Here is a 111799-nt window from a genome sequence, read left to right as displayed (position 1 = left end):
TAGGGCATAACAATCAGGTCTTCTAAGCCGCCAGACGCTCACAAAACGAAGCCAGCTCCTGATGGTGCAGCAGATGCACGCCCGTTGTGGCTGCGAGCTGACGGGCTGGGATAGTGTAGCCGGCGTTTGATACCACGATAGCCTCATCAGCCTGCTGGTGCTGCTTGGCAGTGTAGATCTCCTGCACGGCTTTGTTGCCGACAGGCTGGCTATAGAGCTTGCACTGCACCACGATCTTCCGGCCGCCTTTGGTGGCGATGATGTCCGCGCCCTGGTCGCCGCTGGCCTGTGTTACGCGGGCGTCCCATCCCGCTTGCTCCAGGAGCAGAGCGCAGTGCCGTTCGTAGTCGAAGGGGTCCATCTGAGGATCAAACACACGCGGATCACTCAGGGGCTTCTGATTGAGGACAGCGCCGGGCGGTGTACGCTGGGCGATCTCCTCAATCCGGGTTTCTGCACGGGCTTTGAGAAGCGGCCATTGGTCCGTCAGTCCTTCAACCTGGAGGAGTGGCAGGATACGGGTATTGCAGAAATAGCCGATTTCCTTGGCCCATTTGGTCAGATGGATCGTGCCATAAGCGTCGGTCGTCACCAGTTGCAGGCGGCGGATCTGCAAGGCCGTAGCCTGGTCTCGGATCTCTTTGTCGATAATCCCCCACGCCCGACGTTCACGGGTGGCCCGGCGACGTTCGCGAAAAGCGAAATATCCAATGGCGCCTATTAAAAGCGGAGTGAAAATTAATAAGCCGCCAAATCCTGTCTCTGTATCTGGCGACGAGTCCGAAACGTTGGAAGATGAGAGGGAAGGCGCTGCCTTTCGTGGTGAAGAATTATCTTCTGATACTTCGGTAGCTGCCGGTTCCGCGTCATGTCGTGGTTTCTCCCACCCCTTCGGCAGAACATCGGTGGCCTTGTCCGAAGACTGTGGGGGCTCTGAATCTGGGCTTACAGGGGCAAGCTGCACCGGACCGTCTGTTGGGGCCTCGGCAGAAGGCTGAGGAGGTATGGGGACGCCGGAAGATACCTGCTGGGGAAGGAAGAACAGTGGCGGCATGCCAGTGCGTGGCGGGTCGCGGCGCAAGAGGAGCAGTCCGTTCTCCTGACTGATCTGTTCCCATTTCTCGCTGGGATCTACCTGAAAGCAGCGGCCATCCGTGATGACGAAATGGACCCAACCGGGATCGTTCTGGCGCGGATCCGCGTGATTGGCGAGTGCGCGCGTGGCTCGTGGATTCACACAGGCAAAGGACTGCCCGGTGGGATGAAAAACGCCGTCTGCCAGGGCGGTGGCAGGAGAGAGCAGCGCAAGAATCAGGAGAGGGAAGCTGAGATTGAGGCCGCGCACTGACTACTCCTGGAATTTGGCCGCTGAGGGAAATGAAACTGCAGTCCTTTTTCCTGAGGATCAATGGTCGCTGAGGAAAACATTCAGTCGGCATTTAGTGTTGCAGTTATTAGGTAACATAAACGTGATAACAAGATAATATCCTAGTTGCGTCTCTTTGCGTCTCGTTGCGTAGAAAATAAAACAAATAGAAAATTCCTAAAATTTCTCCTATTGCCATGAAACTTCATTCTGTCATTTCTTAAATAAGAGAAAAACAGGTGGAAAATATGACATTAACAAATTTTCTCTCCGTGGAAGAAGTGGCTCGACTGTCTCGGGTAACGCCGAGGACGATCAGAAGATACCTTTCTTTAAATAAAGGCCCAGTCGTAACTCGTGTGGGGGGGCGGGTATTCGTTCAGAGATCTCATTTTGATGAATGGATTTCGAAAAATATTTCATCGCGAAAGGCAAAACTATGAGTTGCTCTCCGTTTGCTTATCTCCGGAAAAAGAAGCTCAAACCTTCATCTTTCTCTTCAAGGAAAACCGCTTCAAGGTTTTCACATCTGAACGCTGGTATGGAAACCGGCGCTACAGGAAGTGAAAAGCAGACTGAGATGCATCCAGGTGATCGCCTTCTCAGTCAATCAAAGCGCACTACGCAAAATCCGTCAGAAACTGCATCTGGAAACGTGTCGGCTGCAGCTCAGAGCGAAGCAGAGCTACGCCCTGGAGGCAGACTTATTCGTTGGTCGCGAAGCTACCAGGGAAGCGGCACGCAGAAGCCGACAGAAACTGCATCCGATCGCCCATCAACTGCAGTCCAAAGCGAGGCAGGCGTTCGGCCGGGAGATAGGCTCATTCGTTGGTCTCGCAGACATCAAGGGCAGGCCTGATTCATCAAGTGTCTTTTTTAGAAAATGAGGAATGTATGACAGCTTTAACGTCTGCTGGTCGGAGCGCTTTGATGTCCCTTCGGGATGATTTGGCTTCTGTTCAAAAAGAAATTCATGTTCTCGACGCTCGGCAGGAGCAGGAATACGAATTGCGCCAAAAAACGCAGGATTTGATCTCGGCTCTGCGTAAGGAATTTGAGCTGGTTGTCTCTGTCGATCAGGAGATTGAGGAGTTTTATAGAGAAAAAATCTCTCAGGGAATTATGGGGGGAGATGCAGTTTCCTCGCTTACCCTTCCGGATCGTCTGGCACATAAAAAGGCCAAGCGAGACAACCTGAAAGAACAGTTGTCTGCGGCAGAAAATTACCTGCAGAAGCAGGAAGGCGAAGGCAAGCCGACAGCCGAACGTTTGAGCGAATTGAAAGACGAGCTTGAAAATACGGTGCACATGCTCATGGCTGCTCTGGCGAGTCAGCGGTCAGAACGCGTTACCGCAGCATGGGATAACTATCTGAAGGAGCTCATCGACCTGTGGGGGCTCACACATGTGAACTTTCTACAGCGTCCTGTTTATATTCCCTTGGGAGCACAGATTTATCCCCAAAATGCTCCGATGCGAGCCGATCAACGGGCCCTTTCTGCCTGTATGGGATCAGGAATTAACGAGCAGAGGCTGCATGCAGGTTATGCTGGCCGATTGGTGGCGGCTCAATCGCAATGGGGAAAAGTGAAAGAAATCCTGAAAAAGGATGCGTATGCCGATGTCAGTGCTTTTTGCTGCGAGCTGCCTGTCCTTGGCCATCCTCATGAGAGGAACTGAGCTATGGCAAATTCCGGCGTAAAAGTTACGATCTCAGCGGTCGATCGCGCGTCTCAGACGGTGGAACGTATAAATGCACGAATTGCCGCGATGCAGGCTCCGGTTCGGCGTGCGCAGGCGGCCATGGACCGCTTCTCAAACGTAACGGGTCTGAGGCGCGTTCAGGGAGGAGTTACCAGCCTAGAGCGCGCTGGCGTAGGAGCATTCCAGTCTCTCTCGCAGATCGTCCCCGTTCTTGGCAGCATAACGGGCGCAGCATCCCTTGCCGGCATCTACAGGCTCGCCAGTGCTTGGGGGCAGTTCGGGACGAACCTTCGAACCGCAGCAAACTCCATGGGAATGGCCCCCAACCGCCTGATGGCGATGCAGAATGCGGCGCGTCTTTCCGGTGGCTCTGCTGACGCCATGTCCGGTGCGTTGCAAGGGCTGTCTCAGACCCGATGGGAAGCAACCCACGGTTTTGCGCCGGAGGCGATCGTACAGTTCAAGGCATTAGGTATCAGCCTGCAGGAATTGCAGCACATGAAGCCCGACGAAATGTTTGAGCGGGTTGCCAAGCGTATCCGGTCGATCCGTGACCCGGCCGCCAAGTTAATCGCGGCAACGCAGATCTTCGGTGGAGCGGCGCAGGGTTTGATGCCGATCCTTCAGCAGACCGAGGCGCAGTATCAGGCGAACGTCAAAGAAGCTGAACGGCTCGGCGCCATGAACCGGGCCGGGGCTGATGCAGCTGACCGGCTTCGTCAGGCGCAGACTGGGCTGGAATTGGCGGTTAAGGGGTTTGGCTTTTCACTTGCCCAGTCGGTTGAACCGGTTATCCGGCCCGTTGTTGAGCAAATGCGTGATTGGATTGCAGCAAATCGGCAATGGATTGCTCAGGATATTTCTGGATATGTGGGCCGTTTTATAACCTGGTTACGGACCGGTGGGTGGGATCGAATTAAGGGCGATATTCGCGGCGTCTATGAAGAGGTCCTGCATGTCGTAGATGCTCTAGGAGGATGGAAGACAGCAGGCCTCGGAGCCGTTGCTGGTTTGTCAGCTCTGTACGCAGCGCCCATTCTTGCTGGTCTTGGGGTCCTGGTGACATCGTTGGGCGGTATTGCCGCGGGGTTTACTGCAATCGGCGTCGCAGCGGGATCGGCCGTCGCTGTCTATAAAACCTGGCAATCTCTTCATAATTCTGGACGGGGCGCGCTGCTTGAGCATTACGCAGACAAATATCTCCACAATGCTTCTTTCTGGGATGACAAGCTATCACGGCTAGGGATTGGACGTAGCTACGCGGAACAAGCCGCATATTCGCAATGGCTGAAGCAGCCGAGAGGGATCCGGAATAATAACCCTGGAAATCTGCTCTTTGCAGGTCAAACTGGCGCAACGCTCGAAAAAGGCGTTCTGTTACCAAAATTTGCCTCGTTCCCGACAATGGATGCAGGGATACAGGCCCTACGAGGGCAACTGCTGCGGTACGGAACGCGCGGCGATGATACGATTTCGTCCATCCTTGCGCATTATGCGCCGCCCAATGAGAACGATACGGCGCGATACGAAAGCTTTCTGGCGTCACGGCTCCACATTGGACCGCATGACCACCTGGCGCTTCAGGATCCGAACGTGATGCGTGCGATGGTCGAAGGGATTACTTCCATGGAAGTTGGCCCTGGAAATCTCTCCTCTGCTGCTATCGATCATGGGCTTCGGCCTGCTGTGCTTCCACCTCCACCATCGTCGAACAGCGCACTTGAAGGAAAGATTGCAGCCCTTCGTGTGGAGATCGATCACCGTAATGCTCCACCTGGTTCTTCGGTGAAGGTGAAGAGCGCTTCGCTTGGGCTGAAAATCCATGGGATCAGCCAGCAGCGCGCAATGGACCCAGCATTAAGTGCAGTCGGAAATTAAATAGGAAGCGCCAACCTGTAAAAAATACTTACAGGTTGGCAGGTTTCTCATCGCCCAGTGCTACTGACGACCCGAAGCTTCGGGCTTTTTTCTGGGCGCAGGGTCGATCCGCTGCTAGGTGACTGCAGAAGGCCGAAAAGGAGTTTCTCAACCTCCATAGGCGGCAACCCCAAAGCTTTTGCTATCTCAAGTTTGGTCAGACGGTCGCGCCACAAATCTTCGAGAACCATTTTCCAGACCGCTGATTCTTCACGCTCCAGAGGGTGTGGCTCTGTCGTACGGTAACCCCGTTTTCCAAGTTCAATCACCGTCCCGCGATACTGCCAGTCAGAGAGGGTTTTGAGCTTATGGAGTCTGTACGCCAAGGCAGAAACTGATACCCCCCAACGCTTTTTGGCCTGAACGATCTGGTCCAGCGAGGTGACAAAGGGGAGCTTTGCGCGGACATCAGCCTCGGGCATCAAAAAGGATGCGGCGAACTGCTGGGCTTCCACTTCTGCCTGCTTGCCTTGTCCTGGTCCGCCGTGACGATGAAGGACCAGGTGCGCCAGTTCATGGGCACAGTCGAAACGGCTTCGCTCGGCTGACTTCATGGTGTTGAGAAAAATGTAGGGCGTATTGTCGCGCCAGCACGAATAGCCATCCACCCTCAGTGTCTCTTCTGCGAGAGAGAAAACCCGGATGCCTTTTGACTCCATCAGTTTGATCATATGGCTGATGGGCTGCTCGCCTAACGTCCAATGCTCTCGCAGGGCGCGCGCCGCCGCCGCCGGGTCTCGTTCAGTTGAGAGATCCAGCAGGTCAGGTTGGGGCAGATTAAAGCGTGCATCCACCCAGTCCTGAACCATATAGGCAAAGGGAGCGGCGGCTCTGGAAGAATCCCGCTCACGGGCGGTCATGGAGCTCATGCTGCGGAAGCTGACACCCTCAGGTGATGGAGCTTCGCAGGTCTCGCCAAAAAAGAACTCTTCCGGGAAATCGAGGGTCAGGGTCAGCTTGCGCACAGTGTCGGGTTCGGGCGCGTTTTTGCCGTTCTCTATACGAGAGAGTGTGACCGGCGTAATGCCGGCCATCTCGGCAAGCGCTCGACTGGATAAGCCGCGCCTTTGGCGGGCAAGTGTCAAACGCGATGGGTTGAACATGATACCGTCTTATTTTCTCGAAATCTGAATATCGTAGTCCTGCTGGGGCATATCGAGATCGTTGTCCAGCGAGACGTTTTCGAGCTCACCTTTCTTCACGATGAAGATGCGTTCGTGAAAATCAGCAAACTGTTTGTTGAGCAGGCGCAGCGGCCGCGAGAGCTCAGCGCAAACTCCAATGTGCTCATCGCAGCTGACGCATAGATACCATGCTTCTCCTCGGTTCTCTGTAGAGAGAGAGGTGGCAGGCTTTTTAATGAAGAGATCAGGTTGAGCCCCGGCGATTAAATCGATAGAGGCAGTCCCCTTTTCGGAGATGGCGCGGGGATCGTTTTTGACGTCTGCTGCACGATAAACATTCTGGAAGATAATCTTCATTCCAGTTTTGGGATTGAAAACGCCTTCAACGCCGTTTTCATAAAGAGCATCCCAACCTTTGGCCCGGAAAATGAGGCGTAATCCCTGAGTGCCCGCATCATGAGAGTACCAGCCAGGAGCGGTCCGAAGGTTGTCGGCTGTTGTGTTACGCCGCGCTCCAACGGCCATTTTGATCACATGGATCAACTCGTCTCGGGTGACGCCGAAATGCTCTGCCAGACGAGTGATAACGTCTTCTTCGTCTGTTCTGACGATACGTTCTGCAGGAAAGCCCATGACCACACCGTGTTAATTTTTATCTCCTCAAATGTGGGACAGAAAATTAACACGGTCAAGCGAATCTCTGTAGTAGAGTCCGATTTCGCACGGTTAGGTGTGCTGAGCTGGTTGGCAGATTATAATCTGCCCATGTTGCTCATTTTCAAATCTCGTGAAAAGTGGCGCGCTTTGTTTTGTAGTACATGGCTCCGCCGTTATCATGAGTGTCAGTTATGGTGAGTGTATTTCCCGTGGAGATTTCTTTCACGAGAAGAATATAGTTTGGGTCCATACCTTTTAATTGTGTGGGGGCTTCAACCGGCTGTGTCGGATTGCTTGAAAGTCTCCATCCAATTATTTCTACTGCGATTCCTTGGGAGCCGTCCAAGCTCAGCCACATGCAATATTTCTGTCCTATCGTCACATGGTTGACGTTGGTGGCACGAATTTTTCCAGGACAACTAGACATATCTATCTCCAAAAAATTTTGAGTGTGAAATTATGGGGTGCGCAGGCGCACGCCGGGGCCGCCTCCGTTTTGGGGGATGAATTCTACGCCTGCGGCTTCCAGGGCTTTGCGGATGGCGGTGATCGTATTCTCTTTAAGGGGTTCGCCCCGTTCGAGCCGGGCAATCGTATCCGGCGATACATTGGCTTCACGAGCCAAATCACGGACGCCCCAAGCTATGGCGGCACGCGCCATCTTACATTGAACAGGTAGCAAAATCAGAACCCTGATACGATTTTTATTGCAGAGAGATCGTAACTGTGTTCGGATATATGGGCAAGAAATTTGCGGCCGGTAGGGAAGGTGCAAGCTCCCAAACCGACCTAACCACAATCCGAGGGAGTACTCGGCAATGGCTATTCATGCCTTTACCACGTCCGGCTTGTGCCGGGCAGTGATTGCGTCTGTGCATCTTGTATCTGAGGCGGCCCCTGCTGTTCTGGGTGCAGGTCTGTTCCTGCTTTCTGCCCTGACACTGGCTCAGCCGGAGCATCTGCACGGTCCAGCGAAATCCGTTCATCATCATGCCAGACCCTCGCTTCTGCTGGCTTCTGCGAAAGCGGGGGGAGCACGGCCATGACGCACAATCAATCCAAAGCCAGAACGGAGACTGTAGCCGGTCTGGCCCGTCTCGCCGGTTTGGCAGCCATGACGGGAACGGATGCAATCACGGCAGATCCTGTGACGGTCTGTGCGCCGCCTGTTGATGCGCGTCTGGTCGAGCTTTGCGCGGATCTGGCGGCAACGGAGCGGGAGCGTCATCGCCAGATGGAAACAGCGCGCAATTTGACCGCTGTTCAGCTGGGCGGCCTTCTGACCCGGCGTCAGATGCTGATGTCGGCGGTCTGTGAAACCAAAGCGGCCAGCAGGGACGGTCTCAAAGCCAAGGCCCGGGCCGTGCGTCTCGTCCTGGGAGATACGGTGGTGCCGCGAAATATGCGGGAGGCCCTGATGCGCTCCTTGCTGGAAGACATGCAGGGAGGGTTCCTGTGATGGTCGAGACGATCAAAAATGATGCGGCCCATTGTGCTGCAAAGCAGTCTTCTTCTGACGCTGTTCTGGTTCGTTTGTGTGGCGAGTTTGTCCAGGTGATGCGGGCCAAGGATGATCTGATGGAGGCAGAGCCGGCCAGCCCTGAGGCTCAGGCTGTTTCCGATCGGGCGCGTGAGCTGCTGGATGATCTTCTGGTGCAGCGGGCGACGACGCCGGAAGGGCATAAGGCTCAGATGGAAGCTCTGGCCGCACTGGGGCGCCCTCAGATGGATTATGATCGCCTGATTGCGGAGGCTCCGGACTGGTTCGGGCAGATGGCTGCGGCGATCCTGCGGGATCAGGCGCAGGTTATGCGGGCAGATCCGGTGCAAGCGCCTGTTTTTACGTCTGTGGCTGTGTCTGGGCCTTTTGAAATCGCGCAACGGATGCGACGGGCCCAGCTGCTCAAGGATCAGCGGACGGACGCTGTCGAGGTTCTGACGGGGCCTACAGAGATTGTGCAGCAGAGGCAGCTTGCTTTGGATGCTGCTGCGGCGGAAAGCGTGGAGCGCGCCTTGCACGATATGCTGCCACTTCTGCCGTCCGGGTCGCTGGCTGATGCTGCTGTGCAGGTCTTTACAGCATTGGAAACTCTTCGGGCGGTGGATCTGGAGCCGGTTGGTGGAAGCGCTCCTCTGTACCGCTCAGAGAATGTGACACGGGTGGTGAGGTGCTTGTCCTCTGCGTTGCCGGTTCTCATGAAAGCCAGTGAGCGCGATCTGAGCGAGGTGGTGGATGCAGTAACGCTCCAGATGCCAGACCAGGAGCATGGACTGTTCGGGCAGCTCTGGCAGGGCGTGGAGATGCCGGCATGAACGGGACTGCATTACGATCGAGCGGTTCTACGCGGGCCGGTTCTGTTCAGGGCTTGTTCTCGGTTTGCACGGGGGGCATGGTTGGAGCTGGCGCGGCTAGGTCTGGCCGCCGAACGCCGGAACCCCACGTCTGGCCCGCCGCGCCGCTCCAGTTCATGCGTGGGGACGGCTGGCGTGGGGCGGCTATGGAAGAAACTACCGGCAAATGGATAGGGCTGATTGACGCCTTGCCTGAGATCGTCTCTGCGCAGGTCTGGGATCAGTGCCGTGTCGCTTGGGAAGCCTGTCAGTCAAAGGGCGGTTATGCTGCTTTGGCAAGAGCGTTTGCAAAGTCGTACTTTGCCTATAATGCTCGTGTCCACGGTTCTACATCGCCAGCTCGCAATATGCGGCCACCAGTGAGGCCGCCAGAACTCAACGGCATGGACGCGGCCGTTTCTTTATTGCAAGGCGAGATCGTAACCTTTCTTTGTTCTGGTGTCGAAAGAGTTAGATTTTATAGGAGGCGTCAAGGTGATTATCAGACGCCCCCTAATGAGTCCTGGAGGCGATGTGCCCTCCAGTATTCGGACCCGAGAACAGAATCGTCGTCTTTTGAAGATTTTTTCCGGTCTTACTGGGTGCAGTGCGGAACGCCCGATTGGATCCCGGTGGAGTGCATCCAAATATTCCGGGCGGAAGAGACTGCTGCATTTGAGCCTGCCGTCTCCAGTGTGAAAAAGCCGGGTGGCCCTGGTCGACCTGAAAAAGCCGAGACCAAGTTTGCCAGAAGTGTCGCGCGTGGCTGGCTAGAAGAAGAAGGCGAGCGCCTTTCCGAATATGGAAAGCAGTCGAAATGCGAGCAGCACGTTTTGGATCAGCTCGCAAAAAACGGACTAGAGCTCAGCCTGACCAAGGTCCGAACGGTGGTTAAAGAAGAAAGTGCAAAGCTAGAGGCAGAAAAGGAAGACGCCCGGAAATCTGCCAATAATTGGAATGGTCAGTAATTCATTTCTGACCAAACTGGCTGATCTCAAGAGACCTTCTCAAACATCTTCGCATCATTCGGGCTCGGCGTAATGCTGAAGTCTGTAATGCTAGGAAGGTAAAATTTCATGCTTTCTCATCAGCATAAAGGGGATTCCCCCGCGCCGTTGGTTGTGTCTGAACGGCAGGCTGCTGCAATGACTGGATTAGGTTATCGGACACTTCAGGCGATGCGGCTAAGTGGCAATGGGCCTGCTTTCGTCCAGCTGAGCAAGCGGCGTGTCGGTTATAGCGTTGCGGAGTTGGAACGCTGGATTTCTGAGCGCTCTGTGCAGTCCACGGCTGACGCAACAGTACGTTCTCAGAAGGGGCGGCCAGCATGCTGACAACTTCTCATGCTGCTCCCTCTGCTGTGTCTCGGGCTTCTCAGATGGGTGTTCCGCTCTGGGCTCCTCCGGCTGATTCAAAGCCGAATATCTTGGTCCGCTTCCTGAAATTCTGTCGGGGGTGTGACGACTATGTTTGGAATAGTTTTTGGAGGCCGAGCATGGACGAAACGCTTCGGCGCCACGGTCGCTATCAGTTTCGGCCTGTCCCTTCTCAGGCTGCGGTGGTTGGGCTTATGGCGGCGTGGTCCGAATTGCGGAAGATCCTCTTAGCTGATGATTCTTTCGCGGCTTTGGTCCAGGTGAATGGGGAAAAAGAAGCCGCAGATCACTTTCGGTCTCTGAAAGCAGCGCTGATCTGGTTTCGGATCAGTCTGGATGAGGATTGTCGTGCAGTGGAGGCTCGCCGCGGGCTTGATGCCATTGGCTGGCAGAGCATTCTTGCACTGGCTGGAAAGCGCGATAGAGCAGCGGAAAGACTGATCGCTGGGAAGGCGATCGTCGGGTTGGCAGGCGACATCGTAGTTTTGCCTGGCTCTTCTCAGGAGGGCAGGTCATGAGTGTCGGTTTTGCGAGTTTTCGTCTCGGTATTGCCGAACTGGCTATCTTGGGGCTGGTTGCTCCCACACAATGTGACGATCTGCCGGAATGGTCCGTAGAAGATATGGCAGTTTTTCGTCAGGCTGCCGACCTGGTCTTGTGCAACGGCGAGAACGTGCCATGGCCGTTCAGAAATGGCCAAGATGCGCTAACAGAGGCGCGACAAGTCGTAGAGAATATGGAATCCGGCTGGTGGCCTCAGGTTGATGTTTCTGGTGGGTTAGATGATCAAGGAATAATCCCTGTTCATGATCTGACACTGCCAGCGCTTTGGGGGGCAGAGTGTCTCCTCGCTCGGATGGCACATCGCAATCTGTTGGCATCGGTGCCTGCTGTTCAGGCGGTAGAGTTATTCATCGATCGTGCAAATGATCGGCTGGAGGCGTTGCAGGCTTGTCAACGTGAAGGGCGAGTGGCTGATGACGTGCCCTCTCTGGAAGATGCCTGTGAGGATCTCTCAGACGCACTAGCTGAGGCAGGCCCCGTTTTCATGGTCTGGCCGTACGCTAAGCCTGAACCCGCATGAGGTACGATGCGGGCACGCTCTCGCGGATGTTGGCAGAGCGCATCGGTGTTCTGGCGCGGGAGCTTCTGCCAAACGGCCGGAAGGACGGTGCGGAATGGCGGTGTGGCTCTCTGGCGGGCGAAAAGGGACAGAGCCTTGCCGTCCATCTGAATGGTTCCCGGGCAGGTGTCTGGGCTGACTTCAGTTCAGGCGAGCGCGGCGATGCGCTGGATCTGGTAGCGGCCGTCCTGTTCGCGGGAGATCGGCGGGAGGCGATGAAGTGGGCTGTCAGCTGGCTGGGGCTGGGTGACGGAGCTGCACCGACCTTTCGGGCTCCTGAGCGCAGGCAAGTTGCGCTGGATCGCGGGCGTGAGGATCTGGATCAGGACGCCCAGCGCAAGCGGGCATCCGCGCGGAAGCTCTGGCATGACACTCCGGCCGGTATCGCCGGAACACCGGTTGAGGCGTATCTCGCCGGGCGGGGCATTATTCTGCGTGAGCTGGGCCGCGCTCCTGGTGCGCTGCGGTTTAATCCGTCTGTCTGGTGTGCCGAGGTGCAGAGACCGCTTCCCGCCATGATCGCGGCCATCTGCGGACCATCCGGAAAGCTAGTGGCTGTGCATCGGACCTGGTTGGGTGAGACGCCCGGCGGCTGGGTAAAGGCCGACCTTCAGAACGCCAAGAAAGTTCTGGGATCATTCGCGGGCGGATGCGTGCGCCTGTGGCGTGGGGCATCGGGCAAGGCGTTGGGCGTGGCTCCGGAAGGTGACGTGACGGTCATCGCGGAAGGCATCGAGACGGCGCTGTCCGTGGCTGTGGCCTGCCCTGAGTTCCGGGTGTTGTCGGCTGTGTCGCTCAGCAACATGGCGGCCGTCGCTCTGCCGGACACTCTCAAAGACATCATCATCGCGGCTGACAATGACAGCGGGAATGAAAAAGCCCGTCGTGCTCTGGAAGCCGCTCTCAAGAAATTCGCATCGCAGGGCCGCACAGTTCGGCTCGCCATGCCTGAAATCGTACATGGAGACTGGAACGATGTCCTCCGGGGAAAAGACACAGACGGGCAGGAAGAACGGTCGGTCTGATATTCGCAAGGGAATTGAGAACGCCAAGGTGGTCCAGTTTCCGGAAGCCAATCAGGGCAGCGCGAAAGCGCAGGAGGTCAGTGAAGACCGGCGGTTCATTTATCGAGATGATGGGATCTGGCGTCGGAATGGTGATGGTGCTCCCTTTTTCCTCTGTGGTCCCGTCCAGGTGTTGGGAGAATCACGTGATGAGGCTGGGCAGAACTGGGGGTTGCTTCTTGCCTGGCAGGATCGTGACGGTCATCGACATGAGGAAGCCTTTGCGCGTGCCCTGTTCGCTGGTGATGGCAATGAGATCCGGACACGGTTGGCAGATGGTGGCCTCACGCTGGGCGCAGGCGCTAAAGCCAAGGCGGCTTTCCTGGAATGGCTGGCGAGCTTGCAGAGTTCTCAGCGGGCCAGAAGTGTCACGCGGATCGGCTGGCATCGGTTTGGCGGCGGGGATGTGTTTGTCCTGCCAGATGAAACGCTGGGAGAGACCTCTGAGCGAGTGGTGTTGCAGACGTTGGATCGTGAAGCATCGCTGTTCGGAGTTGCTGGCACGGTTGAGGACTGGAAGATCCAGATTGGTGCGCTGTGCATGAAAAACAGCCGGCTGGTCTTTGCCGCGTCCTGTGCGTTTGCCGCGCCGCTTCTGGGGCTGCTGGGTGAAGAAGGCGGCGGTATCTCGTTCAAGGGTTCCAGTCGGTTGGGCAAGAGCACGGCTTTAAGGGTGGCGGCGTCGGTCTGTGGTGGCACGCCTCAGAATGGGGCAGGAGGCTATATTCGCTCCTGGCGCTCTACTGGAAACGGGATCGAAAGCACGGCGCTGGCGAGCTGTGATGTGCTGCTGCCTTTGGATGAAATTGGACAGCTGGATCCGCGTGAAGCTGGTGAGGTCGCCTATCTGCTTTCGAATGGGCAGGGAAAGGCGCGTGCTTCTCGCACGGGTGGAGCGCGGACCGTGGCGCGGTTTCGCATTCTCTTTCTGTCTACCGGTGAGCTCGGACTGGCCGATCTGAACCGGGAGGCCGGAAAGGCGACAAAGGCCGGGCAGGAAGTGCGGTTTGCGGATCTGCCTGCTGATGCCGGACATGGGCAGGGACTGTTTGAGCATGTCCATGACCACGACACGCCGGACGCCTTTGCCCGTCATCTGCGGGTGGTCACGGGGCAATATTTTGGTGCACCGTTGCGTGCGTTTCTTCATCGGCTCACAGAGGATCTGGCGCAGTCAGGGAATGAGGTTGTCCAGGATCGGCTTCGGGTCCGGATGGGCGATATCATGCGCGAATGGTTGCAGTCTTACCCAGAGGCTTCGGGACAGGTGCGGAGTGTCGCTGCACGATTTGCGATGGTGGCGGCGGCCGGTGAGCTGGCGACGCAATACGGGCTGACCGGCTGGGATCAGGACACGCCCGCCGTGATGGCGGGGATCTGCTTCGAGGCATGGCTTGCAGAGCGTGGCACGGTCGGACGGCGAGAGGATGAGCAGGCAGTAGCCCAGCTACGCGACTTCATTGCCAAGAATGGTGAGGCCCGGTTTGAGCGCTGGGTTGATCCTGTCCAAGGGGATGCTGCGCAATCAGAAGAGAGCCAGCCGCCGGGCGAACGGTTCCGTACTCAGAACCGGGCAGGCTGGAAGCGCTGGATGAAGGGAGACGGCGGACGGTATGAATGGCGCTACTTCCTGACCGCTGAAGGGATGTCCGAAGCTCTGGCGGGGCTGAACCGGCGCAATGCTGTGCAGACGCTGATTGAGACGGGATACCTGCTGCCGGGGAAAGCAAAGAACTCTGCAGTCATTTCTCCGCCTGGTCATCGCAACGTCAGGGCCTATGAGGTGAAGGCGTCTATCCTCGGAACGGAGGAGGGGGACCGCTGAGGCGGTCTCCTTTTGCCAAGGTCTGACAATTCAGGAGCAGACTCTTCAGGCAGTCGGGCGGCAAATCATTCGATCAGAAAAGAGGGTGGGGACTTCCACCGCCGGGCGCAAAGCGCCTGGGCATTGGAGGGCCAGCGTCTACCGCATTCTGCCTGCTGGGTCCTGAGATCGGACTGGTCCGGCGCGGCCCGGATGTGTGGTCTGCGCGGTCAGCGCAGGAAGTTTCCTTCCCGCAATTTTCGTCTTGTTATGCGTTATGCGCATGGCTTGTCCATATGAGGCTGGCAGAGCGGAGTTGAACCCAGAAGCGACCGATAGAAGAAAACCGCAGTTTTCCGGGAAATTGTGCGAGCGATCAATAACACCTTTTAGAAGGTGTTACGGGGCAATCCCAAAAGGTGTTATTGAAAAGACCATATAAAACAATGGGTTGGGATGCGAATAACACCTTAACACCTTTAACACCGTTTTTGATGCTAGGGAGAGAAAGGCAGAGCCAGAGACCCGAAGGGTATGCAGAAAATGCATATCTTTCGCAGGGGAGAAGAAGTGGTGCTGGCAGGCGGGGGAGGGTGCCCGGAAAAACGTTTGGGTCCTTCCTGGAGGGGGTGCCATCCGGGGGTAGTTCGCACCCCGGTAAGAGAGGGTCTCAACATAAACCGAAAGTTGGGTTTCTGTTGTTGCTGCTGCTGTTCGGCATCGTCTTGCCTTCGAGTCATGCTGACAGCAAAGACGGTCAATCTTTTTCAGATGAGTCCGGATTGAGTCCGGGAGATCCGCAGAGTCCGCAAAGCCAAAATCCAGCAAGAGCCTTGTAGGCTGTTGGGACAGTCTAAAAATCGCAGATTTTCAAGGGAATAACCGGAGACGGGCATGGTGGGCACACAAGGGCTCGAACCTTGGACCCGCTGATTAAGAGTCAGCTGCTCTACCAACTGAGCTATGTGCCCATGGCCCGTCTACCGGTGGAGCGGCTTATAGCGGGATTCTGCCCCGGGCTGCAAGGGGTTTTTCATCTTTTCGTGCAGTTTAGTGCTGAAAAAATGAAAAACCTTTTATTTCAATGGTTTACCTGCGGTTGAGCAGGCGCATGACGCTCTCGAACTGCTCCAGGGACGTGTAGTCGATTTTCAGGGAGCCGCCTTTTTTTCCGTTGTAGGAAATATGGACTTTCAGTCCGAGGCGGGAGGACAGGTCGTTTTCGATCTGCAAGATTTCTGCGTCCCGTGCCTTTTTGGCCGGTGTCAGGGTATTTTTACCGCCGGTCAGGGCTTCTGTCTGACGCACGTTGAGGCCACGGGCTATGACGATTTTGGCTGCGGCGACCGGATCGGGATGGGTTAGCAGGGCACGGGCGTGACCGGCCGTGAGTTCACCGTTGCGGACGTAGGCGCGGACTTCCGGCGGCAGGTTGAGCAGGCGCATGGTGTTGGTGATATGGGGGCGTGACTTGCCCACGGCGCCGGCCAGTTCTTCCTGCGTCAGGGTGTAGTCCGTGACCAGGCGTTGCAGGCCCTCGGCCTCTTCGATTGGGTTGAGGTCCGCGCGTTGGAGGTTTTCCACCAGAGCGGCGGCCATGGCGTCCGTATCGTCCAGTTCGCGGATATGGACAGGGACGCTGTGCAGACCTGCGAGCTGTGAGGCGCGCCAGCGGCGTTCTCCGGCGATGATCTGGTAATGGCCCAGCTTTTCCGGGTCAGGCCGGACGAGCAGCGGCTGCAGGACGCCGCGTGAGCGGATGGAATCGGCCAGTTCGGACAGACGCTCGGGGTTCATGTCCTTGCGCGGCTGGAAGGGGCTCGGGGCCAGAACATCCACCGGCAGGGACGAGTGCTGCTGCGGCTGGGCGTTCGCGCGTGTGGCGCGGGCGAGTTGCGGCGCCTGATCGCCCAGAAGAGCCGCGAGGCCGCGACCAAGCCGCGGAGAACTGTCCTTTTTGGCCATCGCCGGTTACGCCTTTGCCTTGTTCTTGTTGCGTTTGATCAGTTCGTCTGCCAGCGCCAGATAGGCGATGGCACCCGTGGAGCGGGCGTCATAGTCCAGCACGGGGCTGCCGTGGCTCTGGGCTTCGGAAATGCGGATGTTGCGCGGAATGAGCGTCTCGAACACCTGATCGCCGAAGAAGCCGCGCGCGTCCTGTGCCACGAGTTCGGACAGGTTGTTGCGGCGGTCATACATCGTCAGGACAATGCCTTCGAGATGCAGGTCGGCATTGAAGGCGCGGCGCACGCGGTCGATGGTGCGGACGAGCTGGCTGATGCCTTCGAGCGCGAAGAACTCGCATTGCAGCGGCACGATCACGCTGTCAGAGGCTACCAGTGCATTCAGCGTCAGCAGGCCCAGGCTCGGGGGGCAGTCGATCAGGATGGTGTCGTAATCGCCTTCCAGCGCGCGCAGGGCGTCTCGCAGACGGTATTCGCGACGCTCATCGCCGATCATTTCCAGCTCTGCACCTGCCAGTTCGTTATTGGCGGTGATGATCGCCAGATTGTCGAACTCTGTCGGCTGGGGCAGGGCGTGGGGCTCGGCTTCCACCATCAGCGCGGCATAGGTGCCGGTGTTGCGCTGGTCGTAGTCGATGCCCAGACCGGTGGAGGCGTTGCCCTGCGGGTCCAGATCCACGAGTAGGACGCGCTGTCCCTGACGGGCCAGACCGGCGGCCAGATTGATGGTGGTGGTGGTCTTGCCGACGCCTCCCTTCTGGTTGGTGACGGCAATGATCCGGGTGGTGGAAGATTCGGTTTTAGACGACACGCTTGAAATCACTGACCTTGATGATGGCTCCGCCGGGGTCGGTGCGGCTGGGAATAATGCTGTGGCTCATGTGCCAGTCGGCGCTTGCCTCGGTCAACTCGGCCTGCGCCTTCTGACCCTTCAGGAACAGGCAGAACCCGTCTTCCTTCAGTAATGGCCGCGCCCATTCGAGGAGCCTGTTAAGAGGAGCCAGCGCCCGGGCCGTGATGATGTCGGCCGGAGGGGGGCTGGCGGCTTCGATGCGCTTGGCGATGACCGTGACCCTGGCGTCGCAGATGCGTCCGGCTTCCCGCAGGAAGGCGCATTTGCGCTGGTCCGATTCGATCAGGGTGACGGGGTTTCCGGTGGCGATGGCCAGAATGATGCCCGGAAAACCGCCGCCCGAACCCAGATCGGTGATGGTCGCGCCTTCGGGGATCAGTTCCGCGAGCTGGAGGCTGTCCTCGATGTGGCGGGGCCAGAGTTGGGCGATGTCACGCGGGCTGACGAGATTGATCTTCGCGTTCCACTGCACGAGCAGGTCGGCAAAGCGCTCCAGCCTCTCATGTGTTTCACGTGAAACGGTGGTCATGACAGGGTCCTTACATGGGCCAGCAGGGCGACCAGCGCGGCAGGTGTGACCCCGCGCACGCGCTGTGCTGCGGCGAAGCTGGTCGGGCGGGCCTGGGAAAAGCGCTCGCGCATTTCGCTGCTCAGGCCGCCGATGGCAGTGTAATCCAGATCGGCCGGAAGGGCGATGGCACTTTCGGATGCGAGCTGTCGAATTTCACGATCCTGCCGGTGAAGATAGCCGCCATAGCGCGCTTCGGTCTCGACATGGCGACGCACGCGCAGGGGAAGTTCGGCGAACCAGGGGGCCAGTGTGTCCAGCTTCGTATGGTCGCCATTGCTGGCGAGGACGTCGAGGACTGTGCGCCTGCGGCCATCCAGCGAGACTTCGAAACCGACATCGCGCAGGGTCTGCGGCAGGAAGGTCGTCTCGGCTGCGCGGGCCATGGCGGCGTCGAGTTCCGCTTTCTGGGCGGTGAAGGCGGCTTCACGTTCGGACAGGACGCAGCCTGCGGCGATGCCTCTTGGCGTCAGGCGCAGGTCGGCGTTGTCGGCGCGCAGGGTCAGGCGGTACTCGGCGCGCGAGGTGAACATGCGATAGGGTTCGCTGATGCCGTGCAGGGTCAGATCGTCGATCATAACGCCGAGATAGGCATCGCTTCGGTCCAGCGTGAGCGGTTCATTGCCTGCCGTGGCGCGGGCGGCGTTCAGGCCGGCGAGCAGTCCCTGTGCTCCAGCTTCTTCGTAGCCGGTCGTGCCGTTGATTTGTCCGGCGAGGTACAGGCCCGGCAGGCGGCGGAGTTGCAGGGAGGGCAGAAGCTCCCGCGGGTCCACGTAATCGTATTCGACAGCATACCCGGCCGTGACGATGCGGGCGTTTTCCAGACCGGGCATGGTGGCGATCATCGCGGCCTGTACATCGGCGGGCAGGCTGGTGCTGATGCCGTTCGGGTAGACCAGATCGCCGCCCGGATTGCCGGGCAGAGCTTCGGGCTCCAGAAAGACCTGATGCGAGGTGCGCTCGGCGAAGCGGACCACCTTGTCCTCGATGGACGGGCAGTAGCGTGGGCCGCGACCGGCGATGGCGCCTCCATACATGGCCGAGCGGTGCAGGTTCTCGTTGATGATCCTGTGGGTCTCGGCGGTTGTGTGACTGATGCGGCAGACGACCTGTGGGTTGGTGATGGCCGCCGTCATGGGGCTGAAAGCTTCGGGCTCGGCATCGCCCGGATCGGCCGGGAGGTTGTCCCAGTCGATGCTGTCTTTGGCCAGACGCGGCGGCGTGCCGGTCTTAAGGCGACCCATCTGGAGGCCGAGCGCATAGAGCCGTTCGCCCAGACGTTTTGCCGGGGCTTCGCCGATGCGTCCGGCTTCCGTCTGGGTGTGGCCGACATGGATGACACCGCGCAGGAAGGTTCCGGTGGTCAGCACGACGGCGCCGCAGCGGAACTCGCGGCCGTCTTCGCAGATGATGCCGGTGATGTGGCCGTTCTCTTCGATCAGGTCTCCGGCGGCGCCTTCGAGGATCGTAAGGTTTGGTGTGGCAGCCAGAAGATCCTGAATGGCGGCGCGATAGAGCGAGCGGTCGGCCTGTGCGCGGGGGCCGTGGACGGCTGGCCCTTTGGAGCGGTTGAGCAGTTTGAAGTGGATGCCTGCGCGGTCTGCGGCCTTGCCCATCAGGCCATCGAGCGCATCGATTTCGCGCACGAGATGACCCTTGCCGATCCCGCCGATGGCCGGGTTGCAGGACATGGCGCCGATCGTTTCAAGCCGATGGGTGAGCAGCAGGGTGCGCGCGCCGAAGCGGGCCGATGCCGCTGCGGCTTCACATCCGGCATGACCGCCGCCGATCACGATGACATCGAAATCGCTCAAAACCTACTTCCCGATACAGAACTGCCCGAAAATTGCATCGAGCAGGGATTCAACATCAACACGTCCCGTCAGACGCCCCAGAGCCATCATGGACAGGCGGAGTTCTTCGCCCCGAAGCTCCGGCCATGTCGCGGTTCGCGCGCGGTCCAGATGGGTTGCGGCCTCCTGGATGCCGGCGCGGTGTCTGGCGCGGGTCAGCGGGGGCGCGGCTGAACCGGCCATGAATTCTGCCACCCGTTCGGACAGGACCTGACGCAGCGCAGAGAGGCCTTCGCCGGACTGCGTGCTGATCCCTAACATGCCGGGCGGGGCGGGCGCGATGTCGATTTTCGTCCGGATGGGAATTTCCTGTCCGGATAGGGATTCGAGGCTCTCATCCGGGCCGATCAGATGCAGCACCACATCAGCCTGTTTCACGTGAAACAGGGCGCGACGAATGCCTTCGGCTTCGATCTCGTCTTCGGTTTCGCGCAGGCCGGCCGTGTCGATCAGGCGCAGGCGGACGCCGTCCAGAACCCAGTCGAGCGCGATGGCGTCTCGTGTGGTGCCTGCACGGTGAGTGACGATGGCAGCGTCTGTTCCCGATAACGCATTGAGAAGACTGGATTTTCCTACGTTTGGCGAGCCTGCGATCACGACCGTCAGGCCCTGACGCATGAGTTCGCCGCGGTTGTCCTGAAGATGGGCTGACATCTCTGTCTGGAGCTTTGAGAGTTCCGCGACCAAACCGTCCTCGACGTCCTGTGGCAGTTCTTCGTCCGGGAAGTCGATCAGGGCTTCCTGATGCGCCAGGACAAGACGCAGGCGCTGTGCCCAGTCATCATACAGACGGCTCAGGGCGCCATCGGCCTGACGGAGCGCCTGTTTGCGCTGACTTTCCGTTTCGGCATCTACAAGGTCGGCGATGGCCTCGGCCTGAAGCAGGTCCAATCGTCCTTTCTGCACGGCGCGGCGTGTAAATTCGCCCGGTTCGGCAGGGCGGGCGCCCAGATCGGTCAGGGCGTCGGCAACGCGGGCGATGATGGCGGGGCCTGCGTGGAGATGCAGTTCGAAGCCGTCTTCGCCGGTATAGGAGTTGGGGCCGGGGAGCCAGAGGGCGACGGCGTGATCGAGCACCTCTCCGTTGTGGCGCAGGGTGCGCAGGCTGACGCGGCGGGGTTCGGGGAGACATCCGTTGCAGAGCGCTTTCAGGATCGTATCGCTGCCCGGTCCGCTGGCGCGCATGATCGCGATGGCTGCGCGGGACGGACCCGTGGCCAGTGCGAAAATGACCTGTGGCGTGTTATCAGGGGCGTCCGGGAGGGATGAGCGCGTCATGGGGTTCTATGTAGTGCAGGTGGCCCTGCGGTGAAATGCCCTGTGCAACGCCCTGTGCACAGACACAAAAAAAAGGCGGATCGTTTCCGATCCGCCTCTTCTGTCAGACTGATAGGGAATGGGAAGCTTACTGTGCTTCGTCCACGCCGCTATGGGTCTGCGGGGAGAAGGTCCAGCCTGTGCCGTAAGGCTGCGGCATGTAGGCCATCCAGCCCTGGCTTGAGGTGTTCCAGCCAGCGGTGGAGACCGGAGCGCCCGTCGTACGCAGCTTCTGGATATCAGCAGCGGACACGGTGCCTGGTGCGTTGTTGCCCCATCCCTTGCGCATGAAGTTCACGACATCGGCCATCTGCTGGTCGGAGAGGTGATTCTTGAACCCGGGCATGGCAACAGCGGAAGGCGCGCTATTGGTCGGGGGAAGGATGCCACCGAAGGCCACGACATTGGCGAGCGACGTCGGATCGTCGGTGATGACGACCGGGTTGCCTGCCAGTGGCGGGAACATGCGGTTGACGCCGGCGCCAGTGTTCATATGGCAGATGGCGCAGTTGTCGAGGTAGACCTGAGCCCCTGCGTTGCCCTGAGCGCCCTTCTCCAGAAGCGCGACCGTCTGGCCATTATCTGGACCAAGGTTCTTGCCTTCCGGCACGGCTGGCATGCTCTTGAGGTACTTGGCGGTGGCGCGCAGGTCGTCATCGGTCCAGTGCTGCGTGCTGTAGGCCACCACGTCGGCCATGCCACCGAAGACGGCGGAGTGGTCGATACGGCCGCTCTTGAGGAAGGTGACGATGTCATCTTCAGACCAGCGGCCCAGACCCGTGTCGCTGTTGCTGCGCAGGCTCGGGGCGATCCAGTTGTCGATCGGTGCGCCACCGGCGAGGTAGGCGTTGCCACCAGCCGTGCCGTAAGCCTTGACCTGCATCCCGAAGCCACGGGGCGTGTGACATTCGCCGCAATGGCCCGGTCCGTTGACGAGATATTCGCCGCGGGCGACTTCCGGATCACTGATGCTCTTGTCCACGCCCGGCGTCATGCTCGGGACGAACATGGCGCGCCACATGCCCAGCGGCCAGCGCATGGAGAGCGGCCAGCTGATGTCCGGTGCCTTGTTCTGCTGGGCAACCGGCTTCACGCCATGCATGAAGAAGGCATACATCGCACGGATGTCGTCATCGGACAGACGGGCGAATTCAGGATAGGGCATGGCCGGATAGACCGTTGCACCATCCTTGCGGATGCCTTTGCGAAGGGCCTTCGTGAAGTCCTCCAGGGTGTAGTTGCCGATACCGTGTTCCGGGTCCGGCGTGATGTTGGTCGAATAGATCGTGCCGATCGGGCTCTTGATCTCCAGACCGCCCGCATAGGGCTGTCCGTGAAGGGCCGTATGGCAGGCAATGCAGTCCGACAGGCGGGCGACATATTCGCCACGCTTGATCAGGGCTTCATCGGCGTCCTGGGCATGTGCGGCGCCGAAAGACACCGCCATGAGGCCGATAGCGGCCGCGAGTTTCCATCCCTGTTTCATCTCAGATACCAGCCTGTCCCGAGTTAATGCGTTCAGCATGTCACGTGCTCCTTATGCAAACCGCTGCCTCAGGGGTGATCCGCGGTCGGAACATCGGCCGTGGACTGCGGGACATTGAGGAACTGATCGTTCGGAACGCCAGTTGAGTTTTCACGTGCCTTGACTTCGTCGTCGTAGGATTCGTTCGCGCGCTTCACGATGAAGTTGCGGATATCCTCGATCTGCTCAGGCGTCATGGACGTGTCGAAGCGGTCCATGCCGTAGGCCGTCAGAGCGCCGCGACCGACAAGCTTGTAGAAGCTTTCCTTGGTGCGCGGAGCCCCGGACCAGCGAAGGTCAGGCAGAACGCCACCGGAGATCGCGTTGTCGCCATGGCAGGCCGAGCAGAACGTCTGATACATGAAGTATCCGTTCTTCTGACGAGCCTCGTCATAGGTCGGAACCGGCTTGACCGGGGTAAAGCCCAGCTCATTCTTCGGCGGCAGGCTGTCCTTGCCGTCAAGCGAGAAGGCGATCACGCGGGAATGGTTGACCGTCCAGCCCGAGGTGCGGGCAACGCCGCCGTACAGGAACGGATAGATGCCACCCCAGCCCACTTCAACCGCGACATACTGCTTGCCGTTGGCCGTATAGGTCACCGGCGGAGCGATGATCGCGCTCTGTGCGGGGAAGGAATAGAGATCGTTGCCGTTCGTGGCGTCGTAGGCGTGGAATTCGCCGTTCGCCAGACCCTGGAAGATCACGTTACCCGCCGTGGCGAGAATGCCTCCGTTCCACGGACCCTTGTGGTTGATCGTGAAGGCCGGTGCCATTTTCTCCGGATCCCAGGCAAGCGTCCAGCCTTTGAGAACCTTCAGGAAGTCCTTCTTGGCGGCGACGTGTGCCGGATCTTTGTCGTCGAACAGGCCGATTTTGTTCATGTCGAGGCCGAGGTTCCAGGCGTCATGATACGCCTTGAAGCCGCCTTTCTGGCCATCGTACAGGAGCGGGATCTGCTGTGCCGGGATGTAGACCAGCTTCGTCTTCGGGCTGTAGGCCATGGCGGCGAAGTTATGGCCACCCAGTTCGCCCGGAAGGCCGAGCCAGGGCTTGCCCGTCAGCGTCCACAGGGCGTCAGGCACGTAGTTCGGACGACCCGTGACTGGGTCGAGGCCCGTGGCCCAGTTCTCGTAGGTGTAGGGCTTGCCGGTGATGAATTTACCGGTCTTCGCATCGATGATGTAGAAGAAGCCGTTCTTCGGGGCATGAACGATCACATGGCGCATCTCGCCGTTGACCGGCATGTCGAGCGTCATGATCTGCTGGACGGAGGTGTAATCCCACTCGTCCATCGGCGTTTCCTGGAAATGCCAGACATACTTGCCGGTGTCAGGATTGATCGCGACGATGCTGCCGAGGAAGAGGTTGTCGCCCTTGCCTTCGGAGCGGAACTTGTAGTTCCACGGCGAGCCGTTACCGACGGCCAGGTAAACGAGGTCCGTCACCGGGTCATAGACGAGCGAATCCCAGACGGTTCCGCCGCCGCCCTGCTTCTTCCAGGCGCCGTTCTTGCCCCAGGTCGGGTAGGCCTTGGACATCAGGATGTCGTCGGAGGCTGCGCCGTCGGGCTTGTTGTCGGGGTTCGGAACGGTGAAGAAGCGCCAGTCGAGCTTGCCGGTTTCGGCGTCGAAGGCGGAGACGAAGCCGCGGGCACCGAACTCGGCGCCGCCGTTGCCGATCAGAACCTTACCCTTGGCGATACGGGGAGCACCGTCGATCGTGTAGGACCGCTGATGGCCGAGCGCGGCCTCCTTGGGGATCGTGTAGACGCTCCAGACCAGCTTGCCGGTCTTGGCGTCGAGCGCGATCAGGCGTCCGTCGAACGTGCCGAAATAGACCTTGCCGTTCCAGTAGGCTGCGCCGCGGTTGACGGAGTCACAGCAGCCGCGATCGGCGATGTTGCCGGGAACCTTCGGATCGTAGGACCACAGGAGCTTGCCGGTCGCTGCATCCAGCGCCTTCATCTTGCTCCAGTTGGTCGTGGCGTACATGACGCCATTGACGATCAGGGGGGTGCCTTCCTGGCCGCGGTTCGTGTCCAGATCATAGTGCCAGGCGAGCTTCAGCTTGCCGACGTTGTTCGTGTTGATCTGGTCGAGCGGGCTGTAACGCTGCTCGGAATAGGAACGGCCATAGGACATCCAGTCCCCGGCATGGCCACCATTATCGGCGCTTGTGATTGCTGCGCCGGTATCTTCCTGGGCGAAAGCGACGGGCACAGCTGCTGAGAATGCCAGTGCGGCGGCGCAGCTGAGGAGGCGCTTTTTCGTAACCTTGATCGGCGTCAGTAGACCAGAAGTCATGATCCAACTGTCCTTTTTGTAAAGACTGTTTCCGCTGTGATATTCTGGACCTGTGAAGTCTTGAAAGGAGCAGGGGCAATCCTGTTCCTCTCAAGCCGACGATCGGTACCGGACACCGGCAGCATGAGAACTTACTGAGCCTATTTTATTGCTTAAGACAAACACGGCTTCTGACGTTTCCGTGAGGAATTGGGAGCGACGGTGCCGAAACGGGCTATGAGGTTGCTCACCGAATAATTACACTGGCGTTCCGGAAAACCCCGTGCCACTTTTCAGATACAAAAAATGGCAGTTTTCCAACACATTACAGAATATTGCTGGAAAGCCTACAGAAGCGGTACGATATGCTTGGTAAGCATGTTGCTGTGCCTCGATATGCGCATAGAGCATGGCTAAAAAGTCTCGCCTGGCTGGCAACACTGCCGGATTGACGGTTTCGGGCGGCTCGGGCACCGTGTCGTTCATGCCACAGCTATCTTGCCACTCACCTTTCGGGGCCCTTACCATCAGTGAAGATGAGGGCCAGATCGTCGCTCTGGACTGGGGTTGGGGGCGCGATCAGGAGGAGACTCCACTCCTTCTGAAGGCCCGCGACCTTCTGGAGCGCTATTTTGACGGGGAGTCGGTCGATTTCGACACCCTGCCGTACCGTCCTTACGGGACTCCGTACCGTCAGAAGGTGTGGGATGCGCTGCGCCGGATTCCTTACGGGAAAACACGGACTTACGCGGATATTGCCGCCGAAGTCGGAGGCTCTGCCCGGTCTGTCGGCGGGGCCGTGGGGGCGAATCCGATCCCCATTCTGATCCCCTGTCACCGTGTTGTCGGGCGGTCGGGGCTGGGGGGCTATTCGGGGCTTGGGGGTGTGGCGGACAAGCACGCCATGTTGCATCTGGAAGGCGTTCTTTAAGGAACGGCTTTTCTTCTTCGTCCCGGCACACCGGGCCACAAAAAAGGGGAGCCGAAGCTCCCCTTTTTCATATCGGCCGTGCTGATCATGGATCAGTTGTTCATGGCCTCGAAGAAGTCGTGGTTGGACTTGCTGTATTTGAGCTTGTCCAGCAGGAAGTCCATGGCGTCCATCGTGCCCATCGGGGCCAGGATGCGACGCAGGACCCACATCTTGGACAGCTCGGCGCGGTCCACCAGCAGCTCTTCCTTACGCGTGCCCGACTTGGTGATGTCGATGGCGGGGAAGGTGCGCTTGTCGGCCAGCTTGCGGTCCAGGATGAGCTCGGCGTTGCCGGTGCCCTTGAACTCTTCGAAGATGACTTCGTCCATGCGCGAGCCCGTGTCGATCAGGGCCGTTGCGATGATCGTCAGCGAGCCGCCTTCCTCGATGTTACGCGCAGCGCCGAAGAAGCGCTTGGGGCGCTGCAGGGCGTTGGCGTCCACACCGCCCGTCAGCACCTTGCCCGAGGAGGGGACAACGGTGTTGTAGGCGCGGGCGAGACGGGTGATGGAATCCAGCAGGATGACCACGTCGCGCTTGTGCTCGACGAGGCGCTTGGCCTTTTCCAGCACCATTTCCGTCACCTGGACGTGGCGGGTTGCCGGTTCGTCGAAGGTGGAGGAGACGACTTCGCCGCGGACCGAGCGGGCCATGTCCGTCACTTCTTCCGGGCGTTCGTCGATCAGCAGGACGATCAGGAACACTTCGGGATGATTGGCGGAGATCGACGCTGCGATGCTCTGGAGCATCACGGTCTTGCCGGTGCGGGGCGGGGCGACGATCAGGGCGCGCTGGCCCATGCCGATCGGCGTCACGAGATCGATCACGCGCGGGGTGTAGTCGCGCTGGTCTTTCTTGCCCTTGCCGCGCGGGGAAGATTCCGTGACGGCGGCTTCGGACTGTTCGACTTCCATCTTCAGGCGACGCTCGGGATAGAGCGGCGTGAGGTTGTCGAAGTTGATGCGGGTCCGGACGGTTTCCGGAGCCTCGAAGTTGATGGTGTTGACCTTCAGCAGCGCGAAATAGCGCTCGCCGTCGCGCGGGGCGCGGATCTGGCCTTCAACCGTGTCACCCGGGCGGAGGCCGAAGCGGCGGACCTGGGCGGGGGAGATATAGATGTCGTCAGGGCCGGGAAGGTAGTTGGCTTCCGGGCTGCGCAGGAAACCGAAGCCGTCCGGCAGGATTTCCAGCGTTCCTTCGCCGTAGATCGCCTGATCGCGCTCGGCAAGGGTCTTGAGGATGGCGAACATGATGTCCTGCTTGCGCATGGACGAGACGTTCTCGATCTCCAGTTCCTCTGCATAAGCCAGCAGATCGGCCGGAGATTTCTTCTTGAGTTCGGCGAGATGCATGAAAGACGCGCCTTGATGTGCCGTAAGGGGCAGACCTGATAGGGGAGGATGCGCGACCACACAGAAGACAGGGCGACTGGGCGGGGGCTTCGGGTGTCAGGCGGGGATCCGTAAAGATTTCGCAGGACAGTGAAGCGGGCGTCATCCGGATGGAAAGGGAGACCGGGTGACAGGACGTCACCGGAAAGTCGTCCTTCGATTACCGGAGCGCGCGAACCGGTGTCAAGGCTGGTGCGCGTGCTCCGGAACACTTTGATCCATGTCAGTTTTTCGGGGTCAGGCTTTCAGCATGGCGTCCGCCGTGCGCAGGGAAAGGGACATGATGGCCAGGGCCGGATTGGCGGCGGCGGCGCTAGGGAAGATCGAGTGATCGGAGATCCACAGATTGTCGATATCGAAACTGCGGCCTTCCGGATTGACGACATTGCTGCCCGCATCCGTGCCCATGCGGCAGGTGCCGATCATGTGAGCGGCGCGGTCGATGACGCGGATATCTTTTGCGCCGATGGCCTCCCACATCCGGCTCAGCAGATTGGCGGCATGATTGTGCATGGCCCATTCGTTGGGGCCGTAGGAGTGCTCGATCAGGGGCTTGGGAATGCCAAATGCGTCCTTCTCGTCCGAAAGCGTCACGCGGTTTTCGGGACGGGGGAGACATTCGCCGTTGATGCCCATGCCGGCGGAGCGGTTGTACCCGGCGAGCGCGCGGGCGAAGGCCGGGCCGCGTGTCGTGGTGCTGCGGGCGAGGTTCTGGCCCCAGGTTGCGGGCATCATGCCGAGTGACTGCACCAGATAGCCGCCGACGAAATCCGCGTCTTTGGGACGCATCATGTCTTCGGTAATGGTCAGGGACGGGTAGCCGCGATTGGGGCGGATGTCCTCGTCGAATTCGCCCCAGACCTGCGTGGAAACATGCGTCATGTAGTTCTGGCCGACCTGACCGGAGCTGTTGGCGAGGCCGTTGGTCAGAAGCAGGCGCGGGGTTTCGACGGCACCGGCAGCGAGGACGAGGGTTGCGCATTTCTGGCGGTGTTCGATGCCGTCCTGACGATAGACCACGCCGGTCACGCGGCCGGAGCTGTCGCGTTCGATTGTGTGGGCGAAGCAGCCGGGGCGGAGTTCGGCACCATAAGCGACGGCCATGGGAAGCCAGGTGTTGTCCGCGCCGGATTTGGCGCCGTTGCGGCAGCCCTGATGGCAGGCGCCACAGTTTGCGCAGCTATGGCGAGTGCCGAAATGCGGCTGTTCGATCTCGCGAGTAATGAGGGCAGCCGGACCGTCGGCATGGCGCAGGCCGAGCGCGTCACAGCCTTCCCGCATCTTGAGGGCGGCGGAATTGGCGGGCGGGGGCGGGTAGGCGTAGCGGCGGGTTGGATCCCACGGGTAAGATTTCGGGCCGGAGACGCCGATGAAGGATTCCACGCGCTCGATATAAGGCAGCAGTTCATCCAGACCGAACGGCCAGTCTACGCCCTTGCCGGTTTCGGTGTGCAGGTGGAAGTCGCGGGTGTCCATGCGGGGCATGAAGGCGCCGTAATGCAGCAGGGAACCGCCGAGGCCGGTGCCGCTGTTATTGCCACCGAAAGCCTGCGGGTTTGTGCCGGCGGAAAGGCGTTCGTGCAGCCAGTACAGTTCGCGCGCCGCGATCTCGTCGGGCGTGTGGCCCATGGCGGTGAAGGCGGGGCCGGCTTCGAGCACGACGACGGTTTTGCCATTGCGGGCGAGTTCTGCGGCGAGCGGTGCGCCACCGGCACCGCTACCGACGACGACGGCATCGACGATGTCTGTTTCTGCGAATGTCTTCATGACGGTCGTGCTGTTCATTCCCTGGAGTCTGCCATCTGGGCGAGGGCGGCGGTGGCTTTGGGCTCGAAATCTTCGCGGCTGTTGGGGCCGACTTCGGCGAAGCCCTGAAAGACGGTGTCGCCGCCGGTGAGGCTGGAGGAAATGCCCAGCGCCTGCTGCACGCGTGGATCGCTCATGACGCAGTCCACGACTTCGCCGCGCAGATCGCCAGCCCAGCGTGCCATCTGGGGAATGGAGAGGCGGCCATCGCGGTCGAGGCCGAGCTGACCGGTCATCATGGCGTCGAGCAGGGAGCCGCGCAGTTCCGGGGCCAGATGGATGAAGCGGATGCCGTGCTGTTCGGCTGCAACATCATCGAGCGTCAGAAGGGCTGCTTCCCAGGCTTCGGCATCGGGCGGGAGGTCCGCAAAGCGCCATCCGTCACGGGGACCGGAGAGGGCAGCGTCGATCCGGGCTGTCATGTTGATGTCGGTGCCGGGTGGCAGGATCTCTTCGAGGGGAAGCAGGACGGGGAGGAGTGCATCGAGGACGGCATAGGCCTGAAGCGACAGGGTGCAGGGCTGTGTTTCAGGGGCTGAAAGCCGGGATGTCAGGATGTCGCGGGTGCGGGCGGAGAGGTGGTCGGAGTCCAGAATTTCAGGACGGTCGGGCGGGGGGGACATTGCGGCCTCCTGTGTTTTGGTTTCAAAGTCTGGCGACGGGGATGGTTCCGCCTCCCGCTGGCGGCAAAGATGCAGTATCCTGCATGACCGAACCTTTTCCGGTATGATGCCGGGTGTGGTTCTGAGGGTCAGTCTTTGGGACGGACCGCAGGACAGACAGACATTTCCCCGCTTCGGGGCGGGACGCAAGACAGGGAAGCAGCATGACGGTCGAGATCAGGGTTCCGGCGCTTGGAGAAAGCCTGACAACTGCGACTGTCGCGCGGTGGCTGAAACAGTCCGGCGACTATGTGCAGCATGACGAAACCATCGTGGAGCTGGAAACCGACAAGGTCAGCGTCGAGGTAACGGCGCCGTCCGCCGGGCGTCTGGAAAACTGCGTGGCGGTGGGGACGGAAGTCGAGATCGGTGGGCTTCTGGGCGCTGTGGACGAGACGGCGGAGGCACCGGCTGCGCCTGAACCTGCTCCGGCGGCTGAAGCGCCTGCTGAACCGGCTGCTCCGCCGCCAGCACCCGAGCCTGTTGCACAGCCAGCGCGTGTTACGCCGCCCGCGCCGGAAGCGCCGAAGCCTGCGGCTGTTGCTCCGGCGCCCAAGCTGTCATCCCATGAAGCGCGGGAACGTCGCGTGCCGATGAGCCGTCTGCGTCAGACGATCGCCCGCAATCTGAAGGCCGCGCAGAATACGGCGGCCATTCTCACAACGTTCAACGAGATCGACATGTCCGCCGCCAAGGCGCTGCGGGCACAGTACAAGGAAGAGTTCGAGAAAAAGCATGACGGGGCCCGGCTGGGGTTCATGTCCTTCTTCGCGCGCGCTGTGGTCGGAGCGCTGAAGGATTATCCGGCGATCAATGCGCAGATCGAGGACGATGAGATCGTCTATCGTGATTTCGTCAATCTGGGCATTGCGGTCGGGACGGAGCGCGGACTGGTTGTGCCGGTGCTGCATGATGCCGATCAGATGAGCTTTGCCGAGCTGGAACGTCGCATTGCGGATTATGGCAAGCGGGCGCGGACGGGCGGACTGAAGCTGGAAGAACTGTCTCATGGGACGTTCTCCATCACGAATGGCGGGATTTTCGGATCGCTGCTGTCCACGCCGATCCTGAACACGCCGCAGTCGGGGATTCTGGGGATGCATGCCATTCAGGATCGTCCGGTCGTGCGGGACGGGCAGATCGTGATCCGGCCGATGATGTATGTGGCGCTGTCTTATGATCACCGGATTGTGGACGGGCGGGAGGCGGTGAGCTTCCTCGTCCGGATCAAGCAGCTTGTGGAAGATCCGCGGCGTCTGCTTCTGGATCTGTGATGCCTTTTGCGTGGCCGGGACGTTGGACATCTCTGCTGCGCCGAACGCCGGACAGATTTCTGTTCCCTCGCGTTCTGTCTGTTATTCTGAACCCGAGGATGGTGTCCTGAAGATGCGTGATGTTTCCAGTCTGACGCGGTTTGTTGCCCTGTTATCTGTCTCCACGACACTGGTTGTGGGGGTGGCACCGCTGGCGGCCTGTGCCCGACCGGACAGTGCGGGGCCGGAACTGTCGACGCATCAGCCGGACACGACGCCATCGCTGGGCGCTTCGGTTCCGCCCCCTGCCAGCAATCCGCCAACGGATACGCCGCCGCAGCCTGATCTTGCGCCGCCGCCGATCGATATCCCGGATCTGCCGGTTGTGTCCGATGAAGCTGCGCGGGAAGAGGCGTCCCGTCTGGCGGTGCTGATGAAGCATAATATCAAAGGCTTCAGCACCTATACGCCAGAGCGCCGGAAAGCGTTTCTGACGCTTGCGAAAGATGCGGTCACGCAGGCGGACATGCCGGTTTCGCGGCCGCAGCTTGTTATGGTTGTGGACCGTAACGAGAAGGTCCAGCATCTGGATTATGTGCTGGCGCTGCCGGATGCGCCTTGGGAATCTCTTGGAGGGACGCCGGTTTCGACCGGGACGACGGGGCGCAAATATTACTACATTACACCGACCGGGGTTTTTCAGAACACGGCGGACCGTCTGGGTTATCGGGCGGAAGGTACGAAGAACAAGTATGGAATCCGCGGGATTGGTGCCAAGGGATCGCGTGTGTGGGACATGGGGTGGCAGACGGCGATGAAGGGCTGGCTGCCGCGTCATGAAACCGGGCAGATCCGGCTGGAAATCCATGCGACGGATCCGCAGTTCCTGGAATGGCGTCTGGGGCATCCGGCGTCGGAAGGGTGCATCCGGATTCCGGCGACCATGAATAAATTCATGGATCATTACGGGCTGATCGATGCGCTTTATGAGCAGGCTGCGAGTTATGATCCGCGTTTTCAGGCGCTGCTTCCAAAGGATCGGCAGCCGACGCAGATTGCGGGTGATCTGGTGGTCGTGATTGATTCAGGGCCGCTGACGGAGCCGAAGATCGATCCGATTGCGGATAAAAGGCCGCTGCCCTGAATGCAAAAATCCGGAAGGATTTTTTTATTCCGAAGGGAAGAACAAAGCATTTTCGCCAAAATAATTGTTGCAAATAGTCAACAAAATTAAGTGCATTCCGAAGTGATTTTTTAGCAGAAACTAACACATTCCGATTAAGGAATGTTGCTATTCCAAATCAATAAAATCGGTAGATAAACTGAGCGAGTGGGTCTTATGAAACCATAAGCGCAGAAAAAAACCCGGCTGTTTCCAGCCGGGTTTTTTTTATGCTGTCCGTGCGGACGGGGCGCGGATCAATGCGTCCAGTCAGCCGGGACCTTGCCACCATTCTTGGCCAGCTCGGCATAGACCTGCTTGATGAGCCAGACGTTCATCGTCGCGGTGTCGTCCGTGCTGCCCGAGTAATGCAGTTCGCTGGCCAGTTCCTTGCGGGACTGGAGCGAGCTGTCGAGACCGAGCAGCTTCAGGAGATCCACGATGGAAGTCTTGTAGTTCAGCGGCTGGCCAGCCTTGGCGGCCAGACCGGACAGGACGGCATCGACGTCCACCGGTGCGGCTGTCTGGGAGGCGGCAGCGGCTGCTGCAGGAGCGGCCGGTGCGGCTGCATCTGCCGCGGCCGGAGCAGCAGCGGAGGTGGCCGGGGTGGCTGCTTCGGCATGGCCAAAGATCTTGGACATGATCGTGCTGAAAAGACCCATGAGTGTAACTCCTGTCGGTTAAGGAAATCCGGAAGGGGCGCAACCGGGGTTCCGCCCTCCCTGATCCGCCTCGTCTTAGTAGCGGTATTCTTCGTGCTTGAACGGACCGTTAACTGGAACGTCGATGTAGTCCGCCTGTTTCTGTGACATTTTGGAAAGTTCTGCGCCGACCTTTGCGAGGTGCAGAGCTGCGACCTTCTCGTCCAGAGCTTTCGGCAGGGTGTAGACCTTGACCTCGTACTGGCCCGGCTTTGCCGTCCACAGTTCGATCTGCGCCAAGGTCTGGTTGGTGAAGGAGGCCGACATCACGAAGGACGGGTGGCCCGTTGCGTTGCCCAGGTTCACCAGACGGCCTTCGGACAGAAGGATGATGCGGCGGTTCGGTGCCAGCTCGATCTCGTCAACCTGCGGCTTGATGTTGTTCCAGCGATAGTTGCGCAGGGCTTCGACCTGGATTTCACTGTCGAAGTGACCGATGTTGCAGACGATCGCACGGTCCTTCATTTCACGCATGTGGTCGATCGTGATGATGTCCACGTTGCCCGTGCAGGTGACGAAAATGTCGCCGCGCGGAGCTGCGTTTTCCATCGTGACGACTTCATAGCCTTCCATGGCGGCCTGAAGAGCGCAGATCGGATCGACTTCGGTCACGAGCACGCGGCAGCCTGCGTTGCGCAGGGACGCAGCAGAGCCCTTGCCCACGTCACCGTAACCGGCAACCACGGCAACCTTGCCGGCCATCATGACGTCCGTGCCGCGACGGATCGCGTCCACGAGGCTCTCACGGCAGCCATACAGGTTGTCGAACTTGGACTTGGTGACGCTGTCGTTCACGTTGATGGCGGGAACCTTCAGCGTGCCCTTCTTGGACATTTCCCACAGGCGATGCACACCCGTCGTCGTCTCTTCGGAGATGCCGCGCACGTCCTTGAGCATTTCGGGGTACTTGTCGTGCATCATGATGGTGAGGTCGCCACCATCGTCGAGGATCATGTTCGGCGTCCAGCCATCGGAACCATGAATGGTCTGCTCGATGCACCAGTTGAATTCGTCTTCCGTCAGACCCTTCCAGGCAAAGACGGGGATACCAGCGGCAGCAATGGCTGCTGCGGCGTGATCCTGCGTGGAGAAGATGTTGCACGAGGACCAGCGGACCGTGGCGCCGAGAGCAATCAGCGTCTCGATCAGTACTGCGGTCTGGATGGTCATGTGCAGACAGCCGGCGATGCGTGCACCCTTGAGTGGCTGTGAGTCCTTGTACTCTTCGCGAAGAGCTATCAGGCCCGGCATTTCGCCTTCGGCGATAGAGATTTCCTTGCGGCCCCAGTCTGCCAGATTAATGTCGCGAACCTTGTAATCCTGCGTCGTCATGAAATGGCCCTTGCTGCCCATCTTTGGATGGCTGCCTGTATAAAGGCTTGACGGACCCGCGGAAAGGGCGGGCCCGGCAATAGGCCTGTCGCCTTTATTCCGGCGACGTGGTCTGCGGCGTTGAATCGGTCGGGGCAGACGCCTTCTTGTGCGCGTGGTGACGCTGATGGCCGAGTTTATGCACGTCTTTCTGGTTCGACGGGACGGGACCCGTTTCGTTCGTCGTGCGGCTCATGGGGCCCGGCGCGGTCGGCGGCGGCTGGTCCGGCTGTTCCATCACGGTGTGCGGATTGGTCGGCAGACGATTGTTTGGCTGGTCGATGGTGGAGTTCTGCGCCTTCTGCACGGCAGACGTCGAGGTCTGTGTCTGGTCGTTGCTGGGGGCGCTAACGGCCTGGGCCATCACGGACGGAGCAGTGACGGCAGTGCCCAGCAGAAGGCTGGCGGCGAAGAATGATGTGCGGATGGACATGGACATTCCTTTCCGGAAGGGGAGGTCCCCTGCGGCAGGGGTTCGCTCATTGCAGAGTAAGATGAATAACCCACCACAATGGAGGAAGTTGCATTCAGGCACGCTCACATTTACGCAAAGAGGGGTATATTGCGTCGTTGCGCATGGCGTGCGAGAAGCCGGACTGAATTCGCCCCCAGTCGTTTCTGTCGAAGCTGCATGCCGGTTCTGCCGGTCCTGAACCCCCTGAGAACAGGAGGATGTCGTGTCAGAGAGCACTGCCTACAACTTCCCCTTTACGGTTCTGGATCCTGACCATCAGGAAACAGGGGCACCCGCATTCGCAAACGGGCTGGTCTGGGCGGTTCATGCCGTCCCCGGACAGGAGCTGCGCACGCTCGGATCGGCCGAGGTCGAGGCGCTTCTGGCACCGGAGCGACCTGTCGAGAGCGATGGATGGTACTGGCTGCATTTCGATACGGTGCACAGCTCGGCACGCGGCTATGTCGCGCATCTACCGGACCTGCCTGAAGATGTCTGCGCCATGCTGGCTGAGACGGAATACGGTATTGCGCTTGAGGCATTCGGCGATCTGATCTGGGGCGCGCTGCCGGCTTTTGACGATGCACTGTCCGAAGAGGATCGTGACATCTGCGCCTGGCGGTTTGCGATGCGGCCGGACCTGCTGATCACGACGCGGCGCAACCCCATTCCGGTTTTGGGCGCGGCGTATCGTTCGCTCAAGCCGGACCAGATTCCGAAGACGCCTGCGGGGATTATTGACCGTGCCCTTCGTGAGTTTACGGGGACGGTGCGGCGTCAGCTCGGGCATCTGGATGACGAACTGGACCGGGCGGAAGACGTGCTGCTGCTGATCGAGCATCGCTCTGACCTGGGGCATCTGGGTAGCATTGTCGGTAAGGTGCGCCGTCGTGCGACTGAACTGCGCCGGGTGGTGACGCCGATCGACCGTGTTCTGAAAGACGAGGATCTGGATCTTCCGGACTGGGCTGAGGACGAATTGCGGGACCGGGCCGAGCGGCAGGTTCATCCGGCGCTGGACGATCTGATCGCACTTCAGGATCGTGCGCGGTCTTTGCAGGACGAGCTTGGATCCAATCAGGCGGAAGAAACCAACCGGCGTCTGTATATCGTCTCGGTCGGGACCACGTTGATGCTGCCGGCGACATTCGTAACCGGATTCTTTGGCATGAATACCGGTGGGATGTTCCTGGCGCAGGGATCTCTTGGGACCGTGGAGGCGGGTATTGTCTGTTTCGTCTTCATGACCGTGACGTTCCTGTTCATGAAGGTTGCGCGTCTGCTCTGATTTTTCGTTTGAGAGCCGGTCTCAAAGAAAAACCCCCCGTGCCGGGCACGGGGGGTTTTCTGTGTCACAGGGGCTGATCCGGAAAGGATCAGACGCTTTGTTCAGACGCTCTGGGGCTTGCGGGAGTTTGCGGCGGCAACAGCCTTGCCCCACTCCACGAGGGTCTTGGTGCAGTCCGTGCGATCGAGCTTGCACTCGATGAGCGTCGGGCCACGGGTGTTCTTCTTGGCCTTGGCGATGGCGTCGGCCAGTTCCGCACCCGTCGTGGCATGCAGGCCGAGACCGTACTTGCCGCTTTCTTCGCCCGGGACGCCCTGGTTGAAGCACTGCATCAGAGCTGCGTAATCCCAGTTCTGGATGTAGTTGTACGGGCCGTCATGGATGGCGATTTCGATGACGTAGCCGTGGTTGTTCACCAGGAAGATGATGACCGGCAGTTCGTAGCGGACCATCTGGGCCACTTCCTGCGCCGTCAGCTGGAAGGAACCGTCACCGACCATCAGGACGTGCTTGCGATCCGGCGAAGCGGTTGCGTTACCGAACATGGACGGAACGGACCAGCCGATGTGACCCCACTGCATTTCCGTCTCGACCTTCGCACCTTCGGGAAGGTGCATACGCACGGCGTTGAACCATGAGTCGCCGGTCTCGGCGAAAAGGGTGGTGTTGCCGTCGACCAGTTCGTTGATCTGGCGGGTCATTTCGTCGTTGGACAGCGGCTTTGCCGGGTCGGCCTTCGGCAGCATGACGGGCTTGTATTCGCCGGTCAGGGCTGCGGACTTCTTCGGAGCCTTCTCGGTCAGGGCCTTGACGAATTCCTTGAGGCGGAAGCCGTCGAAGGTCTTGCCGTTGACGGTGACGCGATCGGGATTGACTTCGAGGACCTTCTCGCCGCGGATGATGCTCTTCCAGCCACCCGAGGAGTAGTCGTTCCAGACAGGTGCCAGGCAGATGACGGCATCGGCGCCTTCGATGATTTCCTGTGCGCCCGGGCTGCTGACATCACCCCAGTACACGCCACGGAAGCCGGGGTGCGTCTCGGGGAAGTAGCTCTTTGCAGCGGCCATGACCGTGACGGGGCAGCCCAGCTTGTCAGCCAGTTCAACCGTTTCCGTGAGGGCTTCCGAAGCGCGCAGCTTGGTGCCGACCAGGATGGCGACCTTGTTGGCCTTGTTGAGGAAGCTCAGGCTCTCGTCCAGAGCGGCCTTCAGGCTGGCTTCGTCAGGACGCGGATGGGCGTGCAGGGACGAAACCGGACCCGGACGGACGCAAGGAGCGGCCGAGACGTTACAGGCGATTTCAAGATAGGCCGGCTTCTTCTCGCGCAGCATCGTGCGGATGACGTGGTCGATCTTGGCCGGAGCGGTTTCAGCAGAGGTGATGCTTTCGGCGGCACAGGTGACGTGCTTGGCCATTTCCATCTGGTAGCTGTAATCCGTCGTGCCGATCGTGTGGTGCAGGACGTGGCCCGAACCATGATCGTTGGAGTTCGGAGCACCCGAAATCACGAGGATCGGCAGGTTCTCGGCATACGAGCCGCCGAGGCCGTTCATGGCGGAGATGGCGCCGACGCTGAAGGTGATGACGGCTGCGGCGGCACCGTTGGCACGGGCATAACCTTCGGCGGCGAAGCTGCAGTTCAGCTCGTTGCAGTCATAGATCTGCTTCGTGCCGCCCTGTTCGATCAGCTGGTCAAGCAGAACGAGGTTGTAGTCACCGGCAACGGCGAAGTGATGCTTCAGGCCGATCTGTGTCAGTCGTTCGGCAAGATAATGTCCGACAGTATAAGTCATGGTTTCAGTACCTCAGGAGCCATAGGGACGGTCAGATGACTGGATGATCTGCCTTGCTGACAGGACCATGCAGTCATCCGACCGAAGGGAGGCTGTGACAGGATACGGGGACAGGGAGCCGTCGGACCGTTTGCCGGAATCGGAAGATCCAGACGCGCAGTTACTGACGGAGCCGATAGACCCTCGCAGCCCTTTGGGGAAACAGGAATGTGGAGAAAGGACCTGACCGACCTGTATTTCAGGAGAGGCGTCCGGGATTATCCGGATATTGCGGGCAGGTGTCTGGAATAGGAATTTTAAAGGTGACGTGCCGTCAGGGGACCAGGGAAAACCAGGATTTTCAGGATAGCGATTTTCTGTCGTTAAATAACGGGTAGTATAACAGAATAAACGGCCCGTTCCGTCATGACGGACCCCAGAAACGGCAAGAAAAGAACCTCTTGGTGACATATCTTCCCATCACAGCCGGGAAAAAAGACCGGCTTCGTATGAAATATCTGCCTGTTCCAGACACAGGAATGTTTAGAACAAAAATCCTGTCTGTGAAGGACATCGATCAAACATTACAATTAATTGAAAAAACCCTTTCTCATGAGGGAGAATTAAATACAGCCTGACAAGTTCCGTGAAACGGATAAGGACCAGAATGGTCTTGTTGCGTTATTTCAGGTGAAGGAAACCAGCAGAACACCCCCGATCGCCATTGCGGCGCCCAGAAGACGGGGAAAGGACAGGGCGTGCTGTTTCAGGCCGAGAAGGCCGAAATGGTCGAGAAGCAGGGACAGACAGACGGCGCAGGTCAGGGTGATGACCGTAAAGGCGGCCGAGCCGGTCTGCCGGGTTGCCAGGGATCCGGCGACGACGAACATCAGGTTGCACAGGCCTCCGGTCCATGCCCACCAGGGAACATGCTGGAGTCGGGTCGTGAGAGGCTGGGCGGCGGTTGTGCTGTCGGTCGGGAGAAAGGCGAAGAGGCAGACCAGTCCGCTCAGGGCGACGGCATAAACGGTCAGGATTGTCAGGCCGGGTCCGACGGCCTTGTTGAGCCCGGCATTGGCGGCGGACTGAACCGGATTGCTGAGACCTGCGAGAACAGGCAGGAGCCAGATCAGAAACTTCATGTCTCTGAAAGCCTGATCATGCGGTCTTCACGGGCCGAACAGTACAGCGCTTCCATGAGTTTCTGGTCACGCAGACCTTCTTCGCCGGATGTCAGAGGTGTTTCATCCTTGAGGATGCACTGGGCAAAGTGATCGATTTCAAGAGTGAACTGGTTGGCCGGAGGGATGTGCCATTCGGTGACGGCGGGGTGGCCTTCGTTTTCACGCGAGATACGCAGTCTGTGGCCCTGATAGGCAAAGGCGTTTTCCAGCTCGATCGATCCTTTTTCCAGCCGGATGCTCAGCTTGCGGGTAATGGAGGCGCCATAGCTGGTGGCGCAGTTGGCGATCACGCCGGATGGGAAGCGCATCATGAAGGAGAAGGTCTCGTCCACGCTGGCAAAGCGGGGATCATCTGCCGGACTGACCATCCGGGCAAACAGCTCGACAGGTTCTTCGCCCAGAAGGTTGCGGGTGCCGTTCAGGCAGTAGAGACCGATATCGGGCAGGGCGCCTCCGCCGGCGACAGGCGCTTTCAGCCGCCAGTGTGAGGCATCGGTTTCCGTCTGTGTGTTGACGGCTTCCACAAGTTTGGGTTTGCCCAGTTCTCCGCTGCGGACGAGTTTGATAACGGCGCGATTGAAGGGCTCGAAATGGCAGCGATAGGCGATCATAAGCTTCACGCCGGCCTGTTTGCAGGCAGCAATCATGCGCTCGGCTTCCTGCGCCGTATTGCTCATCGGCTTTTCGCACAGGATATGTTTTCCGGCGGCGGCCAGGGCTTCCACCTGATCGACATGCATGGCGTTCGGTGTGGCCACATAGACGGCCTGGATATCCGGGCGGTCTGCGAGGCGATGGATTTCGTCATAGGTGAAGATGGACGAGGACGGGATGCCGTATTCCCGCGCGACAGTCAGGGCCTTTTCTTTCCGGCCGGAAATGAGGGCCACAGGGCAGGCGGTCCGGCTTTCCATAAAGGCGGGGAGGATCTGTCCCACGCTCAGTCGGCCAAGTCCCATAACGGCAAAGCCGACCCGCTCGTCAGGGGGGAGAATGGGGGAAGAGCCGGTATCCGCGTGTTCCGTATTGCCGCTTCCGCTCCCGAACGTCACCCTGCCGTTTTCGAGGCGTCCGGTATCTGCTTCGGAGGGAGAGGAAGGGTGGCTGCTGGCGGGGAGGTCTCGCGGCATGACAGGTCCTTGTTTTCTAGCTGTCTGTCATGAACGCGGGGTCGAGCAAACGGCTTCCCACACGGCGTGCTGCCATCAGGAATGTGAAAATCCTTTCACACTGTTGCGGGTTCGGTCTCTGCCTGACGATGCGCGACGAAAGAAACGGGTGGAGTATCGATCTGCCATGTCAGGGAAACCGGTGCGGAATTTCCAGGCATGAGCTGGCCGATCTGTTTGAGGGCGGCCGTGTTCAGGAACAGGGGAAGGTCTTTGTCTTCGAAACGGAGGATGAAACCTTCATGAAGCGTGGGCAGCGGAAGGATGTCCTGCGCCTCGTCTTCCAGACTTATGGCATGTGCGGTGAGGATCAGGGACAGTCCGCGCAGCATCTCTACCGTCATGGGAAAGAAGGTTTCCCATGCCTGATGGACAGGGGCATCATAGTCCACGCTGTTTTGTCCCGATGGAGCACTTCTCAGATAGGTTCCGGTTCCCGGGCTGAAAAAGATGACTTGGTTATGGGAAAGCTCTTGCATTTCCAGTTCAGGAAAAAGACGGGGCATGGAAATGCGCTTTTCCATAAACGGACGACAGGGAAGCAGGAAAGGGACAGGAACAACGGCACAAAGCCCCGGAAGGCGTCCTGGCTGGAAGGGAGTGCGGCTGGGCGCATCTCTCAGCGGATTATGGTCCAGCATCCAGCCGTGCCAGTCCATGAACCACAGGCGGAGTGTCGGGGTGGGGTCAGTCATCATGTCTCCGAAAACTGCTTGGTGAGAGCCAGGCATTTCTTCATGACGCCGGACAAAGCGGCGCGTTTCGTTGAACGGAACGTGCCGAAAGAGGAATCGATCCCTGCATTATGACCCTGCGGAAGGCAAGCCTCGTAGACCGTGAGGTACAGGGTGAAATGGGTAAAGACATGGCGAACCTCGCCTTTGCGGACCCAGTGGGCCACGCAGGGAGCCTGGGCGAGGACTTCGTCTTCGGGCCAGGGTGTGCTGCGCCATTCGGTTCCGGGAAGTTCGTCCATGCTGCCCAGCAGACCGGTTGGCGAGCGCGTGCGCAGGAGGATCTGGCCGTTTTGGTCATGAAGAAGGAAATGCGCGCCATAACGGGTGGGGCGGGCCTGTTTGGGCTGTTTGGCTGGGAGTTGTGCTGCGATGCCGCGGGCATGGGCGATGCAGGATGTCTGCCAGGGGCAGGTCAGGCAGGCGGGACTGCGCGGAGTGCAGATCGTGGCGCCGAGATCGAACAGGGCCTGTGCAAAGTCTGACGGGCGGCTTTGGGCGATAGGATCGTCATTCAGGAGTGCGGCCTGTCGGGCGAGCAGCGGGCGTGAAGCCGGGAGGGGATCTTCGATGGCGTTCAGGCGGGCTGTGACGCGCTCGACATTGCCGTCAACGGGGACGACAGGACGTCCGAAGGCGATGGCGGCGATGGCCCGGGCCGTATAGGCGCCAATTCCGGGAAGGGTCAGGAGCTCTTCGACCCTATCGGGGAAACCGCCGCGTTCGGAGACGCTTTTTGCACAGGCGTGCAGATTGCGGGCGCGGGCATAGTAGCCGAGGCCGGCCCAGAGGTGCAGGACGTCTTCAAGCGTGGCGGCCGCGAGTTCCTGAACCGTCGGGTAATGCGTGAGAAAGCGCTCGTAATAGGCTATGACAGCCTTGACGGTTGTCTGCTGGAGCATGATCTCGCTCAGCCAGACGGCGTACGGGTCCGGGCGATGGCCGGAGAGGCTGCGCCATGGCAGGACGCGGCGGTGGTGGTCGTACCAGCGCAGCAGGGCGGATGCATCAGGAGTCACGGTGACGGATATGACGAAGGATCGCGGTTCGGACAAGCGCCCCTCAAAAAAGAAACCCGCATTGGAGCCCGATGGCTGGGTGCCGTCAAACCGGAACTGGACGCCGCGCCGTTCGGGCACGAAGCAGATCGGGACATTCGTTCAGGGTCTGACGCAGCCTGTTTTTAAAAAGAAGCCGCCCGTTCTGGCGCGTCTGATGATGGACTGGGTAGATTTCGTAGGTCCGCGTCTGGCGAAGCAGACCGAGCCGCGACGCTTCTCTGCCGGGACGCTGACGCTGGCATGTTCGGGACCGATCGCCATGGAATTGCAGCATCTGGCGCCCCAAATCATCGAACGCATCAACGTGGCCTGCGGGCTACGGGGGGAATACGGGATCGAGCGGCTCAAGCTCGTTCAGGATCTGGTCGCGTTCGAACGACCAACGCCGAAGCGTCCGAAACCGGTGCAGATCGAAGTGCCGGATATTGAGGACGAGGAGCTTCGGCTGGCGCTTGAAAACCTTGGTGGCTATCTGGGCGCGCGGCGCAAACGAAGGTGACGGAATTGTTTCACGTGAAACAAGTTATTTCGTCATGGGAAAGCCACCTTCCCACGCGATCTGATAATGCCGATATGGGACAATGATCGGGCTTTCCCACAGGAGACTTGCCATGACCTTTGCACACAGACCCGCTGCCGCGCTGATGCTGGCACTGCTGGCGTCTTCGATTTCCCTTCCCGCCTTTGCCCAGCATGGTGGAGGCGGTGGCTTCCACGGCGGCGGAATGGGTGGTGGCGGTTTCCATGGTGGCGGGATGGGTCCCGGTGGCATGGGCGGCGGTGGTTTCCGTGGCGGACCCGGTGGCGGTGGCTATCGTGGTGGCTGGGGCGGCGGGTACGGTGGACGTCCGGGCTGGGGTTTCCGCGGTGGCGGCTGGGGCGGTGGCTGGGGTGGCCCGCGCTTTGGCGGCTGGGGCTATCCGGGCTGGGGTGGCTGGAACGGTTGGGGTGGACCCGGCTGGTTCGGTTATGGCTGGGGTATGCCGGGCTGGGGCGGCGGCTGGGGCTGGGGCGGCTGGGGCCTTGGCGTCGGTCTTGGCATGGCGGCCGGAATGGCTGTGGCCTCGCCTTATGGCTATGGCGGTTATGGCGGATACGGATATGCGCCGGGCTATGCTCCCGGTTATTACGCCGCACCGTCGTATTCCGGGGTTCCGCCTTACACTTGGGGATATTGATCGAAAAAAAGCCGCCGGGGTCTGGGACTCCGGCGGCTTTTTCGTCTCTGGCGGGTCTGAAGTCCGGTCAGTCTGTTACAAAATCCTTCGCGTGATAGCCCTGTGCGAAGAGATGCGCGCGCAGGCTGGCGAAATTGATCTGTGTGGAAATGATGCGGCGCACATTGGGCTTGGCATGGAAGGCCAGACCGAGCCCGGCGCTGGCGAGCATCGGGATGTCGTTGGCGCCATCGCCGGTCGTCAGGGCAGCGCGGAGCTGCACGCCGCGCTCTGACGTCAGGCGTTCGAGATGGTCGCGCTTGGCATCGGGACCAAGGATCGGACCAGCGAGGCGGCCGGTGATCCTGCCGTCTTCGATTTCCAGCGCATTGCCGTAATTTTCATCAAACCCGCAGAGCTCGGCCACACGCTGGGTGAACCATGTGAACCCGCCCGACACGAGGGCCGTGCGGCCGTTGTGTTTGCGCATGGTCTGGACGAGTTCCTTCGCCCCTTCCGTCAGGGTGACGGAATTCCAGACATCTTCGAGAACCGATGCCGGCTTGCCTGCCAGCAGGGCCACGCGCTGTTCGAGGGCGGCGTCGAATTCCAGTTCGCCGTTCATCGAAGCGCGGGTGATGGCGGCAACTTCCTCACCACAGCCCAAGAGGTCTGCCAGTTCGTCCAGCGTTTCACCGGTGACGATGGTGCTGTCCATGTCGGCGACGAGCACGGCCTTGCGACGGCCGCGGGTCCTCATCAGCAGCGCATCAACGCGGTAGGGGGCCAGTGTTGCGCGGATGGTGGCGGCGCTGGCGGAGCCGGGGCGTGATGGTGGGCAGGGAATGTCCACCGCTTCGCCCGGGGACAGGACGATCGGGGCGTTGCCCTTGACGAGGGTGCGGGCGATATCGATCGCCTCGGGCTTGAGGGTACCGGATGTCCGGTCAGCGATGAGGGTCAGGACGGCAGGAAGGGACATGGGCTCTCGTAACGGTCCGGCACGTGTGGCAGGAGGGGGGAATGAACGCCCCCAAGACTGTGACTGTTAAGACTGCGCTCATTGTGGCTGGCCCGACGTGCTCCGGCAAGTCAGCACTGGCGCTCGACCTTGCCCGGCGCTTTGAGGGCACGGTCATCAATGCGGATTCCATGCAGGTCTATCGTGATCTGCACATCCTCACAGCCCGGCCTGACGCAGTCGACGAAGCCGCTGTGCCGCACCGGCTTTACGGCGTGCTGGATGCGACCGTGCCGGGGAGTGTGGCCTGGTGGCGGTCCGAGGCGCTGCGGGAAATGGATGCGGCCTGGGCCGAGGGACGCATGCCGATCCTGTGTGGCGGGACGGGGATGTATCTGCGGGCGCTGACGGATGGTCTGGTGGAAGTGCCGGACCCTGGCGATGCGGCACGGACCGAAGCGCGGGGACTGGCGGAAGAAATCGGGCCGGAGGCGCTGCATGCGCGGCTGATGCAGGTGGATCCGGAAACGGCATCGGGTCTGCGTCCGAACGATACCCAGCGGATTTCGCGGGCCTGGGAGGTCTGGACCGGGACGGGACGCGGGCTGGCCTGGTGGCGCTCGCAACCGGGGCTGCCGCCTGCTCCCTGCCGGTTCGTGTCCGTGCAGATGGATCCTGAACGGGAAGGGCTGCGCCGGGCGATCGATTCCAGATTCGGGCAGATGCTGGAGGCCGGGGCTCTTGAAGAAGTGTCTTCGCTGCTGGCGCGGGGGCTTGATCCGGTTCTGCCTGCCATGCGTGCGCATGGAGTGCCCGAGCTGGCGGCCGTTCTGCGGGGAGAGATCCCGCTTGAGGAAGCGCGGAAATCCGCCGTCCTGGCCACTGGACGCTATACGCGGCGGCAGGCGACCTGGTTCCGGCATCATGCGCTGGGGAAGGGTGATGATGGGATGATTTCGTTGCGTAGATATACCCATTCTGCGCAAGAATCGGAAAGTCAGTATGAAAAAATAGAGAACTTTATATCTGAACGAGTTGACGCCGCCGCGCCGTCGTCCTAAATCCCGCCGCTCATACCTTGGGAGGAAACGGTGACGGCTGCTGAAAGAGACGCAGGAACAGGCAACGAGGCGCTGAATGGCGCGGAGGTGCTTCTGCGCGTTCTCGATGAAGAGGGTGTGGAGGTCATATTCGGATATCCGGGTGGGGCTGTCCTTCCGATTTACGATGCTCTCTTCAAGCAGGACCGTATCCGCCATGTGCTTGTCCGCCATGAGCAGGCTGCCGTTCATGCGGCCGAGGCCTATGCGCGTTCGACGGGTAAGGTCGGTGTGGTGCTGGTGACCTCGGGTCCGGGTGCGACCAATGCCGTGACCGGGCTGGTGGATGCGCTGATGGATTCCATCCCGCTCGTCTGCCTGTCGGGTCAGGTGCCGACGAAGCTGATCGGCAATGATGCGTTCCAGGAAGCCGACACGACGGGCATCACGCGTCCTGCGACCAAGCACAACTATCTCGTGCGGGAACCGGGGACGCTGGCGCAGACTGTGCGCGAGGCGTTCGAGGTCGCACGTTCGGGTCGTCCGGGGCCGGTTCTGGTGGATCTGCCGAAGGATATCACGGTCGGCAAGGCTCCGCTGACGAAGCCTGCGCTGTCGCGGCTGCGGCGTCTGAGCCATCAGGGTGGCCCGGATGCTGAGGCGATTGCGCGGACCGTCGAGGCGATGAAGACGGCCAAGCGTCCGCTGTTCTATACGGGTGGTGGCATCATCAATTCCGGACCGGAAGCGTCGGAGCTGCTGCGTCGTCTGGCGCGCAAGACCGGTTTCCCGGTGACGTCCACGCTGATGGGTCTGGGCGCGTTTCCGTCTCCAGATCCGCAGTTCCTGGGCATGCTGGGGATGCATGGTTCGGTCGAGGCAAACATGGCCACGCATGGCTGTGACCTGCTGATCGCGCTGGGCTCGCGCTTCGATGACCGTGTGACAGGGCGTGTGGATGCGTTCTCGCCCAATTCGTTCAAGGTTCACGCCGATATCGATCCGAGCCAGATCGACAAGATCGTGCCGGTGGATGTGCGGATCGAAGGCGATGTGCGCGATACGCTCGAAGCCCTGCTGGAAGCCTGGGGTGATACGCCGGCGCCGGATCTGTCCACCTGGTGGAACCAGATCGCGTCCTGGCGGAGCGTGGACGGTTTCGGTTTCACGCAGGACATGACGCCATCCGCGATCATCCGGCCGCAGCAGGCGGTCCGTCGTCTGTATGAACTGGCCAAGGAAACGGGTCGCGATACGTTCGTCTCCACTGAGGTCGGGCAGCATCAGATGTGGGCGGCCCAGCATTTCCAGTTCGACAAGCCGAACCGCTGGCTGACGTCGGGGGGGCTGGGGACGATGGGCTATGGCCTGCCAGCCGCTGTGGGCGCGCAGGTGGCCCATCCGGATGCGCTGGTGATCGATATCGCCGGTGAGGCCTCCACGCTCATGAACATCCAGGAGTTGGGCACGATCGCGCAGTATCGCCTGCCGGTGAAGATCTTCATCCTGAACAACCACTATATGGGCATGGTCCGTCAGTGGCAGGAGCTGCTTCACGGGTCGCGCTATTCGCAGTCCTACAGCGAGGCGCTGCCGGATTTCGTAAAGCTCGCGGAAGCGTTCCATGCGACCGGGATGCGGGCGACGCATATCGGGGAGCTGGATGACGTGATCCGCCGGATGCTGGCGCATGATGGGCCGGTTGTGGCCGATATCTGCGTGGCGGAAGGCGAGAACTGCTATCCGATGATCCCGTCGGGTGCTGCGCACAACCAGATGCTGCTGGGTCCGGATCAGGATTCCGAAGCGGCGGGACTGACCGAAGAAGGGAAGATGCTGGTCTGATGACGGAGACTATCCAACATTCGGTCATCTCGGTTCTGATCGAGGACGAGAGTGGCGCGCTGGCCCGCGTGGTGGGCCTGTTTTCCGGTCGCGGCTACAACATCGAGAGCCTGACGGTGGCGCTGGTGGATGCGGAGCAGAAGCTCTCGCGCATCACGGTTCTGACGTCGGGCACGCCGATGGTAATCCGGCAGATCAAGGCGCAGCTCAAGCGCCTGATCCCGGTGCATGATGTCTGCGACCTGACGGAAGAAGGCCCGTATGTGGGCCGCGAGCTTGCGCTGGTGAAGATCGTCTCGTCCGGTGACCGCCGGACGGAGGCCTTGCGCATTGCGGATTCGTTCCGTGCGCGGCCTGTGGATACGACGGCCACGAGTTTCGTGTTCGAGCTGACGGGGTCTCCCGAAAAGATCGACGCGTTCATCGAGTTGATGCGCCCCCTTGGCCTGGCCGAGGTTTCGCGCACCGGGATTGCTGCCATCGGGCGGGGTCCTTCAGTGTTTCATCTTAAAAAGGAGCCTGTCTGATGCGGGTGTATTACGATCGCGATGCCGATCTGAATCTGATCAAGAGCAAGAAAGTCGCGATCATCGGCTATGGCAGCCAGGGTCACGCCCATGCCAACAACCTCAAGGACAGCGGCGTTTCCGACATCGTCATCGGCCTGCGTCCGACCTCTTCCGCGGTGAAGAAGGCTGAGGAAGCCGGTTTCAAGGTAATGGAGCCGGGTGAGGCTGCTGCCTGGGCCGATGTTGTCATGGTCCTGACGCCGGATGAAGGCCAGGGCGCGCTGTACAAGGAAAGCCTTGAGAAGAACCTGAAGCAGGGTGCTGCCCTGGCCTTCGCTCACGGTCTGTCCATCCATTTCCGCATCATCGAAGCCCGTCCGGACCTGGACGTGTTCCTGATCGCGCCGAAGGGCCCGGGCCACACGGTCCGTTCCGAATACCTGCGTGGTGGTGGCGTGCCGTCCCTCGTGGCTGTGGCACAGAACGCTTCGGGCAATGCGCTCGAAATCGCCCTGTCCTACGCTTCCGCAAACGGTGGTGGCCGTGCGGGCATCATCGAGACGACGTTCAAGGAAGAAGTCGAAACCGATCTGTTCGGTGAGCAGGCTGTCCTGTGCGGTGGTCTCGTCGACCTGATCCGCGCCGGCTTCGAGACGCTGGTTGAAGGCGGTTATGCGCCGGAGATGGCCTATTTCGAGTGCCTGCACGAAATGAAGCTGATCGTGGACCTGATCTATGAAGGCGGCATTGCGAACATGAACTACTCCATCTCCAACACCGCCGAATACGGCGAGTATGTCACAGGTCCGCGCATCATCACGCCGGAAACGAAGGCCGAGATGAAGCGCGTTCTGACGGACATCCAGGACGGTACGTTCGTTCGCAACTTCATTCTTGAGAATCAGTCCGGCGGCGTTGGCTTCAAGGCCATCCGCGCCCGCAACGACGCTCACCCGATCGAGAAGACCGGTGAGAAGCTGCGTGCGATGATGCCGTGGATTGCCAAGGGCAAGCTGGTCGACAAGGCCAAGAACTGATCAGACTAATCTGAGGGGCCGGATTCGGCCCTTCGGAATGGAGAAGCCTCAGCTTCTGTCGGGCGTCGCGATTTCCGGGATTCGTTTCCCGGAGATCCGGCGCCCGAACTGTATTTGCCTTGGGATATTCAAGGTATTTCTGGACGTCAGCCCTGTGTGCAGGAAAGGGAAAACCGCTTTCTCATGCAGTGGGGACATGGGCCGGCGGAGATATGTGACATATTGGGGAATTAACCCATAAAGTGCTTGCATCAGGGGGGAGGGGCCGCTAACTAGCGCGCTTCCTGGCCCAAGGGGGCATTTTTGCCCAACAGGCTGTCTACTGGTTTGGGGGTACGTGATGAACGCACTTGCTCAACTGGGGATGGTATCGGGACTCCCGAGAGATATCCAGAACGGCGCAGCTCACCTCGTTGAGGAGGAGCGCAAGGATTACTTCATTGAGCGTGATGGCGAACGTTATGCTGGCAATCACCTGCTGATCGATTTCTGGGACGCCCGGAATCTCGATGATCCCATGCGGATCGATGAAACGCTGTGCGAAGCTGCGGTGGCAGCTGGTGCAACGATCCTGCACAGCCATTTTCACCACTTCACGCCCAATGGTGGCGTGTCCGGCGTGATCGTGCTGGCGGAAAGCCATATCTCGATCCATACGTGGCCGGAACGGAATTATGCGGCCGTGGACGTGTTCATGTGCGGTGCATGTGATCCGAATCTGTCGATCCCGGTGATGCAGCGCCTGTTCCAGGCCGGCCGGATCGAGGTCGATGCCGTGCGGCGTGGCCGCGTGCAGGACAAGGCTGCAAAAGCAGCCTGAACTGACGAAAGGACCGGGTAAAAACCGGTCCTTTTCCAATACAATCCGACAAGGAAACGATGATCCATGGCTGAAACATGGCTCAACGAGACCCTGTACCCGGACTGGGGACAGCGCTTTCTCGTTACGCGTGAGCTCGCACGGGTAAAATCCGACTTCCAGGATGTGGTGGTGTTTGAAAGCTCCAGCCACGGCCGCGTGCTGGTTCTGGATGGTGTCATCCAGATTACCGAGCGTGACGAGTTCGTCTATCAGGAAATGCTGACGCATGTGCCGCTTCTGGCGCATCCCTGTGCGAAGCGCGTGCTGATCATTGGTGCGGGTGACGGTGGCGTTCTGCGTCGCGTCCTGCAGCATGACACGGTCGAGAAGGCTGTCATGGTCGAGATCGACGGTGCGGTGATCGACCTGTCCAAGCAGTATCTGCCGGACATTGCCGGTGACGCGTGGAACGACCCGCGGGCCGAAGTCATTGTCGGTGACGGCATCGACTATGTCGCCAAGGCGGCTGATGGCTCCTTCGACGTGATCATCGTCGACAGCACTGATCCGATCGGTGTGGGCGAAGTGCTGTTCACGGACGAGTTCTACAGCAACTGCGCACGCATCCTTTCGGCTGAAGGGCTGATCGTGAACCAGTGCGGCGTGCCGTTCATGCAGGCTGATGAGCTGTATGAGACGAGCCTGCGTCGTGCGAAGTTCTTCCCGCATGTGGGTGCGTATGTGGCGGCTGTTCCGACCTATGTCGGCGGGTTCATGACGCTGGGTGTGGCCTCCAAGGGACAGGCGCCAAACACGCAGACCGTTGAGCAGATCCGCACCCGTGCGGAAGCTGCGAAGATCATGGGGACGACGCGCTACTGGACGCCGGAAATCCATGTCGGCTCGTTCAACCTGCCGCCCTATATTGCCGAGCATCTTCCGAAAACCGGAAAATGATCGTGTGCCTGCCCCTGCATTAAAGGGGCAGGCGGTTACAGCTGGCTTTTCAGGCTGCTGTTGATCCGTTCCAGAAGTGTTACGAGAATGTCGCGTTCGAGGGGTGTGAACCCCTTGAGTGCTATATCGGTCAAATGTTCCATTATCGGAACAATACTCCGGCTTTTCCGCTGACCGTCCGGTGTCAGTGTGACCAGTGTGCTGCGGCGGTCTGCCGGGTCTGGTTCGCGTTGGATCAGACCGTCGCGTTCCATCCGGGCCAGAAGCGTCGTCATGCCCGGCTGTTCGATATCTGCAAAATCCGCGAGGGCTTTCTGATTGAGGGTCTTTCCGTCCTGCAAAGCCTGCAACACGGGGAGCTGACCGATCCGTAGGCCTGACTTTTTGAGTTCGCGTTCCAGCAGAAGCGTGAAGAGCCTGGTGTTGCGTGTGGTCAGGGCGCTCAGGGGAGAGGGGACGGTCATTCGGATTCCGGGGATCATGTGGATAGAATACATAACATGTTATGTATTCGGATAATGAAAAACCCGGTGGCCCTTTCGGGCCTGACCGGGCTGGAAAAATCAGGGCTGCATCCGGGCCAAGGGCGCGACGCAGCGATGTTCGCGATAGAGCGTCCATTCGTCGCAGATCTGGTTCGGCGGGAACGTGCAGGTGCCGGTTTCACCGCCGGATGTCCGGACATCACCGTGACGGCCACCCTGCTGAATGCAGTAGACGCTTGCGGGGTTGGGAATGCCGATCAGGCGCTGGCGCGGATTGTGCTGCGGGTGTGAGGCGCAGGCTGAAACCGTGCCGCACAGAAGAGTAATGGTCAAAAGGCGTTTCATATTCGACAGATGCATTGTTCAGGGGGCTCTCTTCTTCAGGAAACGGACACTGCGTTCCTTGATTTCCAGGTCTTTTACAGCTTTTGCAAAGACCGCGAAATGCGGGGTCTTGAGGTGGGCCTCGAAGGCGGCGCGGTCGGTATAGACTTCCACGAGGATGACCGTGTCGGCTTCCGTCTCGGGGGAGAGGACCGTGAAGCTGTGACAGCCGGATTCGTCGGCCACGGAGCGCTCGCTGTCATAGGCGCAGGCTTCAAGGAATTTCTCGTAGGTTGCCGAAGTGGTTTCGAATTCGGCAATGACCGTCAGTTCACCAGCCATGACATTTTCCTTTGCGTGTTACAGGGCAAAAGACACAACGCATGAGCGTTCGTAACGATTGCGGAGTTTTTCGGAAACTGGCAGGATCGGGATGACCGACACGGGAGAGACCGGCCGTCAGGCTGGCGCCGAAGGAGCAACCGCCCCGGAAACTCTCAGGCCAAAGGACCGAGGCGGTCAGGACATTCTGGAGAGAGGTGCGCTGGGCGCATCCGCCGACGGGATAGCGATCTCAGGCGAAAGGACAGAAGGGGCGACGTTTTTTCCGGTCCGTTTTGCGGGCGACCGGGGGCGTCTGCATCTTCACGTCTTTAGATAGAATGGTTCGGGGCTTTCCATATGACTGATTCCCTCCAGCGTACTCCTCTTTACGATCTGAATCTGGAACTTGGCGCGAAGATGGTGCCGTTCGCGGGCTTCGAGATGCCGATCCAGTTCCCGGCCGGGCTGATGACCGAGCATCTGCATACGCGCGAAAAGGCCGGTCTGTTTGACGTCTCCCATATGGGGCAGATCCGCATTGCCGCGAAAAGCGGGGACGTGAAGGACGCGGCTGCGGCTCTGGAGACGCTGGTTCCGGCTGATTTCGTCGGACTTGCCGCCGGACGTCAGCGTTACGGCCTGCTGACCAATGAGAAAGGCGGAATCCTGGATGACCTGATGGTCGCCAATATGGGCAAGGACCTGCTGGTCGTCGTCAATGCGGGCTGTAAGGTTCAGGACGCGGACCGGATCGAGAAGGCGCTTTCCGATCGCTGTGTCGTGACGCGCCAGTTCGACCGTGCGCTTATGGCGCTTCAGGGCCCGGCTGCGGAAGCGGCTCTGGCGCCGCTCTGCCCGGCCGTGAAGGACATGCGCTTCATGGATGTGATCGAGACCGAGTTGGCCACGGCGGCTGGGCCTGTGCCCGTGACGGTGTCGCGCTCCGGTTATACGGGCGAGGACGGGTTTGAAATCGGTTGTGCGGGCGCGGATGCTGACAAGGTCGCCCGCGCGATCCTGGCGCAGCCGGATGTGCTGCCGATCGGTCTGGGCGCGCGGGATTCGCTGCGTCTGGAAGCCGGGCTGTGCCTGTATGGCAATGACATTGATGTCACGACCACGCCGGTTGAGGCGTCGCTGGGCTGGGCGATCCAGAAGGCGCGTCGTGAGGGCGGTGTGCGTGAGGGGGGCTATCCGGGTGCGGATGTCGTGCTGAAGCAGACGCGCGATGGCGTAGAGCGTAAGCGCGTCGGGCTGGTTGCGGATGGCCGGGCTCCGGTGCGGGCGGGGGCGAAGCTCTTTGCCGATGCCGAGGGGCAGAATGAAATCGGAGTGGTCACGTCCGGGGCGTTTGGCCCGAGCGTGAAGGCTCCTGTTGCGATGGGATATGTCACGCCGGATTACGCGGCGGTGGATACGCCCGTCTTTGCGGAACTGCGGGGCAAGTATGTGCCGCTGCATGTGCGGGCAATGCCGTTCGTGGCACCCGGCTTCAAGCGCTGAACTTACAGTCGAACTTCAGATCAGGAAAAAGCAGCAATGACGACCTATTACACGAAGTCCCATGAATGGATCCGCGTCGATGGCGACCAGGGCACTGTCGGCATCACGGCACATGCCTCCGAAGAGCTGGGCGAGCTGGTGTTCGTCGAAGCCAAGGACGAGGGCACGGAAGTTGCCGCCGGTGACGCCGCGGCGGTCGTCGAGTCCGTGAAGGCGGCCTCCGACATCTATGCGCCGGTTGCGGGCACGCTGGCCGGGTTCAATGACGCGCTGTCCGATGATCCGACGCTGGTGGGCAAGGATCCGGAAGGCGAGGGCTGGATCTTCCGCATGACGGTTGCCAACCCGGACGACCTCAAGGGCCTGCTGACGGCCGAACAGTACAAGAGCCTCTGAGGAGATGCGGGGTCTGCACTGGCAGGCCCCGTTTTTTCTTCAGCCCGCCCCCGATTTCCGCCACTGCTTTCATGAAATGCCAGAGAACCTGCCTGTGACGACCTTGTGGCCTGCCCAGACCGAAGATTTCAGCTCCCGCCATATCGGCCCGCGCCCTTCCGAAATCGGAGAGATGCTGCGTGTCGTGGGAGCTTCCAGCCTTGATGACCTGATCGACAAGACCATTCCGGCCGCCATTCTCGATCGCGGGGATCACGGGATTGGTGCTGCCCTGACCGAGCAGGATGCACTGGCGCGTCTGTGGCAGATCGCCTCGCGCAATCAGGTTCTGACGTCCATGATCGGGCAGGGCTATTACGATACGGTTCTGCCGCCGGTCATCCAGCGCAACATTCTGGAAAATCCGGCCTGGTACACGGCTTACACGCCGTATCAGCCCGAGATCAGCCAGGGGCGCCTTGAGGCGTTGCTGAACTTCCAGACGCTGGTGGCGGATCTGACGGGGCTGGATATTGCCAATGCGTCCCTGCTGGACGAGGGCACGGCCTGTGCGGAAGCCATGGCGCTGGCGCAGCGTGTGGGCAAGTCAAAGGCAACGGCGTTCTTCGTGGATGCCGATACGCATCCGCAGACGATTGCCGTGATCCGCACGCGGGCTGAGCCGCTGGGCTGGGATGTCGTGGTCGGGGATCCGGAGACGGATCTGGATGCGTCCTCCGTGTTCGGCGCGCTGCTGTCCTATCCGGGCTCTTCGGGGCGCGTGCGGGATCTGAGCGGTGTGATTGCAGCGCTGCACGAAAAGGGTGCGATTGCGGCTCTGGCCTGTGATCCGCTGGCTCTGGTGCTGCTGGAAAGCCCGGGCGCGCTGGGCGCGGATATCGCAATCGGTTCGATGCAGCGTTATGGCGTGCCGATGGGCGCCGGTGGCCCGCATGCGGCGTTCATGGCGACGCGCGATGCGTTCAAGCGGCACATGCCGGGGCGTCTGGTCGGTGTGTCGCGCGACAGTGCGGGCAAGCCGGCCTATCGTCTGGCGCTTCAGACGCGCGAGCAGCATATCCGCCGCGAAAAGGCGACGTCCAACATCTGCACGGCGCAGGCGCTGCTGGCGATCATCGCGGCCATGTATGCGGTCTATCACGGTCCGGAAGGGCTGAAGGCCATTGCCGCACGCACGCACCGGATGGCGGCGATCCTGTCGGCCGGGCTGAAGACGCTGGGCGCGACGGTTGAGACTGATGTGTTCTTCGACACCATCACCGTTCAGGCTGGCGCTGCTGCGTCGCAGGTTCTGGCGCGCGCCGTGGCAGCTGGTATCAATCTGCGTGATGCAGGGGATGGCCGGATTGGCATGTCCTGTGACGAGACCACGACGCCTGAGACGATCCGCGCAGTCTGGGCAGCGTTCGCGGGCGAGGGTACGGATCTGTCGGCCATCGAGCAGGCGCTGGATGTGGCGGATGCACTGCCGGAAGGCCTGTCGCGGACGGCACCGCTGCTGACGCATCCGGTGTTCCATGCGCACCGCTCCGAGACGGATCTGCTGCGCTACATGCGCGCGCTGGCAGACAAGGATCTGGCGCTGGACCGGACGATGATCCCGCTAGGTTCGTGCACGATGAAGCTCAATGCGACGGCGGAGATGATCCCCATTACCTGGCCGGAATTCGCGCGGATTCATCCCTTCGCACCTGCCGGTCAGGTTCAGGGTTATGCCGAGCTGTTCGCGTATCTGGAGCGCACGCTTTGTGCGATTTCGGGTTATGATGCTGTGTCGCTTCAGCCGAATTCCGGCGCGCAGGGCGAATATGCCGGACTTCTGGCGATCCGTGGCTATCACCGCGCGCGCGGTGATGAGAACCGCGACGTGTGTCTGATTCCGGCCTCCGCACATGGGACCAATCCGGCTTCGGCGCAGATGGTCGGGATGCGGGTTGTTGTCGTGGCCTGCGATGAGAACGGCAATGTCGATGTCGAGGATCTGAAGGCGAAGATCGCGCAGCATGACGGGCGCGTGGCGGCCATCATGATCACCTATCCGTCCACGCATGGCGTGTTCGAGGAGCGGATCGTCGAAATCTGTGAACTGGTTCATGCAGCCGGCGGTCAGGTCTATCTGGATGGTGCGAACCTCAATGCGCAGGTCGGGCTGGCGCGGCCGGGTCTGTATGGCGCGGATGTCTCGCATTTCAACCTGCACAAGACGTTCTGCATTCCGCATGGCGGCGGCGGACCGGGTATGGGGCCGATCGGTGTGAGCAAGCATCTCGCGCCGTATCTGCCGGGACAGCATGGTGTTGCCGTGTCCGCAGCGCCTTATGGTTCTGCGTCGATCCTGCCGATTTCTGCCGCTTACATCATGATGATGGGCGATGAGGGGCTGCGTCAGGCGACGACGATGGCGATCCTGAATGCGAACTACATCGCCTCGCGTCTGGGTGAGCATTATCCGGTTCTGTATCGCGGCACGAATGGCTTTACGGCGCATGAATGCATTGTGGATCTGCGGCCGCTGAAGGATGCGGTCGGCGTGACGGTGGACGATATCGCCAAGCGTCTGATCGATCATGGTTTCCACGCGCCGACGGTCAGCTTCCCGGTGGCGGGAACATTCATGATTGAGCCGACGGAATCCGAAGGCAAGGGCGAGCTGGATCGCTTCTGCGATGCGATGATCGCCATCCGTGCGGAAATTGCCGAGGTCGAAGCCGGACGCGTCGGGATGGAAGACAGCCCGCTGCGTTTTGCTCCGCATACGACGGCGGATCTGGCGGGGGACTGGGAGCGGTCCTATAGCCGCGAGGCCGGGTGTTTCCCCGGTGGTGTGGATACGGCGAAATACTGGTCGCCGGTCGGGCGTCTGGACAATGCCTGGGGGGACCGGAACCTCGTCTGTTCCTGCCCGGATATTTCGACCTACGCGGAAGGCTGAGCAGGCTCTCCAGTTCGGTGTTTGGCAAAGGCGTCTTCCTTCGGGGAGGCGCCTTTTTTCTGTCCGAACTCTGATACCCGGCACGGGTTCTTTATCACAAAGGAGTGAGGTATGGTTTCACGTGAAACGCTGCCTGCCTGCATGAAAAACGGGGCAGGGCAGCTCTATCGGATATGAGGAGTTCCATCATGAGCCAGACGGTTCACATCACGGCTGTTGTTACGGTTCCCGCTGAACATGCAGCAGCGGCTGAAGCGGCTTTTGCAGCCTGTGTCGTGGAATCCCGCAAGGAAGACGCCTGCCGCCAGTATGTGATCAGCAAGGATGTCGAGAAGGCTGGCCGGTTCGTGGCCAACGAGGTCTGGGCTTCGGAAGCCGGGTTCGAGGCGCATCTGGCTGCGCCGCATTTCAAGGTTCTGGGTGATGCCCTTGCCAAGTGTGGTGCTCAGGCCGAGATCATGAAGGTCCAGCCGCTGGACGAGGCTGCTGACGCGGCCTGAAATAGCTGTTTGCATTTCTGTGGGAATATGCCCCTTTTCGGGGAGCGACTGCTTTGCGGAGCAGCCTTTGAAAAACAGGAGACTCTTTATGGTTTCGGTGGTGACGTTCAAGGTTGATGGCATGTCCTGCCAGGGATGCTCTGGCAAGCTGCAGTCTGCACTGTCCAATGTGTCGGGCGTTTCGTCTGCACAGGTGACGCTCGATCCGGGGCAGGCGGCGATCCAGTATGACGAGCAGAAAGTTACGCCGGTGGCGCTGCGTCATGTGGTCGAGGATGTCGGTTTCGACGTCATCGCCTGACTGACAGAAAGGGTCTGCGGCTTACCGGCGATAATGCGGCAGACCCAGCCCTTTGATGAGGGCAATGGCCCGCAGGGCAAACCCTGCGGTAACAGCGACTGCGGCCGCGGCGGTGTTGTTCACGCCTGCTGCGGTGAGAGCAACATAGCTCCCTGACGCAAGAGCTACGGCCGTGACGTAAAGCTCCGGCCGGATGATGATGGACGGGACACCGGCCAGTACGTCCCGGAAAATACCCCCCATACAGGCGCTGACAATCCCCATCAGGGCCGCCGGAATCAGAGGGATCCCGTAGGCCAACGCCTTGGCTGAACCGAAGACGCCATAGGCTGCGATCCCCAAACCGTCGAACCATTCCACCGCGCGGGCCGGCCAGAAGCGGGCCGGTGTGAACCACACGGCGATGGCCGAAAGCAGGCAGGCCGCAATCGGGATTGATGTGTGCATCCAGAAGACGGGTGCGCCGATCAGCAGGTCCCGTACGGTGCCGCCGCCGACGCCGGTGATGGCGGCAAAGAACATGAACGTCACGATGGTCAGACGTGAGCGTGCGGCCTCGATGGCGCCAGAGATGGCGAAGACGATCGTGCCGGCAATGTCGAGGATTGGCAGGGCGGACGAGGAGAAGGCCTGAAGGGCGGGAGGGATCATCGGGCCGTCTTGAAGTGGAGTGTTGGAAACAGAAAAGCCCGGCACGAAGGCCGGGCTTTTCCTAGAGCTGATGTTCTGACCCGGATCAGACCGAGTAGTACATCTCGAACTCTGCCGGATGCGGCGTGTGTTCGAACTTGTAGACTTCCGGCCACTTGATGTCGATGTAGCTTTCGATCTGGTCCTTGGTGAAGACGCCGCCTTCGAGCAGGAAGGCATGGTCTTCCTTGAGGGCTTCAAGAGCTTCACGGAGCGAACCGCAGACCGTCGGGATCTGGGCCAGCTCTTCCTTCGGCAGTTCGTACAGATCCTTGTCCATGGCGTCGCCCGGGTGGATCTTGTTGCGGATGCCGTCAAGGCCGGCCATCAGCATGGCGGCGAAGGCGAGATACGGGTTGGCAGTCGGGTCCGGGAAGCGGACTTCAACGCGCTTGGCCTTCGGGTTGGTCGCATGCGGGATACGGCAGGAGGCCGAACGGTTCGCAGCGGAATAAGCCAGAAGCACGGGGGCTTCGAAGCCCGGGATCAGGCGCTTGTAGGAGTTGGTGGACGGGTTCGTAAAGGCGTTCAGGGCCTTCGCGTGCTTGATGATGCCACCGATGTAATACAGCGCCTCATCGGATAGGTCGGCATACTTGTCACCGGCGAAGTTCGGCTTGCCGTCTTTCCAGATGGACTGGTGAACGTGCATGCCCGAACCGTTATCGCCCGCAATCGGCTTCGGCATGAACGTAGCCGTCTTGCCGTAGGAATGGGCAACGTTGTGCACGCAGTACTTGTAAATCTGCATGAAGTCGGCGGACTTCACGAGCGTTGCGAACTTCGTGCCGAGCTCGTGCTGCGACTGGGCGACTTCGTGGTGATGCTTCTCGATCGGCAGGCCCATTTCGCCCATCGTGGAGAGCATTTCAGCGCGCAGGTCGTTCTCGCTGTCCACCGGCGGGACCGGGAAGTAGCCACCTTTGACGACAGGGCGGTGGCCCATGTTGCCTTCCGGGTAGGCCTTCAGGGACGCGCCGGGGCCTTCGATGCTGTCGAGCTGGTACATGCCGAAGTTCGGACCTGTGCCGAACTGTACGTTGTCGAAGATGAAGAACTCGGCTTCCGGACCGAAGAACGCCGTGTCACCGAAGCCGGCATCCTTGAGATAGGCTTCTGCGAGCTTGGCGGTCGAGCGCGGGTCGCGGTTGTAGAAATTGCCCGTCTTCGGATCGATGATGTCGCAGAACAGGATGAGCTGCGGCTTGGCGGAGAACGGGTCCATGACGGCCGTTTCCGGATCCGGAAGCAGGACCATGTCGGACTCGTTGATGGCCTTCCAGCCCTGGATGGAAGAGCCGTCGAACATGAAGCCTTCAACGAAGGTATCGTCTTCGATGGTCGAGACCGTCTGGGTCGTGTGGTGCCACTTGCCCTTGGGGTCCGTAAAGCGCAGATCGACGAATTCCGCCGCGTGCTCCTGGATCATCTCGAAGACGCGGGCAACGGCCTGCGGGTTCGGGGCGGGCGGCTTGCCAGCTGCTGCGGGAGCAGCCTTGGGGGCTGCGGCCTTCGAGGGACGGCGCGCCGGAGCGGCCTTCGGTTTCACGGTAGAGGAAGTGGGGGCTTTCTTGGCCATCGATCTGTCGCCTTGCATCGTGTAAACGGCTGCAAAACGATTAAGCGACAAATGCCCGTCTGTCGAGTACGGGAAATTACGCATTTTCGCGGATTTACGACGGAATCTTACGAATGCGAACAGGGTTTTACTTGCAGGTCCGGTGATCCCGGGGCGCGATCAGGGAACAGAATCCGGTTCGGGACCATCCGCGACGCAGTTTGCCGTGAATATCGGTGTCGCGGAGGTTGGCAAGGCTTTGCAGCATTGCTCTGGCCTGCGATGGTAGCGCGCTTTCTGCCTTGTCGGATGTGGTGGAAATCAGTTCTGGGAATCATCAATGAAAACGCCGAACCAGTATCTTGCGGGTCTTCCAACAACCATCTTCACGATCATGTCACAACTGGCCGTGAAGCATGGAGCGATCAATCTCGGGCAGGGTTTTCCGGATACGGAGGGACCGCAGGATATCATTCAGGTTGCGGCCGAGGCGTTGCGGGACGGGCGGAACCAGTATGCGCCGCTGACGGGATTGGCGGAACTGCGCGAGGCTGTGGCGGCGTCCAACCGGCGTTTCTATGGTCTGGATGTGGATCCTGCGACGGAAATCGTCGTGACGTCCGGTGCGACGGAGGCTCTGGCAGCATGTCTGATGGCGGTTGTGGAACCGGGTGACGAGGTGGTCGTGATCGAGCCGCTTTATGACACCTATCTGCCTGCGCTGAAGTTGTTGGGTGCGGTGCCGCGCTGCGTCAGGCTGGCGCCGCCGCACTGGTCCCTGCCGGAGGCGGAGCTGCGGGCAGCGTTCGGTTCGAAGACGAAAGCGATCATGCTCAACTCGCCGATGAATCCTTCAGGCAAGGTTTTCGTTCGCGAAGAACTGGAACTGATCGCGGAGCTGGTGCGGGAGCATGACGCCTATGCGATCTGCGATGAAGTCTATGAGCATCTGACGTTTCACGTGAAACACGTACCATTGATGACGCTGCCGGGGATGCGCGAGCGCTGCATGCGGATCGGAAGTGCAGGCAAGAGCTTCTCCCTGACGGGCTGGAAAGTCGGGTATGTGACGGCGCCGGCAGCGCTGGCATCCGTGGTGGCGAAGGCGCATCAGGTTCTGGTCTTTGCCACCGCGCCGAATCTGCAGCGCGCCGTGGCTTACGGCCTGAACAAGGATGACAGTTATTATCAGGCGCTTTCGGCCCAGATGGAGACGCAGCGCGATTTGCTCCGGGATGGGCTGGAACGGCTGGGCTTTGAGACACTGCCGGCGGATGGCAGCTATTTCATCGTGGCGGATATTTCGCGGCATGCGCAGGGTAGGGGGGATGTAGAATTTGCCCGCTGGCTGATCGAACATGCGGGTGTGGCGACGATCCCCGTTTCAGCCTTCTATGATCCGGGTGGAGAGACGCCTCCGCAGAACCTGATCCGGTTTGCCTTCTGCAAAAAGCCCGAGATCCTGCGCGAGGCCTTGAAACGGCTGGAAAAGGCCCTTTCTTAAAAGTCCTGCGCTGTGAGCCATTTCTTGTTCAATCTGTCTGCCGGGAAAGCCGGTCTGTTCTGTCTGGAGATTTTCCATGTCTGTTGCTGCTGATGCTCTGGGCGCTCTTGCGACGACCGATGCCCTGTTTTTCGGGCGACCCGATTCAAAGCTGACCCGCGATGATGCCAGGGCGCTCGTCAATCGCGGGCTTGATAGTGTGGATGATGGCGAGCTCTTTTTGGAATACCGGGAGAACGAAAGCATCAGTCTGGATGACGGGACGATCCGATCGGCCAGTTTCAACACGTCCTCGGGGTTTGGACTGCGTGCTGTTCTGGGGACGGAAACGGCTTTCGCGCATGCGGATGATATCAGCCGGGATGCCCTGGAACGTGCCGTCAGTACGGTCGGTGCCGTGCGGCAGGGGCGCAGCGGCATCATGGCGCCGGGTCCGCAGGCAACGAACCAGCGGCTTTATGGCGACTCCCGCCCGCTTGAAGGTACGGACTTTGCAGCGCGTGCAGCTGTTCTGAGCGAGATTGACGCTTATGCGCGCGGTCTGGATTCCCGGGTGGTGCAGGTCAGTGCCGTGCTCAGTTCCGAGTGGCAGGCCGTGCAGATCATGCGGCGTGCAGATTCAGGCGGCGATGTTGCGGATCTGCGACCTCTGGTGCGCATGAATGTGTCGGTCGTTGTGGAGAAGGACGGTCAGCGGGAAAGCGGAAGCTGCGGCCTTGGTGGACGCTATGAACTGGACCGGCTTCTGGCTCCAGAAACGTGGCGTGAGGCAGTGGACAAGTCCCTGAAGCAGGCCCTGATTACGCTGGAGGCCGCGCCTGCACCTGCGGGTGAAATGGACGTGGTACTTGGCCCGGGATGGCCGGGTATTCTACTGCATGAGGCCGTGGGACACGGTCTGGAAGGCGACTTCAATCGTAAGGGCACATCGTCCTTTTCCGGGATGATCGGCAAGCGGGTGGCGTCTCCGGGTGTGACGGTGATCGATGACGGGACGCTGCCGGAGCGCCGTGGTTCGCTGAGCATTGATGATGAAGGGACGCCGACATCACGGACGGTTCTGATCGAAGACGGGGTCCTGACCGGCTATCTTCAGGACCGGCTGAATGCCCGCTTGATGGGGACGCACTCGACTGGGAATGGGCGTCGGGAATCCTATGCCCATGCTCCCATGCCGCGCATGACCAATACGCTGATGCTGGAAGGCGGTGCCACGACGGAGGAAATGATCCGCTCCATGAAGCGCGGACTTTATGCCGTGAACTTTGGCGGCGGACAGGTCGATATCACGTCCGGCAAGTTCGTGTTCGCGGCGTCAGAGGCCTATCTGGTGGAAGATGGAAAAATTGTTCGTCCAGTAAAGGGCGCTACCCTGATCGGGAACGGGGCAGACGCCATGAACCAGATTTCCATGATCGGTTCGGACGTGGCGCTCGATCCGGGGATTGGAACCTGTGGTAAGGCCGGACAGGGCGTACCGGTTGGTGTCGGACAGCCGACACTGAAGATTTCGGGTCTGACTGTGGGCGGGACGGGTTGAGATCCCGGCCGCCTCAGAAGGGGAAGGTTATCTGGAATGGGACATAATTACGCCAAGCCGCTGACGCCTGAGGTCCGGATGGAGCGGGTTTTCTCGCGTCTTCCGGACAACTGGGCTGTGACAATGGAACGTCAGAACGGTGAGAGTTGGTCAGTCTGGATGCAGCGTCCGGATGGGACGCAGCATCATGTGACAGGACCTGTTCTGGTGGACGCTCTGGAAGAGGTCTGGCGCGCTCTGAGATAGGCAGCGTCAGAAGCTGTTATGGGTCGCAAGCATGAAGAAAATCCGGTTGACAGCCGGATAGACCAGGAACTGGATCAGAAGCAGGACAACCATCGGGGCAAAATCCATACCGCCGGTATTGGGCAGGATGTTGCGGATCGGGGCCATCACGGGTTCGACGATCCGGGCCAGCGCATTGAAGATGGAATAGAAAAAGCGGTTGCGGATATCCAGGATCCCGAAACCCAGCAGCATCGACAGGATGCAGTAGGCCAGCAGAATCCATACGAAAGCTTGGATCAGCATCAGGATAATGGCGTGCAGGGCAACCATATGAAACCTCGTCGAATGTCGGAAGGGCAGCCGAAAGGCCGGTCGGAGAACGCTTGTAGTCATAGCGATAGCACAGAACAACGTCCTGCGTGCAGGTCTGCTTGACAGCCTGCGCGAAGAGGAGAACTATTGTTCTGTCGTGGGGCTGTAGCTCAGATGGGAGAGCGCCTCGTTCGCAATGAGGAGGTCAGGGGTTCGATTCCCCTCAGCTCCACCACGGTATTTTCCCGATATATGGCTGCTACAGATAATAAAAAAAGATCAGCTGATTGCGTGATAGCTTCCTGTATCTGTGCACAGAAATGGTTATTTAGTGTCTAGAAACAGGTTAATATTTTCTGGATTCTTAAAGAGGCGATCTCTTGGACCGCTTCAGACTGTCTCTTAAAGAGATGGCCATGACTGTTTTTCATACAGTCATGGCCTGTAATTCATAATCTATTTTGAGAGTGGAGCCCCAAGATTACTCAACGGGGCTTGTAATGGTCGTGCTTGATGTTTTCTTCCGTCGCGCCCTGACCGGAGGCTTTTTGGCCGTCGGTTCTTCAGGTGCAGACGCTTTTTTCTCCTCGGCTGTAGACGTGGTTACGGGCCAAAGAGGACGGATTTTTTTTCTGGTAGATGCCAGTGGCGAGTATCGTGTTTCGTCCACTCCCGGAATTGTAAGGTCAAAGAAGACCTGACGATCAAGCGTGAAATGAGGGTTGTAGAACGGATCCGTAAGGAGCGTGTTTCCCCATTTCTCGATCATGAACTGTGTTTCGTGGAAGAAGCGACGTTCTGTTGAGGGGCGATCATCACTGCCACGGCTGAGACTTTCGTGATGTTCTGCGCAGAATTCCGGCGTCCAGATGACTTTGTAGCCAGCGTCCCTGACTTTGAGGCACAGGTCAATATCATTGAATGCGACTTTGAGGTGTTCTTCATCAAAGCCACCAACCAGCTCGAAAGCCGGACGGCGGATCAGCATTCCAGCGGCTGTAACGGCCGAAATTTCCTGTGGGAAATAGGCGCGGCCTGCATAACCGCCTTCATTGCGTGGGATACCGACATGGGCATGACCAGCAACATCCCCGATCCCGAGCAAGACGCCGGCATGCTGAACTGTCTGGTTCGGATAGACGAATTTGCCGCCAACGATCGCAACTTGCGGGTCCGCAAGAGCCTCATTGACCAGAATCTGCAGCCAGTTTTCCTGTTCGACAAAGACGTCATTGTTCAGGAACAGAAGGAAATCAGATTTTTCGTCTTTTGCAGCAAGGTTGTTGATGCGGGAATAGTTGAAAGGTTCCTTGACGGTCAGAATCTCGACATTGGGAATCTTATCGACTTTTTTCGCGAATGCCGCAGCTTCCTTTGTGATGGACCAGTTATCGACCAGGATGACCTTGTAATTCGGATAACGGGTATATTTCTGGATAGCCTCCAGGCAACGGGCTGTTGTCGCAATTTCATCCTTGTAAGGAATGATGATTGTGACTGAGGGAGACTGATTGAACTCCCAATCCACCTTGTAAAGCGTCATTCCCATCTGAGAGTCCACTTTTGCAGGCAGGTTCTTGCGGGCAAGATGATCGCTGACGGCCTTGATGCCGGCATCAATGGCATAGCGTTTGTTGCCAATGTCTGAAGCGGTCGAGTTTGCCGTGATGCGCCAGTGATAGAGAATTTCGGGGACGTGATGGATCTTGTCGGCCGGAACATGTTCAGACGCGCGCAGCAGGAAGTCATGATCCTGCGCTCCATCATAATCCTTGTTCAGTCCACCAACATTCTGCAGTGCGGACTGACGGATCATCACGAAGTGGCAGACGTAGTTGACGCCTAGAAGCAGTCGGTAGTTCCAGTCCGTCTTGAATGCCGGCTCTCTGTAGTAACCGCTGGCATCGATTTTGTCTTCGTCGGAATAAATGAGATCGGCGTGACTTCTCTGCGCTTCGCGCAGCATGTATTCGACAGCTACATCTGCAAGCAGGTCGTCATGGTCGAAGAAGGCGATCCATTCACCCTTAGCGGCTGCAAGACCAGCATTGGTGGCAATACTGATACCACCATTCTTCTCCTGAAATAGCGGCTTGATGCGAGGATCAACTTTGGCAAAGTCCTCAATGACAGCCCGTAATTCAGGATTCTTGCTGCAGTCATCGACAAGGATGAGTTCCCAGTTCTGCCATGTCTGGGCCATGACACTCTCAACTGCGGCCCTGAAATCCGTGAGGTTGGGATTCCAAACGGGACAGACAATGCTGACCAGCGGGTTACCAGTGATGGTTGCGTCGTCCCGGGTGCGGTCAACGTATTTGCGCAGGACCGGGAAATAGGACGTTGCCCAGGAATGGTAGTCTGCGATCGTAAAACCAGGTTGTGGAAGGATTTCCCGAACCTGACGGCGCAAACGGGTCAGTTCAACATGGAGGGAATCAATCTTGTCGATGACGTCGATGATCAGGGATTCGTGAGCGTCAGTCACGAAGCTCGTCAGGCAGGGACTGTTTGTAACTTCGATCATGTCAGGCAGGACGTAGAAACGGAACTCCTGCTGATAAGGTTTGCGGTACAGTTCGGGTGGCGAAAACTGGAAACCGCAGTAAGGATCGCAGGACAGGGCTTTTCCGACATCACCCCGATATCTGTTGGCTTCAACCTGAGCGATTTTCTGACCATCGCAGGTTACGAGAAGCTGCTGATTTCCTTTCCAGCCTTCAATATCATTTCCGCAAACGACCCAACCGCTTAGAACGCCCTGTTTCAGACCATCAACGAAGGAACGTGTTTCGACGGGAAGCTTTGCAGCAAAAGGAATATATTCCAGTTTTTGGTTGTCTGAGTAGATTTCAATCTGATTGAGACGGTTTTTAAAGGTGATATTATGGACTTCGCCATCAAGTAAACTATGTGGAACCGTAATATGGAAGCCTGTATTTTTTGAGGGAATTCCAGCTTCATAAACGTCTTCACGGAGATCTGTACAATGGAACTGAAGGAATTCCTGACCGTCTGCCAGAGCGTGCAGAAATACAGGTTGTGATGGGTTTTCGGTATCTGTAGCCCATCCCCGTATACCATTAACGGAAAATTCATCTATCTGGCATACTATCATTAATTTTCTCCTGCACAACCATTAATGTTCTAAATCAGATACAATATTTAAAACATAGGACAAAAAACTATTTTACTCAAAGGCTCTCTTCTGAAGATTTCAAGTCATGAAAATATCGGGGGGAAGGTAAAAAAATATTGATTCTGCTGGATTTTGACGGCGTCAAAAGGATGAAAAGCTCGAGAATTTTCTTAATTTTTATGAAAAAAATTAGAGAAATCAGATTTAGCGTGGCGCAAAAAGTCCGAGATCCAGATGATGTCCATTAGAATAATTCAGTCCATGGACACGGCCGTATTCCACAACCTCAAGACCATATTTGAGAAGTGCCTGGGTAAAGGCGGGTTCATCCTTGCGGTCGATCAGTGCAAGGCTGCACTGCGAATGATCATGCAGATATTTGGCCGCCTCGGTCGGACCTATGAGCTGGGTGTTGGGACCCACAAGGAAGACGAGGCTTGGTTCGGAATAGGATGACGAAACAAGCACGCTGTCATTGCAAGGCCGGACATCGTCGAAAAGTTCTGCGATCCGGGGACTGAGACGGATGGTCTGCAGCTTGGGGATGACGCTCAGGAACAGGCCGGCATGCGCGATAACTGCGGCACCTATCGCGCAGAAGGCTGCCTGCCGACGCTGGTGTTTCAGGAGCATCAAGATCGCACCGAGAACCAGAGGTAGGGTTCCTCCAAGGGCGATCAGCGCGGACAGGGAAAATGTGTGCTCAAGTTTATAGAGGGCAATGCTGCCAGCGAAACAGAAGGCGAGTCCGATGGCTGTCCACAGCACACCGTAAATGCCGAAAAGGGCTTTTGCCCATCGGGGCACGGTAGGCGTTGGCCATGCCACAAGACTTGCTGCGGTAAGTATCGCAATCGCCGGATAGGTTGGCAGGACGTAGTGCGGAAGTTTGGTGGCAATCAGTTCGAACACCAGCCAGTGTGGGATAATCCAGCTGAGTAAAAAGCGGACTTGGGGAAGCTTCCGTTTTTTCCAGATGGCGGGAATGGCAAGAGCTGCAAACAGTGAGCCGGGCCAGAAGGCCAGTCCGAAAACCAGAAGATGAAAGCCGGGGGGAAGGCCGTGAGCTTCCTGACCATGGGCGACCTTGCCAAGAAAATTACGGCCGACGGCACGAGCAAAGAAGTCGCCGCCGCTGATGACCTCAATGGCCACGCACCATGGAACAACGACGGCAATCATGAGCAGCCAGCCCCAGCGCGGGCGTAGGCGGGACCACCATGAGCGATCTTTTTCCAGCAGCCACAAGGCCAGGGGCATACCGAAGCCCGGGATCAGAACGACAGGTCCTTTGAGCATCAGACCAACACCCAGCGAGAGCCAGTATGCAATCGCAACCCGGAGATGGGTCGGGCGGTTCTTCTGCCGATCGGTGAGAGCACACAGAAGGGCGGCTTCGATGCACAGGATGTCCAGCAGCAGGACCGTGTCGATGGTCGCCATGTGGCTTTCGGCGACGAACAGGGTTGAGACCATCAGCAGCCCTGCCGCCATCAGGCCAGTCGCTCCGCCAAAAAGCGTTGCGCCTATCCAGGCCGTCAGAGGCACGATGATGGTGGCGGCGAGGAGGCTTGGAATCCGGTAAGGCCAGGTCTTGCGCAGAACCGAGGGACCGAAGATCTTTTCGGCGGCGGCAGTCGAGGCCGCTTCTAGCCAGTAGATGCCGGCCGGCTGGAGATAGCGTGGTTTGTCCTGAAAGCGGACGTCGATGAAGTTGTGGGAGAGAAGCATCTGTTCGGATGCTTCCATATAGCGGGGTTCGTCCCGATCGAGCGGCGGGAGCGTCATGCGGCCGGGGAGTGCGAGCAGAAAGGCCAGCAGCCCGAGAAGAGCATAATGCCGGAGGTTCAGGGTCATGGGGACTCTCCGCGCCGTTCTGTCAGGCCGGGCATGCGGCAGGATCCCGGAGGGCCGGATCCGGTGACGGCTTCAGTGTTCGGTCAGATGGTCGGGCAGGTGCGTGCGGTTCTGAAGCCACATGACGCCCAGAAGGTCACGGATTCCCACGAGGGCCCGGTTGAAATTTGTATATTTCGAGCTACCATGAAGGCGTGCGCGATGCTGGACTTCGATGCAGATCAGTGGCGCGCCGTAATGTCCCAGCAGGGCAGGCAGGAAACGATGAACGCCTTCAAATTGCGGGATCTTCAGGAAGAGCTCGCGGGAGAACAGCTTGAGCGGTGCGCCGGTGTCGGGGCAGCCGTCGTTCAGAAGGCGGCGACGCAGGCCATTGGCAAAGCGTGTTGCGATACGGCGGGACAGGCGGTCATTGCGCTTGCGCCGGACGCCCACGACCAGCGGTGCTGCGCCCGGAGCCGATGCGGCGCGATCCAGCATTTTCAGGATGGCAGATGGGTCGTCCTGACCATCGCCGTCGATGGTGGCGATCCACTGGCCCTTTGCGGCAGTAATGCCGGTGCGGAGGGCAGCGGATTTACCGAGGCGTTTTGGATGGCTGATGATCCGTAGGCAGGGCAGGAGCGTCTGCCTGGCTTCCAGAAGCTTTTTGACGGTGGCGTCGGTGCTGCCGTCGTCAATTGCCAGAATTTCTACAGAAGGGTCGGCGCCGAAGGTGTCTGCCAGTTCCTGACAGACAGGGAGGATGTTCTCCGCCTCGTTCAAAACGGCCATGACGACGGAGAGCCTTGTAAGCTGTCCGTCGTCATGAAAGGAACCTTGCACCGTGGAGGTGGGCATCGGATCAGGCAGCGGAGCGCCGAAGGGCTTCCGGCAGGCTGTCGATGCCCTTGTCGATCAGGGTTGCGGCGATGTCGGGGCTCTCCGTCAGACGGGTCGACACGACGTCGCGGGCTGCGGCAACAGCGATCTGGGCAGCGCGATCCTGGATTTCACGGATGGCCGAACGCTCGGCGGCGTGAATGCGATCCTGCGCCATTTTTTCGTAACGGGTTGCGGCGGCTTCGGCGTCCCTGCGGGCGCGTTCTGCCAGACCGGCGGCCTCGGCTTCGGAGCGTGCAAGCATGGCCTGTGTTTCGGCCAGGGTCTTTTCACGCTCGCGGGTGGCATCTTCCAGCATCTGCTCGGCTTCGCGACGCAGGCGGGCAGCCTCGTCGAGATCGTGGCGGACGCTGTCGGCACGTGCATCCAGATGGCCGGTGACGGCGATCCAGAGCTTGCGCCCGAAAATGACGAAGAACAGGACGAAGGCGAGGGCGGTCCAGAACCGGGGATCGTGGAACATCTTCGTCTCCTTAGGCGCTGACGCGTTTGACGGCGCTGGCGACAGTCTGTTCGTCCTGCGTGCCGATCAGACGCGACACCAGATCCTGGGTAGTGCTGGTGGCGATCTCGGACAGGCTGGACAGGGCCTGTTCACGGGACTGGGTGATACGGGTCTCGGCGTTTGCGATCTCGGTTTCGAGGCGCTTTGCCGTTTCCGCAGCGTGAGCCTCCGCATTGGCGCGGGCTTCGCTCTGGATCCGCTCCACATGGGCGCGGGCCTGCTCGGCTGCTTCATGACGGACGCTGAGGAGTTCCGCGCTGGCACGGTCGGCTTCAGCCTTGGCCTTGCGGGCAACATCCAGATCGTTCTGGATCCGGGTCCGACGGTTGGTCAGCACCCGTTCGACACGCGGCAGTGCGAAGCGGCTCAGGGCGAGATAGAAGCCGCCAAAGATGACGGCTCCCCAGACGACCTGTCCGATCAGCAGCGGATCGTGGAAGTTCAGCTGTGGCATGCCCGCAGCCACGGCACGGCCCGGCACGGCCGCAAGCGGAGCGGCGAACAGGAAGAGGCGTGGCGTACGGTACATGTTCGACCTCAGGCGAACAGGATCAGGAAGGCGATCAGCAGGGCGAACAGCGCGACGGCTTCCGTCAGCGCGAAGCCCAGCATGCCGATGCCGAAGACATGCGGACGCGAGGCCGGGTTGCGGGCAACCGAGCTGATCAGCGTCGAGAAGATGTTGCCGAGACCCATGCCGACACCGGCGAGGGCGAAAACGGCAATACCGGCACCGAGGTCACGGGCGGCCTGGGCGATGCTGATGCCGAATTCGTGAGCGGCTTGAACGTCCATTGTCAGGTTCCTTGTTGGGTCGATTAAAAGGGTTAGTGCGAAGCTGGTGTGGCTCAGTGAGCGACGGCCTCACGCAGATAGATGCAGGTGAGGATGGCGAACACATAGGCCTGCAGCACACCCACCAGCAGTTCGAGGGCCGTCAGCGCGATGTTGATCGCGATCGGGGCGATGGCCAGGACATGGCCGAATGCGCCCAGACCGGCGAGCATGATCGTGAAGCCGGCAAACACTTCCAGAAGCACGTGACCCGCCACCATGTTGGCGAAAAGTCGGATCGACAGGCTGACCGGACGCGAAAGGAAAGAAATGAGCTCGATCGGCACCAGCAGCGGAGCAAGCCAGACAGGCGTTCCAGCGGGCAGGAAGTGCTTGAGGAAGCCGACACCCTGAAAACGGATGGAAGCAAGGATCGAGATGATGAACACCATGATGGCCAGGCCGAAGGTTACGGCGATATGGCTGGTGTACGTGAAGGAGAAGGGCAGCAGACCGAGATAGTTGCCCGCCAGGATGAAGAAGAAGATCGCGAAGACAAACGGGAAGAACGTTGCGCCGTTTTCACCGATCGTGCTGACGGCGAGGTCATGGACGAAATCGTAGCTGATTTCGGCGGCGGCCTGAAGGCGGCCCGGCACGACGGCGGCGGGGCGCATTCCGACATACAGGAAGACCAGAACGACGGCGGCGGCGATCAGCATGAACAGTGGCGACTGCGAGAACCGCAGGGCTTCTCCCAGATGTCCAAGAACCGGATGGAGCTCGAACTGTCCGAGCGCGTCAATCGTCGATCCGGCTGCCACGCTGGCTTCTCCCGTCATCTTTCGGTCCGGACACCATGTCCGAATCCTTCAAAACCCGCCAGACATTCAACATGCCGGCACCACATCCTGCCAGGGCGAAAACGGACAGGAACAGAGCCCTGTACCCGAACCAGTGACCCAGCGCGTAGCCTATGGCTACACCGACCGCGAGCCCGGCCACAAGGTCCGTTCCCACGCGGATCGCCAGTCCAAGGGATGACATGGAACTGTCACCATTGCCCTCGTCGGTTACGGCGAATTCCCCTGAGCGGGGATCGAGCTTCTGACGGGCACGCCTGAGGCGTTCGTCGAAGTTTCCGTCGTCACCGGCAGGGGCGTGTCCCATGAGGTCTGATCCCTTACCCTGTACGCATCCTTCTTACCCGGTCGTTTAACCGGATTCCTTCTCAGCGCAGGCGCTAGCTACCGGCGAGTCCGTTGACTGTCAATGTATTCTGCTCGCCGGAGCCATCGAAACCCGTTTTCGCCCTAGCTGACCAGTTTCAGGCGGTGCCCGCGGTCCTTCCATTCCGGGCTTTCGCCGGAGCCGCGTCCGAAGGGCAGCATGGGGGCTGGATCTTCCGAACTGGGTTCGACGCGGGGGGCGTCCGGCATGTGCTCGCCCAGATAGGCTTCCGACAGCGTGCGGAAGGCGTAATCGAGCATGGAGGTCGCGTAAGCCGTGGACGGATCGCCCTCAACAGTGCCTGCGGGGCCGAAGCGCGTATAGGCGAATCGCTCCACAAAGGCCTCCAGCGGAGCGCCATATTGCAAGCCGATGCTGACGGCGTGGCCGAGGCAGTCCATCAGGCCGCGGGCCATTGGGCTCTCGCGGGGCGGGGTGAGGCTGATCTCGCCGAGCGTGCCGTCCTCGAACTCGCTGGTGCGCATGAAAAGACTGTGGCCGCCCACGGCTGCGCGCTGGGTGAACCCGGTCTGGCGCATGGGGAGCGGGCGGCGCACGCCACGGGCCAGCTTGGCCTGAAGGTCGGCTAGATCGGGTTCCGGCACCGCCGGCAGGAAGTCCACGACGTTCTTCACGGCGGCGTGCATGGCAGCCTGAGCCTGCGGACGAACGGGCGGGAGCGGGGTTTCGCCAGCCAGTGCGAGTGCCAGGGCGGATTCGGGCGTCAGGCCACGGCAGGCCAGCCGGGCCCGCGTGGATGCACGCAGATGTCCATCTTCGCGCAGAGGCGAGAAGGCCGGGGCGAAACCGCAGGTTTCGACGCCCAGAAGCCCTTCGGTCGGGGCCGGGGAGGAAAATCCGGTTTCGATCGGGCAGAAATGTCGTCCCTCTTCGGCAGCGCAGACCGAGGATGCGAGGGTTCGCAGCCCTGACAAGGGCGATTCCGGAATGGAAGGCGGGGACAGCTTCGTCCCAGCGCGGGCTACCGTGGTGGCGAGTGCGGCCATGGCGCAGGCGGCGTTGCGGGCGTCGTCACTGTCATAGTCGAGACCGAGGGCTGCCAGGCAGGCATCGAGATCGGTCAGGAGAATGAGTCCTGCGGCTTCGTCTTCCGGCTTCGCGGGGAGATCGAACAGGGGCAGCTCACCCGTGCGTTCGATCCGGGTCGCGGCGTGAAGGCGGCGCAGGGCATCGCAGGCCAGACGCAGGCAGGCGACGAAATGTTCGGCAGCGAATCCGGTCTCCTGCACGAAGCTGGACAGACGGATGGTGAAGCCGGGTGTTTCGTCCGGCTGGCACTGCCACAGTGCCGCGTTCGGGGCCATCTGCTGCATCAGCAGAAGATAGGACAGGCTCCGGCCCGGCGATGGCGTGTTGGCCGGGGTGCCGGGCAAAGGCGGGCACGCATCAATCGTGTCCACCCAGCGGGCGGCCTCGGCGGCAAGTCTGACCGGCCCACCATTCAGGGTGATCTGCGCGAGGGCCTGTGCGGCCTCGTCATCCCAAGCGGCAGGAAGGGTGACGGAGCGCAGGGCGCTGTCGTCGGGGTCGGTCATGACCTGAAGCGTCCTCATGCGAACGCCGGTCCAGTGAAGGCGAGCTGTCATGCTGCGAATCTACGCCCTGCGACCATGGCCCCGTAAGCCGGAAAAGGGCCTTCGGAAAGCCGCTAATGGGCGGGAACATGGGGATATGGGGGATAACATTTTTCATCAGCCCGATCGGGACGATTTCTACGGGAAGATTGGACGCGCGAAGCGGAGTCGGGTAGTGCAGGAAGGATGATTTTCACGAGGGTAACGTCATGAGCGCTGTCACGGTCCGCCATGACCGGCTGGAGCTTCTGGCCGGGTTCGCAGTCCTGGCCTGTCTTGCGGGTCTTCTGGTTGCGGCCATGGTCGGGCATCATCAGAGCGATGACGGGGGATACCCTGTTCATGCGTCCTTCAGCCAGATCGATGGCCTGACGGTCGGGTCCGATGTGCGGCTTGCGGGCATTACCGTGGGGCACGTGACCGGGGCCGTGGTCGATCCCAAGAGTTTTCAGGCTCAGGTGACGTTTACACTCGCACCCGATGTGAAGCTGCCGACGGATTCCGCGGCGATCGTGACGTCTGACAGCCTGCTGGGGGGCAAGTATATTGCTTTGTCCCCGGGCGGGGCGGATTCGATGGTCAAGGCCGGTGGGGTCATGACCGAGACGCAGGGTTCGATCAGTCTGGAGCAGCTGCTGAGCAAGTTCATTTTCTCCGTGACGGATTCGCTGCAGAAGAGCCAGAAGGCTGCCGCGGGCAAGCCGCCTGCGGGTAGTCTTGCGGATGAGCCCTGAGCCATGACGGATGCGCAGAAAGATGCGTTTCTGTGGGTGGACCACGAAGGCAATCCTGTCTCCTGCGCGGAGAAGGTGCAGATCCTGCGTGAGAACGATGCAGAGCTGCGACAGGCCTTGCAGGATGCGTTTGATGACGGCGTCCTGATGGGGGTTACGCCGCAGGCCATGCTGCAGACCTTTCAGGCCATGCTGTCCGATCTGAAAAGTCCGTTTCAGGGCAGGGCTGGAGAACAATCGTCATGATGAAGCGGCATCCCGCAAAGGCTCTGCTGTGTGGTGCGGCTGGAGCGCTCCTGCTGGGCAGTGCGCCGGTCCGGGCGGCGACGGGTGTGGCGCCTCCTGCAATGTATCCGGCCACGACTTGGCAGGGGCAGTCACAGGCCGTGGTGCGTGTGCTGGACCGTCTGGATGCGCATCTGGAACTGCTGACGATTCCGGTCGGTGGCAGTGCGACCTATCATAGTCTGTCAGTAAGTGTTGAAGCCTGTGTCAGCCGGCCGCAGACGCTGGCGGCGGATGCCGGGGCCCTGCTGCATCTGAAGGACAGCAGCGATCCGCAGCGGCCGCCATTTGATAGCTGGATGCTGGCGCAGGAACCTTCTGTCGCGACTTATGGCAGCCCTTTGTACGATGTGCGCGTTGTCTCCTGCGCGGGAACGCCGACGGCACCGCAGGCGGGGCCTCTGCCTGTGGTGAAGGCACCCGTGCTCGCCAGTGCGGAGGTTCCGGTGGAAGAGGGCGGCGATGCTCCGGCATCCCAGCCCGGTTCTGCCTCAGGTGGTTCTGTACCGCTTGCTCCGGACAGTCATAATCCCATTCCGCTCGCGCCCCCCAGTGGTGCGGCGCCGTCCCTTGCTCCGGCTGCACCAGCGCAGCCTTCGGGTCAGCCTCTTCCGCCTCCCGAGGCCGATCCCGGTCTCGAATAGCATCGGATGGGGCGGAATGATCCAGAAACAGGAAGAAATGACAGCTTCATGATTCAGGTTCCCTTTTCTCCGTCCCAGGCGGCTCTGCTGCTTGATTTCGATGGCACACTCGTCGACATCGCTCCCACTCCCGAAAGTGTCCGCGTCCCGGATGGACTGACGGATGATCTGCTGCGTCTGCGGGACATGCTCGATGGTGCGCTTGCGATCATCACGGGGCGTCCCATTGCTCAGATCGACCATTTCCTGCCGGGTATTCCCTATGCGGTGGCGGGCGAGCACGGTGTGGTCGTGCGCCCCGCTCCCGAACAGGCATTGCGGGAGCGCGAGCTGCCCGTGGTCCCCGCGCATTGGGTGAATGCGGCTGAAAAAACCGCGTCAGATCATCCGGGTGCCAGTGTTGAACACAAAAAAGCTGGAATGGTGCTGCATTATCGCCGCGCTCCCGAGGCGGAATCTGCTTTTCGGGAGCTGACGTCGGCCTGGCCGGTGGAAAGCGGGGGGTTCCATCTTCAGGATGCGCAGATGGCCATAGAGCTGCGGCCTCTGGGGATCGATAAGGGAATGGCGCTTCAGGAACTGATGGCTGAGGCGCCCTTCAAAGGACGCCGCCCACTTTTCGTCGGTGACGACGTTACAGACCGGGACGGGGTGAGGGCGGCGAACCAGATGGGGGGCGCAGGCTGGCTCATCCCTGATGATTTTCCAGACGCAGCCACGTTCCGTCGCTGGCTGCATGATCTGTCGGAGGGACGTGGATGGGGCGCCTGATCATTGTTTCCAACCGGACACCTGCCCCGGGGGAGCGTACGCAGCCCGCGGGGGGGCTGACGGTCGGGCTGTATGACGCGATACAGACGAAGGAAACCCTGTGGTTCGGATGGTCGGGACAGCAGCACGAAGATGCTGCTAAACGGCCGGTCCAGCAGGAGCAGGTCGGGAACGTCAATTATGTGACGTTCGATCTGACGAAGCGCGAATATGACCGCTTCTATCTGAATTTTTCCAATGGTGTCCTGTGGCCGCTGTGCCATTACCGGACTAATCTGATCCGCTATACCCGCGAGGACTGCGACGCCTATTATGCGGCCAACGAGGTCTTTGCGGACAGGCTGGTCGGACTTCTGGAGCCGGGCGATACGATCTGGATCCATGACTATCACCTGTTCCCGCTGGCACGGATGCTGCGGGACCGGGGCGTGAAGGGCCTAATCGGATTCTTCCTGCATATTCCGTTTCCGCCCTGGAGTGTGGCGCGGCTGTTGCCCAAGCTCGACATGCTGCTGACCGGGCTTGCGGCCTGTGATCTAATCGGGGTGCAGACACCCGAGGACGAGACCAATCTCAAGGGATGCTTTGAGGTTTACGGTCTCAAGCCCGCTGTTGAAGCAGTGCCGATCGGCATTGACCCGGTCAGTTTCCGCCAGCAGGCCATCGAGAGTGCGGCTTCCGACGAAGTGACGAAGATCGTCGATACGCTTGAGGGGACGCGACTGATCATCGGGGTAGACCGGCTGGACTATTCTAAGGGTCTGCCGGAACGGATGAAGGGCTTTGCGGCGCTTCTGAAGAACTATCCCGAGCATCGGGGGCAGGTGACGTTCCTTCAGGTGACGCCGGTCTCCCGTGGTGGGGTGGAGAGCTATCGTCTGCTCAAGGAAGAGCTGGACGGGCTGGTCGGGACGATCAACGGCGCCTATGGCACGCCGGACTGGGTTCCGATCCGGTATACGACCTGGCCGATCGGGCGGCATATTCTCGCCGGGCTCTACCGGATGGCGGATGTGGGATTTGTCACGCCGCTGCGCGATGGCATGAATCTGGTCGCCAAGGAGTTCATTGCGGCGCAGGATGAGGATGATCCCGGCGTGCTGGTATTGTCCCGGTTTGCGGGGGCGGCTCCGGAAATGCCCGAGGCACTGCTGATCAATCCGCTGGATGCCGAAGGGATGGCGGATGCGCTGCATATCGGCCTGACCATGGACGTCGAGGCCCGTCATGCGGCATGGTCGGCCATGTATGGCGAAGTTTCCCGCAACACCGCGGGCAGCTGGTCCAAGCAGTTTCTTGATAGCCTGGAGGCAATCCGTTCGTGCCACTGAACAGAACATACCGCCCTGTTTCAACGTCTGCACTGGGCGGTCTGTATGTTCTGGCGGGGGCGGTGGCCCTCGGTGTGGTTTGGTTTGCCGAACACTGGTTGCAGCTTGCGCCCTGCGAGCTGTGCCTGTGGGAGCGGCGCCCCTGGTGGGTGCTGATCGGGCTTGGGATCATTACGATCGTGCTGCCGAAGCGTTATGCGCGGTATGGAGTTTTCTTCGGACTTCTGTGCCTGATGACCAGCATCGGGCTCGCCGTGCTCCATGCCGGCGTGGAACACAAGTTCTGGCCGAGCCCCGCACCTGAGTGCCGGGCTCCGGTATTTCATGGAGGAAATTTCAAGGACTGGATGTCCACCATGCCGGCACGGCCGAACAAGCCGTGTGATTCGCCGGATTATCTTTTTGGTCTGCCGATCTCCATGACGGAACTGGGCGGACTGTACGCGATTGTGGTGTTTGTGGTTGCTCTGGTCGGGAGCGCCCGAATGGGACGCTCCCGACGCTGAGTTGGATCAGAGGCGTGTGCCGCGTCCACGTCCGAAGACGAGGCTGACGATCAGCAGCACCAGGAAGATGAAGAAAAGAATCTTGCCGATATAGGCAAAATCTGCCGAAATTCCGCCAAAGCCCAGCACCGCGGCGCACAGGGCGAGGATAAGGAAGGCAATGGTCCAGCGTAGCAGGTCCATGAGAATGTCTCCTTTGTCAGTAGCGCCCTCCGACGGAGAAGCGGGGTTTGAAAAGGCTGAACGGCGGCGAGGTGAACAGGTTCATTTTCGTAACATCCGTTTTATTTTCGGGCTGTTTGCACAGTCCCCGTTTTCGATATTGCCATGGTCAGGGGTTCTGAATCCGGAAGCCCTGCCTGCCGGAGAACCGTCATGACCCTGTTTCGCTCCCTGTATCATCAGGGGTTCGCCCGGATCGCCGCCTGCACGCTGCCGGTGACGCTTGCCGAGCCGCGCATTAACGGGGAACGGGCGCTTGAGGTGCTACGTGAGTGTGACCGGCAGGGCGTGGCGGCGGTGGTGTTTCCGGAGCTGGGGCTGACGGGCTACACGCTGGAGGACCTGCGGTTTCAGGATGTGATCCTGAATGGAGCGCTTGAGGCCCTCCAGCAGGTTATGGCGGGCTCGCGGGAGCTTCTGTCTGTTGCCGTAGTGGGCCTGCCACTGGTGCGCGGGGACCGGCTTTATAACTGTGCGGCGGTCGTGCATCGCGGGCGGGTTCTGGGTGTCGTGCCAAAATCGCATCTGCCACGCTACCGGGAGTTCTATGAGCCACGGCATTTTACGGCCGGGCTTCAGACATCCGGGACGATCCGACTCTTTGGCGAAGATGTGCCGTTCGGGGCAGATCTGCTGTTTCAGGCCGAGGATGTACGTGGGCTGACGCTGGGCGTGGAGATCTGCGAGGATCTGTGGGTTGCGTCTCCGCCGAGCGGGAAGCTTGCGGAAGCAGGAGCCACGGTCATTCTCAATCCGTCCGCATCACCGGTCACGATCGGGCGCACGGACGACCGGTCGCTTCTGTGTCAGGCGCAGTCCATGCGGACGCTGACGGCTTATGCTTATGCGGCGGCGGGTGAAGGGGAGTCCACGACCGATCTGGCCTGGGACGGGCAGGTCTCGATCCATGAGGCGGGGCGGCTTCTGGCGCAGTCGGACCGTTTCCCGCAGGGTGAGCGGCTGGTGATCGCGGATGTGGATCTGGATCTGCTGCGGCAGGAGCGGATGCGGACGGGCCAGTTCGGGCAGCCAGGACAAGAATTCCGGACCGTCGGGTTCACGCTTGCGCCGCCAATGACGGATCTGGGGCTGAAACGGGAAGTCGTGCGGTTTCCGTTTGTGCCGTCCGATGCGCGGACACTGGCGCGGGACTGCTATGAAGGCTGGACCATTCAGGTCAGCGCCCTGCGCCGACGGTTGCAGGCGAGCGGGGCGCAGCGGGCCGTGATCGGGGTTTCAGGCGGGCTGGACAGTACGCTGGCGCTGCTGGTGGCCGTGCGGGCTGCGGATGAGCTCGGCTGGCCGCGGACGCATGTTCTCGCCTACACGATGCCCGGATTTGCGACGGGAACAGAAAGCCGTTCTATGGCCCATGCGCTTATGGACGTGCTGGGCGTTGAGGTGAATGAGCTGGATATCCGCCCAACGGCGCAGACAATGCTGGCGGGGATCGGTCACCCCTTTGCGGAGGGGCAGCCTGTTCATGACATCACGTTCGAGAACGTACAGGCCGGTCTGCGGACGGATTTCCTGTTCCGGATTGCCAATTACCGCAACGGGATCGTGATCGGGACGGGGGATCTGTCGGAGCTGGCGCTGGGCTGGTGTACCTATGGCGTGGGGGACCAGATGTCCCATTACAACGTCAATGCCGGGATGCCGAAGACGCTGATCCAGCATGTCATCCGCTGGCTGGCGCGGGATGGAAAGCTGGGCGAAGGCGTAGGGCCGGTTCTGGAACGGATTGTCAGTGCGGAGATCACGCCGGAACTGGTGCCCGATACCGGGCAGGGCGTGCAGAGCACGGAACAGACGATCGGACCGTATCCGCTTCAGGATTTCACACTTTATCATATTCTGCGTCACGGGTTCCGGCCGTCCAAGATCGCTTTCCTGGCGGAGAAGGCTTGGGGTGATGCATCGCGTGGGACATGGCCCGCGCATTATCCTGAAGACCGGAAGGTGGCTTATGGTCTGGGTGAGATCCGGCACTGGCTTGAGGTGTTTCTGAAGCGGTTTTTCGGGACGAGCCAGTTCAAGCGTTCGGCAATGCCCAACGGGCCGAAGCTGGTTTCAGGCGGGTCCCTTTCACCCCGCGGGGACTGGCGCGCGCCTTCCGACAGCAGTGCGAAAGCATGGCTCGAGGAGCTTCGGGACGGGGTGCCAGATACGGACACAGATCAGTGAACTTTTGATCTCTGAAGGCGTAGGGGCTTTCGTGCACTGGTATTCGTGCCAATATGCAGGAAACCAAATCACCAGACAGGAACATGACTCGTCATGGCTTATGCTACGATCAACCCTTATACCGGTGAGACGCTCAAGACTTTCCCGGAAGCGACTGACCAGGAAGTTCAGACCGCTCTGACCGAAGCTTACGATACGTTCAAGAGCTGGCGCCACACGTCTTTTGCCGAGCGTGCAAAGATCATGACGGCAGCGGCCAACATTCTTCGTCGTGACATCGACAAGTATGCCAAACTGATGACGCTCGAGATGGGCAAGGTTCTTGCCGAGGCCAAGGCAGAGACGATCCTGTCTGCAGAGATTTTCGAATACTACGCCAAGAATGCCGAGAAGCTTCTGGCTTCGGAAAAGCTGCCGGTTGCCGATCCGAAGGAAGGCGAAGCGGTTCTGATCCATCAGCCGCAGGGCATCGTGTTCGCCATCGAGCCGTGGAACTTCCCTTACTACCAGATCGCCCGCATCATTGCGCCGCAGCTTTCCGCCGGTAACACGGTCATTCTCAAGCACGCATCCAACGTGCCGCAGTGCGCTGCCGCATTCGATGACCTGATGAAGGAAGCCGGTCTGCCGAAGGGTGGATTCCGTAACCTTTATACGGCCCGCCATCATACGGAAACGATCCTCAAGGACCCGCGCGTCTGTGGCGTGGCCCTGACGGGTTCCGAAGGGGCTGGAGCCATTGTTGCTGGCATCGCTGCACAGGCTCTCAAGAAGTCCACGATGGAGCTCGGCGGTTCTGACGCGTTCCTCGTTCTGGATGATGCCGATCTGGAAAAGACTGCCAAGTGGGCTGCCTTTGGGCGCCACTGGAATGCCGGTCAGGTCTGCGTGTCGGCCAAGCGTCTGATCGTGGCGGATGCCGTGTATGACCGCTTCGTCGAGCTGTACAAGGCGGAAGTTCTCAAGCTGAAGGCTGGCGATCCGATGGATCCGTCCACGACGCTCGCACCGCTGTCTTCGCAGAAGGCTGCTGATGACCTGAAGGCCCAGGTCGAGGAAGCCAAGAAGCACGGCGCGGTTGTCGAGGTGATCGGTAATCCGGTTCCTGAAAAGGGTGCCTTCTTCCAGCCGCTGCTGATGACCAACCTGCACGAGAACAATGAAGCCCGTCTGTGGGAGTTCTTTGGTCCGGTAACGCAGCTGTATCGCGCCAAGGACGATGCCGATGCCATCCGTATCGCCAATGACTCGCCGTTCGGTCTGGGGGGTTCGGTCTTCACGAAGGACACCAAGCGTGGCGTGAAGGTTGCCGAGCAGATCTATACGGGCATGGTCTATATCAACCATCCGACGATGGTGAAGGCTGACCTGCCGTTCGGTGGCGTGGCCCGTTCGGGTTATGGTCGCGAGCTGATCGGTCTGGGCATCAAGGAATTCGTCAATCACAAATTGATCGACGTTGTTGATATCGATGCACCGTTCTGATCAAGGCGTATCGGGCTTCTTCGTGAAGCCCGGTTCGATCTTTCAGGTCATGAAAAACCCGCTTCCGGAGGTGTCCGGGAGCGGGTTTTTTTATGCAATTCAGAAGTGGGGGCGTCAGTTTTTCCGGGGCGTTGCGCGTTCGGCGCTAAGGCGGATCCACGGATGTCTGGCCTGAACGAAAGCCACGACGCGGGCCTTGTGGGCGTCTTTTTCGGTCGAAGCATTTGTCATGGATGTCTCGTGCTGGCGGTAATCGGCCAGAATTTGCGGAACATGATGGCCCGGAAGACCGCGTTCCGCCAGTGAGCACCACAGATCAAAGTCTTCCCAGCCCATTGCTTCACGTGAAACATAGTAGCCGCCAACGGCAGCCCAGGCCCATTTGGTGACCATGGCCATGGCGTCGATCCTGTTTCCCGAGACGAGGGAAAAAGGATTGAACGGCAGATCACCAAGAAGCTCGGGCGTCCCCGGCTGTTGATGGGTGTCTGCGCTCATGTCCAGCAGGACCGGTCCCTTTTCATTGAAGCAGGCGATGATCGGATAGGCATAGGCCGTGCCATTCTGCATGGAGCCGAGAAGCGTTTCGCAGGCCTCGGGTCGCAGGGTGTTGTCGGCATCCAGTTGCATGACATGGATGGTTTCGGCCGCATCCATTCCGATGTTGCGTGCACCGCCCAGTCCGGCATTCGCAACGGACTGGCGCAGGATCAGACGGTTGAAACGGTCGCAAAGCCGTTCCATCCATGTCCGGGCCAAAGCGATCGAGCCATCGGATGATCCGTCATCCACGACGATCAGATCCAGCAGGGGCAGGGTCTGCGCTGCGACGGATTCAAGCGCGTCCAGAAGGTGGGCTTCATAATTATAGGACGTAATGACGACCGTAACGGACGCCTCGCCAAGCGCATCATGATGGAAGAGCGTTCGGCTGGGTGGGATGACAGGAAGGGCGGAGGACGCAAGCCGGTCTCTGGCGAGGCGGGTTTCCACTGAAAGAGCGGCAGCTTCGTCGCCGGACATGGACATCAGGGCAAGTTTCATGCGACGCGCCTGAGCCTGCGGACTGAAGGGCCACAGGACGGAATGATAGGCGTCACGTGCCATCCGGACACGCCGTTCCGGGTCGTCGATCAGTTCGATTAGGGCTTCGTACCATTCAGTCGGCGTATCGGCCAGAAAGCCGGTCTCTCCCTGACGGATGACCCGCCTGAACGGACCGGTCGGGGACGCGATCGTTGCTGCTCCGGAGAGGGCGGCCTCGAAGAACTTGATCTCGCTTTTGGCTTCGCAGAAGACATTCCCGGTCTCCAGAGGCGCGATGGAGATGTCGAACCGGGCGAATTCGTCCTGCAGTTCGTCGAGGGGGACCATGTCGCGCCATTCGATCTGGTCCTGGACCGGGATCAGGCTGGGAAATTCTTCCATGAGCAGGACAGGCCGATGGGTCTCCGGCTCGCGGAACAGAACCAGACGAGCCTGAGGACGCTGGCGCAGGATCTCCGCGATTGTAGGACAAATGGGTGCGAAATCCCGCTGGTGGGTTCGTGACCCGGTCGCGTAACCAATGCGGACCAGCCCGTCTCCGGTGTTCACGCGGCCGGGTTCACCACGCATGCGCAGTGCCAGGCGGGCACGCTGGAGAGAGGGCACGTCGTAAATATTGGGAAGCAGGTGTACCACGGGCCGCAGGCTGTGCATGGCAAAAACCAGTTCAGCCGTTGTGGTCGATCCCTGATCGCAGCGCAGGAAGGTGCGGCGCATGTCAGAGAAGCATTGCTCGATACGGGCTTCAGTAGCGCCAACCGAACGGATGCCGTCAATCATGTCAATGCGGGCATAATGCGGGACAAAGACAATATCATCCGCATCAAAGACGGTGATGACATTTTCGGCTTGGGCAAGATCGAGGATGGTACTGACGTGGCCGCTATATTCCACGCGCCACAGGACCATGACGTCTGCCCAGTGGATATCGTCATAGCCAACTGATGCGCAGGGCAGGACCTTGGCTTCAAAACCCGCATCCCTGGCCGCCGCGGCGTTGCGGTGGCAGCGGTAGAGGACACCTGGTGTACCCGGTTCGCCCGCAACGAAAAGGACACGACGCACAGAGAAGGATGCTGGTGCCGGAACAGGAGGCGTTTCCTGTGTGTCGGTTTCCTGAGCTGGAATCTCGGGTGACGGAGAAGGTGGATGTAGGGAGCGTTTCAGTCGCCAGTATGCCCGGCGCCAGAATGAAGATTTTGGGGAACCGGAGGGAGCAGCGTCGACAGAATGCGTGTCTGTGGCTGGCTGTGCGAAGACTATGTTTTCTGGTTCCTGCGACGGTGGGTTTGCCAGAAGACGCCTTGTTTTGGCGGACAGCATCCGAAGAGAGACGCGAAGATCCTGAATGGTTTGTGTTTTCTCCAGCGATGACTGCTGGATGGCCCTGGTCTGGGAAAGGATGTGGCGGGTTTTTCGATCGTCATCGAGAAGGAGGCGGATGCTGTGACGAAGGCCCTGACTTTCCGGCGTATCTGACAGCAGGAATTTCAGAAATGGCGACTCTCCTGCATCAGTCAGGACTGTATCTGAAGTAAGGGCAAAGGCACCCTGAGCAGGAGGTGATCCGAATTGAAGAATGGGTACGGATGAGGGGTTCGCCGTTGCGTTCTCGGAAACGTGGAAGAGCAGGGGGAGGGTGGCGGCGCCATTATGATCCGCCAAGGAAACAATCCTGATGTCCAGTGCCGAACAATAAGTTTCCAAGGCTACGCTAAGAGCGGGACGGATTTGGGCGTGAAGGTGTGGTGCATATTCGATCCGGGCAGCGGTCAGTCCCTGTTCCTCAGCCAGAACCGTTGTCAGCCAGACCATCAAGGAAATGTGATCCGGGTTGTCCTGCGGACGGAAGACGTTTCGGGATGCTGATTTTTCAGCTGCCAGCAGAAGCGCCAGACATGCCAGATAATGGTCCGTTTTTGGGTGGGGAAGTGAAGTGGGGATTGAGAAATTCACGAATGGGCCTGTCAGGATCGCTGTGTCTGTGAGGGATGGTGAGGGTTAGAAGACGGGAAGTGCAGCCCGGTATGGAACGATGCAATATTGCTGACATTTATTTCTTATGAAATTAACATTGACGGAACTTTTTCGATATAAAAGGATTTGATTGAAGAGCCGGATCATCCGCTCTTTTCCGTTTCCATATAATGAAAACGGAGAACTCGTTGACGATGTGGCATCTTGAATCCTCAAATGACAGGCAGTGAATCCTTGTATCGTTTGCAAAGTGGATTGCTTTTGGCAATCTTGCTCTGATATATCCAAGACTCGTCGCTCGATCATTTGGGTGGTCCGAGGGCCGCCGGTGCGAGGCAACCTTTTTTAGGAGTGCATGGTAATGGCTAACATTACTACAGTAGTTGGCGCCTCCGGCCAGACCTTTGCGGTCACGGTCAATGGTGGGCAGACCCAGCTGCTGGCACAGCAGTATCAGAATGCTGTGTCCTCCCTCCACACTAGTGGCGGGCTTGATTCTTACGACATGGTTCCGGGTAGCAACGCTTCTTCCGGAAGCAATGCCGCTCATGGCCTGATCAGCCAGGGGGGACAGTATTCCCTCACGGACAGCACCACGCAGTACATCTCTGTTGGTAGCTACTCCACGACGGGTCAGGACACGCTGAACTCTGCAGTCAGCCTGGATGTCTCTGGCAGCACGGCCAGCAACATCAGTGTTCTCGCCGGTGATTATGCCGGTGTGTCCATGACGGCTGGCAACCAGAATGGCACCTTCATCGGTGGCGTTGGCAACAACACGTTCAGCGGTGGCAGCTCCACCGGAAACTGGAACATTGCTACGGGTGACGGAAACGACACCATTACGGGCACGAACGGTAACGACACCGTCAGTGCCGGTCTTGGCAACAACAAGATCGATCTGGGCAGCGGTACGAACGTCGTTCGTTCCGAAGGTCAGGACACCATCGGTGGCACGACCGGTACCGACACGGTCACCCTTCTGGGTGGTAGCTCCGTGGTCACGCTGGGCGCAAACGCAACGGTTTACGACACAACGTCGCACAACACCGTTTCGGGCGGCAACAACAGCTTCATCACGGGCGGCAGCTCCAGCACCTACTTCTCGACCGGCGCCATGAGCACCGTTTCGGGCGGTCTGAACGACACCATCTCGGCATCTGCCGATATGTGGCAGGTTCGTGGTACGGCCAATTCGATCAATGCTTCGGGCGCTCTGACGTTCCTGAACGGCACGGGTGCAACGACCGTTTCCGCTGGTACGTCCACGCTGTTCGGCGCTTCGGGTCTTGACCTGATGCTGGTCGGTGGATCTGCAAGCTCTTCCAACCTGTTCGTTGGCAACGAAGGCAACGAGACCGTCTCGGCTGCTTCCTCCAACGGCACGCTGCATGCTTTCGCAGGTACGGGCAACGAAACCATCATCGGTGGTTCCGCTTCCGATACGCTGGTTGGCGGTTCGGGCGCAGCAACCCTCACGGGTGGTTCGGGCGCTGGCAACCTGTTTGCCCTGACCAAGGGCACTGCTGGTGGTGATTACACGATCACCGACTTCGGTAGCGCAGCTGGTAACCTGATGGCTCTGTATCAGTACGGTCTTCAGAACAACAATGGTCTGGCGAATGTTCTGTCGAGCGCAACGGTTGCTGGTGGCAACACCACGATCGCACTGTCCGACAATTCCAAGATCACGTTCGTCGGTGTTACCGATTTGAACGCTTCGAACTTCAACCTGAGCTAATGACGGCTTCTGTCATCTGACAGAACCTGAAATGTTCAGGAGGGCCGGATCCGCAAGGGTCCGGCCTTTCGTGTTTCTACGTCAGTTTTTTTTATTTTTGTGAAAGCCAGACAGAATGCGGGATGACCCGCGCGATACCCTGACCGACAGTTACCGAAGTGCAGCCCGGCTGAATGGCTTGAGAGCCGAGGAGTTGCAAAGGGAAAACCAGAAGCTTCTGCGTCAGCTTTCCCTGATCCAGACCTCCTTATCCTGGCGTGTGACGGTTCCTCTGCGGGCAGTTCGGGCCCTGATGCTGGGCAAGCTGCTTTCGGGACGGCCTGTACGCGAATTGCCGGAGCGTTTCCTGCGGCTCTGGGGGCGGGATGGTCTTGCGGGCATCAGGAAGACTGCCATTCACCGTTTTCGTCGGTTGCGACGGACGCGTTCTGGTCTGTCGGGCCCGCAGGGCGAAACGGGTCAGGATCATCCTTACAGAACTGTCAGCCCTGTAACGGATGGACTGAATCCAAAGATTCTGATCATCGCCGAGCTCAGTCTTCGGCAATGTGCCAAATATCGCGTCTGGCAGAAACGGGATTTCTTAACAGCGCTGGGTTGGTCAGTTCAGGTCGTGGACTGGCGCGACATTGCCGAAGCCATGTCAGCCCTGCAGCTTTGCACTCATGTCATTTTTTATCGGGTTCCAGGTTTCGATGATGTTCTGAAGCTGGTGGCAGAAGCGCACCGGCTGAAGTTGGCACCGCGCTGGGAGGTGGACGACCTCATTTTTGATGAGGACGAATATCGACAGAACGGGAATATTGAGACGCTCCCTGCGACGGAACGTGACCTTCTGATGTCGGGCGTGGTGCTCTTCCGTCGGTGCATGCTGGCCTGTGGGCGTGGAATTGCCTCGACTCAGGCTCTTGCAGACGCAATGCGCGATGCGGGTCTGAGTGATGTAGCTGTCCTTGAAAATGCCCTGGATGTAGAGACGCTCAGGGTCGCCTCGTCGCTTCCTGTGCATCAGGGAGCGGACCGGATCTGGGTGTCCTATGGATCAGGGACGAACACCCATGATGCCGATTTCAGACAGGCCGAGGCGGGTTTGCTGGCGGCGATGGCTGAGGAGCCTCGGCTGTGCCTGAAGGTGATCGGGCAGTTGCAGCTCTCTTCGGCTTTCAGCCGTTTCGGAGACCGGGTTGAGCGTCTGACAGAGCTGTCATATCCGGACTATCTGCGGGCCCTGTCGCAGACGGATATTGCGATTGCGCCGCTGGAGCGGACGTTGTTTAACGACTGCAAGAGCAACATCAAGTTTCTTGAAGCGGCTGTAGTCCGGGTTGCTGCCATCTGTTCTCCCTGTGCGGCCTTTCTGACCATCATGCGTGATGGAAAAAACGGTCTTCTCGCTGCGGATGCGGAAGCGTGGCGAAACGGGTTTCTGTCTTTGGCGCGGGATGACGGCTATCGCAAGCGGCTGGCCGATGCCGCGTATGCGGATGTGATAGCGCGGTATGCTCCGGAAGCCATGGCACAGACTCAGGCCCGTGCCCTGTTTGGCGTTCCGGCGAACCGGTCAGAGCCAGCCCTGAAAATTCTGATGGCGAATGTCTATTTTGCCCCTCGCTCGTTCGGGGGAGCGACGATTGTTGCCGAAGAAATGGGGCGCCGGCTGGTTCGCAAAGGGGCACAGGTTGGCGTTATGACGTCCCGGCCGTCTGTGGCGGATATTCCTGACGGCGACATCCGCTACGATGTGGACGGCATGACGGTCTTTGCTTCTGTGCTGCCCGATGATCAGGGCGGTCTGGGGCAGTTGGACAATCCGGCGATGGCTTCCCGGTTTTCGGAGGTGCTGGAAGCGTTTCGACCGGATGTGGTGCATGTTCATGCGGCACAGGGACTCGGAACAGGTCTGTTGAGAGTTTGTCAGGAGAAAGGGATTCCGTATGTCCTGACGCTTCATGATGCTTGGTGGCTGTGCGAGCGGCAGTTCATGGTCCGTGCTGATGGGCGTTACTGTTTTCAGACGACTATCGACCTTTCGGTCTGTCAAGTCTGTGTCCCGGGTGCGCGCCATCTTCGGGATCGGGATGTCGTGATGCGGCAGGCTCTGGAAGGAGCGGCGCTTCTCATCAGCCCCTCACAGGCGCATCGGGATCTCTATCTTGCCAATGGCATTTCTCCCGACCGTATCGTGGTCAACCGGAATGGATTCCGCTGGCCGGAGCGTTCCCGTCGGGCGCGGATTGCCGGGTCACCATTGCGGTTCGGATTCGTCGGGGGGACCGAAGCCGTTAAAGGATATGATCTGCTGAAAGAGGCCATGCAGTCCCTGTCGCGGAGTGACTGGGAGCTTGTGCTGGTCGATAACAAGCTCAATCTCGGCTTTCAGTCGATTTTTCCGGAAGACTGGTCGGTCCGTGGACGGCTTCGGGTTGTACCGGCTTATACGCAGGTGGAACTGGACGATTTCTATGACCAGATCGACGTGCTGCTTTTTCCATCGCAATGGAAGGAAAGCTACGGGCTGACAGTACGTGAGGCGCTGGCGCGGGATGTCTGGGTTGTCACGACGTCGCCTGGCGGTCAGTCCGAAGACGTGGTGGATGGGGTGAACGGAACCTGTCTGCCGCTGGATGGAAAGGCGCAAACGCTGGCGGAAGTTATCTCCGCGCTTCTGGATATGCCCGGGCGTTTCGACGGTTATATCAATCCCCGAAAGGACTGTCTGGCGACATATGACACGCAGGCAGACGAACTTTATCAGTTCCTGAAGCAGGCCTGCGGGCGGGAGGTCTAGCGGCCAAGGAGCAGGGCCGTGAGCGCATGCTGTCGGTCTTCGCTTGCAAGGGCCTGCACAACTCTGGCCCGAAAGCCTGCACGTTTGGCGCGGCTGCGTGGCGGTGTTGAAGCCAGATAGGCCGCGATCCAGTCTGGATTGAAGAATGCCGGGTCCGGGATCTCCTGTCTCCACAGATGGGTGGACGCAATCCCGCTGGGATTGTCGCGCAGCAGTTCGGTCTTGATGAAGGGAGCATGTCCGGAGCGCAGGACCGTGCGCCAGTCGGTGTGCATGGGATTGAGAGCCAGAAGGCGTGCAAGGCCGCGGGGATTGCTCCAGGCCGCGCCCGACGAAAGACCGGCGGCCGTGATGGCTAGCCCAAGACCAAGCTCGCCATGCAGGACGATTTCGTCCTTGCTCATTTCAGTGAAGGGTTGGCTGAAGATGCGCTGGATGGCCGGATGGTCAAGAGCGTCCCGGGTCATGCACAGGAACCAGGATTGCAGATGGGACACTACCGCTTCCGAGCGGACCATGCCCCAGACCTGAAGTTCCTTGTCCCGCATCCGCTCCACGATCGGCCGTAGTGGAAGGAGAGGGCCGAAAACGCTGTCATTGGCGAACAGGATTTCGGAAGCGTTGCGGTCGCATCCCAGAGAAAGCAGGAACTGCCATGCTCCAAAGTCCAGTCCGGCATTGGGACGCGGATGGACTGTCGCGGCAACAGGGGCGGGACCTTCTGCGAGATCGTTTCTGAGCGACTGGGCAGCTGTCTCCGAAAGACCCGAGGCGGCGATGTGGATCGTGAAGCCGCAGGAGGCAATCTGGCGGAGCAGATGACGTGTGTGATGAGGGATTTTCGTTTCTGTGCTGTAATATGCAAATAGGCAGACAGAAGCTGACACGGGCGGTCCTGTTTAAGAAAGAAACGTTAAATTCGTGATATACGGTTGTTTCCGGAGCGGTTCTATAGGAAAGACAGAGACATCCCAAGGAGATAGATGCTCCGCCCTTCGGTTCGCATTAGCGGCATTTCTGTACCGGCAAGATGCGACCTGCACTGAGTAAATCCGGAGTTTTATTCATGAGCAAAGCTTTTCTTGCCGCAGTTCTTCAAGATTCGATGAACTGTACAGGAGTTGTTGCCCAAAAGGCCGTCAATGACATGATCGAGGCCATTATCGAGGAGCTGCGGGAAGAGGGTGGCTTTACCCTACCATCCTTCGGAACCTTTACGGTCTGTGAAACCAAAGCGCGGCAGGCCGTCAATCCGCGTACGGGCGAACCTGTGGAAGTTTCCGCCGGGCGTACCGTGAGGTTCAAGGCCAGTCCGGGACTGAAGCAGGCTGTCTGAAGGGAGTTGGCTGGGGTTGGGCGGAAGGCCTTCATTCGTGGAGCAAGTTGCATTTCGTCGGCAGTCGGATTGGTCGCATGGTTCTGTAAAGGCCAGCAGATCTCGACAGGTGGCTTGATGACGACATGGCGGGTGGTTTTGCCCGCGTCCCCCGCCGCCCGACGAAAGTTGAGCGGGCCCGTCAACAGCAGGTGGATGGCTGACCGATGCTCAAGAAAGCACTGGAAAAGGAAGCCTGCCTTCGGTTTGCGTGGTTGATGAGAGTTGAACCTTTGTCCTGCGGTAGGAGACCGGCTTTCAGAGCCATGTTATCCAAGCAGTGATATTATCAGGTGTTTGAATGTGGCCTTGCTGAAAAAGATTGCCCTGACCGCCGGGGTCGGTTTCACCGCTCTGTGTCTCACTGTCGCCTGGGGGGTTCACAAGGAGTATGTCGATGAGACGACAATGTCCCACAAGGTCTTCATCGGCGATGACTGCTTCGTCATTCCACCAGGATACGGCGCGGGTCTGGGCGGGCGTGTCGGCAACACAGAGATGGCTCTGATGATGCTGAGGATGGTGTATCCTTCACTGGCCCCTTTCAGGGAAGATGGAGCCCGAAAGTCGAGCGGTTATATCAATCCGTATGAGAACTCGGGGCTTGTGGATGTTGCGCTCCAATACAAAGAACTGAACAACGTCTCTGACGAAGAAATGTTCAGGCGTTTTATTAAATACGGATATTCAAAGCATGACGGCCCGAGGTCAGATGGCTGGGAATCCTATGAAGTTAGTCCCGGCAACCTTTATGTGAAGGACAGTAATGGCCACAGGACCACGATTCACTGCCTCTCCCCCATGGGCAGAGGTCTAGGCTTCTGCTCTCACATCATGCCCTTATGGGAGAAGGATGAAGGCAAAAAGTTCTATGACTATGCGCTCAACATAACCTTCTCGAGGAAATACATCCCCCATCTGGATGAACTTCTGGGTGCGGTCCGCCGGAAGGTCCAGTCCTGGCACAGGTGCTCAATCCCGCAAGTAGTGTCATTCCCGAAGGTTGAATCCTTCCCGACTGTCAAATCTTCCCCCACGTAGGGGAGGAGGGCTGATGGATTTGGGGATTGATGGTTCTGGTGTCGCCTACGGGATTCGAACCCGTGTCCGGGTCGCAAGACACAGGGTCGCAGTATGTCGGGTAAGAAGTGGTTATGCCTCCCCCATGAAAGCGGCCACCGGGACGGTCAGGACTTTGCAGACTCTTCCGGCAATCCGGGCGGTCCCGCCCTTTTCCGCACCGGGGCAACGCTGGGCAGCGCGATGCCACGCTTCACCTGCCCATATTGAGCCTTCAAACGCACGGGAGAGTTGGATTGAGCCAACGGCGAGGCTCACGACCGCCTCTTTCCCGGTGCCGTTCACGCTGATTCCGAGACCTGCCAGCACCGTTTTTGCGTTGTCCGTCGTGCGGATGGCCTCGGCTAAGGTGGCGTCTGAAATGGTACGTCCCGTCGGCACGATGGAGTATTTGAAGCTCTCAGGTGGAAAAGAATCGTGTAGGATTTTCTACACAAGACCTTCATGAGGCCCAAAAATTCTCAATATTTTTAATGATTTAAGTAGAGGAGTTGGCTGGGGTGGGAGGATTCGAACCTCCGCATGGCGGAATCAAAATCCGCTGCCTTACCGCTTGGCTACACCCCAATCGCTGCGCTTCCCAGAAGCGCAGGCTCTGGGCCTTCTAATCTGAACCGGAGGCCTTCGTAAAGTCCGAAGTCAGGATTCCAGTTCCAGATCGTGATCGGGCAGGCCGGTATTGTTCAGGGCCTCGTTCATCTTGCACCGGGCGGAAGGCTTGAGAATCCCGTAACGCTCGGCACGGTCCAGTGCGGTATCGAGAGCTGCCATGGTCGCAGCAAGGTCGGGGCTTTCGTCCTTTTCCCAGGCCCGCATGGCATGCGCCCAGACTGCAGCCAGCGCATTGATGCGCATTACGCCGCCAAAGCCCGTGCAGTCGATCCCTGCGGCTTCCGCCAGCCATTTCATGGAATCAAGGGTGGTTCCGGCCAGAAAAGCAGCAAGGGCAGGATCATAGGGCACGGCCTGCAGAACGGCCCGGACGCCTTCACGATATTCCTGAAAAATATCGAAGCGGCGCATGATCAGGTCGAAGAGATATTCGCGCAGCGTGCCGCCGTCACCGTCGTCCCGCAGGGCGCTGGCATCGGCCAGACGGCCCAGCTGGAGCAGGAGAAGCGCTTTGACGGGATAGCGCTTGCGCACGGTCTCGACGGGGAGCCCGGCTTCGCGGGCCGCATCCACGAGGGAGAAGCGGTGCCATCCCTCGCTTCCGGCAAGCGACAGGGCAGACTGGAGGAGGGCGGCGTCGAAGGCTTCCTGCGCCATGTCCGGCGGGCCGCTCAGTGCCATATCGTCCGAATCAAAGGGGTCCTGCCGTCCGTCCATACGGGTCTCCTGTCGAAAGCTACTGGTCTATGGTGGGAGCATTGACGTTCGCCGACAAGCTCTCTCCCATAAAGAAACTGTCAGCCTGCGAGTTCGTCGGCCCGTTTTGTCGCAGCGTCAATAGCTTTTGGAACAGTCTCCGGCCAGGCATCGGATTTCATAAGGACCGCCAGAGCCGCGGCTGTGGTGCCGTTGGGGCTAGTGACGGCCTTGCGAAGGTCTTCCGCGCTGTCAGGCATGTCATCAAGCATGCGGCCGGCGCCGTAGATCGTTCCACGGGCCAGACGGCGCGCGACGGTAGGGGACAGGCCGTGCTGCTGACCGGCCTTTTCGAGAAGTTCGGCCAGAAGGAAGACATAGGCCGGGCCTGAGCCGGAAATGGCCGTGACAACGGACAGATCGGCTTCCTTCTCCACCGGAACGACGTCCCCGACGGCAAACAGCAGATCATGACAGATGGTCTTCTGTTCTGCCGTGGCCATGTCCGAGGCATAGAGACCGCTGATCCCGGCGCCGATGGCGGAAGGGGTGTTCGGCATGGCACGGAGGACCGGAACGTCCGCGCCGTTCAGCCGGGCGGCGTCTGCAAGGGATTTGCAGGTCCGCCCGGCCATGACGGAAAGAATGGCGGCGTTGTTCATGCGGGCCCCTAGAGCCTTGCCGATCGCATCAATCACGATCTCGGCTACGGCTGGTTTGACCGCAAGAACGATGATGTCGGGCTGGAAATCAGCGGGAATTTCGGCAGCCGTACGGACGACGCTGACGGCGTCGCCCGAGCAGGTTCGGTGTCGGTCGAGAACGACGAGCCGGGGCGGTGTGGGGGAGGCGAGCCAGCCGTCAAACAGCGCGCCTCCCATCTTTCCGCACCCTGCGAGAAGAACCGAAGGGACGGATGGCACGGTCAGGCGTCTCCTGCGCAGTCGAGCATTGCGGCGTCTATGGCGTCCTGCGGTGATTTTCCGCCCCAGAGTGCGAACTGGAAGGCGGGATAGAAGCGCTCGCATTCGGACATGGCAATGTCCACGAGGTCTTCCATGCTTTCGCCGGGAAGGGTCTGCACGCCACGCATCAGCAGCGTATGTCGGTAAGAAGGGGTACCGGTGTCGGGATCGACGGCGAAATGGCCGATCCACAGGCGGTTATTGGCCAGGGAAACGAGTTCATGGATGGCTGGACGGCGCTTGGCAGGCGAGCGCAGGTCCAGAATGCAGTTGAGATGCAGGGCCGAGAGTTCGTCGGACCATGTGAAATACAGCGAATAGTCGCACCACTGTCCGGGGGCCTGGGCGGCCATTTCGGACGGGCCGAGCCGTTCGAACTCCCATTCATAGAGGCCCATGACCTGTTCCATCAGGTCGAGCGGATGGGATTCTGTTTCCGTGGTGAGTGAGGTGCTCAGGGCAGGCATGGCGGGTCTCCCAAGGCCGTGGAGCCTGGCACCGGCCTGGCGCCGGTGCGGCGCTCCAGATGTCTGCGGCCGGAAGTGGAAAATCCGCTCCCGGCATCAATCACGTTATGGACCCTTTGCCCCGTGTGCAAGCGTTACGCTTTGCAAAATCCACACCGGGCCTTTGACTGTTGCAGATCAGCCCTGCGGACCGCCCTTTTCTTCGGTTGCAAGTTCCTCGACAGCGGAGAGACGCGATTCGATTTCGGCCAGACGCTGTTCGGTGGCGTCCTGTGCCATGCGGGCGCGGGTGGCCATTTCCTGCACGGCGTCGAATTCGTCACGGCGGACGAGGTCGAGGCTGTTGAGGATTTCGTCTACGCGGGTGCGGACAATGGCGTGAAGCTCTTCGCGGGCGCCGGTCACTGCGGAAAAGGCGTTACCGGCAAGGCCTGCGAGGTCGTCGAAAAAGCGGGGTCTGTCAGCCATGATGAGGTTCCTGCTGTTCTGCGGCGTGTCATGTCGGGCGCGTCGCTTGGATCGTTATCGGGGGCAGACTATACAGGAAGGATGATTATCGTCACCGGCGGGGCCGGATTCATTGGTTCGTGCCTTCATGCAGCCCTGCGTCGCCGGGGCCTGCGGACGGTTGTGGTTGACCGACTCAGGGACGGGGTGAAGTGGCGTAACCTGGCGTCCCATGCGCCGGATCGCATCATCACGCCTGACGCGCTTGAGGGTTTCCTCGCATCGGAGCCTGATGTCGAAGCCGTGTTCCATATGGGGGCGATCAGCGCCACCACGGCACGGGACGGCGATCTGGTCTGGTCGAGCAATGTGGACCTGTCACAGACACTGTGGCGGTGGTGTGCGGCGCGGGGCGTGCGGATGATTTACGCCTCCTCCGCCGCGACCTATGGCGCTGCGGACCGGCCGGAGATGTTTCGCGATGGGCTGGAGAACATCGATGGGCTGCGGCCGCTGAACCTGTATGGCTGGTCCAAGCAGGCCTTCGATCTGTGGGTAAAGCGTGAAATCGAAGCCGGTGCGCCCGTGCCACCGCAATGGGCCGGGCTCAAGTTTTTCAACGTCTACGGGCCGAACGAGTATCACAAGGGGTCGATGATTTCAGTGGTGAAGGTCAAGTATGACGAGGTCGTGCAGGGCCATGCGGCAAAGCTGTTCCGCTCGGACGTGCCGGGGCTTGCCGATGGGCAGCAGAAGCGGGACTTCATCTGGGTCGGGGACGTGGTGAACATCATGCTATGGCTGTTCGATCATCCGGACGTCAGCGGACTGTTCAACTGTGGAACCGGCGTGGCGCGAAGCTATCTCGATCTGGCACATGCGGTCTGCGATGCGGCGAAGCGGGCGCGGGATGTGGAGTTCGTGGACATGCCCGAGAAACTGCGCGGGCAGTACCAGTCCTTCACCTGTGCGGATATGAGCCGCCTTCGCGCTGCGGGATATGATGCGCCGTTTACGTCTCTTGAAGACGGTATCGGGCAGTATGTGCGCGAGTATCTCTCCCAGCCTCACCCTAATCTCTGAGAACCGATTCCTTGAGCCATCCCCTGATCTTTCCGGATTTCGATCCGGTTGCCTTCCATATCGGTCCGCTGGCGGTGCGCTGGTATGCGCTCGCCTATATGGTGTCGTTCATCATCGCGCTGCCAATTGCGCGGCGACTGAACCGTCTGACGCCGGAAGTGGCGACGAACGAGCAGGTGGATGACTTCCTGTTCTACGCCATTCTCGGTGTGCTTCTGGGGGGACGGCTGGGCTATGTGCTGTTTTACCGGCCGATGGATTACCTGTCGCACCCGCTCGAGATCTTCAAGACCTGGGACGGCGGGATGTCATTCCATGGCGGTGCGCTGGGCGTCATTCTGGCGCTGGCCTATTTCAGCTGGAAGACGCGGCTCAGCTTTCTAGCCTTTGCGGACCGGATCGTGCCGGTTGTGCCGATCGGGCTGGGTCTGGGACGTTGTGCGAATTTCGTGAACGGGGAGTTGTGGGGGCGTCCGGCGTCTCCGGATCTGCCCTGGGCGATGATCTTCCCGACGGGCGGGCCGATTCCGCGGCATCCGTCCGAGCTTTACGAAGCCCTGACCGAGGGTGTCCTCCTGTTGTGCGTGATGCTGTTTGCCGCCAGCCGTCCGCAGGTTCGCGAGCGGTTCGGGTTTCTGTCAGGTCTGTTCCTGTTCGGCTATGCCTGTGCCCGGAGTTTCTGCGAGTTCTTCCGGCAGCCGGATGCGAATATCGGCTTCCTGTCCGGTGGCACCACGATGGGGCAGTTGCTGTGCATTCCGATGGCCCTCGCGGGGATGGGGCTCATGGTTTACGCGATGCGTCGTCCGGCTCAGGTTTCGGCGCATGTCTGAGGCTGTGCTGACGGGATCAGTGCTCAAGGTTCCGCACGGGTTTTTCACGCGGCTTGGGGGCGTTTCGCCGACACCGTATGACAGCCTGAACTGCTCGCTGTCCTCGCAGGATGATCCGGCGAATGTGGCGGAGAACCGGGCGCGGGTGGCGCGGGCGATCGGGGTAGCGCCGGATCATCTGCTGGGTCTGAAGCAGACGCATAGTGATATTACCGTGCCTGTGACGGCTGAAACGCCGCTCTGGGTGGCTGGAACCGGGCAGGCAGGGGATGCGCTTGTGACGGACCGGCCGGAGATCGGCGTGGGCGTCATTACGGCGGATTGTGGGCCTGTGCTGCTCTCTTCCGAGGATGGGCGGATCGTCGGAGCGGCCCATGCGGGCTGGCGTGGCGCTGTGGGCGGGATTCTGGAATCCGTAGTCGCGCAGATGGTGGCGCTGGGTGCTACGGGAATCAGTGCTGTTGTCGGGCCGTGTATTTCACCGACAAGCTATGAAGTCGGACCGGACATGCGGGATGCTGTTCTGGCTCATGGAACCGAGGGAGAGCTTTTCTTCCGTTCAGCGCCGCGCGAGGGGCATTTCCTGTTCGATCTGCCGGGCTATTGCGGCTTCCGGCTGGAACAGGTCGGCGTCCGGACCGTGCAGATCCTTGGTGTGGATACGCTGACGGACCCACGGTTTTTCAGCCACCGTCGGCGCACGCTCGCGGGTGGTGGACATATCGGCCATCAGATCTCGGCGATCCGCCCGCTGGGCTGAGGACGGCGCGGGCCGGATTTTTCGAGCAGCCAGCGATCGGCGGGGCGTGAAAGAAAGCGGTCCACGAGGACGCCAAGGCAGAAGGACAGGCCGAGGGTCGGGATGAACCAGACCCAGCCGAGCGTCCAGTTTTCTCCGGTGGCCTTGAACAGATGGACCATCGGCATGACGACAAACATGTGGCTGAGGTAGATTTCATAACTCAGCCGGTCCCACTGGCGAGGCCATGCCAGAAACCGGCTTCCGGCGGCCTTGCCCCATCCGTTGTAGAAGGCAAGGAGCAGGGCAGCGCATGAGGCTGTGAAGAACAGCGGTGTTGCGTAGCCGAGGGTCAGCCATACGACATGGCCGTCGATTAGATAGAGACCGACGCCAAGACTTCCGGCCCAGCCAAGCCAGGGCGTGAGTCTTGCAAAAAGGGACGGGGTCATCCGGTGCGCCAGAAGGGCTGCGCAGACGCCCATGGCGATGGCGGAAATACCCGGGCCATAGGCTTCATCCTGCCAGATGTCCGATGCGTTCCGGATCTGCCATTCCGCGAAAGGGCTGGATAGGGCAAGCAGCGCGAAAACGAGGCCAGGCAGTTTGGGAACGCGTCCGCCCAACAGGCAGAGGATCGGGAAGGCCGCATAAAACAGTTCCTCGACCGAAAGGGACCACAGCACATCCCAGTTGGGGGGAAGATAGTTCGTTCGGGCTTCGTAGAGGTTCAGATGCATGAACAGCGCTGCGAAGATGGCGCCGGGCAGGGTCTAGTTTTCGTGATGGAAAAGGAAGTCGGGCGTGCCTGCGAGATTGAGAGCCGCGAGAATTCCGAGCAGGACCAGCAGGCATGGCAGGATGCGGCAGGCCCGGCGCGCTGAAAAGGCGATGGCGTTGATGCCGCCCAGGCTGCCCCATCGGCGTAGTGTGTGGTCGGTGATCAGGAAGCCTGAAATGACGAAGAAAATCTTCACGCCCTTGCCGCCATCCCAGTTCAGGGCTTTCAGCAGCATGGCGGGAAAAACGGCCGAGAGGCCGGTCTGCATCAGGGGGATGCGCAGGGCGAGGTGATGGATGAGGACGAGGATGATGGATAATCCTCTGAGCAGGTCGATCCCCGGATTGCGCTGCGCGTCTGATGTTGTCTGCACCCTGAAATCCCATCCTGCAAAAGCGGAACGCTTCTGTAATGGAAGTCAGGCATGATTCCGTTCGGAATGTGGCGCGGGGAGGGGCAGATATAAAAAAGGGCCGGAGAATGTCTCCGGCCCCTGTCCTGTCTCAGACAGCGTGGGTTCTGGCTTCCCGGTCCCAGAAGCGCAGTTTGCGGCACAGGGTGATGAAGGTCTTGAGGTCGCTGGGGGCCTCAAGCGGGATGATGCCGTCATCCATGTCTTCCGGCGTGATGCCACCCTTGGCGAGAAGCGGTTTGGCGTCTGGGCCGTAGCCGATGAACTTCGCATGGGCGAAAGCGTCGGCCACGAAGTCGCGTGCTGTGGCTTCGCCGGTCAGGAGCTTTGCCCCCGCTGCGGATGGAATCAGTACGACCGCATCATACAGGACTGAAGGTGCGCCAACGATCTTCTGACCAGCCGGGACGAGCTTGCCGTCTGTCGTTTTCACGCCACCAACTGCCGGGGCGACCAGTTCGACAATCGTGCCTTCCGCTTCCGCGGCCTTCATCAGGGCTGCGAGCAGGTCCGCATCCGTGCCATCGGTGACGAGCACACCCAGCTTGCGTCCCGTGAACGTCTTGGGGCCGTTCTTGAGGATGCTGAGCGGGTTCGAAGCCGGCAGATCCGTCAGCGGCGTGCGGGCAGCCGGGGCAGGAGCTGGCATCTTTTCCAGACGCAGGCCTTCAGCCACGCCCTTGGCGAGCTTTTCATCGACGTTCAGCAGATGGGCGACGACGCGGGCACGGATGGCCGGGGTGAGGCACTTGCTGAGCTCGAAGACGAAGGCATTCTTGATATGCGTCTGCTCGGTCGGAGTCTGGCTCGTGTAGAACTGGCGGGCCTGACTATAGTGGTCGGCGAACAGTTCGCCGCGTTCACGGGTCTTTCGGCCGTTCACTTCCTCTGCATAGGGCTTGTAGCCGGTCTGCGGGTTTTCACGCGGTCCCATGCCCCAGGAGTTGGGTTCGTAGTTTGCACGGCCTTTCGGGTTGTGCATGGCCATGTGGCCGTCCTGCTGGAAGTTATGGAACGGGCATTTCGGCGCGTTTATGGGGATATGGGTAAAGTTTGGGCCGCCGAGGCGCTTGGTCTGGGTGTCCAGATACGAGAAGTTCCGGCCCTGCAGAAGCGGATCGTTGGTGAAGGCGATGCCCGGAACGACATTCTGGGTGCAGAAGGCGACCTGCTCGGTTTCCGCGAAGAAATTGTCCACCGTACGGTTCAGCACAAGACGGCCAATGCGGCGGACGGGGATGAGTTCTTCCGGGATCAGCTTGGTGGCGTCCAGAATGTCGAAGTCGAACTTGTCGGCAAACTCGTCATCGAAGAGCTGCACGCCGAGTTCCCATTCCGGGAAGTCACCGGAATTGATGGATTCCCACAAGTCGCGGCGATGGAAGTCCGGATCGGCGCCGTTGATCTTGACGGCTTCGTTCCACACGACGGATTGCAGGCCCTGCTTTGGCTTCCAGTGGAACTTCACATAGGTGGATTTGCCCTCGGCATTGACGAGGCGGAACGTATGAACGCCGAATCCTTCCATGAAGCGGAAGGAGCGCGGAATGGCGCGGTCGGACATGATCCACATGAGCATGTGGACGGTCTCGGGCGACAGCGACGCGAAGTCCCAGAAATTGTCATGGGCGGACTGAGCCTGCGGGAAGCCGCTATCGGGCTCTTCCTTCACGGCATGAACCATGTCCGGGAACTTGATGGCGTCCTGAATGAAGAAGACGGGAATGTTGTTGCCAACAAGGTCCCAGTTGCCTTCTTCGGTATAAAGCTTCACGGCAAAGCCGCGTACGTCACGGGCGATGTCAAAGGAGCCGCGGGCACCGGCGACGGTCGAGAACCGGACGAAGGCCGGGACACGCGTACCTTTCTTGCCGAGAACCTTGGCCGTCGTGTAATCGGCCAGGGAATCCGTCAGTTCGAAGAAACCATGCGCGCCATAACCACGGGCGTGGACGACACGTTCGGGAATACGCTCGTGATCGAAGTGGAAGATCTTTTCGCGGAAATGGAAATCTTCCAGAAGCGCCGGACCACGTGCGCCAGCCTTCTCGGTGTTCTGGTCGTCGGAGACAGCCAGACCCTGCTGGGTGGTCAGGGTCGGTGTATCGCCCTTGGCCACCTGATGGGTGGCGCCCTGCGGGCCACGTTCGAAGGTCTGGTCACCAATCGTGACGGTCGTGCGTTTGTCCGTGCTCATGTGAAGTGCGCCTCTGCCGTGTGGGTTCCGGACATGCGAATGTCCGGACAGTGTGGTGAGGAAGTGTCTTTCCTGCTGGAAAGCCGTGCCCCTAGAAAGTGTGTGCAGCGGCAAATGTTCCGGAAATAAATCCGGGAAAATTTCTGAACCGGGGAAGAAGACGCGCCGTTAAGGCTGGACTCTGTCTTTTGACGACCTGAGGAGCTTTTTCATGCCTGCTGATCCTCGCACCCGGTATCCGCGCCCGCCTTTCAGGGGGCAGACGCAGAAATTCCCTGGCCTTTCGGAAAAGATGCATCCGAAACCCGATTACGGGGAGGAGACCTACAAGGGCTCGGGAAAACTTGAGGGACTTGCGACGCTCATTACCGGTGGCGATTCCGGAATTGGACGCGCGGTCGCGCTGGCATTTGCCCGTGAAGGCGCGGATGTCGCGATTTCGTATCTGGAAACGGAAGCGGATGATGCACGCGATATCGGGGAACAGATCAAGGCCGAAGGGCGGAACTGTCTGCTGTTGCCGGGAGACATCCGTGATGGGGCGCATTGTCGTGAGATGATCAGCAGGACCGTCGAGACGTTCGGTCGTCTTGACGTGCTGGTGAACAACGCAGCTTTCCAGAAGGCACGCGCAAAGCTGGAAGAGATTTCCGACGACGAATGGAAGCGCCATTTCGCGACGAATACGGATGCGCTGTTCCATCTGACGAAGGCAGCCCTGCCGCATCTTCAGGCTGGCGCCTCTATCATCAACACGTCTTCGGTCAATCTGAAGACGGCGCCGGAACTGCTGGTGCCGTATTCCATGACAAAAGCGGCGATTGCGAATTTCACGTCCAGCATGGCGCAGCAGCTCGCCGGGCGGGGAATCCGGGTTAATGCTGTGATGCCGGGGCCAATCTGGACGCCGTTCATCGCCACCGGAATGCCCGAGGAAGAACAGGAACATCTGGGCTCGGATGTGCCGCTGGGCCGTCCGGGGCAGCCGGCTGAACTGGCAGGGGCCTATGTCTATTTTGCCGATCCGATGAACAGCTACACCACGGGCGCGCTTCTGGCGGTCAATGGTGGGGTGCCGATGATCTGAAGGCTTGCCCCTGAGGATTTAAGGTCGTGCAAACGCCTGCTCGTCATCGAGCGGGCGTTTTTCTGTTCTGGGTCCGAAGACGAGCGTGACGGTGGCGCCCGACAGCAGGATCAGGGTCGTGAGGCCGAAGACGCCGGGGAAACCGGCAAGCGGGTAGAGCCAGCCGACCAGGATGGGCGATGCGATGGCGCCCAGACGTGCGATGGCAGAGGCGAGCCCCATGCCACGGGCGCGCAGGGACGTCGGAAAGAGTTCAGGTGTGTAGGCGTAAATGCCGCCGAAAGTGCCGTTCATGAAGAAGGACAGCAGGATGCCAAAGATCAGAACTTCGGTCGGTGTCTGGCTCGTCGCCATGCCGATGGCGCTGATGGCTCCGGCAACCATGAACAGCGCCACCGTTCTGCGCCGTCCCAGACGATCGGTAAGGAAGGCGGCGGAGGCATAGCCGGGAAGCTGGGCAAAATAGATTGAAATTGCATAACCGAAGCTGCGGGTGACGGTCATGCCACGCTCGATCATCAGGGTCGGGATCCAGGTGAAGAACGCGTAGAAGCTGAAGGTGATGGCCAGCCACATGGCCCAGCTCATGAAGGTGGAGCGGCGCAGGTTTGGAGCGAAGAGATCCCGCACCAGACGGATGCTCGGCGCACCGCGATCGGTCGTGGTGGTCAGGCCGATGGCAAGGCCTGCGCTTTCCTCGATGTCGCCGACAATGCGGCAGGCTTCGGCGGTCTGGCCACGCTCGTCGAGCCAGCGGGGGGATTCGGGCAGGGCGCGGCGCCACCACAAAAGCATCAGGACCGGGAAGCCCGTGAGCGCTAGCGCCCAGCGCCAGCCATCCGCCATGGCGGGCACGAGCATGAAACCCATGATGGCGGCGGTGACATAGCCGAAGGAATAGAATCCCGTGAGGGCAGCCGTGAATGCGCCGCGATAGCGGGCGGCGACGAATTCGCTGAGATAAGGCGCGATGATGGTGGCTTCCGCACCGGCGCCGATTCCGGAGAGGAGGCGGTACAGGAAAAAGCCCGCGAAGGAAGACGATCCGGCGGAGAGCAGGGAGCCTATGGCGTAGATGGCTAGGGCGCTCATCATGACGCGGCGGCGGCCGGAGCGGTCTCCCCACCAGCCGGAGAGCAGGGCGCCGAGCCCGTAGCCCAAGTAAGTGGCGCTGCCGAGCAGGCCGAGTTCCGGGCCGCTCAGGTGCCACTGGCTTTTCAGCATCGGGAGCGCGAAGGCCACGATTGCGGAATCGAGGCCGTCGAACGTGTAGCCGAGGCCGCCGAGGAACAGGAGTTTCCAGTGAAAGCGGGTAAAGGGCAGGCGTTCGATGCGGGCGGCGATGCTCATCGGGTGGGGGATCTGCCGGAAACTGTGGAAATGAAACGCAAACGTAGCGGCCTGCAGACGGGCTGGTCCAGAGGGGCAGAGTCCGAAAATGGTTGTGCCGGTGGCGGTTTTCCGCTACTCCGCGCCTCGCACAGGCACCCCTGGAGGTCTGTGTTGAGTGAAATTCAATACGCAGGAGCGTAACAGTGGCTAATTTGACGACACTTGCTGTCTCGACGCGTGCGAAGGCTGGTAAGGGGGCAGCGCGCGCAACGAGACGTGAGGGCCTCGTGCCGGCCGTGATCTACGGTGGCAAGCAGGAACCCTCCATCATCGCACTTGATCCGCGCGTGATCATGAAGGAACTGCATCGCGGTGGCTGGTCCTCCCGCGTGTACAACCTGGCTGCCGAAGGCGCAGAGCCGGTTGCAGCCCTGATCCGTGACGTGCAGCTGCACCCGGTCACCGATGCTCCGATCCATGTTGACTTCCAGCGCGTTGCTGCCGGCACCAAGGTGCACGTCGAAGTCTCCATCGCTTTCGTTGGCGAAGAGAAGTCCCCGGGCATCAAGCGCGGTGGCGTGCTGAACGTCGTCCGTCACTACATCGACGTGCAGGCTGATCCGGCCAACATTCCGGAACACTTCACGGCAGATCTGAGCGGCCTGGACATCCACGACAACGTGCGCTGGACGGACCTCAAGGGCACCGAGGGCGTTGTTCTGGGAAGCGGCCAGGCTGCTGACATGGTCATCGCCTCCATCGCTGCACCGACGATCGATGCCGAAATGGAAGCCGAAGCTGCTGCCAAGGCTGCTGCTGAAGCCGAAGCCGCTGCTGCAAAGCCCGGCGCAAAGAAGAAGTAATCGATGAGGCTCTGGACCGGTCTCGGCAACCCCGAGCCGGGGATGAGCCGTCATCGACACAATATCGGCTTTATGGCGGTCGACGAGATCGCCAGGCGCCACGGTTTCTCACCGTGGCGCAAGCGTTTCCGGGGGGAGACCTCCGAAGGCGTCATCGGGGGGCAGAAGATCCTGCTCCTCAAGCCGATGACGTATATGAACCGGTCAGGCGACAGCGTTCAGCAAGCCGCGCAGTTCTTCAAGATTGCGCAGGACGATATCACCGTATTCCACGACGAACTCGACCTTGCTTTCGGCAAGCTGCGCATCAAGCGTGGCGGTGGTGCCGCCGGGCATAATGGTCTGCGCTCCATGGATAAATGTCTGCCGGGGCCGGATTACTGGCGTGTGCGGATGGGGATCGGTCATCCGGGCCACAAGGACCGTGTGACCGGGCATGTTCTGGGCAATTTCGCCAAGGCGGAAGAGCCGGAGCTGGAACGGTGGCTTGAGGCCATCGCCGATGCGGCACCCCTTCTGGCGAAGAAAGAACACGAAGCTTTCATGACGAAGGTCGCGTTGCTGGCTGCCTGAAGGCCTTGCGGCTGTAATAGCTCCTCAACGAGAAAGCTGGCAGAATCACGCAGGAATCATGGGCTGAAAAGCCTGTTTCATGAGGGCAGGTGGTTGTGAGCCTCTCCGGTTTCTGCGAACACAGGGCAACGGAATTTTCTGGAACGGATCGTTCGCGTCTGGACGGTCTTCAATGATGATGGAGAGCACGAATGGGTTTCAATTGCGGCATCGTTGGTCTGCCCAATGTCGGCAAGTCCACGCTGTTCAATGCCCTGACGGAAACAGCGGCGGCACAGGCTGCGAATTACCCGTTCTGCACCATCGAGCCGAATACGGGCCGTGTGGCTGTGCCGGATCCACGACTGGATGAGCTGGCACGGATCGGCAAGTCCATCCGCAAGGTCCCGACCAGCCTTGAATTCGTGGATATCGCGGGGCTGGTCCGTGGCGCGTCCAAGGGTGAAGGTCTGGGCAACCAGTTTCTGGCCAATATCCGTGAAGTCGATGCCATTGTGCACGTTCTGCGCTGCTTCGAAGACGACGACATCACGCATGTCGAAGGTGGGGTCGATCCGGTTCGGGATGCGGACATCATCGAGACGGAACTGATGCTGGCGGATCTGGAGAGCCTGGAGAAGCGCCAGGTCGGTCTGCAGAAGCGGGCCCGTGGCAACGATCGTGAGGCTCAGGCACAGCTTGAACTGATGGAGCCGCTGCTGGCAGCGTTGCGTGATGGCAAGCCAGCCCGGACGGCGGTTCCCAAGGGGCAGGAAGCAGAGGCCTCCCGCCTTCAGCTTCTGACCACGAAGCCCGTTCTGTATGTCTGCAATGTCGAGGAAGGTTCGGCCGCGACCGGAAACGCCTTTTCGGAAGCCGTGCGCAAGCGGGCCGAAGCCGAGGGCGCAGGTGTTGTCGTGGTTTCGGCTGCCATTGAGGCAGAAGTCAGCCAGCTGCCGCAGGAAGACCGGACGGAGTTTCTTGAAGGGCTGGGTCTGACAGATAGCGGGTTGGATCGCGTCATCGCGGCTGGCTACAAGCTGCTGGGCCTGCGGACATATTTTACGGTCGGACCGAAGGAATCCCGCGCCTGGACGATTACGGCTGGCACCAAAGCACCGCAGGCCGCTGCCGTCATTCATAACGATTTCGAGCGCGGGTTCATTGCCTGCGAAACCGTAGCTTTTGATGATTACGTCGCCTGTAATGGTGAGGCTGGGGCCAAGGAAGCCGGAAAGCTGCGGATCGAAGGCAAGGAATACGTGGTGCAGGATGGTGACGTCCTGCTGTTCCGGTTCAATGTCTGAGGCAGGGCACATTCTGGACGGTCTGGCGGAGCATGCTCGCCGGGCCAGCCGGAGTCTGGCGCGGGCGAGCGCGGAAACCCGCAATCATGCCCTCTCCGAAGCTGCGAAAGCGCTGAGGGCCCGATCGGATGAGATCGTGGCCGCCAATCAAAAGGATCTGGCAGCGCTTTCCGAAGACCGGAACGCCGCGTTCCGGGACCGTCTGACGCTGACGCCGGAGCGGGTCGAGGCGATGGCGCACGGTCTGGAAGACGTGGCAGGTCTGCCGGATCCGGTTGGGCGCGTTTTGGCGGAATGGGACAGGCCGAACGGGCTGCATTTCCGCCGGGTGGCGACGCCGCTTGGCGTGATCGGCATGATCTATGAAAGCCGGCCCAATGTTGGTGCCGATGCCGCCGCGCTGTGCATCAAGTCCGGCAATGCGGTGATTTTGCGCGGTGGCGGGGAAAGCCTGCATTCGGCGCGTGCCATTCAGGCGGCGATGGAAGACGGATTGCGGGCAGCCGGGCTGGATGAGGCCTGTGTGCAGATCCTGCCATCCGCTGACCGGGCTCTGGTCGGGGCGATGCTACAGGCTGCGGGAAAGATTGATCTGATCATTCCGCGTGGTGGCAAGTCCCTTGTGGAGCGCGTGCAGCGCGAGGCCCGGGTTCCTGTTCTGGCGCATGCGGACGGTCTGAATCACACCTACATCCATGCGAGTGCTGATCCGGCCATGGCACGGAAAGTGCTGCTGGATGCGAAGATGCGGCGGACGGGGATCTGCGGTGCGACGGAGACGCTGCTGATCGATGCGACGATTGCACCAACTCTGCTGCCCTTGCTTGTTGAAGATCTGGCTGCGAAGGGATGTACGTTCCGGGCAGATGACCGGGCGCGTGCGATCGTGCCGACGCTGGCGGCAGCTTCGGCTGATGATTTCGATATGGAATGGCTGGACGCCGTGCTTTCGGTTGCCGTGGTGTACGGAATTGAGGATGCTCTGGATCACATCGCGCGGCACGGAAGTTCGCATACCGAGGCCATTATCGCCGAAGATCCCGAAGCCGCGGCGGAGTTCCTCAACGGGACGGACAGTGCGGTGGTGATGTGGAATGCGTCCACGCAGTTCTGTGACGGTGGGGAGTTCGGATTCGGTGCGGAAATCGGCATTGCGACAGGACGGATGCACGCGCGCGGTCCAGTGGGGCTCGAGCAGCTGACATGCTACCGGTACGAAGTGATCGGCACCGGGCAGGTGCGGGGCTGATCAGTATCCCGACGTCTGGTGATGGCCGGAACATGCGGATCGGTCTGCTGGGCGGGTCTTTCAATCCGGCGCATGCAGGTCATCTCATGCTGGCGCGACGGGCTTTGCGGGCTCTGCGACTGGATCAGGTGTGGCTCATGGTCTCGCCAGGAAATCCGCTCAAGCCGCGCAAAGGCATGGCACCGTTCAGGGTGCGTGTTGCTTCTGCGGAGCGGATTGCAGACGGACGGCGAATCGTTGCAACGGATATCGAATCGCGGCTTGGGCAGCGCTTCACCGTAAAAACGGTCGGATTGCTGAAGCAGCGTTTCCCGCATGTGCGCTTCGTGTGGCTGATGGGTGCGGACGGCTTGGCGCAATTGTCGCACTGGAAACGCTGGCGGCAGTTGGCTGCGATGGTACCCATCGCTGTGCTCCCCCGTCCAGGCAGTGTTTCGCCAGCCCTGCGGGGGGCTGCGGCGTCCGTTTTGCGGCATCAGAGACGGCCTTCGCGCGAATCTCCCATGCTTGCGGAGCGAAAAGGCAACGCATGGACGTTCCTTTCTGCGCCGCAGAACGATATATCGGCTACAGCGTTGCGTGAGTCCGGCCAGTTTCGTCCGGATTCCGATCAGGAGTAAAAACCATCACCAAGACGACCTCTCCCGAATCGCAGGCCAAAAAGCCTGTGCGCCGGAAAACCAGCTCCCCCGATGCGGCACTGGCCGAGGCTGCCAAGGTGCCGGGAACGGCTCGCAAGAAGGCCGCAGTTGCCGGACCGAAGAAAACGGCCGTCAAGCGCGAAGCCGTGCAGCCGGATCTTCTGACCAGCATGCTGACGGTCATCACCACGAGTCTGGACGAAGACAAGGGTGAAGACATCGTTGTGCTGGACCTGGTCGGCCGCGCGAATTTTGCTGATCGCATGGTTATTGCGACCGGTCTTGCCGACCGTCAGATTTCCGCGATGGCGCATCACATCGAAAAGAAGCTCAATGAGATCGGCATCAAGCGTATCCTGATCGAAGGCGCGAATGGCAGCGACTGGGTCCTGATCGATGCCGGCGATGTTGTTGTGCATCTCTTCAAGCCGGAAAGCCGCGAGCTTTACGGGCTGGAGCGGATGTGGGGCACCGATCTGGATGGCAGCGAAGACGAAGTTGCTGTCGGACAGGACGAAGAGCAGGACTGAATGAAACTGGTCGCAATCGGCCGGCTCAAAGCCGGGCCGGAGCGCGAACTGTTCGAACGTTATGCGGGCCGGATCAGGCCCGCTTTGACGGTGACGGAACTCGCGCCGTCAAAAGGCAGCGTCCAGGAGCAGAAGCGCAAGGACGCTGCGGTTCTTCTGGAGGCCTGTCCTGACAATGCCCTGATCGTGGCGCTGGATGAAGGTGGCAAGACACCGGACAGCCTGCGGCTGGCGGAGATGCTGTCCCGCTGGCAGGAATCGGGGCGCCCCATTCATTTTCTGATCGGTGGTGCGGAAGGGCTGGATTCAAGCGTGATCCAGCGGGCCGATTCCGTGATTTCTCTGGGGAAATTAACCTGGCCGCATATGCTGGTCAGGGTTCTGATCGCCGAGCAGGTCTTCCGCGCTCAGGCCATCAATACTGGCCATCCCTATCATCGGGAGTCGCGGCCGGACTGACCCCAGCCTTAGGTCAGATCAGCGAATCGAGCGGTCGGGCGCGTCCGAAGTGAAGGCATCGTCCGGAGCTTCGGCGACTTCTGTGTTGCTCATCGGATGGCTCAGCGGATTCGAGCCGCTCAGGACTGCACGATGATGGAAGCTTGCGGGGGTCGAAGCGCGGGCCAGAACAACCTGCGGCGCCGGATTGCGGTCACCATTATCGGAATGCGGATAGATGAAGCCGTAGGTCGGATAGATGCTGCCCAGTCGACCGCTGCGATCGTTGAGTGCAACCCGAACGGCACTCCAGTCGTTATTAGGAGAGACATCAACGACGCGTACGTTATGTGCAATGCCGTTCGAAGCCCAGTGCGACTGGTCAATATAAATGGTCCGGCTGTCTTCCACCGAGCGCACGACGGCAACGTGGCCAAGCGGCATACGGCGGATTGCGCGGAAATTCAGGACTGATCCGGGCTGAGGGGCGGAGCCACGGGCATAGACGCCAGCAGCATTGTACCACCAGTCACGGGCATTGCCGTGCAGGACCACTTCAGAAGCCGTCTTGGCGTAAGCGACGCACTGAATGACGTGAGCATAGGAATGATGATGGCTGGCCGTACGATGACTATGGAAGACCGTCCGACCGTGATGACCCGAACTGTGACGGGCCTGAGCCTGTCCCGAAAAGAATGCGATCGCGGAGAGCGCCAGAGTAGAGAAAAAGGTTTTCCGGCAACTTTTATGCTTCACGATCTTTAGGATCCTGATTGGTTGTGTGTTGTTCGGGTTACAGGGAGGTAACAACCTTCCTGCAACCCTGACAAGAGCAGAATGCAGGCCTGTGGGTTAAATTTTCATTTCCAGAGAAAATCTTTTTGACACCATAGTTTGCTGCAATCTCGCCACAATCGGCTGATTCAGATCACTTCGTCGTCGTGAGCATGATTTCCACGAGGATCTTCGGGTCCGCCATGACGGCCTGAACGCAGGCGCGTGCGGGAGCCATGTTCTCCGGAAGCCAGGCAGACCAGACCGTGTTCAGGGCAGTGCGGTCTGCAATATCCTTCACCCAGATCTGGGCCTGAAGGATCCGGGTCTTGTCGGTACCGTGCACTTCAAGAATTTCGTCGAGCTGATCGAGAACGCTCTTGGTCTGTTCTTCGATTCCTTTGGAAAGATCTGCCGCAACGACACCCTGGGTGAAGATGAAGCCATGATATTCGACGGCCTTGGAGAGAATGGCATTGGGTTCTGTGCGGATGATACGGCTCATGATGACACCTCGTCTGGATGGGAAACGGGGAGAGTGACCGTCCTGTGACGGAGGGTCAATGATCTGGGGGCTCAATCCCGTGTTTGACTTGTCCCGCAGGGGCTGACCCTGTATCGCCACATCATAACGGACCGTCTGGAAGGGGGAGCTGTGACTCCTTTGTATGCAAAGCGGGTGCCGGTAACGCCCCTGCGGCAGAACTGCACCATTCTCTCCAATGATGAGAACCGTGCCGTTGTGGTCGATCCGGGAGGCGATGTTGAGGATGTTCTCCAGCATCTGGATGGACAGACCGTAGAGGCCATCCTTCTGACGCATGGTCATCTGGATCATGCAGGCGGAGCGGCCGCCCTGAAGAAAGCTCTCGAAGCCCGTCAGGATCAGACGGTACCGGTCATAGGCCCTGATCGACGGGATGATTTCCTGCTGCAGAGCATCACGAAGCAGGCTGCTGCCTTCGGCCTGACGGGCATGGACAACGTCACGCCCGACCGTTTCGTGGAAGATGGCGAAGTCCTGCACCTGCTGGGGCAGGATCTGTATGTGGCCCATGTGCCCGGTCATACGCCTGGACATGTTGTCTTTATCGACCATGATAACCGTCGCGTCATGGCCGGGGACACATTGTTCCGGGGAACGGTCGGCCGGACGGATTTCGCCTACGGTGATTCACAAGCCCTTATCGACGGAATCCGCGAACATCTTCTGTGCCTGTCCGATGATACCGTCGTTTTGTGTGGGCACGGAATGCCGACGACCATCGGGGAAGAACGTCGGACCAATCCTTTCCTGATCTCCTGACCTGAAAGTCATATCATGCGAGTTTTATGCTTTGCGCTGGTGGCGGCGCTTGGAATGAGTGCCGGCATTGCAAGGGCGGAAGAGCCAATCACGCAGGCACAGGCCCGTTTGCCAACAGAGAGTCTGACCATCACCACGCGTGACGGCCAGAAGCATGCGTTCACGGTGGAGCTGGCCAAGACGTACCGACAGCAGGAAGTCGGGGAAATGTTCCGCAAGCATCTGCCTGAAAACGAAGGGATGCTGTTCATGTGGTCGACCCCTCAGGTGTCGGACATGTGGATGCGCAATACCCTTGTGCCGCTGGACATCGTCTTTATCGATTCAACCAACCACATTCATGCCATTGCGGAAAATGCCGTTCCCCTGAGCGAAGCGATCCTTCGGAGCGATGGCGTGGTTGCCAATACGCTTGAACTGGCAGGCGGGGTCACAGCCAAGCTGGGAATCCGTGTAGGCGATGTCGTAACCAGTCCCGCGCTGAAGCACTGATGTCCCTGTGAAAGTTCTGGTCACCGGGGTTGCCGGATTTATCGGGTTTCATGTTGCTGAAGCCCTTCTCAAACAGGGTATGAATGTTATCGGGGTCGATAGTCTCAACGACTATTACGACCCGGCCCTGAAAGCCGCGCGACTAAAGCAGCTCGAACCTTATCCGTCGTTCAGCTTCCAGAAGCTGGACGTGGCGGACCCCCAGGCCATGCACAGCCTAACTGAATCGCATCCCGATCTGGAAGCAGTAGTTCATCTCGCAGCTCAGGCCGGTGTCCGCCATTCGATGGTGGATCCCTATTCCTATGTGACGTCCAACGTCATGGGACAGGTCGCGCTCCTCGAAGCATGTCGGCATCTGAAAAATCTGACCCATGTCGTCTATGCGTCATCGTCGTCTGTCTATGGACGCAACAGGAGCACGCCTTTCCGTGAAACGGATCGGGTCGATCAGCCCAGCTCCCTCTATGCAGTGACCAAAAGAGCGGCGGAACTGACATCGGAGTCCTACGCCTATCTGTATGGCATCCCGCAGACCGGTCTGCGGTTCTTCACGGTATACGGTCCATGGGGCCGACCCGACATGGCGTATTACGGATTTGCCAAAGCGATTTCCGAAGGTCGTCCGGTCACGCTCTACGACGGAAAGAACCTGTCCCGGGATTTCACCTATATCGATGATATCGTCAGAGGCGTGCTGAAAATTCTGGGGCGGCCTCCCGAAGCAGGAACGTCCCGCGTGCTGAATCTCGGAGGAGACAAACCTGAAAAGGTTGTCCGCATGATCGAGCTGCTGGAGCGCAATCTGAACCAGAAAGCTGTTGTGAAATGTCGGCCCCGGCCGGCGGCCGATATGGAATCGACCTGGGCTTCTCTGGAAAACATAAAGGAACTTTGCGGCTGGGAGCCCGAGGTTTCCTTTGAGGATGGCATGAAAGAGTTCTGCCTCTGGTTCAGAAAGTTCCACGGAATCTGATTTTTTCACAAAAATGCAATTTTCCTGTTGACCCCCCTCCGAGCTCCCCGTATAAGCCCGTTCACCGACGCGGCGGGGCTCACTTCGAGGGGTTCTGGAGCGGCGGGGCAGATGGTCTTTGAAAACTGAATATGGAATTGGAAGGGATATG

The 111799-nt window shown here is 59.8% G+C and carries 110 protein-coding genes, 4 tRNA genes, 1 pseudogene and 2 riboswitches; of the genes and pseudogenes, 59 read left to right on the top strand and 56 right to left on the bottom strand.

The features are described 5' to 3' along the window. Positions 1 to 22 precede the first annotated feature (22 nt). On the bottom strand, positions 23 to 616 hold the full coding sequence (locus HKD24_RS15275; RefSeq protein ID WP_228124193.1) for a restriction endonuclease: 594 nt from the start codon (positions 614 to 616) through the stop codon (positions 23 to 25). Positions 617 to 1614: 998 nt separating this feature from the next. Between HKD24_RS15275 and HKD24_RS15565 the strand changes: the two genes are divergently transcribed. The 3 genes from HKD24_RS15565 to HKD24_RS15535 all read left to right on the top strand — a co-directional run bounded on the left by HKD24_RS15565 (position 1615) and on the right by HKD24_RS15535 (position 4948). Continuing rightward, complete coding sequence (locus tag HKD24_RS15565; RefSeq protein ID WP_407646355.1) at positions 1615 to 1809, top strand: helix-turn-helix domain-containing protein; 195 nt, start codon at positions 1615 to 1617, stop codon at positions 1807 to 1809. 487 nt (positions 1810 to 2296) lie between these two features. Then, positions 2297 to 3046 carry a hypothetical protein gene (locus HKD24_RS05660; RefSeq protein ID WP_194259393.1) on the top strand — a complete coding sequence of 250 codons (750 nt, stop codon included), beginning with the start codon at positions 2297 to 2299 and terminating at the stop codon, positions 3044 to 3046. A gap of 3 nt (positions 3047 to 3049) precedes the next feature. Next, positions 3050 to 4948: a hypothetical protein gene (locus HKD24_RS15535; RefSeq protein WP_322783285.1), complete on the top strand. Its 1899-nt coding sequence runs from the start codon at positions 3050 to 3052 to the stop codon at positions 4946 to 4948. Positions 4949 to 4995: 47 nt separating this feature from the next. On the opposite strand, the gene HKD24_RS05650 is transcribed toward HKD24_RS15535, so the two are convergent. From HKD24_RS05650 to HKD24_RS15270, 4 genes are all read right to left on the bottom strand, one after another. After that, on the bottom strand, positions 4996 to 6090 hold the full coding sequence (locus tag HKD24_RS05650) for a helix-turn-helix domain-containing protein (protein ID WP_194259392.1): 1095 nt from the start codon (positions 6088 to 6090) through the stop codon (positions 4996 to 4998). A 9-nt stretch (positions 6091 to 6099) separates the two neighbouring features. Continuing rightward, complete coding sequence (locus tag HKD24_RS05645; RefSeq protein WP_194259391.1) at positions 6100 to 6744, bottom strand: hypothetical protein; 645 nt, start codon at positions 6742 to 6744, stop codon at positions 6100 to 6102. A gap of 145 nt (positions 6745 to 6889) precedes the next feature. Then, positions 6890 to 7195 (bottom strand): hypothetical protein, encoded by a 306-nt coding sequence (locus HKD24_RS05640; protein ID WP_194259390.1) that lies wholly within the window; start codon positions 7193 to 7195, stop codon positions 6890 to 6892. 30 nt (positions 7196 to 7225) lie between these two features. Next, positions 7226 to 7429: a helix-turn-helix domain-containing protein gene (locus HKD24_RS15270; RefSeq protein WP_228124192.1), complete on the bottom strand. Its 204-nt coding sequence runs from the start codon at positions 7427 to 7429 to the stop codon at positions 7226 to 7228. A gap of 157 nt (positions 7430 to 7586) precedes the next feature. On the opposite strand from HKD24_RS15270, the gene HKD24_RS05635 reads away from it, so the two are divergent. The 8 genes from HKD24_RS05635 (at position 7587) to HKD24_RS05595 (ending at position 14487) form a co-directional block, all read left to right on the top strand. Beyond that, positions 7587 to 7814, top strand: a complete 228-nt coding sequence (locus tag HKD24_RS05635) for a hypothetical protein (RefSeq protein ID WP_194259389.1) — start codon at positions 7587 to 7589, stop codon at positions 7812 to 7814. Further along, the gene (locus HKD24_RS05630) at positions 7811 to 8227 is read left to right on the top strand and encodes a hypothetical protein (RefSeq protein ID WP_194259388.1); all 417 of its coding nucleotides are present in this window, start codon (positions 7811 to 7813) and stop codon (positions 8225 to 8227) included. Before HKD24_RS05635 ends, HKD24_RS05630 begins: the two co-directional genes overlap by 4 nt. Next, entirely contained in the window at positions 8227 to 9081 is an 855-nt protein-coding gene (locus HKD24_RS05625; RefSeq protein ID WP_194259387.1) for a hypothetical protein, read from the top strand. The genes HKD24_RS05630 and HKD24_RS05625 overlap by 1 nt, the downstream gene beginning before the upstream one ends. Before the next feature lie 185 nt (positions 9082 to 9266). Then, positions 9267 to 10067, top strand: a complete 801-nt coding sequence (locus tag HKD24_RS05615; protein WP_194259477.1) for a hypothetical protein — start codon at positions 9267 to 9269, stop codon at positions 10065 to 10067. Positions 10068 to 10594: 527 nt separating this feature from the next. After that, positions 10595 to 10993 carry a hypothetical protein gene (locus HKD24_RS05610; RefSeq protein ID WP_194259386.1) on the top strand — a complete coding sequence of 133 codons (399 nt, stop codon included), beginning with the start codon at positions 10595 to 10597 and terminating at the stop codon, positions 10991 to 10993. Beyond that, positions 10990 to 11559, top strand: coding sequence for a hypothetical protein (locus tag HKD24_RS05605; RefSeq protein ID WP_194259385.1), 570 nt, complete (start codon positions 10990 to 10992; stop codon positions 11557 to 11559). Before HKD24_RS05610 ends, HKD24_RS05605 begins: the two co-directional genes overlap by 4 nt. Next, the gene (locus HKD24_RS05600) at positions 11556 to 12623 is read left to right on the top strand and encodes a DUF7146 domain-containing protein (RefSeq protein ID WP_407646353.1); all 1068 of its coding nucleotides are present in this window, start codon (positions 11556 to 11558) and stop codon (positions 12621 to 12623) included. The genes HKD24_RS05605 and HKD24_RS05600 overlap by 4 nt, the downstream gene beginning before the upstream one ends. Next, positions 12574 to 14487 (top strand): DUF927 domain-containing protein, encoded by a 1914-nt coding sequence (locus HKD24_RS05595; RefSeq protein WP_194259384.1) that lies wholly within the window; start codon positions 12574 to 12576, stop codon positions 14485 to 14487. The genes HKD24_RS05600 and HKD24_RS05595 overlap by 50 nt, the downstream gene beginning before the upstream one ends. An 874-nt stretch (positions 14488 to 15361) precedes the next feature. On the opposite strand, the gene HKD24_RS05590 is transcribed toward HKD24_RS05595, so the two are convergent. From HKD24_RS05590 to HKD24_RS05550, 9 genes are all read right to left on the bottom strand, one after another. Continuing rightward, positions 15362 to 15437, bottom strand: a tRNA-Lys gene (locus HKD24_RS05590). A 118-nt stretch (positions 15438 to 15555) separates the two neighbouring features. Beyond that, on the bottom strand, positions 15556 to 16431 hold the full coding sequence (locus HKD24_RS05585) for a ParB/RepB/Spo0J family partition protein (protein WP_194259383.1): 876 nt from the start codon (positions 16429 to 16431) through the stop codon (positions 15556 to 15558). Between the two features lie 6 nt (positions 16432 to 16437). Continuing rightward, positions 16438 to 17241, bottom strand: a complete 804-nt coding sequence (locus HKD24_RS05580) for a ParA family protein (protein WP_194259382.1) — start codon at positions 17239 to 17241, stop codon at positions 16438 to 16440. After that, complete coding sequence (gene rsmG, locus HKD24_RS05575) at positions 17231 to 17812, bottom strand: 16S rRNA (guanine(527)-N(7))-methyltransferase RsmG (protein ID WP_194259381.1); 582 nt, start codon at positions 17810 to 17812, stop codon at positions 17231 to 17233. The genes HKD24_RS05580 and rsmG overlap by 11 nt, the downstream gene beginning before the upstream one ends. Further along, positions 17809 to 19665, bottom strand: coding sequence for a tRNA uridine-5-carboxymethylaminomethyl(34) synthesis enzyme MnmG (mnmG, locus tag HKD24_RS05570; protein WP_194259380.1), 1857 nt, complete (start codon positions 19663 to 19665; stop codon positions 17809 to 17811). The genes rsmG and mnmG overlap by 4 nt, the downstream gene beginning before the upstream one ends. A 3-nt stretch (positions 19666 to 19668) precedes the next feature. After that, positions 19669 to 20982: a tRNA uridine-5-carboxymethylaminomethyl(34) synthesis GTPase MnmE gene (gene mnmE, locus HKD24_RS05565; RefSeq protein WP_194259379.1), complete on the bottom strand. Its 1314-nt coding sequence runs from the start codon at positions 20980 to 20982 to the stop codon at positions 19669 to 19671. A gap of 127 nt (positions 20983 to 21109) precedes the next feature. Beyond that, the gene (locus HKD24_RS05560; RefSeq protein WP_194259378.1) at positions 21110 to 22546 is read right to left on the bottom strand and encodes a cytochrome c; all 1437 of its coding nucleotides are present in this window, start codon (positions 22544 to 22546) and stop codon (positions 21110 to 21112) included. Positions 22547 to 22575: 29 nt separating this feature from the next. Further along, positions 22576 to 24849: a PQQ-dependent dehydrogenase, methanol/ethanol family gene (locus HKD24_RS05555; RefSeq protein ID WP_194259377.1), complete on the bottom strand. Its 2274-nt coding sequence runs from the start codon at positions 24847 to 24849 to the stop codon at positions 22576 to 22578. Between the two features lie 237 nt (positions 24850 to 25086). Next, the gene (locus HKD24_RS05550) at positions 25087 to 25314 is read right to left on the bottom strand and encodes a hypothetical protein (RefSeq protein WP_194259376.1); all 228 of its coding nucleotides are present in this window, start codon (positions 25312 to 25314) and stop codon (positions 25087 to 25089) included. On the opposite strand from HKD24_RS05550, the gene HKD24_RS05545 reads away from it, so the two are divergent. Further along, complete coding sequence (locus HKD24_RS05545; RefSeq protein ID WP_062511411.1) at positions 25313 to 25759, top strand: methylated-DNA--[protein]-cysteine S-methyltransferase; 447 nt, start codon at positions 25313 to 25315, stop codon at positions 25757 to 25759. The two genes, HKD24_RS05550 and HKD24_RS05545, sit on opposite strands and share 2 nt — an antisense overlap. Before the next feature lie 92 nt (positions 25760 to 25851). On the opposite strand, the gene rho is transcribed toward HKD24_RS05545, so the two are convergent. The 3 genes from rho to HKD24_RS05530 form a co-directional block, all read right to left on the bottom strand. Beyond that, complete coding sequence (gene rho / locus HKD24_RS05540) at positions 25852 to 27153, bottom strand: transcription termination factor Rho (RefSeq protein WP_011252631.1); 1302 nt, start codon at positions 27151 to 27153, stop codon at positions 25852 to 25854. Positions 27154 to 27429: 276 nt separating this feature from the next. Next, positions 27430 to 28959, bottom strand: coding sequence for a GMC family oxidoreductase (locus HKD24_RS05535; protein WP_194259375.1), 1530 nt, complete (start codon positions 28957 to 28959; stop codon positions 27430 to 27432). 14 nt (positions 28960 to 28973) lie between these two features. Next, positions 28974 to 29621 (bottom strand): gluconate 2-dehydrogenase subunit 3 family protein, encoded by a 648-nt coding sequence (locus HKD24_RS05530; RefSeq protein ID WP_194259374.1) that lies wholly within the window; start codon positions 29619 to 29621, stop codon positions 28974 to 28976. A 203-nt stretch (positions 29622 to 29824) separates the two neighbouring features. On the opposite strand from HKD24_RS05530, the gene sucB reads away from it, so the two are divergent. Beyond that, complete coding sequence (sucB, locus tag HKD24_RS05525) at positions 29825 to 30934, top strand: dihydrolipoyllysine-residue succinyltransferase (RefSeq protein ID WP_194259373.1); 1110 nt, start codon at positions 29825 to 29827, stop codon at positions 30932 to 30934. Positions 30935 to 31046: 112 nt separating this feature from the next. Then, positions 31047 to 32057, top strand: a complete 1011-nt coding sequence (locus HKD24_RS05520; RefSeq protein ID WP_194259372.1) for a L,D-transpeptidase — start codon at positions 31047 to 31049, stop codon at positions 32055 to 32057. A 275-nt stretch (positions 32058 to 32332) separates the two neighbouring features. Here HKD24_RS05520 and HKD24_RS05515 read toward each other — a convergent pair whose 3' ends face one another. The 3 genes from HKD24_RS05515 to HKD24_RS05505 all read right to left on the bottom strand — a co-directional run bounded on the left by HKD24_RS05515 (position 32333) and on the right by HKD24_RS05505 (position 34580). Then, positions 32333 to 32737, bottom strand: a complete 405-nt coding sequence (locus tag HKD24_RS05515) for a DUF3597 domain-containing protein (RefSeq protein ID WP_194259371.1) — start codon at positions 32735 to 32737, stop codon at positions 32333 to 32335. Between the two features lie 75 nt (positions 32738 to 32812). Beyond that, on the bottom strand, positions 32813 to 34108 hold the full coding sequence (gene ahcY / locus HKD24_RS05510) for an adenosylhomocysteinase (protein WP_194259370.1): 1296 nt from the start codon (positions 34106 to 34108) through the stop codon (positions 32813 to 32815). 94 nt (positions 34109 to 34202) lie between these two features. Beyond that, entirely contained in the window at positions 34203 to 34580 is a 378-nt protein-coding gene (locus tag HKD24_RS05505) for a hypothetical protein (protein ID WP_194259369.1), read from the bottom strand. Between the two features lie 244 nt (positions 34581 to 34824). Between HKD24_RS05505 and HKD24_RS05500 the strand changes: the two genes are divergently transcribed. Continuing rightward, a complete protein-coding gene (locus tag HKD24_RS05500) occupies positions 34825 to 35889 on the top strand; it encodes a transporter (RefSeq protein ID WP_194259368.1) in 1065 nt (354 codons plus the stop codon). A 101-nt stretch (positions 35890 to 35990) separates the two neighbouring features. Here the strand turns inward: HKD24_RS05500 and HKD24_RS05495 are convergent, their stop codons facing one another. Beyond that, positions 35991 to 37682, bottom strand: a complete 1692-nt coding sequence (locus tag HKD24_RS05495) for an alpha-keto acid decarboxylase family protein (protein WP_194259367.1) — start codon at positions 37680 to 37682, stop codon at positions 35991 to 35993. Between the two features lie 443 nt (positions 37683 to 38125). Here HKD24_RS05495 and HKD24_RS05490 point away from each other — a divergent pair, with 443 nt between their 5' ends. Beyond that, on the top strand, positions 38126 to 38299 hold the full coding sequence (locus tag HKD24_RS05490; RefSeq protein ID WP_194259366.1) for a hypothetical protein: 174 nt from the start codon (positions 38126 to 38128) through the stop codon (positions 38297 to 38299). Between the two features lie 48 nt (positions 38300 to 38347). Here the strand turns inward: HKD24_RS05490 and HKD24_RS05485 are convergent, their stop codons facing one another. The 4 genes from HKD24_RS05485 to mutY all read right to left on the bottom strand — a co-directional run bounded on the left by HKD24_RS05485 (position 38348) and on the right by mutY (position 41767). Next, positions 38348 to 38803 carry a DMT family transporter gene (locus HKD24_RS05485; RefSeq protein WP_194259365.1) on the bottom strand — a complete coding sequence of 152 codons (456 nt, stop codon included), beginning with the start codon at positions 38801 to 38803 and terminating at the stop codon, positions 38348 to 38350. Then, entirely contained in the window at positions 38800 to 39975 is a 1176-nt protein-coding gene (locus HKD24_RS05480) for a Gfo/Idh/MocA family protein (protein ID WP_194259364.1), read from the bottom strand. Before HKD24_RS05480 ends, HKD24_RS05485 begins: the two co-directional genes overlap by 4 nt. Positions 39976 to 40070: 95 nt before the next feature. Further along, positions 40071 to 40712 carry a hypothetical protein gene (locus HKD24_RS05475; protein WP_194259363.1) on the bottom strand — a complete coding sequence of 214 codons (642 nt, stop codon included), beginning with the start codon at positions 40710 to 40712 and terminating at the stop codon, positions 40071 to 40073. Beyond that, positions 40709 to 41767, bottom strand: coding sequence for an A/G-specific adenine glycosylase (gene mutY / locus HKD24_RS05470; RefSeq protein WP_194259362.1), 1059 nt, complete (start codon positions 41765 to 41767; stop codon positions 40709 to 40711). The genes HKD24_RS05475 and mutY overlap by 4 nt, the downstream gene beginning before the upstream one ends. 10 nt (positions 41768 to 41777) lie before the next feature. On the opposite strand from mutY, the gene HKD24_RS05465 reads away from it, so the two are divergent. Together HKD24_RS05465 and HKD24_RS05460 are read left to right on the top strand one after the other, a co-directional pair. After that, positions 41778 to 42308 (top strand): DUF721 domain-containing protein, encoded by a 531-nt coding sequence (locus HKD24_RS05465; protein WP_194259464.1) that lies wholly within the window; start codon positions 41778 to 41780, stop codon positions 42306 to 42308. A 112-nt stretch (positions 42309 to 42420) separates the two neighbouring features. Then, on the top strand, positions 42421 to 42987 hold the full coding sequence (locus HKD24_RS05460) for a hypothetical protein (RefSeq protein ID WP_194259361.1): 567 nt from the start codon (positions 42421 to 42423) through the stop codon (positions 42985 to 42987). 67 nt (positions 42988 to 43054) lie between these two features. Here HKD24_RS05460 and serB read toward each other — a convergent pair whose 3' ends face one another. Further along, positions 43055 to 43948: a phosphoserine phosphatase SerB gene (serB, locus tag HKD24_RS05455; protein WP_194259360.1), complete on the bottom strand. Its 894-nt coding sequence runs from the start codon at positions 43946 to 43948 to the stop codon at positions 43055 to 43057. Between the two features lie 41 nt (positions 43949 to 43989). Here serB and miaA point away from each other — a divergent pair, with 41 nt between their 5' ends. The 6 genes from miaA (at position 43990) to speE (ending at position 50117) form a co-directional block, all read left to right on the top strand. Then, positions 43990 to 44988, top strand: a complete 999-nt coding sequence (gene miaA / locus HKD24_RS05450; RefSeq protein WP_194259359.1) for a tRNA (adenosine(37)-N6)-dimethylallyltransferase MiaA — start codon at positions 43990 to 43992, stop codon at positions 44986 to 44988. A gap of 30 nt (positions 44989 to 45018) precedes the next feature. Further along, a complete protein-coding gene (ilvB, locus tag HKD24_RS05445; protein WP_194259358.1) occupies positions 45019 to 46812 on the top strand; it encodes a biosynthetic-type acetolactate synthase large subunit in 1794 nt (597 codons plus the stop codon). Continuing rightward, the gene (ilvN, locus tag HKD24_RS05440; RefSeq protein WP_062494103.1) at positions 46812 to 47339 is read left to right on the top strand and encodes an acetolactate synthase small subunit; all 528 of its coding nucleotides are present in this window, start codon (positions 46812 to 46814) and stop codon (positions 47337 to 47339) included. The genes ilvB and ilvN overlap by 1 nt, the downstream gene beginning before the upstream one ends. Beyond that, entirely contained in the window at positions 47339 to 48358 is a 1020-nt protein-coding gene (gene ilvC / locus HKD24_RS05435; protein WP_062510693.1) for a ketol-acid reductoisomerase, read from the top strand. Before ilvN ends, ilvC begins: the two co-directional genes overlap by 1 nt. Positions 48359 to 48698: 340 nt before the next feature. Beyond that, the gene (gene speD / locus HKD24_RS05430) at positions 48699 to 49178 is read left to right on the top strand and encodes an adenosylmethionine decarboxylase (RefSeq protein WP_194259357.1); all 480 of its coding nucleotides are present in this window, start codon (positions 48699 to 48701) and stop codon (positions 49176 to 49178) included. A gap of 66 nt (positions 49179 to 49244) precedes the next feature. Further along, entirely contained in the window at positions 49245 to 50117 is an 873-nt protein-coding gene (gene speE, locus HKD24_RS05425) for a polyamine aminopropyltransferase (RefSeq protein ID WP_194259356.1), read from the top strand. A 35-nt stretch (positions 50118 to 50152) separates the two neighbouring features. Here the strand turns inward: speE and HKD24_RS05420 are convergent, their stop codons facing one another. From HKD24_RS05420 to HKD24_RS05410, 3 genes are all read right to left on the bottom strand, one after another. Then, positions 50153 to 50581 (bottom strand): MarR family winged helix-turn-helix transcriptional regulator, encoded by a 429-nt coding sequence (locus HKD24_RS05420; RefSeq protein ID WP_194259355.1) that lies wholly within the window; start codon positions 50579 to 50581, stop codon positions 50153 to 50155. Between the two features lie 99 nt (positions 50582 to 50680). Beyond that, positions 50681 to 50935, bottom strand: coding sequence for a putative hemolysin (locus tag HKD24_RS05415; protein WP_228124190.1), 255 nt, complete (start codon positions 50933 to 50935; stop codon positions 50681 to 50683). A 30-nt stretch (positions 50936 to 50965) separates the two neighbouring features. Further along, entirely contained in the window at positions 50966 to 51268 is a 303-nt protein-coding gene (locus HKD24_RS05410; RefSeq protein ID WP_194259353.1) for a putative quinol monooxygenase, read from the bottom strand. A 91-nt stretch (positions 51269 to 51359) separates the two neighbouring features. Further along, positions 51360 to 51449: riboswitch (glycine riboswitch) on the top strand. Then, positions 51450 to 51526, top strand: a riboswitch (glycine riboswitch). Between the two features lie 81 nt (positions 51527 to 51607). On the opposite strand from HKD24_RS05410, the gene gcvT reads away from it, so the two are divergent. The 5 genes from gcvT (at position 51608) to HKD24_RS05385 (ending at position 56882) form a co-directional block, all read left to right on the top strand. Further along, on the top strand, positions 51608 to 52753 hold the full coding sequence (gene gcvT, locus HKD24_RS05405; protein ID WP_194259352.1) for a glycine cleavage system aminomethyltransferase GcvT: 1146 nt from the start codon (positions 51608 to 51610) through the stop codon (positions 52751 to 52753). Positions 52754 to 52789: 36 nt separating this feature from the next. After that, entirely contained in the window at positions 52790 to 53149 is a 360-nt protein-coding gene (gene gcvH / locus HKD24_RS05400; RefSeq protein ID WP_062455063.1) for a glycine cleavage system protein GcvH, read from the top strand. Positions 53150 to 53225: 76 nt separating this feature from the next. Continuing rightward, a complete protein-coding gene (gene gcvP / locus HKD24_RS05395; protein WP_194259463.1) occupies positions 53226 to 56081 on the top strand; it encodes an aminomethyl-transferring glycine dehydrogenase in 2856 nt (951 codons plus the stop codon). Between the two features lie 188 nt (positions 56082 to 56269). Continuing rightward, on the top strand, positions 56270 to 56581 hold the full coding sequence (locus HKD24_RS05390; RefSeq protein WP_194259351.1) for a putative quinol monooxygenase: 312 nt from the start codon (positions 56270 to 56272) through the stop codon (positions 56579 to 56581). 88 nt (positions 56582 to 56669) lie between these two features. Beyond that, entirely contained in the window at positions 56670 to 56882 is a 213-nt protein-coding gene (locus HKD24_RS05385; protein ID WP_194259350.1) for a heavy-metal-associated domain-containing protein, read from the top strand. 21 nt (positions 56883 to 56903) lie between these two features. On the opposite strand, the gene HKD24_RS05380 is transcribed toward HKD24_RS05385, so the two are convergent. Beyond that, a complete protein-coding gene (locus tag HKD24_RS05380) occupies positions 56904 to 57533 on the bottom strand; it encodes a trimeric intracellular cation channel family protein (protein WP_194259349.1) in 630 nt (209 codons plus the stop codon). A gap of 85 nt (positions 57534 to 57618) precedes the next feature. Further along, positions 57619 to 59001, bottom strand: coding sequence for a type I glutamate--ammonia ligase (glnA, locus tag HKD24_RS05375; protein ID WP_194259462.1), 1383 nt, complete (start codon positions 58999 to 59001; stop codon positions 57619 to 57621). A 469-nt stretch (positions 59002 to 59470) separates the two neighbouring features. On the opposite strand from glnA, the gene HKD24_RS05370 reads away from it, so the two are divergent. From HKD24_RS05370 to HKD24_RS05360, 3 genes are all read left to right on the top strand, one after another. Beyond that, positions 59471 to 60634: an aminotransferase gene (locus HKD24_RS05370; protein ID WP_194259348.1), complete on the top strand. Its 1164-nt coding sequence runs from the start codon at positions 59471 to 59473 to the stop codon at positions 60632 to 60634. Positions 60635 to 60710: 76 nt separating this feature from the next. Beyond that, on the top strand, positions 60711 to 62174 hold the full coding sequence (tldD, locus tag HKD24_RS05365) for a metalloprotease TldD (protein ID WP_194259347.1): 1464 nt from the start codon (positions 60711 to 60713) through the stop codon (positions 62172 to 62174). A 36-nt stretch (positions 62175 to 62210) separates the two neighbouring features. Further along, the gene (locus HKD24_RS05360) at positions 62211 to 62420 is read left to right on the top strand and encodes a hypothetical protein (RefSeq protein ID WP_194259346.1); all 210 of its coding nucleotides are present in this window, start codon (positions 62211 to 62213) and stop codon (positions 62418 to 62420) included. A 6-nt stretch (positions 62421 to 62426) separates the two neighbouring features. Here HKD24_RS05360 and HKD24_RS05355 read toward each other — a convergent pair whose 3' ends face one another. Further along, positions 62427 to 62732, bottom strand: a complete 306-nt coding sequence (locus HKD24_RS05355; RefSeq protein ID WP_194259345.1) for a YggT family protein — start codon at positions 62730 to 62732, stop codon at positions 62427 to 62429. A gap of 141 nt (positions 62733 to 62873) precedes the next feature. Between HKD24_RS05355 and HKD24_RS05350 the strand changes: the two genes are divergently transcribed. Next, a tRNA-Ala gene (locus tag HKD24_RS05350) sits at positions 62874 to 62949 on the top strand. A 246-nt stretch (positions 62950 to 63195) separates the two neighbouring features. Here HKD24_RS05350 and HKD24_RS05345 read toward each other — a convergent pair. From HKD24_RS05345 to HKD24_RS05305, 9 genes are all read right to left on the bottom strand, one after another. Then, a complete protein-coding gene (locus HKD24_RS05345; protein WP_194259344.1) occupies positions 63196 to 65832 on the bottom strand; it encodes a glycosyltransferase family 2 protein in 2637 nt (878 codons plus the stop codon). 225 nt (positions 65833 to 66057) lie between these two features. After that, positions 66058 to 67710, bottom strand: a complete 1653-nt coding sequence (locus tag HKD24_RS05340) for an ArnT family glycosyltransferase (protein ID WP_194259343.1) — start codon at positions 67708 to 67710, stop codon at positions 66058 to 66060. A gap of 72 nt (positions 67711 to 67782) precedes the next feature. After that, positions 67783 to 68550, bottom strand: coding sequence for a glycosyltransferase family 2 protein (locus HKD24_RS05335; RefSeq protein ID WP_194259342.1), 768 nt, complete (start codon positions 68548 to 68550; stop codon positions 67783 to 67785). A gap of 4 nt (positions 68551 to 68554) precedes the next feature. Beyond that, entirely contained in the window at positions 68555 to 69055 is a 501-nt protein-coding gene (locus HKD24_RS05330; protein ID WP_194259341.1) for a F0F1 ATP synthase subunit B family protein, read from the bottom strand. Between the two features lie 10 nt (positions 69056 to 69065). Next, positions 69066 to 69626, bottom strand: a complete 561-nt coding sequence (locus HKD24_RS05325; RefSeq protein ID WP_194259340.1) for a F0F1 ATP synthase subunit B family protein — start codon at positions 69624 to 69626, stop codon at positions 69066 to 69068. A gap of 8 nt (positions 69627 to 69634) precedes the next feature. Further along, positions 69635 to 69862: an ATP synthase subunit C family protein gene (locus HKD24_RS05320; protein ID WP_024717170.1), complete on the bottom strand. Its 228-nt coding sequence runs from the start codon at positions 69860 to 69862 to the stop codon at positions 69635 to 69637. A gap of 83 nt (positions 69863 to 69945) precedes the next feature. Then, positions 69946 to 70695, bottom strand: coding sequence for a F0F1 ATP synthase subunit A (locus HKD24_RS05315; protein ID WP_194259461.1), 750 nt, complete (start codon positions 70693 to 70695; stop codon positions 69946 to 69948). Beyond that, entirely contained in the window at positions 70673 to 71041 is a 369-nt protein-coding gene (locus HKD24_RS05310; protein WP_024717171.1) for an AtpZ/AtpI family protein, read from the bottom strand. The genes HKD24_RS05315 and HKD24_RS05310 overlap by 23 nt, the downstream gene beginning before the upstream one ends. Positions 71042 to 71184: 143 nt before the next feature. Next, positions 71185 to 72708 carry a TSCPD domain-containing protein gene (locus HKD24_RS05305; protein ID WP_194259339.1) on the bottom strand — a complete coding sequence of 508 codons (1524 nt, stop codon included), beginning with the start codon at positions 72706 to 72708 and terminating at the stop codon, positions 71185 to 71187. Between the two features lie 197 nt (positions 72709 to 72905). On the opposite strand from HKD24_RS05305, the gene mlaD reads away from it, so the two are divergent. From mlaD to HKD24_RS05275, 6 genes are read left to right on the top strand one after another with little or no spacing between them, the layout of a single operon-like run. Next, positions 72906 to 73430: an outer membrane lipid asymmetry maintenance protein MlaD gene (gene mlaD / locus HKD24_RS05300; protein WP_194259338.1), complete on the top strand. Its 525-nt coding sequence runs from the start codon at positions 72906 to 72908 to the stop codon at positions 73428 to 73430. A gap of 3 nt (positions 73431 to 73433) precedes the next feature. Beyond that, the gene (locus HKD24_RS05295; RefSeq protein ID WP_194259337.1) at positions 73434 to 73676 is read left to right on the top strand and encodes a hypothetical protein; all 243 of its coding nucleotides are present in this window, start codon (positions 73434 to 73436) and stop codon (positions 73674 to 73676) included. Next, positions 73673 to 74359, top strand: a complete 687-nt coding sequence (locus tag HKD24_RS05290; RefSeq protein WP_194259336.1) for a DUF2155 domain-containing protein — start codon at positions 73673 to 73675, stop codon at positions 74357 to 74359. Before HKD24_RS05295 ends, HKD24_RS05290 begins: the two co-directional genes overlap by 4 nt. A gap of 48 nt (positions 74360 to 74407) precedes the next feature. Further along, complete coding sequence (otsB, locus tag HKD24_RS05285) at positions 74408 to 75130, top strand: trehalose-phosphatase (protein ID WP_194259335.1); 723 nt, start codon at positions 74408 to 74410, stop codon at positions 75128 to 75130. Further along, positions 75118 to 76461, top strand: a complete 1344-nt coding sequence (locus tag HKD24_RS05280; protein WP_194259334.1) for an alpha,alpha-trehalose-phosphate synthase (UDP-forming) — start codon at positions 75118 to 75120, stop codon at positions 76459 to 76461. The genes otsB and HKD24_RS05280 overlap by 13 nt, the downstream gene beginning before the upstream one ends. After that, on the top strand, positions 76452 to 76967 hold the full coding sequence (locus tag HKD24_RS05275; protein ID WP_194259333.1) for a disulfide bond formation protein B: 516 nt from the start codon (positions 76452 to 76454) through the stop codon (positions 76965 to 76967). Before HKD24_RS05280 ends, HKD24_RS05275 begins: the two co-directional genes overlap by 10 nt. 6 nt (positions 76968 to 76973) lie before the next feature. Here HKD24_RS05275 and HKD24_RS05270 read toward each other — a convergent pair whose 3' ends face one another. Beyond that, on the bottom strand, positions 76974 to 77150 hold the full coding sequence (locus tag HKD24_RS05270; protein WP_083541185.1) for a DUF1328 domain-containing protein: 177 nt from the start codon (positions 77148 to 77150) through the stop codon (positions 76974 to 76976). A gap of 192 nt (positions 77151 to 77342) precedes the next feature. On the opposite strand from HKD24_RS05270, the gene HKD24_RS05265 reads away from it, so the two are divergent. Together HKD24_RS05265 and HKD24_RS05260 are read left to right on the top strand one after the other, a co-directional pair. Continuing rightward, on the top strand, positions 77343 to 79376 hold the full coding sequence (locus tag HKD24_RS05265) for an NAD(+) synthase (RefSeq protein WP_194259332.1): 2034 nt from the start codon (positions 77343 to 77345) through the stop codon (positions 79374 to 79376). A gap of 93 nt (positions 79377 to 79469) precedes the next feature. Beyond that, positions 79470 to 80861, top strand: a complete 1392-nt coding sequence (locus tag HKD24_RS05260) for an NAD-dependent succinate-semialdehyde dehydrogenase (RefSeq protein WP_194259331.1) — start codon at positions 79470 to 79472, stop codon at positions 80859 to 80861. Positions 80862 to 80975: 114 nt separating this feature from the next. On the opposite strand, the gene HKD24_RS15265 is transcribed toward HKD24_RS05260, so the two are convergent. After that, the gene (locus HKD24_RS15265) at positions 80976 to 82973 is read right to left on the bottom strand and encodes a glycosyltransferase (RefSeq protein WP_322783283.1); all 1998 of its coding nucleotides are present in this window, start codon (positions 82971 to 82973) and stop codon (positions 80976 to 80978) included. Positions 82974 to 84246: 1273 nt separating this feature from the next. Here HKD24_RS15265 and HKD24_RS05250 point away from each other — a divergent pair. Further along, positions 84247 to 85626 (top strand): beta strand repeat-containing protein, encoded by a 1380-nt coding sequence (locus HKD24_RS05250; protein WP_194259329.1) that lies wholly within the window; start codon positions 84247 to 84249, stop codon positions 85624 to 85626. Positions 85627 to 85741: 115 nt separating this feature from the next. Continuing rightward, positions 85742 to 88414, top strand: coding sequence for a glycosyltransferase (locus HKD24_RS05245; RefSeq protein WP_194259328.1), 2673 nt, complete (start codon positions 85742 to 85744; stop codon positions 88412 to 88414). Here HKD24_RS05245 and HKD24_RS05240 read toward each other — a convergent pair. Beyond that, positions 88411 to 89301, bottom strand: a complete 891-nt coding sequence (locus tag HKD24_RS05240) for a rhamnan synthesis F family protein (protein WP_194259327.1) — start codon at positions 89299 to 89301, stop codon at positions 88411 to 88413. The genes HKD24_RS05245 and HKD24_RS05240 overlap by 4 nt on opposite strands. A 179-nt stretch (positions 89302 to 89480) precedes the next feature. Here HKD24_RS05240 and HKD24_RS05235 point away from each other — a divergent pair, with 179 nt between their 5' ends. Both HKD24_RS05235 and HKD24_RS05230 read left to right on the top strand, forming a co-directional pair. Continuing rightward, positions 89481 to 89750 carry an HU family DNA-binding protein gene (locus HKD24_RS05235; RefSeq protein ID WP_194259326.1) on the top strand — a complete coding sequence of 90 codons (270 nt, stop codon included), beginning with the start codon at positions 89481 to 89483 and terminating at the stop codon, positions 89748 to 89750. 447 nt (positions 89751 to 90197) lie between these two features. Next, positions 90198 to 90830, top strand: coding sequence for a hypothetical protein (locus HKD24_RS05230; protein ID WP_194259325.1), 633 nt, complete (start codon positions 90198 to 90200; stop codon positions 90828 to 90830). Positions 90831 to 90866: 36 nt separating this feature from the next. On the opposite strand, the gene HKD24_RS05225 is transcribed toward HKD24_RS05230, so the two are convergent. From HKD24_RS05225 to HKD24_RS05195, 7 genes are all read right to left on the bottom strand, one after another. Beyond that, a tRNA-OTHER gene (locus HKD24_RS05225) sits at positions 90867 to 90965 on the bottom strand. After that, on the bottom strand, positions 90942 to 91250 hold the full coding sequence (locus HKD24_RS05220; RefSeq protein WP_194259324.1) for a hypothetical protein: 309 nt from the start codon (positions 91248 to 91250) through the stop codon (positions 90942 to 90944). Before HKD24_RS05220 ends, HKD24_RS05225 begins: the two co-directional genes overlap by 24 nt. A 111-nt stretch (positions 91251 to 91361) precedes the next feature. Continuing rightward, a tRNA-Gln gene (locus tag HKD24_RS05215) sits at positions 91362 to 91436 on the bottom strand. Between the two features lie 72 nt (positions 91437 to 91508). After that, positions 91509 to 92198 (bottom strand): TetR family transcriptional regulator, encoded by a 690-nt coding sequence (locus HKD24_RS05210; protein ID WP_194259323.1) that lies wholly within the window; start codon positions 92196 to 92198, stop codon positions 91509 to 91511. Between the two features lie 80 nt (positions 92199 to 92278). Further along, positions 92279 to 93100 (bottom strand): pyrroline-5-carboxylate reductase, encoded by an 822-nt coding sequence (gene proC, locus HKD24_RS05205; protein ID WP_194259322.1) that lies wholly within the window; start codon positions 93098 to 93100, stop codon positions 92279 to 92281. A 2-nt stretch (positions 93101 to 93102) separates the two neighbouring features. Beyond that, positions 93103 to 93609 (bottom strand): type III secretion system chaperone family protein, encoded by a 507-nt coding sequence (locus HKD24_RS05200; protein ID WP_062500804.1) that lies wholly within the window; start codon positions 93607 to 93609, stop codon positions 93103 to 93105. Positions 93610 to 93786: 177 nt separating this feature from the next. Continuing rightward, positions 93787 to 94077, bottom strand: coding sequence for an accessory factor UbiK family protein (locus HKD24_RS05195; RefSeq protein WP_011252692.1), 291 nt, complete (start codon positions 94075 to 94077; stop codon positions 93787 to 93789). A gap of 81 nt (positions 94078 to 94158) precedes the next feature. Here HKD24_RS05195 and rfaD point away from each other — a divergent pair, with 81 nt between their 5' ends. From rfaD to pgeF, 3 genes are read left to right on the top strand one after another with little or no spacing between them, the layout of a single operon-like run. Beyond that, a complete protein-coding gene (rfaD, locus tag HKD24_RS05190; protein WP_194259321.1) occupies positions 94159 to 95139 on the top strand; it encodes an ADP-glyceromanno-heptose 6-epimerase in 981 nt (326 codons plus the stop codon). A gap of 11 nt (positions 95140 to 95150) precedes the next feature. Next, on the top strand, positions 95151 to 95972 hold the full coding sequence (lgt, locus tag HKD24_RS05185; RefSeq protein WP_194259320.1) for a prolipoprotein diacylglyceryl transferase: 822 nt from the start codon (positions 95151 to 95153) through the stop codon (positions 95970 to 95972). Further along, on the top strand, positions 95965 to 96732 hold the full coding sequence (pgeF, locus tag HKD24_RS05180) for a peptidoglycan editing factor PgeF (RefSeq protein ID WP_194259319.1): 768 nt from the start codon (positions 95965 to 95967) through the stop codon (positions 96730 to 96732). Before lgt ends, pgeF begins: the two co-directional genes overlap by 8 nt. On the opposite strand, the pseudogene HKD24_RS15560 reads toward pgeF, so the two are convergent. Beyond that, positions 96702 to 97865: pseudogene (locus tag HKD24_RS15560) on the bottom strand (acyltransferase family protein). The gene pgeF and the pseudogene HKD24_RS15560 sit on opposite strands and share 31 nt — an antisense overlap. Positions 97866 to 97995: 130 nt before the next feature. After that, a complete protein-coding gene (locus HKD24_RS05170; RefSeq protein WP_194259318.1) occupies positions 97996 to 100101 on the bottom strand; it encodes a catalase in 2106 nt (701 codons plus the stop codon). Positions 100102 to 100312: 211 nt separating this feature from the next. Here HKD24_RS05170 and HKD24_RS05165 point away from each other — a divergent pair, with 211 nt between their 5' ends. Next, complete coding sequence (locus HKD24_RS05165) at positions 100313 to 101188, top strand: SDR family oxidoreductase (protein WP_194259317.1); 876 nt, start codon at positions 100313 to 100315, stop codon at positions 101186 to 101188. 18 nt (positions 101189 to 101206) lie between these two features. Here the strand turns inward: HKD24_RS05165 and HKD24_RS05160 are convergent, their stop codons facing one another. Beyond that, entirely contained in the window at positions 101207 to 102538 is a 1332-nt protein-coding gene (locus HKD24_RS05160; RefSeq protein WP_194259316.1) for an MFS transporter, read from the bottom strand. A gap of 185 nt (positions 102539 to 102723) precedes the next feature. On the opposite strand from HKD24_RS05160, the gene HKD24_RS05155 reads away from it, so the two are divergent. From HKD24_RS05155 to HKD24_RS05125, 7 genes are all read left to right on the top strand, one after another. Then, positions 102724 to 103383, top strand: coding sequence for a 50S ribosomal protein L25/general stress protein Ctc (locus HKD24_RS05155; protein ID WP_194259315.1), 660 nt, complete (start codon positions 102724 to 102726; stop codon positions 103381 to 103383). Positions 103384 to 103386: 3 nt separating this feature from the next. Further along, positions 103387 to 103956, top strand: coding sequence for an aminoacyl-tRNA hydrolase (gene pth / locus HKD24_RS05150; protein WP_011252701.1), 570 nt, complete (start codon positions 103387 to 103389; stop codon positions 103954 to 103956). 191 nt (positions 103957 to 104147) lie between these two features. Further along, entirely contained in the window at positions 104148 to 105242 is a 1095-nt protein-coding gene (gene ychF, locus HKD24_RS05145; RefSeq protein WP_041111581.1) for a redox-regulated ATPase YchF, read from the top strand. Beyond that, a complete protein-coding gene (locus HKD24_RS05140; RefSeq protein WP_228124187.1) occupies positions 105235 to 106491 on the top strand; it encodes a glutamate-5-semialdehyde dehydrogenase in 1257 nt (418 codons plus the stop codon). Before ychF ends, HKD24_RS05140 begins: the two co-directional genes overlap by 8 nt. Positions 106492 to 106523: 32 nt before the next feature. Beyond that, the gene (locus HKD24_RS05135; protein WP_194259460.1) at positions 106524 to 107111 is read left to right on the top strand and encodes a nicotinate-nucleotide adenylyltransferase; all 588 of its coding nucleotides are present in this window, start codon (positions 106524 to 106526) and stop codon (positions 107109 to 107111) included. A gap of 98 nt (positions 107112 to 107209) precedes the next feature. Continuing rightward, the gene (rsfS, locus tag HKD24_RS05130) at positions 107210 to 107662 is read left to right on the top strand and encodes a ribosome silencing factor (protein ID WP_024717179.1); all 453 of its coding nucleotides are present in this window, start codon (positions 107210 to 107212) and stop codon (positions 107660 to 107662) included. Continuing rightward, complete coding sequence (locus tag HKD24_RS05125) at positions 107663 to 108121, top strand: 23S rRNA (pseudouridine(1915)-N(3))-methyltransferase RlmH (protein ID WP_194259313.1); 459 nt, start codon at positions 107663 to 107665, stop codon at positions 108119 to 108121. Between the two features lie 18 nt (positions 108122 to 108139). Here the strand turns inward: HKD24_RS05125 and HKD24_RS05120 are convergent, their stop codons facing one another. After that, positions 108140 to 108856: a CHAP domain-containing protein gene (locus tag HKD24_RS05120; RefSeq protein ID WP_194259312.1), complete on the bottom strand. Its 717-nt coding sequence runs from the start codon at positions 108854 to 108856 to the stop codon at positions 108140 to 108142. A gap of 172 nt (positions 108857 to 109028) precedes the next feature. After that, entirely contained in the window at positions 109029 to 109379 is a 351-nt protein-coding gene (locus tag HKD24_RS05115) for a RidA family protein (protein WP_011252711.1), read from the bottom strand. Between the two features lie 150 nt (positions 109380 to 109529). On the opposite strand from HKD24_RS05115, the gene HKD24_RS05110 reads away from it, so the two are divergent. From HKD24_RS05110 to HKD24_RS05100, 3 genes are read left to right on the top strand one after another with little or no spacing between them, the layout of a single operon-like run. Further along, positions 109530 to 110180 carry an MBL fold metallo-hydrolase gene (locus tag HKD24_RS05110; protein WP_322783281.1) on the top strand — a complete coding sequence of 217 codons (651 nt, stop codon included), beginning with the start codon at positions 109530 to 109532 and terminating at the stop codon, positions 110178 to 110180. Between the two features lie 54 nt (positions 110181 to 110234). After that, positions 110235 to 110672 (top strand): DUF192 domain-containing protein, encoded by a 438-nt coding sequence (locus HKD24_RS05105; RefSeq protein WP_407646354.1) that lies wholly within the window; start codon positions 110235 to 110237, stop codon positions 110670 to 110672. Positions 110673 to 110679: 7 nt separating this feature from the next. Further along, positions 110680 to 111648 carry an NAD-dependent epimerase/dehydratase family protein gene (locus tag HKD24_RS05100; RefSeq protein WP_194259310.1) on the top strand — a complete coding sequence of 323 codons (969 nt, stop codon included), beginning with the start codon at positions 110680 to 110682 and terminating at the stop codon, positions 111646 to 111648. Positions 111649 to 111799: the final 151 nt, after the last annotated feature.

Origin of the sequence: Gluconobacter vitians (assembly GCF_015244565.1) — a bacterium.
In the GTDB taxonomy this organism is placed as follows: Bacteria; Pseudomonadota; Alphaproteobacteria; order Acetobacterales; family Acetobacteraceae; genus Gluconobacter; species Gluconobacter vitians.
Note: the sequence above shows the minus strand (reverse complement) of the source record. Positions and strands in the feature narration are given on the sequence as shown.

What these genes read in the sequence shown, in the direction of transcription:
- HKD24_RS15565 (WP_407646355.1), top strand. Translation starts at nt 1,615, where the DNA reads ATGACATTAACAAATTTTCTCTCCGTGGAAGAAGTGGCTCGACTGTCT.
- HKD24_RS05660 (WP_194259393.1), top strand. Translation starts at nt 2,297, where the DNA reads ATGTCCCTTCGGGATGATTTGGCTTCTGTTCAAAAAGAAATTCATGTT.
- HKD24_RS15535 (WP_322783285.1), top strand. Translation starts at nt 3,050, where the DNA reads ATGGCAAATTCCGGCGTAAAAGTTACGATCTCAGCGGTCGATCGCGCG.
- HKD24_RS05650 (WP_194259392.1), bottom strand. Translation starts at nt 6,090, where the DNA reads ATGTTCAACCCATCGCGTTTGACACTTGCCCGCCAAAGGCGCGGCTTA.
- HKD24_RS05645 (WP_194259391.1), bottom strand. Translation starts at nt 6,744, where the DNA reads ATGGGCTTTCCTGCAGAACGTATCGTCAGAACAGACGAAGAAGACGTT.
- HKD24_RS05640 (WP_194259390.1), bottom strand. Translation starts at nt 7,195, where the DNA reads ATGTCTAGTTGTCCTGGAAAAATTCGTGCCACCAACGTCAACCATGTG.
- HKD24_RS15270 (WP_228124192.1), bottom strand. Translation starts at nt 7,429, where the DNA reads ATGGCGCGTGCCGCCATAGCTTGGGGCGTCCGTGATTTGGCTCGTGAA.
- HKD24_RS05635 (WP_194259389.1), top strand. Translation starts at nt 7,587, where the DNA reads ATGGCTATTCATGCCTTTACCACGTCCGGCTTGTGCCGGGCAGTGATT.
- HKD24_RS05630 (WP_194259388.1), top strand. Translation starts at nt 7,811, where the DNA reads ATGACGCACAATCAATCCAAAGCCAGAACGGAGACTGTAGCCGGTCTG.
- HKD24_RS05625 (WP_194259387.1), top strand. Translation starts at nt 8,227, where the DNA reads ATGGTCGAGACGATCAAAAATGATGCGGCCCATTGTGCTGCAAAGCAG.
- HKD24_RS05615 (WP_194259477.1), top strand. Translation starts at nt 9,267, where the DNA reads ATGGAAGAAACTACCGGCAAATGGATAGGGCTGATTGACGCCTTGCCT.
- HKD24_RS05610 (WP_194259386.1), top strand. Translation starts at nt 10,595, where the DNA reads ATGGACGAAACGCTTCGGCGCCACGGTCGCTATCAGTTTCGGCCTGTC.
- HKD24_RS05605 (WP_194259385.1), top strand. Translation starts at nt 10,990, where the DNA reads ATGAGTGTCGGTTTTGCGAGTTTTCGTCTCGGTATTGCCGAACTGGCT.
- HKD24_RS05600 (WP_407646353.1), top strand. Translation starts at nt 11,556, where the DNA reads ATGAGGTACGATGCGGGCACGCTCTCGCGGATGTTGGCAGAGCGCATC.
- HKD24_RS05595 (WP_194259384.1), top strand. Translation starts at nt 12,574, where the DNA reads ATGTCCTCCGGGGAAAAGACACAGACGGGCAGGAAGAACGGTCGGTCT.
- HKD24_RS05585 (WP_194259383.1), bottom strand. Translation starts at nt 16,431, where the DNA reads ATGGCCAAAAAGGACAGTTCTCCGCGGCTTGGTCGCGGCCTCGCGGCT.
- rsmG (WP_194259381.1), bottom strand. Translation starts at nt 17,812, where the DNA reads ATGACCACCGTTTCACGTGAAACACATGAGAGGCTGGAGCGCTTTGCC.
- mnmE (WP_194259379.1), bottom strand. Translation starts at nt 20,982, where the DNA reads ATGACGCGCTCATCCCTCCCGGACGCCCCTGATAACACGCCACAGGTC.
- HKD24_RS05560 (WP_194259378.1), bottom strand. Translation starts at nt 22,546, where the DNA reads ATGCTGAACGCATTAACTCGGGACAGGCTGGTATCTGAGATGAAACAG.
- HKD24_RS05555 (WP_194259377.1), bottom strand. Translation starts at nt 24,849, where the DNA reads ATGACTTCTGGTCTACTGACGCCGATCAAGGTTACGAAAAAGCGCCTC.
- HKD24_RS05545 (WP_062511411.1), top strand. Translation starts at nt 25,313, where the DNA reads ATGCCACAGCTATCTTGCCACTCACCTTTCGGGGCCCTTACCATCAGT.
- HKD24_RS05550 (WP_194259376.1), bottom strand. Translation starts at nt 25,314, where the DNA reads ATGAACGACACGGTGCCCGAGCCGCCCGAAACCGTCAATCCGGCAGTG.
- rho (WP_011252631.1), bottom strand. Translation starts at nt 27,153, where the DNA reads ATGCATCTCGCCGAACTCAAGAAGAAATCTCCGGCCGATCTGCTGGCT.
- HKD24_RS05535 (WP_194259375.1), bottom strand. Translation starts at nt 28,959, where the DNA reads ATGAAGACATTCGCAGAAACAGACATCGTCGATGCCGTCGTCGTCGGT.
- HKD24_RS05530 (WP_194259374.1), bottom strand. Translation starts at nt 29,621, where the DNA reads ATGTCCCCCCCGCCCGACCGTCCTGAAATTCTGGACTCCGACCACCTC.
- sucB (WP_194259373.1), top strand. Translation starts at nt 29,825, where the DNA reads ATGACGGTCGAGATCAGGGTTCCGGCGCTTGGAGAAAGCCTGACAACT.
- HKD24_RS05520 (WP_194259372.1), top strand. Translation starts at nt 31,047, where the DNA reads ATGCGTGATGTTTCCAGTCTGACGCGGTTTGTTGCCCTGTTATCTGTC.
- HKD24_RS05515 (WP_194259371.1), bottom strand. Translation starts at nt 32,737, where the DNA reads ATGGGTCTTTTCAGCACGATCATGTCCAAGATCTTTGGCCATGCCGAA.
- ahcY (WP_194259370.1), bottom strand. Translation starts at nt 34,108, where the DNA reads ATGACGACGCAGGATTACAAGGTTCGCGACATTAATCTGGCAGACTGG.
- HKD24_RS05505 (WP_194259369.1), bottom strand. Translation starts at nt 34,580, where the DNA reads ATGTCCATCCGCACATCATTCTTCGCCGCCAGCCTTCTGCTGGGCACT.
- HKD24_RS05495 (WP_194259367.1), bottom strand. Translation starts at nt 37,682, where the DNA reads ATGACTTATACTGTCGGACATTATCTTGCCGAACGACTGACACAGATC.
- HKD24_RS05485 (WP_194259365.1), bottom strand. Translation starts at nt 38,803, where the DNA reads ATGAAGTTTCTGATCTGGCTCCTGCCTGTTCTCGCAGGTCTCAGCAAT.
- HKD24_RS05480 (WP_194259364.1), bottom strand. Translation starts at nt 39,975, where the DNA reads ATGCCGCGAGACCTCCCCGCCAGCAGCCACCCTTCCTCTCCCTCCGAA.
- HKD24_RS05475 (WP_194259363.1), bottom strand. Translation starts at nt 40,712, where the DNA reads ATGATGACTGACCCCACCCCGACACTCCGCCTGTGGTTCATGGACTGG.
- HKD24_RS05465 (WP_194259464.1), top strand. Translation starts at nt 41,778, where the DNA reads ATGACGAAGGATCGCGGTTCGGACAAGCGCCCCTCAAAAAAGAAACCC.
- HKD24_RS05460 (WP_194259361.1), top strand. Translation starts at nt 42,421, where the DNA reads ATGACCTTTGCACACAGACCCGCTGCCGCGCTGATGCTGGCACTGCTG.
- serB (WP_194259360.1), bottom strand. Translation starts at nt 43,948, where the DNA reads ATGTCCCTTCCTGCCGTCCTGACCCTCATCGCTGACCGGACATCCGGT.
- miaA (WP_194259359.1), top strand. Translation starts at nt 43,990, where the DNA reads ATGAACGCCCCCAAGACTGTGACTGTTAAGACTGCGCTCATTGTGGCT.
- ilvN (WP_062494103.1), top strand. Translation starts at nt 46,812, where the DNA reads ATGACGGAGACTATCCAACATTCGGTCATCTCGGTTCTGATCGAGGAC.
- ilvC (WP_062510693.1), top strand. Translation starts at nt 47,339, where the DNA reads ATGCGGGTGTATTACGATCGCGATGCCGATCTGAATCTGATCAAGAGC.
- speD (WP_194259357.1), top strand. Translation starts at nt 48,699, where the DNA reads ATGAACGCACTTGCTCAACTGGGGATGGTATCGGGACTCCCGAGAGAT.
- speE (WP_194259356.1), top strand. Translation starts at nt 49,245, where the DNA reads ATGGCTGAAACATGGCTCAACGAGACCCTGTACCCGGACTGGGGACAG.
- HKD24_RS05420 (WP_194259355.1), bottom strand. Translation starts at nt 50,581, where the DNA reads ATGACCGTCCCCTCTCCCCTGAGCGCCCTGACCACACGCAACACCAGG.
- HKD24_RS05410 (WP_194259353.1), bottom strand. Translation starts at nt 51,268, where the DNA reads ATGGCTGGTGAACTGACGGTCATTGCCGAATTCGAAACCACTTCGGCA.
- gcvT (WP_194259352.1), top strand. Translation starts at nt 51,608, where the DNA reads ATGACTGATTCCCTCCAGCGTACTCCTCTTTACGATCTGAATCTGGAA.
- gcvH (WP_062455063.1), top strand. Translation starts at nt 52,790, where the DNA reads ATGACGACCTATTACACGAAGTCCCATGAATGGATCCGCGTCGATGGC.
- gcvP (WP_194259463.1), top strand. Translation starts at nt 53,226, where the DNA reads ATGCCAGAGAACCTGCCTGTGACGACCTTGTGGCCTGCCCAGACCGAA.
- HKD24_RS05390 (WP_194259351.1), top strand. Translation starts at nt 56,270, where the DNA reads ATGAGCCAGACGGTTCACATCACGGCTGTTGTTACGGTTCCCGCTGAA.
- HKD24_RS05385 (WP_194259350.1), top strand. Translation starts at nt 56,670, where the DNA reads ATGGTTTCGGTGGTGACGTTCAAGGTTGATGGCATGTCCTGCCAGGGA.
- HKD24_RS05380 (WP_194259349.1), bottom strand. Translation starts at nt 57,533, where the DNA reads ATGATCCCTCCCGCCCTTCAGGCCTTCTCCTCGTCCGCCCTGCCAATC.
- glnA (WP_194259462.1), bottom strand. Translation starts at nt 59,001, where the DNA reads ATGATCCAGGAGCACGCGGCGGAATTCGTCGATCTGCGCTTTACGGAC.
- HKD24_RS05370 (WP_194259348.1), top strand. Translation starts at nt 59,471, where the DNA reads ATGAAAACGCCGAACCAGTATCTTGCGGGTCTTCCAACAACCATCTTC.
- tldD (WP_194259347.1), top strand. Translation starts at nt 60,711, where the DNA reads ATGTCTGTTGCTGCTGATGCTCTGGGCGCTCTTGCGACGACCGATGCC.
- HKD24_RS05360 (WP_194259346.1), top strand. Translation starts at nt 62,211, where the DNA reads ATGGGACATAATTACGCCAAGCCGCTGACGCCTGAGGTCCGGATGGAG.
- HKD24_RS05355 (WP_194259345.1), bottom strand. Translation starts at nt 62,732, where the DNA reads ATGGTTGCCCTGCACGCCATTATCCTGATGCTGATCCAAGCTTTCGTA.
- HKD24_RS05345 (WP_194259344.1), bottom strand. Translation starts at nt 65,832, where the DNA reads ATGATAGTATGCCAGATAGATGAATTTTCCGTTAATGGTATACGGGGA.
- HKD24_RS05340 (WP_194259343.1), bottom strand. Translation starts at nt 67,710, where the DNA reads ATGACCCTGAACCTCCGGCATTATGCTCTTCTCGGGCTGCTGGCCTTT.
- HKD24_RS05335 (WP_194259342.1), bottom strand. Translation starts at nt 68,550, where the DNA reads ATGCCCACCTCCACGGTGCAAGGTTCCTTTCATGACGACGGACAGCTT.
- HKD24_RS05330 (WP_194259341.1), bottom strand. Translation starts at nt 69,055, where the DNA reads ATGTTCCACGATCCCCGGTTCTGGACCGCCCTCGCCTTCGTCCTGTTC.
- HKD24_RS05325 (WP_194259340.1), bottom strand. Translation starts at nt 69,626, where the DNA reads ATGTACCGTACGCCACGCCTCTTCCTGTTCGCCGCTCCGCTTGCGGCC.
- HKD24_RS05310 (WP_024717171.1), bottom strand. Translation starts at nt 71,041, where the DNA reads ATGGGACACGCCCCTGCCGGTGACGACGGAAACTTCGACGAACGCCTC.
- HKD24_RS05305 (WP_194259339.1), bottom strand. Translation starts at nt 72,708, where the DNA reads ATGACAGCTCGCCTTCACTGGACCGGCGTTCGCATGAGGACGCTTCAG.
- mlaD (WP_194259338.1), top strand. Translation starts at nt 72,906, where the DNA reads ATGAGCGCTGTCACGGTCCGCCATGACCGGCTGGAGCTTCTGGCCGGG.
- HKD24_RS05295 (WP_194259337.1), top strand. Translation starts at nt 73,434, where the DNA reads ATGACGGATGCGCAGAAAGATGCGTTTCTGTGGGTGGACCACGAAGGC.
- HKD24_RS05290 (WP_194259336.1), top strand. Translation starts at nt 73,673, where the DNA reads ATGATGAAGCGGCATCCCGCAAAGGCTCTGCTGTGTGGTGCGGCTGGA.
- otsB (WP_194259335.1), top strand. Translation starts at nt 74,408, where the DNA reads ATGATTCAGGTTCCCTTTTCTCCGTCCCAGGCGGCTCTGCTGCTTGAT.
- HKD24_RS05280 (WP_194259334.1), top strand. Translation starts at nt 75,118, where the DNA reads ATGGGGCGCCTGATCATTGTTTCCAACCGGACACCTGCCCCGGGGGAG.
- HKD24_RS05270 (WP_083541185.1), bottom strand. Translation starts at nt 77,150, where the DNA reads ATGGACCTGCTACGCTGGACCATTGCCTTCCTTATCCTCGCCCTGTGC.
- HKD24_RS05265 (WP_194259332.1), top strand. Translation starts at nt 77,343, where the DNA reads ATGACCCTGTTTCGCTCCCTGTATCATCAGGGGTTCGCCCGGATCGCC.
- HKD24_RS05260 (WP_194259331.1), top strand. Translation starts at nt 79,470, where the DNA reads ATGGCTTATGCTACGATCAACCCTTATACCGGTGAGACGCTCAAGACT.
- HKD24_RS05250 (WP_194259329.1), top strand. Translation starts at nt 84,247, where the DNA reads ATGGCTAACATTACTACAGTAGTTGGCGCCTCCGGCCAGACCTTTGCG.
- HKD24_RS05245 (WP_194259328.1), top strand. Translation starts at nt 85,742, where the DNA reads ATGCGGGATGACCCGCGCGATACCCTGACCGACAGTTACCGAAGTGCA.
- HKD24_RS05235 (WP_194259326.1), top strand. Translation starts at nt 89,481, where the DNA reads ATGAGCAAAGCTTTTCTTGCCGCAGTTCTTCAAGATTCGATGAACTGT.
- HKD24_RS05230 (WP_194259325.1), top strand. Translation starts at nt 90,198, where the DNA reads ATGTCCCACAAGGTCTTCATCGGCGATGACTGCTTCGTCATTCCACCA.
- HKD24_RS05210 (WP_194259323.1), bottom strand. Translation starts at nt 92,198, where the DNA reads ATGGACGGACGGCAGGACCCCTTTGATTCGGACGATATGGCACTGAGC.
- HKD24_RS05200 (WP_062500804.1), bottom strand. Translation starts at nt 93,609, where the DNA reads ATGCCTGCCCTGAGCACCTCACTCACCACGGAAACAGAATCCCATCCG.
- HKD24_RS05195 (WP_011252692.1), bottom strand. Translation starts at nt 94,077, where the DNA reads ATGGCTGACAGACCCCGCTTTTTCGACGACCTCGCAGGCCTTGCCGGT.
- rfaD (WP_194259321.1), top strand. Translation starts at nt 94,159, where the DNA reads ATGATTATCGTCACCGGCGGGGCCGGATTCATTGGTTCGTGCCTTCAT.
- pgeF (WP_194259319.1), top strand. Translation starts at nt 95,965, where the DNA reads ATGTCTGAGGCTGTGCTGACGGGATCAGTGCTCAAGGTTCCGCACGGG.
- HKD24_RS05170 (WP_194259318.1), bottom strand. Translation starts at nt 100,101, where the DNA reads ATGAGCACGGACAAACGCACGACCGTCACGATTGGTGACCAGACCTTC.
- HKD24_RS05165 (WP_194259317.1), top strand. Translation starts at nt 100,313, where the DNA reads ATGCCTGCTGATCCTCGCACCCGGTATCCGCGCCCGCCTTTCAGGGGG.
- HKD24_RS05160 (WP_194259316.1), bottom strand. Translation starts at nt 102,538, where the DNA reads ATGAGCATCGCCGCCCGCATCGAACGCCTGCCCTTTACCCGCTTTCAC.
- pth (WP_011252701.1), top strand. Translation starts at nt 103,387, where the DNA reads ATGAGGCTCTGGACCGGTCTCGGCAACCCCGAGCCGGGGATGAGCCGT.
- ychF (WP_041111581.1), top strand. Translation starts at nt 104,148, where the DNA reads ATGGGTTTCAATTGCGGCATCGTTGGTCTGCCCAATGTCGGCAAGTCC.
- HKD24_RS05140 (WP_228124187.1), top strand. Translation starts at nt 105,235, where the DNA reads ATGTCTGAGGCAGGGCACATTCTGGACGGTCTGGCGGAGCATGCTCGC.
- HKD24_RS05135 (WP_194259460.1), top strand. Translation starts at nt 106,524, where the DNA reads ATGCGGATCGGTCTGCTGGGCGGGTCTTTCAATCCGGCGCATGCAGGT.
- HKD24_RS05125 (WP_194259313.1), top strand. Translation starts at nt 107,663, where the DNA reads ATGAAACTGGTCGCAATCGGCCGGCTCAAAGCCGGGCCGGAGCGCGAA.
- HKD24_RS05115 (WP_011252711.1), bottom strand. Translation starts at nt 109,379, where the DNA reads ATGAGCCGTATCATCCGCACAGAACCCAATGCCATTCTCTCCAAGGCC.
- HKD24_RS05105 (WP_407646354.1), top strand. Translation starts at nt 110,235, where the DNA reads ATGAGTGCCGGCATTGCAAGGGCGGAAGAGCCAATCACGCAGGCACAG.